Genomic DNA, 115,343 nt, shown 5'->3' with positions numbered 1-115,343 from the left:
TATTTTGCAAAGCATGTCAATTGAGGAAATGGTGCTTGTGTTCGCCAATATGCGTCCGGATGATCGAGTCCGTATTATGGAGAAGATGAATCCCAAAACAGCAGCTGATGCAGCCATGAGATTGAAGGACAATGTTACTGCTAAGGATTTGCAAATTGCTGCCCTTCAAGCGAGAGTGAATGCTCAGAAAACGGCGGAAACAAAACCAGTCACATCGGTTCTGGACCAAAACCAGCTTAGTGCTACCTTTACAGCGATGGATGCAAAAAGCGCAGCCGATCTGCTGATCAAAATGGTAGACGTTAGTCCAAGCAAAGTGCTGCGTATTCTTAATGCTGTAGATGACAAGAAGCGTTCTGATATTATTGCAAAAATGTCAGCCATTAATGAGAAAACAACGGCTCAAATCGTATCGAAGCTGATATCAGGTAATTAACACGAGGAACGAAATAGAGAAGGGAGGTGAAAACATTGGAAATGATTATACCGCAAGTGGCACCAGCTCAACCCGCAACGCAATCATCTGCTGCTGGTCAAGGTTCCAAAGGCGCGACAAACGCAGCTTTTCAACAAACATTAGTTCAACAGATTAATGGCGATGCTTCAGCGGCTTCTGGGAAATCGACACCAGCCATTATTGTAGCTAACATCAATAAGCAGGAAGCGACTGTTGCAATGGATGGCAAAACGGTTAAATCTACAATGTCAGAACTAATGTCTATGATTGACGGTCTAATTGAACAATTAGACACAATTGCAGTGAAGGAAGGCGACTTGAAGGCTGAAGATGATCAACAGCAGCAGCAATTAGAGTCGGCATTAGATCAAATGACTGCTTTGCTAGCGCTTCTTGGTCTGCCTGTACCTGTCATCCAACAAATGCTCGTTAAACCTTCGATCGATGAAGGCAATGCAGCAAATGAGGGGGAGGCTGCAGCACTTGCAAATGTGAAAAGCAATTTGCAAAATTCACTGATTCAGCTGCAAGTACTGCTTCAACAAGGAAACATAAAGCATGTGCAGCAGCAAGAGCCAACCTTGCTTGTCTCTCAGCAATTACAGGCGTTAACAGCGATTTTGCAAGCAGATTCGGTGGATACAGTGAAAACAGAAACGAAATCGACTGCTGCACAACAACTGTTCAACCAACAAGCTGCTCCTCAAGCTGAGGTAAGTAGTTTATTGCAGCGCCTTTCACAGCAAACGGTTCATTCTGCTTTTCAAATTTCTTCAACTGGAGGTAATCAGCTCGACTTAGGATCAGAAAGCGCAAGCACCGAGCATGAAATGGTTGTCCCTTTCCAGTTGGGAAATAACAACGCTGAAGCTATGCGGAATTTAACGCCACTTGTTACAAGCGCAAATCCGGGTATAACGTCATTTGTTATGGCAGATGAATTTGCTGAATCCATGTCGGGCTTAATTGTGCAAAAATTTGATGTATCGACACTGAATGGTGTTTCAGAGGCAAAGCTCATGCTGTTTCCTGAGCATCTGGGACAAGTTGACGTTCGCATTACGATGCAAAACGGCTTATTAACGGCGATATTCCAAACCGATACAGCTATGGCCAAAGATATGCTGGATAATCAGATGGCACAGCTTAGAGCAGCGCTGCAAGCACAAGGCCTTTCAGTTGACAAGCTCGAGGTATCACAAGGGCAGTCTGCACCGCAGCTATCACAGCAGCAGCAAGGGCAAGGCAGCAGTCAGCAGCACGCAGCAGGCCGTCAATTCGTTAATGCCGATGATGCTTCAATCGACTCTTCGTTTGAAACGGACCTAGCGGCGCAGGCAGCAGTCCAAGGACTAGGATTCGGCAGGGGAATCAATGTTAAGGCATGATGACCCGAATGAAAGAACGGAGGTGACCAGAAATGGCAAATAACATTTCTACTCGTGCAGTTTGGCCCAATTACAGCACTGCAAATGTTCAAGCAGCTGCTAGCAAAAAAACGGATACACTCGGTAAAGATCAGTTTTTAAGTATTCTAGTAACACAACTGCGTAACCAAGATCCCATGCAGCCCATGCAGGACAAAGATTTCATCGCTCAGATGGCGCAGTTCACTTCAGTTGAGCAGCTCATGAATATGGCGACAGAGCTTTCCTTATTGCGTCAAAATATTGGTTCCGCATCCAGTTTGATCGGAAAAACAATAGAGTGGAATCAGTATGATTCTTCAGGCAATGTAGTGATAGAAAAAGGTGTTGTTGATTCCATTCTTTCGAAGGAGGGCATTCTTTACGCTTCCGTAGGGGGTGCAGAGGTAGCACTTGACTATGTAGTATCCATCTCGGAAACAAATGGAGACACAAACACAGCTAAAGAGTCTGATGACGATGCCGACTCGGCAAACAATTCGTCTAATTCTTCTAATGCTGCGGAGGGAGCTGAAATATAGTGAGTGACAGTGTAAAGATCGGCCATTTGTTTCCGGTTAAACCTACACCGTTACCGTCCAATAAATCAGCAGCTAATCGTTCACCTCAATCGACTGAGTTTCGAGATATGCTTGATGCTAAAGTGCTCAAGTTTAGTCATCATGCTGAAGTTCGTATGCAGCAGCGTGGCATTAACTTACAGCCGGAATCTTTAACAAAAATAATGAACGCGGTAGAAGAAGCTGCATCCAAGGGTGCTACAGACTCTTTAATCGTATTTCGAGATATCGCAATGATTGTGAATGTACCAAGCCGCACGGTCGTAACGGCAATGGATGGCGGACAGATGAGAAGCAATTTATTTACACAAATTGATAGTGCGATTATTTTATCGTAAGGCTGGACCTACAAGGAAGCCTTGAGCTGTGGACCGATTGAAGCAGCTCGAAATAATCATTATCCTTTTGCAGGCTTATTATAGATTCAACAATTAGGAGGAATATCAAACCATGCTAAGATCGATGTATTCAGGTGTTTCTGGTATGCGCGGCTTTCAAACGAAGCTTGACGTGATTGGTAACAACATAGCGAATGTCAACACTGTAGGTTTCAAATCAGGCCGCGTTATGTTTAAAGATATCCTCAGTCAGACGGTTGCAGGCGTTACAGCACCAGAGGAGGGCGTACGAGGCGGCGTAAATGCGAAGCAAATCGGCCTCGGCGTTTCCATTGGATCAATTGATACGGTTCATACTGCAGGCAGCGCAATGACTACAAACCAAGCGACTGACCTTCGTATCGATGGAGATGGATTTTTTGTCGTAAGAGCAAGTGATGATTCAGAGATGCTACTTACTCGTGCAGGAAACTTCACGCTGGATGCGAATAGGCAGCTCGTTACATCAGATGGTTACTTTGTATTAACGTCAGAGGGTGAAACGATTACGCTGGATGAGGCGATAACGGCTTTCTCCATCGGACAAGATGGAATGATACTAGGCGTTACTGCGGATGGCACAGAGCAAGTCGGTCAAATTGGTGTAGCTAAGGTTGTTAATCCGAGTGGATTAGAGAAGCTAGGCGGAAATATGTACCGTGTTACTGCGAATGCTAACCCTGATGCGTCTATTGAAGACTTTTTGACATTTGCAGGGGATCCTGAATTAGGTACCGGAGCTATTATTGCTGGTCAACTAGAAATGTCAAACGTGGATCTGACTGCTGAGTTTACCGAAATGATCGTCGCTCAACGCGGCTTCCAGGCGAATTCTCGGATCATTACGACTTCTGATGAAATATTGCAAGAGGTTGTTAATTTAAAAAGATAGGTAAGTCATAATCAGCGGGGGGCGTCTAGCCTCCCCTAGATGTGAGGGGGGTAACTGATGATTACCGTAACGCGTTTGAACGGAACGAAAGTCACAATTAATGCTCTTCTTATTGAAATGTTTGAGGAGGCTGCTGATACCATTATTACGCTGACGACAGGCAACAAGCTGGTTGTTAAGGAAAAGACAGCAGATCTGTTATTGCTCAATCAGCAGTATCTTCGTACAATTGGCCTCATTGCGGCGGCCCAAAAGAGTGAGATAACGGAGGGTCCCTAGAGATGAAGAAGATGATTCCATGGCTAATTACCATATTATTAGCTATTACATTAATTGCTATCGTATCCATCATACTGTTTAAATCGTTTTTCACCGATCCCATGGAGACAGCTACAGAGACTAAGACAATCGAAGTCAAAGTATTATCTGCCGATGAGCGTGTGAAAGTAACATCCGAATTAAAAGATTTTAGAAGAAACTTGAAAGACCCTGAATATTTCGTTGTACTCAGCTTTGCTTTCCAGCTAGACAGCAAGAAGGCAAAAGAAGAATTTGATAAAATTATTGATATTGAAGTAAGACCGATTATTAATAGAACAATAGCGGATATGACAGCTGAAGAGCTTAATGGTTCTCAAGGTGAAGATGCACTTAAGTCTAAGCTTTTGAACTTAATAAATCCTATTGTCCCTAAGGGGAAATTAGTTAAAGTCGAAATCACGAATTTTATGATTACACAAATATAAATACGCCGACATTCCTCGAAGGAGGTGAGATATGTGGTTGATGTTTTATCACAAAATGAAATTGATGCGCTTCTTGCAGCGTTGGACTCTGGCGAAATGGACGCAGAGGATTTAAAGAAGGAAGAGACGACACGTAAAGTCAGTGTGTATAATTTCAAACGCGCTGTGCGGTTTTCGAAGGATCATATTCGAAGTCTGACAAGGATTCATGAAAGTTTTGCGCGTTATTTGACAACCTATTTCTCAGCGCAGCTTCGCACATTTGTACAGATTACGGTCGTGGATGTCGAGCAATTGCCTTATGACGAATTTATTCGTTCCATTCCCAAAATGACAATCCTAAACATTTTTGAAGCTGAGCCGCTTGAAGGCCGTATGGTGATGGAAGTGAATCCTAACGTTGCCTATGCCATGCTGGATAGAATGCTGGGTGGACAAGGAATCGCACCTTCAAAAATCATTAACCTGACAGAGATTGAAACGATTATTATGGAGCGCATATTCAGTCGTACATTTGAGAGCTTGCAAGAGGCGTGGAAAACGATAATCGATATTTCTCCAAGACTTGAAGCATTGGAAACGAATCCGCAGTTTATGCAAATCGTTTCGCCCAATGAGACGATTGCACTCATCTCGTTCAGCACCAAAATTGGCGATACAACAGGCATGATTAATTTATGTATTCCTCATGTTGTTATTGAACCTATTATGTCTAGGTTATCCGTTCATCATTGGTTTGTTTCGCAGAAGAAAGCGCGCGCGCCAGAAGAAGTGGAAATATTGGAGCAGCGAGTTAATAAAGCAAAGCTTCCAATTGTAGCCGAGCTCGGCGAATCTAGTATTACAATTAAAGAGTTTCTAGGCTTGAATGTAGGGGATGTTATTTCATTAAATAAATCTGTTGATGACGGCCTGAAAATTAAAGTTGGAGACAAGCTGAAATTCATAGGCAGTCCTGGCTCCGTTAAGGATCGATTAGCCGTACAAGTGGATGAAATTGTGAGCGAAGGAGTGGAAGAAGATAATGACGAGTAAGGACTATTTATCACAAGAGGAAATTGATGCGTTGCTTCGTCAATCCTCTAATGATCCGGAGCCGGACCAATCAGCCGCAGGGGATTCTCAGTTGTCCGATTTCTTGTCTGACATGGAGCAGGATGCGCTCGGTGAGATTGGAAATATTACGTTTGGCAGCGCTGCTACTGCACTTTCCACGCTGCTAGGCAAAAAAGTCGATATTACTACACCGCAGGTGACTTTGGTTCGAAAAGATGAGCTGGGTGATGTTTTTCCTAAGCCGCATGTAGCTGTTAGCGTGCAGTATGTGGATGGCTTCCAAGGTATAAATTCGCTAGTCATCAAAACCAAGGATGCACAGATCATTGCCGATTTAATGCTTGGCGGTGATGGTGATGTCGTTCTTGAAGAGTTGAATGAAATTCATATTAGCGCTGTTCAAGAAGCCATGAACCAAATGATGGGCTCTTCAGCCACTTCAATGTCAACAATATTTAATCGTTTTGTTAATATTTCACCGCCAGGAATCGATATTTTGGACGTAAGCAATGGAGATGGATTAGACCATTTGCCTCCAGTTGATCTGTTTATCAAAATATCCTTCCGTTTAAAAATTGGCGATCTGATTGATTCGACGATTCTGCAGCTGCTTCCGGTACCATTTGCAAAGCAAATGGTAGACATCTTAATGGGAGTTGTAGAGGAACAACCAGAGCAGCCAGCTGTAACGGCGCCGCCTGCTCCAGCAGCACAACAAGCAGCAGCGATGCAGGAAACTGCAGCAGCAGCTCATATGCACGCTGCTCCACAGCCCGCATATATGGCTCCGCCAATGCAGCAAGTGCCGCCAATGCAGTACCAAACTCCTGCTGCTGGCTATGATATTCCGATGCATCCGCCTGGACCAAATACATACGGCCAGACAGCTAGTCGCAACGTAAATGTGCAGCCTGTACAATTTGCAAATTTCGGAAATGCGCCATATATTCAGCCGGATGAAACAAACCTCAATTTACTGCTCGACATACCGCTTAAGGTCACGGTAGAATTAGGAAGGACCCAAAAGCAAATAAAGGATATTTTGGAGCTGTCGCAAGGTTCGATTATTGAGCTGGACAAGCTAGCCGGCGAGCCTGTAGACATATTGGTGAACAACAAATTGATCGCTAAAGGCGAGGTTGTTGTCATTGATGAAAACTTTGGTGTTCGTGTGACGGATATCGTAAGCCAATGGGACCGCATTCAAAAATTACAATAGTATTCTAGGAGGAAAAAAAAGATGGCAAACCGCATTCTGATCGTAGACGACGCAGCTTTCATGCGCATGATGATTCGAGACATTTTATCAAAGAACGGCTACGAAGTCGTCGGTGAGGCTCAAGACGGGGCTCAGGCGGTTGAGAAGTATAAGGAATTAAAACCGGATTTAACAACAATGGATATTACAATGCCTGAGATGGATGGGATTTCAGCACTTAAAGAAATCAAAAAAGTAGACGCAAATGCTAAAGTAATTATGTGTTCAGCAATGGGTCAGCAAGCAATGGTCATTGATGCGATTCAAGCAGGCGCAAAGGACTTTATCGTTAAACCATTTCAAGCAGATCGCGTAATTGAAGCGATCAAAAAAACATTGGGATAACGGTTAGACATTATGTTTAACATACAATCTCGCATTTCAATGGTGTCTGCTCTTGGGATGGCGATATGGCCGAGTTTTGCAGCTGCTGCTGCAATTGACGGCAGCAGCGCAAACAGTGATGAGCAAATGGTTTTTACAAACTCAAAAAATATTGCGGGGAGCTTAGTTTGGGTCATCATCTCCCTTGCTATCGTTATTTTTTTAATCGTGCTAGTCATTAAATGGTTGTCGCAGCGCAACCGCTCATGGGGAGCGAATCGTTCTCTTCGTTCACTAGGCGGCATTGCGCTTGGACAAAATAATTCATTGCAAGTCATTGAAATTGCTGGTCGTGTTTATATTGTGGGAGTAGGCGAGAGCATAACTCTAATAGATAAGCTAGATGATCCTGAGACAGCTCTTGCGGTCATCTCAGCACTTGAGAGACAGCCAGAATCGGTTTGGCCGCAAAATGTACTTTCTCTGCTAGTGAAGAAAGTGACCAACCGAAATGAACAAGCAGGTCCTGAACCTTCAAACGAACAGTGGAACCAAACATCGAGCTTCCAGGACATGCTGCAGGATAAGCTAAATCAGCAAGCAGGCCGCAAACAACAATTAGAATCGTTACTGCATGACTCTAAAACAAATGAACGGTTGATGGATGATGAAAAATAAGTGGTGGATATCAATCGTTGCTTTACAGCTGCTTGCCATGTTGTTTCACAACCAGGCATTTGCGGAGCCACTACCTGATATCTCAATCAATATTGGTGATGGAAGCAGTGAAACGCCTGGTACTAGCGCCTTATCCATTCTACTGCTAATCACAGTATTGAGTGTAGCACCAGCACTATTAGTTTTGATGACAAGCTTTACCCGCATTGTTATTGTTTTAGGGTTTGTGAGAACCTCACTCGGTACGCAGCAAATGCCGCCGAACCAAGTACTCATCGGTCTTGCGATGTTTTTAACTTTTTTTATTATGGCGCCGACGTTTTCTCAAGTAAATGATGTTGCTCTTCAGCCTTACTTGAAAGGTGAGTTGTCGCAAACGGAAGCTTTCCAAGAAGCAGCCGTTCCAATGAAAAAGTTTATGTTTTCGCATACGAGGCCGAAGGATTTGCTCCTTTTCATGGAATATACGAAGACGGAGAAGCCTGCTTCCTATGAGGACATCCCAATAACGGTTTTAATACCAGCCTATGCAATAAGTGAGCTCAAGACAGCGTTCCAAATGGGATTTATGATATTCATACCTTTTCTAGTCATTGATATGATTGTTGCAAGTACATTGATGGCTATGGGGATGATGATGCTTCCACCGGTCATGATATCACTGCCTTTTAAGCTGCTATTATTTGTTCTAGTTGATGGATGGTACTTAATCGTCAGATCGCTATTATTAAGTTTCAACACGTGATTACAGCAAGGAGGGACGTTAGATGAGTACTGATTTCATAATCGGATTAGCCGGAGAGGCTGTGTTCGTAGTTCTGAAAGCCAGTGCGCCGATGCTCGTTCTTGCTCTAGTTGTTGGACTGCTGGTAAGCATATTTCAAGCAACGACACAGATTCAGGAACAAACACTTGCTTTTGTTCCGAAAATTGTAGCAGTCTTCGTGTCGATTATCATTTTTGGTCCATGGATTCTAAACACGGTCATCGACTTTACTTATAATCTGCTGAATAATCTACATAATTACATCGGTTAGGTTGTGAGTGAATGGATGCGATCGTACAAGGTTTCCCTATTTTTTTGCTTATTTTTTGTCGAATAACTGCGTTTTTCGTCGTAGCGCCTGTTTTCTCTTCTAAGGGTGTGCCGAATACGTTCAAGATTGGACTTGGTTTTTTCATTTCCTTTATTGTTTTTCTCACTTATGGCATGCAACAGACGATTGTGCCGGACGCTGCTTATGTACTCGTAGTGCTTCGAGAAATTTTAGTTGGAATTTTAATGGGCTATGTCGTTTATTTGTTTTTTACGGTCGTAATAACCGCAGGCGGATTTATGGATTTGCAAGTGGGCTTTGCAATGGCTAACATTGTTGACCCTCATACAGGCACATCTGCGCCATTGCTTGGAAATTTCAAGTATATGCTGATGATCGTATTATTTCTTATGATGAATGGCCATCATTTTCTGTTAAGAGGACTGATGGACAGCTATCAATGGATGCCGTTATCGAATGAGCTCTTTAGCAGAATAATGAGCGGCAGCATTACAGAATTTTTGACAAGAACCGTTGGCAACATATTTTTGTTGGCCATCCAGGTTGCAGCGCCTTTAATCGTAGCCATGTTTTTGACTGATGTGGGCTTAGGCTTTCTAACTAAGACTGCTCCTCAATTTAATGTGTTTGTTATTGGAATTCCGCTGAAGCTCATTATAGGATTGATTTTGCTTATGCTGTTGATGCCAAGTCTTGCTGGGATATTCGAAAGATTGTTTTCCATCATGTTTGATGCGATGGGACAGCTGCTCAGTATCGTGCAAGGACCGCCGCCTGCAGGGCAATAGGAGGATGCTGTCGTGCATATTTACCGTCTAGAGCTTGATCTTCAATTGTTCAGTCAGGAGAAGACGGAGAAAGCTACTCCGAAGAAAAAGGACGATGCTAGAAAAAAAGGTCAAATTGCTAGATCCTCTGATTTGCCCGGTTCTTTTATTATGATGTTCACGTTTATGGGCTTCCTAATGATGGGCGGTTATTATAAGCAGCATGTTATGAACCTATTTGATAATTTGTTCGAGAATTGGCTATTGATGGAGCTTACGACGGGTAATGTGATGTCGCTCTTTACGGATATCACGACGGAGCTCCTGCTCATTCTGGCTCCCATCTTCGCCGTGACGATTATTGTCGGTATTCTTGGCAATGTCGTACAGTTCGGTTTTTTGCTAACCGGTGATCCTTTGAAGATGAAAATTAGCAAGTTGAACCCCATAAAAGGATTCAAGCAAATCTTTTCCGCAAAAACAATTGTTGAATTTTTAAAAAGTGTTTTGAAGCTTTCCATTATCGGCGTTTTAGTTTTTATCGCGATTTCGAAAGAATGGGACCGGATTCTAGTGCTCACAAGCCTGCCGGTTCAACAAATATTCAGTTATGCCGCCGGTGTAACTGTAAGATTAGGGATCGAAATCGGTGCAGTGCTTGCAGTTCTCGCATTAGCAGATTATTTCTATCAGAGGTTCGAGCATGCTAAGAGTTTGCGCATGTCCAAGCAAGATATCAAAGATGAATATAAGAAATCCGAAGGTGACCCGATGATAAAGGGTCGTATACGCGAACGCCAACGTAAGATGGCGATGCAGCGGATGATGCAAGAGGTGCCTAAAGCAGATGTTATTATTACAAACCCAACTCACTTTGCCATCGCGCTCAAATATGATGCTGCGAATATGGAAGCACCTAAGATTATCGCAAAGGGCATGGACCATGTTGCGCTTCGCATCAGGGAGGTTGCTAAAGAAAACGGTATTATAACGATGGAAAATAAGCCGCTGGCGAGGGCGCTTTATGAACGAGCTGAAATCGGGGATGTTATTCCTCCAGACTTGTTCCAAGCTGTCGCGGAAGTGTTGGCATACGTATATAAAATGAAGGGGCGCGTGAGATCGTCATAATAAAACGGGAGGAGACAGCGTCATGAAACTAAAAGATTTAGTAATACTATTCGGCGTCATTGGCATTGTTCTCATGATGATAATCCCGATCCCAGTCTTACTGCTAGACGTGCTTATCATACTCAATATCTCAATTGCTCTCATGATATTGCTCATAGCAATGAATACGCGGGAAGCTCTTGATTTCTCAATATTCCCGGCAATTCTATTGATTACTACCCTATTCCGCTTAGCGCTAAACGTATCAACGACAAGAAATATTTTGTCTCATGCAGAAGCAGGCGAGGTGGTAGCTACATTCGGAAGCTGGGTAGGCGGGGGAGAAATAGCAATTGGCTTCATCGTCTTTCTCATCCTAGTCGTCGTTCAGTTTATCGTTATTACCAAGGGCTCTGAGCGGGTAGCGGAAGTCGCGGCGAGATTTACGCTTGATGCGATGCCAGGTAAGCAAATGAGTATAGATGCCGATTTAAATGCAGGACTCATTAATGAGAAGCAAGCTAGAGACCGACGTTCCAAAATCGAACGCGAGGCCGATTTCTACGGAGCGATGGACGGAGCCAGTAAATTTGTAAAAGGGGATGCGATCGCTTCGATCATCATCCTAGTCATCAACTTGGTTGGCGGCTTTGTAATCGGTATGGCTATTCATGGATTTGATTTCCAGAAGTCGCTGTCCACTTTCTCGATCTTGACCATCGGTGACGGTCTCGTAAGCCAAATCCCAGCTTTGCTTATTTCCACGGCAGCGGGTCTTATCGTAACGAGAGCAGCATCGGACGGCAACCTTGCAGAGGATGTCACTGCACAATTATTTAAGTATCCAAAGTTATTATACATAGCAGCAGGCACGATCGGATTACTCGGCTTGACTCCGATAGGTCCGATGAGAACTTGGCCATTCGCTTTAATGCTTGCTTTTGGCGGTTGGCGAATGCAGAAAGTTATTAATAAACAGCACGAGCAGGAAGAAATGCTTGTCGAAGAGCAGCAAATCGAAGAGGTTCGAAGTCCAGAGAGTGTCATCAGTCTTCTTCAAATAGATCCTATTGAATTTGAGTTTGGTTATGGACTTATTCCGCTAGCTGATACCCAGCAGGGCGGAGACTTGCTCGATCGAATTATTATGATCCGCAGGCAATGCGCTTTGGAACTAGGGTTGGTCGTTCCAGTCATTCGTATTCGTGACAACATCCAATTAAAGCCAAATGAATACGTAATCAAAATTAAAGGAAATACCGTAGCGCGAGGCGATTTGCTGCTCAATCATTATTTAGCCATGAGTCCTGGGTTTGAGGATGATTCGGTTGTCGGTATTGAAACAACAGAGCCGGCATTCGGCTTGCCTGCAATCTGGATCGATGAGCAAATGAAGGAACGAGCAGAGCTCTCAGGCTATACAGTAGTTGACCCTCCTTCTGTTGTGGCAACACATTTAACGGAAATCATAAAGCGGCATGCTCATGAGCTTATTGGCCGTCAAGAAGCGAAGCTTCTTGTAGAAAATGTGAAAGAGTCTTATCCAGCACTAATAGATGAGTTGATCCCTTCGATTCTTACGATTGGCGATATACAGAAAGTACTTGCTAAGCTGCTGCGCGAGAAAATATCAATTCGTGATTTGGTTACCATTTTTGAAGCATTGGCTGATCATGGAAACTACACGAAGGACCCGGATATTTTGACCGAGTATGTTCGTCAGGCTCTTTCTAGGCAAATTACTCAGCAGTTTTCATCAGGCAGCGATACATTGAAAGTTATTACAGTAGGACCGCAGCTTGAGAAGAGAATAGCAGAATCGGTGCAGCAATCCGATCAAGGCAGCTATATTGCTTTAGATCCGGTTTCCACACAGCAAATTTATCAAAAGCTCAATGAGCAGGTGAATCGTCAGATTCAATCGGGCCAGCAGCCCGTAGTTCTAGCTTCACCGACGATTCGAATGTATTTGAGACAAATTGTTGAAAGAACGATGCAGGATGTGCCGGTGCTTTCTTACAGTGAGCTGGAGCCGAACATTGAAGTTCAAAGCATTGGGGTTGTGAACTTATGAGAGTAAAAAGATATGTTGTTAATGCACTCCCAGAAGCTGTAACGATGATCCGAAGCGAGCTGGGCAAAGATGCTGTCATATTGAACACAAAAGAAATTAAAGTTGGCGGCTTTATGGGTATGTTTAAAAAGAAGAAAATGGAAGTTATTGCTGCGGTTGAGTCGAATCAATCTAATGCTCCTTCCCCGCGAAAGCCGACGCCGCAAGAAAATGCGGCTATTGAGCAAATGGTACAAACATCACAACGAACAGCTACAGCTGTAATGGAGTCTCCAGCCGTTCCTCCGATCGATGCGACGGACATAAAGGCTGATCGTGAGCAGTTTATTATTGATGAGATTCGAGATTTGCGTCAATATATGGTCAAGCTCTCCAAACAACAAACAGCTGGCATTCCATTATCTGAGCAAATTTCACAGCTGAAAGAGCATTTAATCGATCAGGAAATGGACATGAACTGGATCGATCAGCTGATTGAATTGATTCAAAATAAACAAACAGAAGAACAAGTACAATTTACAAAAGAGCAAGTATGGGAGCTAGCAGCTCTGAATATTACGGAATGGCTGAGGCCTTATGTTGGCAGTAGTATAAGCCAAGAAGCACGAATAGTGCACTTTGTCGGTCCGACCGGTGTAGGCAAGACGACTACAATCGCAAAGCTGGCGGCGGAGCAAACAATTAAAAATAACCGCAAGGTTGGCTTCATAACATCGGACACTTATCGGATAGCAGCAGTTGATCAGCTTAGAACTTATGCAAATATTTTGAATATCCCGATTGAAGTTGTTTTCTCTCAAATGGATTTAACGAGGGCATTCAAGCAGCTTGCAGACCGAGAATTGATTTATATGGATACTGCTGGACGAAACTTCAGAAGTGAGCTTCATGTATCTGAGGTCAATAGCCTTCTGCAATCTTCCGAGCCGAGTGAAACCATTCTTGTACTTAGCTTAACGGGGAAAACGAAGGATATGGCTGCGGTTGCCGATCATTTTAGCAAATATGGCGTCCAAAAGGTGTTGTTTACTAAGCTGGACGAAACGTCGGTATATGGCGCTATATTCAACTTGATTATGAATTATGAATTACTTCCAACGTACTTGGCAAGCGGACAAACGGTTCCGGATGACATCGAGAAGTTTCAGATTGGAACGTATATTCAGCACTTGTTAGGGAGTACTGACCGATGAATGACCAAGCTGAAGCATTAAGAAATCTAGTGAAACAGCAAGAGCTGCTAGAAGAAGGACGCATCACACGTGTAGTTACCGTAACAAGCGGAAAAGGCGGGGTTGGCAAATCAAATTTCAGCCTCAACTTCGCATTAGCTCTTCAACGTCTTGGCAAGAAAGTGCTCGTATTTGATGCGGATATCGGAATGGCAAACATTGATGTGCTCATGGGGATTAGTTCTTCTTATAATTTGTACCATTTGCTCAAACAGGAAAAAACGATTTGGGATATTGTACAGGAAGGTCCGGAAGGGCTTAACTTCATTGCTGGGGGCTCTGGTTTTAAGGACCTGCTGGAGTTGTCCGCTGAGCAGCTTGATGGATTTGCACAGGAAATAAGCAAGCTCCACGGCAAGTATGATGTAATTTTATTTGATACAGGTGCCGGTCTTTCAAAGGAAACGGTGAAATTCATTACTGCAGCCGAAGAAACTATAGTGGTCACGACGCCCGAGCCTACTTCGATAACTGATGCTTATGCACTCATTAAGATGGTAAAAGCTATGGATGTGGATGTGCAATTCAAATTAATTGTTAATCGGGCAACTGATTATCGTGAAGGTAAGCAGACAGCTGACAAAATAAGCTTAGTAGCGGAACAGTTCCTTCAATTGGAGCTGCCATCATTAGGAATTGTTCCAGATGATCCTCATGTATCTAAAGCTGTTAAACGTCAAGTACCGTTCACGGTCGGCTATCCAGGCTGCGATGCAGCTCTTGCAATTGAGAAAATTGCCAAGCAATTTCTCGAAATTCCTGAAAGACATGCAGTAAGCAGCGGAGTCAAAGGATTTTTGCATAAAATGTTCAGGCTTTCAAGATAATCCTTTGAGACGGAGGAGGGAAAGGAATGGCTCCTTATCGCGTACTGGTAGTTGATGATTCTGGTTTTATGCGGAAAATTATTAGTGATTTAATCGTTCGAGATCCACAATTCACAATTGTGGGAACGGCAAGAAACGGTCTTGAGGCGATTGCAGCAGTTAATGAGCTAAAGCCTGATGCAGTAACCTTGGATCTAGAGATGCCCGAAATGAACGGAATAGAAGCACTACAGCGCATAATGGACAGTAATCCTATTCCAATTATTATGCTGTCCGGCATTAGCGAGGACAACACGCGGGAGACGATTAAAGCGCTGCAATTCGGTGCTTTTGATTTTATTCGTAAACCGTCCAGCGCGGTATCCAATGATATACATCAGGTTGGAGAACTATTGATTGAGAAACTGCGAATAGCGGTATTGACTAGGCGTTATCAGCCTGTTATTGCGATAGACGAGAAAACGGAGAGACCAGCGGCAGGTGTCAAGGCAAGCAAACCATTCAAACGCATAGCAATTGAGCAGCAGCAGTTAAATCAAGTGGAGCCGCTTAAAGCACCGTCAGCTCATTTAGATAAGGATCGAGTGAAATCTCGTCCATCGAGAGCAGCTGACAAGCAGCCTAAGTCGCAGGCGGTCCCCCCTTTACATACAAAACCAAAAGGAATTCAGTTTGGACAAAGAGCTCCAATAAATCCAAATACCGCACTTTCCGCTCGAAGAGCGTTGGAAGTGAACGAAAAGGATAATGGAAAGCAGCAAAAAGCAGACTCAGCTCCGCCTGACATAAAGCAGAAGCGAAGCGGAACTGTCTCAACATTCCGGCATATCGTAGCAATTGGTACATCGACCGGTGGACCGAGGGCACTTCATGAGGTGATCAGTTCACTGCCAGCCGATTTTCCTGCACCTGTACTCATCGTACAGCATATGCCGCCTAAGTTTACTAAATCGCTAGCTCAGCGTCTTGATAGCTTCAGTGCTCTGCATGTCGTTGAAGCGGAGCAGGGAGATAGAGTGTTGGCAGGAGTCGTATACCTGGCACCAGGCGGTCATCATATGGAACTTGCAAAGGATTCAGCTGGTTATTATATTCTGTTAACCGAGCAGCCGCAGCGAAATGGCCATCGTCCATCCGTTGACGTGTTATTTGAATCAATGACCGCGTTCCGCGAGCTGAAGCGACATGCTGTAATCATGACGGGTATGGGCAGTGATGGGACAAAGGGTTTGAAGCAGCTAATCGATAGCGGAGTTGATTCCACTATTGCTGAAGCGGAAGAAACTTGTGTCGTATTCGGTATGCCACGATCTGCGATTGAAGCTGTGTCAATTGAAAAAGTATTGCCGTTGCAACACATTGCTGCACAATTAGTGCAAGCTATGTTGAAATAAATAGGTTTGAATGGATTAACCATACTAACAGGAGGTGCTAAGAAATGGATATGAATGCCTATTTATCAATGTTTATCGATGAATCAAATGATCATCTGCAATCATTAAATGAAAATTTACTGCGGCTGGAAAGCGAACCTGAGGAATTAAGTATTGTTCAATCCATATTCCGTTCCGCTCATACGTTGAAAGGAATGTCCGCAACAATGGGCTATGAGGATTTGGCATCGCTCACTCATGAGATGGAGAATGTGCTTGATCTCGTTCGAAATAGCAAGCTCCAAATGGACAGCTTTATATTTGATACGTTATTTAAGGGACTTGATGCTCTTGAGGCAATGGTTCAGGATATCGTTGGCGGAGGTACAGGTAAAGCTGACGTCACGACGATCATATCATCTTTGCAAATCATTTTGAAAAGTGATTATGCGGCAGATAACGTTTCTAAAGCTCCGGCAGCAGCAAAAGTACCTGCTGCATCGTCAAGCGCATCAGGGGAGATGCTGCTGGACGAGTTCCAATCTTCAATATTGCTGCAATCTATAGAAGGCGGACATAGCGTCTACCATGTTCAAATATCCATCCGCGAGAGCTGCCTATTGAAAGCAGTTCGTGCATACATGGTCTTCGACTTGCTGGAGCGAAACGGGGAGATTATTAAGTCCAATCCGTCTGCGCAAGATATTGAGCAAGATAAGTTTGATTTCTCTTTCTCCGTATTTACCATTTGTCGTTTGACACAGGATGAACTGAGAGATCAGCTTACAAATATTTCGGAAATTGAATCTGCTGTGGTAACTCTACTGGATGCTGAATCGGTAGCCGTACTAAGCACATCTTACGCAGCTGCGTCAGCCGAGGTTATGGATACGCCTTCCACATCTATTATTAAGGAAGAAAAGGCTCCAGAAGTAATTCATGATAAAGGCAAATCTGCTTCAGCTGCACCTGCTGCATCCACTGCATCTACAACTCCAGCAGCACAAGGGCAGTCTGCTAATGTGTCCAGAACAATCCGAGTGGATATTGAGCGGCTGGATACATTAATGAATCTGTTTAGCGAGCTGCTTATCGACCGTGTAAGACTGGAACAGCTGTCGAGTGAAATCAAACGTACAGATTTGACTGAAACGGTTGAGCATATGACAAGAGTGAGCTCAGATTTGCAAAGTATAGTACTTAAGCTGCGCATGGTGCCGGTAGATTCTGTATTCAATCGCTTCCCGCGGATGATTAGAGATTTGGCTAAATCATTGGATAAAAAGATCGATCTAGTCATTACGGGCGCAGACACAGAGCTTGACAGAACCGTAATTGATGAAATTGGTGATCCGCTTGTGCATTTACTGCGCAATTCTGTTGACCATGGTATTGAAACGGTTGATGAGCGCATTGCTGCAGGAAAACCAGAAGTGGGTACTATTAATTTAAGAGCATATCATAGCGGCAACCATGTGTTTATTGAAGTAGAAGAAGATGGACGAGGCATTCATCATGAGCGGGTGCTTAAGACCGCGATTAAGAATGGAGTAGTAACGGAAGAGCAAGCAAAAGGACTTACGGATGACGAGATCAATATGCTTATATTTGCAGCTGGTTTCAGTACAGCCGATAAAATATCGGATATATCTGGACGCGGCGTTGGCCTCGATGTTGTGCGGACCAAGATTTCTTCCTTAGGCGGAAATGTAACGATCAATTCTGCATATGGAAAAGGTACAAAGTTTTCCGTTCAGCTTCCACTCACATTATCGATTATTTCAGCAATGCTCATTAAGCTGGGCTCAGAGAAGTATGCAATACCTCTTACATCAATCGTGGAGACAGGTATTATACGCAAGGAGCAAATTTTAAATGTGCATGGCAATCAAATGGTTGAGTTTAGAAACACAATTATCCCATTGGTCTCTCTGAGTCGTGTGCTCGATTCTCCGGATTTCAATGAAAATGATGAACAAGAAACGGAAATTGTTGTTGTTCGCAAAGGCGAGAAATGGGCAGCCGTGATGGTCGATGAGTTTATTGGACAAAGTGAAATCGTATTGAAAACATTAGGCAAATATTTAACAAATGTTAAAGCGATTTCTGGCGCTACAATACTTGGCGATGGCTATGTCGCATTGATAATTGATCCGAATGCACTGATCAAATAAGGAGGTTTTTACAATGGGAGAAGAATTAAAGGTAATCGTGTTCGCGCTTGGCAACGAAGAGTACGGTATTGAGGTCGATAAGGTTCGTACAATTGAAAGATTATCTCCAATTACACGCGTGCCGAAGACAGCAGCTTTTATCAAGGGCGTAATTAATTTACGCGGTTTAGTTGTTCCAGTTATCGATTTGCGCGGCCGTTTCAATCTATCGGAAACGACTACTACAGAAAACTCCAGAATTATTGTTGTTGCTGTAGAAGATCTCGAAGTGGGCTTCATTGTTGATTCCGCCAATGATGTTATTGATATCGATACGGATACGATTGATTTGCCTCCAGAAATCGTGGGAGGAATTAAAGCAAAATATTTAAGAGGGATAGCTAAGCTTGGTGAAGGTCGACTTCTCATCATGCTTAACTTGTCCGAAGTTTTAAACAAGAATGAAATCATTCAATTAGAACAGCTTGAGGTATAGCAAGTGAGTCTATTCAGTCGATTTGAGGCATTTGAATTAGATGTTCTAAAAGAAGTCGGTAACATTGGTGCAGGAAATGCAGCAACAGCTTTATCACGCTTGTTGGATAAGCCAGTCGATATGGCTGTTCCGAAAGTAAGCCTTCTGCCGTTTGAAGAAATTGCTGAACGGGTCGGCGGATCAGAGCAGATTGTCATAGCGGTGTTTCTTCGGGTAGAGGGAGAAGCACCAGGCAATATGTTCTTTATTATAGAAGAACAATCTGCTAGACGGCTTTTGCGTCAATTATTATCCATGGATGCAGAAGAGCAGCATGGTTACTCCGAAATGGAGTTGTCTGCGCTTTGTGAAATCGGAAATATATTAGCAGGTTCCTACTTATCCTCGCTAGCAGATTTCACCCATCTGCTAATGGCGCCTTCTGTTCCTGCTATTGCAGTAGACATGGCCGGAGCCATTCTCAGCTATGGTTTGATGCAATATGGCGAGATGGGCGATTCTGCTCTATTGATTGAAACAACCTTTTTGGAAGACTGCCAATCGCTGGAAGGACACTTTTTCCTTATCCCTGATCCAGAGTCGTTTCAAAAGATATTCCGGGCTTTGGGAGTCGTTAGCGAATGATAGAACAAAACTTGGTCAAGGTAGGCATGGCAGATTTGAATATCGCAACTGATGGAGCTGTACTCAAAACGACCGGTTTAGGCTCGTGTGTCGGACTTGCATTGTATGATCCGATACGACGAGTTGCCGGTATGGCACATATGATGCTCCCGTCTTCAGAAATTGCCCGTGAGACCAATATTAATTTGGCAAAATATGCGGATACTGCAATTCCTGAGCTAATTGAACGCATGATTAAAGCTGGCGCCTATGTGGAGCGAATGAAAGCAAAAATGGCCGGCGGCGCTCAAATGTTTGCGATGTCTGGCCAATCGGATTCATTAAGAATCGGGCCGCGCAATGTTGAATCCTGCATCGTGATGTTGAATCGATTTAGAATACCTATTCTTTCTCAGGATACAGGCGGGAATTTTGGTCGCACGATAGAGTTCGATAGTATTAATGGCATGCTTTCTATTAGAAGCGTGCAGTTTGGCACAAAGGAGATTTGATATGCTAGGAACATGGCGATGGAATGTCGTATTTGGATTTATCGGCACCTTGCTTACGGTAGCATTCTCAATCGGAAACAATCCGATCACGATTATGCTGCTTAGAAGTATGTATGCTTTCATCGCTTTTTTTGTTCTTGCTTATGGTGCGCGGGCAGTATTGTCCTATATTCTTCAGCCTCCCGTTCTGCACGGTGAACCGGAGGAGAGCGATGAAGGCAAAGGCACACAGCTTGATATGCTGACACCGGATGAGACTGATGATTTAAACCAAATGTTGAAATCACAGCTGCAGGAGGGAACAGCTGCTCAAACCGGCCAAGCGAAGGAAGCAGAGTCTTTTAAACCGTTAAATCCTCCTCAATTGTTATCTCAAAAAAATACACAGCCTGAGGAATTGGTTAAAGCCATTCGTCACCTGACAGGAGAGTGAGTCGATGACTGAGCAGAAAACGCCTCATTTGACAAACATCCATATGTGGCAAGCCTGGAGAGAACATGGTGATTTGGAAGCGAAAAAGAAGCTTATTGAGCAGTATTTACCGCTTGTTGATTATGTCACAAACCGCATGGCGATAGGCTTGCCCAAAAATGTAATTAAAGACGATCTTGCCAGCAATGGTGTAATGGGTCTCATTGATGCTATTGAGAAATTTGATTATTGCCGCGGTTTGCAATTTGAAACGTATGCTTCTTGGCGGATTCGTGGTGCTATAATTGATGGATTGCGGCAAGGAGATTGGGTGCCGCGCTCCGTTCGCGAGAAGGCGAAGAAAGTGGAAGAGGCTTATCAGCATCTAGAACAGCAGTTCATGCGGTCTGTCACGGATACCGAGATCAGCAGCTATTTAGAAGTATCAGAGAAAGAATTCAGAAATATGCTTCAAGATATTGCAGTAACGACGGTATGCTCTTTGGAGGATCCCATTAGAGAAGAAGAATCTGAGACGAGAATGTCTTTGCTTGTCGATGATAAGGCTAAAAACCCTGATCACAAAGTACATGAGTTTTATTTAAAGGAATCGTTAGTTAAAGGCATCGAGCGTTTGACTGAGAAGGAACGTACCGTTGTCTCTTTGTTTTATTATGAGGAACTTTCCCTAAGTGAGATCGCTGAAGTGATGTCACTATCACCATCGAGAATTTCCCAGCTTCATTCGAAAGCCATATTGCGGCTGCGAGGAGCTTTGGCTAAGCATAAAGATCAACTCATGCAGCATTAGAGAGGGGGGAGTAGATTGGACAATCAACAATTAGGTTCATACCTAACGATCCAAATATCAGCTGACAAGCTGTCTGCTTTTTTATCTTTTAGTGTGGTATCCGATGAATTTAATTGCAATGGTGATGAACTTGAAAGATTTGTGCGCAGCAAAGGGGTGGTTCACGGCCTTCGAACTGACGTGCTAGGCCAAATCGCCATCAACCCGCTCGCTTATTTTAAAGAACAAACCTTAATAGCCGTTGGGGAGCCGCCTGCTCCTGGCAAGGACGGTTATGTTAAGCTTATTTATGATATGAATAAAAAGGATAAGCCCCCTGCTGAACAGGAAGACGGTAAAGTTGATTTTAAAGAAGTGGTTCAGCTCAAAAATGTAAAGCGCGGTCAATTGATTGCGGAACGGATTGAGCCGCAACCGGGACCTTTGGGAAAAACAGTCACAGGGGAAGAACTTGCTTCTAAGCTTGGCAAGCAGGTTCGATTTAAGATTGGAAAAAATGTGGTCTTGAATGATGACCAGACAGCTATGTATTCGACTATCGATGGTCTTGTTACGCTAACTGAGAAAGAAAAAATAAATGTATTCCCTGTGTATGAAGTTAACGGGGACGTGGATTACAGTATCGGAAATATTGATTTTGTTGGTACGGTTGTCATACGCGGCAATGTGCTGAGCGGATTTCGAGTAAAAGCATCTGGAGACATTCGAGTTATTGGCGGAGTTGAAGGAGCTGAAATTGAATCGGAAGGCTCAGTCGAGGTAACCGGAGGGGTTATGGCGGGCAATAAAGGCTACATCAAAGCCGGGCGCAACGTTAAATGCTCCTTTATACAAGATGGGAATGTAATAGCAGGCAATGAAGTGCTTGTTTCCCAAAGCATTATGCATTCACATGTAAGAGCAGGTAAAAATGTGGTTTGCTCGGGTGCTAAAGGTCTAATTGTCGGTGGACTTGTTCAAGCGGGAGATATGGTGAGCGCGCGGATCATCGGAAACTCGATGTCAACAGCAACTGCAATTGAAGTTGGGGTAAATCCAGAATATCGGTCCGAGCTGCTCGAGCTTAGAGCGAAGCTGAAGCAAAATGCCGAGAATATGGACAAATCGGAGAAAGCTCTTACCATATTGGATCAAATGGCAGCAGCCGGTCAGTTAACGCCGGAGAAGCTTCAATTACGGATTAAGCTTACAGCGACAAAGCGCCAAGCAATCATTGACAATGATGCCACCAAAGAGCGGATTCTGGAAATTGAAAAAACATTGGAAGATTCAGATCGCTCGAAGGTTGATGTGACCAGTATTGTTTTTGGCGGAACAAAAATTGTTATTGGCAGATACACCAGATTTGTAAAAGATGCTTCTCAGCGTGTTTCTTTCCGATATGCGGATGGAGATATCGTTTTAGTACCTTTTATTTCATAGTGGTTGCACACAACGTGGATAGGGGTGAGCTGATATGACTTTCAAATCCATTGATTTACAGATGTCTGTTCCGCGAACGCAGGAGTTTAGCGGTCAGCATGGACAAGCTCTGCATAAGCCTGCAGCCGATCAGAATCAGCTTGCCAATCAATCGGCTAAGGATACCGAGCAGCTGCGGGGGAAAAACACAGGTATTGAACATGCCAATGGACTTCATGTGCGAAGTGATCAGGATGGACAGCAGGACAATGCTAATCAGAATGCTAGAAGAAAACGGCCTGCGGATGAATCTATGGAAACAGAGGTTGACCAGCCACCCGCTCATCCCTTTAAAGGACATCATTTGGATATTAAATTATAAATTCGCTGCAGCAACTAGAAAGGCAGGTAATGTACGATGGAGCCATATTTTCGCTATATTTTATTACTCGGCGCAGTCGTCATTGTAAGCGCCTTAATGATCCCACGAAAGAAGCCGGATGCCGCGAATTCGCAGAACTCCGTTCAAAATATGGAAAATGCTTTAGAGCTGTTTATGGAGAACATGGAGAAGGAGAACGAGAGCTTGGTTCTGCTAGTGAAGAAAGCGCAGGAGGAAACGAAATCTGACGCGGAGCTGAAAGAAAGACGTATAATTGAATTAGAACGCAAATGTGAACAGCTAGCCGATCAACTTCAGCAAGCAATGTCACGTACGGCTTCCTTTCAATCTCAAATAGCTCCCACTGCACCACTTCATGCATACGCTATAAATCAGGAAAGCCGTCCGCTACAGGAAGTAGAGGATACCGTACCTGAAAGCCTTCCATCTAACACGATTCAATCACGTTATTCGGAGTTGTTTGATTTATATAATCAAGGTAAATCGATCGAAATGATCGCCAAAAAACTGAGTATGAACAAAGGGGAAGTGCAGCTCATTATTGGGCTTGCGAAGCAAGAGGAGGCAGCGAATGTTTAGAAATCGTGCGTTTCTTTTTGGTCTCGGCTCAGGAATCATATTTGGTGCTGTGCTTTTCCAGCTGATGCTCTTTGGTGTTCATTCAAGAGAAAATCTAGAGCAGATTGATAGTGAAATTAATGAGAAGCTCTATACACAAGCAGATGTGGACGCCTTATTGAAGTCTGAGCGTGATTCAGTACAAATAGACAAGCAAGCTAATATTGATTCAAACAAGCAGGAAGAACCGACTCCAGTTCCAAGCGAGCCACCTGTAGAGGAGCAGACAGCGGCCAGCTCTAAGCAAACCGATCCCGATCCCGATAAGGAAGCCAAAGCTCCTCATTTGATTCAAATTAAAGCAGGTTCTGGATTAACGGACACCGCCGAATTATTGGCTGAAAACCGTATAATTCAGGACCAAGCTGCATTTATTAAAGGAATGAAAGAGTCGAAAAAGCTGGTTCGCGCCGGTATTTTTTTGTTTAATGAAGGCATTACGGTTACGGAAGCCATTAAGATTGTCAGCAGCCAGCCTTTAACGAAAGATCAAGCGGATGCGATCAAAGCGATATTCATGAAAGATTAACCATTCCATTTCTTAATCCATTGTTGCATGAGTAAAGTGTTTGTGGTATATTAATACACGGTGTTAAAAACGCACGCAGGTCAATTTTGTCAAACGGTGCTTCCGCTCGGCGGAAGTTTTGGCGAAAGATGCGACTGGCGGAGGGGCACTAAAAAACCATTACAGGAGGTGTTGAGGAAATGGCGGTTATTTCCATGAAACAGCTTTTAGAAGCTGGGGTACACTTCGGTCATCAGACTCGTCGTTGGAACCCGAAGATGGATCGTTATATCTTCACAGAAAGAAACGGTATTTACATTATTGATTTGCAAAAAACGGTTAAAAAAGTTGATGAAGCTTACAACTTTGTTAAATCGATCGCTGCTGAGGGCGGCACTATGCTGTTCGTTGGTACGAAAAAACAAGCTCAAGATTCCGTGAAAGAAGAAGCAGAGCGTTGCGGCAACTTCTACATCAACCAACGTTGGCTTGGTGGAACTTTGACTAACTTCTCAACTATTCAAAAACGTATTGATCGTTTGAAACAGCTTGAGAAATGGGCAGAGGATGGCACTTTCGAGGTTCTTCCTAAGAAAGAAGTTATCATTCTTAACAAAGAAAAAGACCGTTTGGAGAAATTCCTAGGCGGCATCAAAGGCATGAAAGGCTTGCCAAGCGCGTTGTTCATTATTGACCCACGCAAAGAGCGTATTGCAGTAGCAGAAGCTCGCAAACTTGGTATTCCTATTGTTGGTATCGTCGACACAAACTGTGATCCAGACGAAATCGACTACGTAATTCCGGGTAACGATGATGCAATTCGTGCCGTTAAATTGTTGACGTCCAAAATGGCTGATGCAATCGTTGAAGCTAATCAAGGCGAGCAAACAACGGCTTAATTTAGAGGCTTTAGTTAGTCAACAAAGGGTGGTCAGATGGTGATAAACCTCTCACTGCCCTTTTTTTGAATGAAAATCATCGTTTATTTGAAAATTAAACCAATGCGTATATATTCACGGAATGAATGTAGGTTTCGTGAAACCTATTAGGAGGGTTTTGACATGGCGGTTAGTGCTAGCGCGGTAAAAGAACTACGTGAAAGAACAGGAGCAGGAATGCTCGATTGCAAAAAAGCTTTGGATGAAACAAACAACGATATCGATAAAGCGATTGCATTGCTTCGTGAGAAGGGCTTGGCGGCTGCAGCTAATAAAGCTGGTCGTATTGCTACTGAAGGTGTAGTTGAATCTTATATTCATGCGGGCGGCCGTATCGGCGTAATCGTAGAAGTTAACTGTGAAACAGACTTCGTTGCAAAAACAGATCAGTTCCGTGATTTTGCAAGAGATGTTGCTATGCAAATCGCAGCAGCTAACCCTAAATTTGTTAGCCGCGAAGAGGTTTCTTCTGAAGAGCTTGAAAAAGAGCGCGAAATTTTGAAAAACCAAGCGCTTAACGAAGGCAAACCTGAAAAAATCGTTGAAAAAATGGTTGAAGGCCGTATCTCGAAATACTACGAGGAGTTCTGCCTGCTTGAGCAACCATTCATCAAAGACCCAGACAAAACGATCTCTGTATTGCTAAATGAAAAAATCAGCAAAATTGGTGAAAACATTTCCATCCGTCGCTTTGTTCGTTATGAGCTTGGTGAAGGCCTAGAGAAAAAAGTTGACAATTTCGTTGAAGAAGTTATGGCACAAGTGAAACATTAATCCGAACGCACAGGCGGGGCGGGGCGTCCGCCCCGCCTCCTTGTATGACTAGAATATATTTGAAGGACCTCAGCAATTGAGGTGCATGATGGAGGTATAAACGTTGGAACATCCTGTGTACAAACGTATAGTCTTGAAGGTTAGTGGTGAATCATTGTCAGGCCAGGAAGGCTATGGCATAGAGGCAACAGTTATTTCTTCTATTGCTGATCAAGTAAAGGAAGTAGTTGCACTAGGCGTTGAAGTTGCCATTGTAGTTGGCGGCGGCAACATTTGGCGTGGTATTGCTGGTTCTGCAAAAGGTATCGACCGTGCTACTGCCGATTATATGGGCATGCTGGCTACTCTAATGAATTCACTTGCTCTTCAAGATGCACTTGAACAAATCGATGTGCCAACCCGCGTACAAACGTCGATCGCTATGCAACAAATTGCCGAGCCGTACATTAGACGCCGGGCAATTCGCCATTTGGAGAAAGGCCGCGTTGTTATTTTTGCAGCAGGAACAGGCAATCCGTTCTTCTCGACGGACACTACAGCAGCTTTGCGTGCAGCTGAAATCGAAGCTGAAGTTATCTTAATGGCAAAAAATAAAGTGGATGGCGTTTACTCAGCAGATCCATTTAAAGATGATTCAGCAATGAAATTTGAGGAGCTTACATACCTCGACATGCTTAACAAAAATTTAGGTGTTATGGATTCAACAGCAGCCTCACTTTGCATGGACAATAATATTCCACTTATCGTATTTGCAATTACGGAGAAAGGGAATATTAAACGTGTCGTCCTGGGTGAGAAAATCGGAACGATAGTGAGAGGAAGTGCGAAATAATGCCACAAGAAATTAAGAAAAATGCAGAAGAACGGATGGATAAAGCCATCTCAGCTCTTAAACGCGACTTGTCTTCATTGCGCGCTGGAAAAGCGAATCCTTCTTTGCTAGATCGTATTCAAGTTGAATATTATGGCTCGATGACTCCAGTCAATCAACTAGCAAACATCAATACGCCAGACTCACGCACATTGTTTATTCAACCGTGGGACAAATCGTCGATGTCAGCAATTGAGAAAGCTATTATGAAATCGGATCTAGGTTTAACTCCTTCAAACGATGGTACTTCGATTCGCATATCGATACCGCCGTTGACAGAAGAAAGAAGAGCTGAATTAGTAAAAACGTCCAAGAAATTTGGCGAAGAAGCTAAGGTAGCTATTCGCAATATTCGCCGCGATGCGAATGATTCGATCAAAAAGCTTGAAAAAACAACGATCTCTGAAGATGAATCACGCGGCCATCAAGAAGATATTCAAAAGGCTACTGACAAATTCATAGCTGAAGTTGATAAAGTGCTAGTATCAAAAGAAAAAGAAATTATGGAAGTATAATGATACTCTGGGCCCCTCCGATAGGTGGGGTTTGGTTTTGATTTCGGTTGGGAGGAAGTAAGATGATTAAGCGACTTTGGGCCAGATTAGGCAAATCGTCCTTACAGCCGACTGATCCTGTTGCCCTTGAAAATATGCCTGAGCATGTAGCTATTATAATGGACGGAAATGGTCGCTGGGCTAAGGATCGTGGTTTACCAAGAATGGCAGGCCATCATTCTGGCATGAAAGCGGTCAAACGAATTACGATGGAAGCAGACAGGTTAGGCGTCAAATATTTGACTCTATATGCATTTTCAACAGAAAACTGGAAACGACCAAAAGCTGAAGTTGATTTTCTTATGAAGCTGCCACAACAATTTCTTGAAATTGAGCTAGATGAATTGATTGCAAACAACGTTCAGGTTCGCATGATGGGCCACAAAGAGGATTTGCCCTCATTCACGTTAAGCGCGGTGGAAGAGGCGATTGTGAAAACAGCCAACAACACAGGGCTTGTTTTAAATTTTGCTTTGAATTACGGCAGTCGAAAAGAAATGCTTGAAGCTATAAAAAGTATTGCTGCGGATGTTCAGCAAGAACGATTGACCCTAGATGATATTAATGAGAATGTAATGGCCGATCGTCTGCTTACGAGTGGTATGCCTGATCCGGACTTGCTTATTCGAACTAGCGGAGAGCTGCGTTTGAGCAATTTCATGATGTGGCAGCTTGCTTATAGTGAATTGTGGTTTACAGATGTGTATTGGCCTGAATTTTCGGAGAAGCATTTCCAAGAAGCCATAATGGAATATCAGCGCCGTGCACGTCGATATGGTGGACTGTAGCTTCAAGTAACGGAGTGTGACTTTTCATTGAGACAACGAATAATTACCGGCGTATTAGCTGGAGCACTATTCATTGGTTTAGCATTTTTGGGAGGATGGCCATATATAGGCCTACTCGTGCTGCTTGCAATTATTGGATTTACTGAATATGCTCGTATGAATGGAGTAGCATGGTCGCATCCGTCTTCTTTGCTCGGATATGCGGGTGTGCTACTGTTCGTGCTTCCTTGGTCCGAATGGGGGATCAAGATACCTTCTTTTTCCACCATCCTTTGGATGCTCGCCTTCTTATTGCTTGCCCTAACCGTCATCACAAAAAATAAAACCACAATAGATGGCGCCGCGCTTATGTTGCTTGGCGCTTTATATGTAGGTTATGGCTTTTCAGCCATGATCGGAATTCGTCAGGTAGAGCCGAATGGTTTGTTTTGGACATTTCTATGCTTTTTTTGTATATGGGCGTCGGATATTGGAGCTTATTTCTTTGGACGAGCCTTCGGCAAGACGAAGCTGTGGCCTTCTATCAGTCCGAATAAGACGATTGAAGGTGCTCTAGGCGGTGTTTTTCTCTCACTAGTCGTTTCCGTTGTATTTGCTTGGCTAGCTCCTGATCTGATAAGCATCTCAAAAGCGTTGTTGATTGGTTTAATTGCTGCAGTTGCAGGGCAGTTTGGAGATTTAATTCAATCAGCATACAAACGAGTACGTGATATTAAAGATACAGGAACGCTATTGCCGGGACACGGCGGTGTGCTTGACCGTTGTGACAGCTGGCTCATTGTATTCCCGCTGTTTATGCTGACCGAGCTGATACCGGTATGAGTCTGGAGGAAGTTAAATGAAAAAGTTAAGCATTTTAGGATCTACGGGTTCAATCGGCACTCAAACTTTGGATGTTGTTGCCCATGATCCTGAGCGCTATGAAGTGGTTGGACTAACCGCGGGAGCTAATGTGGATCTGTTAATTGAACAGGCAAAGAAATTTAAGCCTGCCATAGTTAGTCTAGCCTCCAAAGAGGCAGCTGACGCCGCACGTCCACATCTCCCGGCCGGCACAGCCGTAACCTATGGAGAAGAAGGTCTGATCGAGGTAGCGGCTGCTGCGGATGCTGACATCGTAGTTACCGCCATTATGGGCAGCAGAGGATTGCCTGCGACTTTGGCAGCGATAGATGCTGGAAAAACGATCGGTTTAGCCAATAAAGAAACTCTTGTAACTGCTGGTCATATCGTTATGGAGCGCGCTAAGCAGCGCGGCGTAACGATACTGCCTATCGATAGTGAGCATTCCGCTGTTTTTCAATGCCTAAACGGAGAAAACCGTCGATCAGTGAAGCAAATTACATTAACAGCTTCCGGAGGTTCCTTCCGTGACCGCAGCAGAGAGCAGCTAGAAGGCGTTACCGTTGCGGAGGCGCTCAATCATCCGAATTGGGCCATGGGTGCAAAAATTACAATTGACTCAGCCACAATGGTAAATAAAGGGCTAGAAGTTATTGAAGCTAGATGGCTGTTCGATGTTACATATGATCAAATAGATGTCATTATTCATCCGGAAAGCATCATTCACTCCTATGTGGAATTTTCCGATCATAGCATTATTGCGCAGCTAGGGATGCCGGATATGCGTGTTCCAATTCAATATGCATTGTCTTATCCTGAACGCAATGCGACTCCTACCAATCGGCTTAATCTTGCCGAAATAGGGAAGCTGCATTTTCGAGAAATGGATTTTGTAAGATATCCTTGTTTAAGGCTGGCATTCGAGTGCGGCCGCCTTGGACAATCGGCACCAGCCGCGTTCAATGCCGCTAACGAAGTTGCAGTCGCACGTTTTCTCAATGGCGAAATTACATTCCTTGATATTGAACGAATTTTGGAAACCGTAATAAGCAAGCATGAGGTTACGAATATAAATGACTTGCAAATGATTGCAGAAGTAGACACCTGGGCGCGCCGGATGGCAGAATCCGTATAATATCGGTCAAATTCCGGTTCTCTTGTATCGGACGGGAGAATAATGATAATCTATGTACAGGCCGTAACGAACAGGAGGCTTCAGCTTAATGCACATGATTCAGGTCGTTTTTCTGACAATACTCGTATTTTTCGTGATCGTAACGATTCATGAATGGGGTCATTACTTTTTTGCGAAACGCGCGGGAATATTGGTTCGAGAGTTTGCAATTGGTTTTGGTCCGAAGCTTTTTTCCTTGAAAAAAGGAGAAACCAGATATACGCTTAGGCTTATACCTGCTGGTGGATTTGTTCGAATGGCGGGCGAGGACCCGGAAATTGTTGATGTTCAACCAGGTCAAACCATTGCCGTCCGAGTGAAGGACAATTTAATTACGCGTTTATACTTGGATCGGCTGGATGAACGCAGCGGTGTTATTCGCGGAGAAGTCGTCAAAATCGATTTAGAAAGAAAGCTTTCCGTCACCTTGGATGTAGAGGGCGAGCATGAGACTTATTCGGTTCACCCTGCCGCTCTAATGATAGCCAAAGGCAAAGAAACACAAATTGCGCCGCTTGACAGACAATTTGGAAGCAAGACAGTGGGGCAGCGTGCGCTTGCTATTTTTGCAGGCCCGTTGATGAACTTCGTGCTTGCCTTTATATTGTTTGGCGCTTATATCCAGATGGCAGGTATTCCGGTTGAATCGCCAGATAAATTATTGGTAAATGAGATCTCGGAAGGTATGCCTGCTGCTAAAGCTGATCTTAGAAAAGGCGATGTTATCGATTCAGTCAACGGCGTCAAGATTGGTGCAGATTTTGACAAGATGATTGAGATTATCGGGAAATCGCCGAACGTACCAGTGAAGATGGATATCATTAGAGACGGCAAGGCGCTGCAGATCAATATTACGCCTAAGCCTAATGATGAGGGAGTTGGCAAAGTAGGTATTACGGCCGCGCTGCCAACGCGTTCTGCAACCTTCACGGAAACATTTACGGGATCGGCTAAGCTGATGAAAAATATGACGATCAGTATTTTTGAAGGATTCAAAAAACTGATATTCGGCGAGTTCAAGCTGGATGACTTGGGCGGGCCTGTTCGGACTGCGGAAGTGACCAGTCAAATTGCTCAGCAGGGCATCGCACAGTTAACTTCATGGACCGCTTTACTAAGCTTGTATTTAGGGATATTTAATTTGCTGCCAATTCCAGCACTTGACGGAAGTCGTCTTATCTTTATTGGAATTGAAGCAATACGTCGTCGTCCCATTGATCCAAATCGCGAGAGCATGGTGCATTTCGTGGGCTTCGCGCTCATTATGCTGCTTATGCTTGTTGTAACCTATAATGATATTTTACGATTGGTAAGAGGGGAGTAATTAGCTGCAATGTCGAAGGAAAAGCAATTCGTATCTGAAATCACGCCGCAAAGCGAGGATTTCTCCAGATGGTATATTGATGTTATAAAAAAAGCAGAGCTCATGGATTACTCGCCTGTTCGGGGCTGTATTGTATTCCGTCCAGAGGGCTATGAGCTTTGGGAAAATATTCAACGTGATTTGGATCGTCGTTTCAAGGAAACAGGGCATCGGAATGCTTATTTCCCTCTGTTTATCCCCGAGAGCTTCTTTCAAAAAGAAAAGGAGCATGTCGAAGGATTTAATCCCGAGCTTCCTTGGGTTACTGAGGCGGCTGGCGAGAAGCTGGAAGAGCGCCTTGCTATCCGTCCAACATCAGAAACGATGTTCGGTCATATGTACTCCAAGTGGATTCAATCTTACCGCGATTTGCCTCTGTTGATTAATCAATGGGCTAACGTTGTACGCTGGGAGAAGCGGACGATGCCTTTCCTGCGCACAAGTGAATTCTTGTGGCAGGAAGGACATACCGCTCACGAAACAGAGGAAGAAGCACGTCAAGAAACGATGCAAATGCTTGATGTGTACACACAATTCGTAGAAGAGTTTCTAGCTATTCCTGTTATCAAAGGTGAGAAAACACCTTCAGAGAGATTTGCAGGCGCCGTTGAAACCTATTCCATTGAAGCGATGATGAAGGATGGTAAGGCTGTTCAAGCAGGCACCTCGCATTATCTTGGTACGAAGTTTGCGGTTGCGTTCGATATTAAATATCTCGATCGCGAGAATACGTTGCAATTTGCTCACACTACGTCGTGGGGCGTAAGCACCCGTCTTATTGGGGCATTGATTATGGTGCATGGCGATGACCGAGGTCTGGCATTGCCTCCAAAAGTTGCACCGACTCAGGTTATTATGATTCCTATCGGACCTGCTAAGCTTCGTGACCAAGTTGTCGGACGAGTGGACGAGCTTTATGCTGAGCTCAAGAAAGCAGGCATTCGTGTTCGTGTGGACGATCGTGCAGACGTTAGTCCGGGCTGGAAATTTAATGAATATGAAATGCGCGGAGTTCCGATTCGACTTGAGCTCGGTCCTCGCGACATGGAGAATGGCGTGGTTGTTCTCGTTTCTCGTATTACAGGCGAGAAACGGATCGTTTCCCAAGACAACCTTCTCGTTGAAATCGAAAAGCTGTTAGCCGAAACGCATGATGCGATGTTCGAGAAAGCTAAGCAATTCCGGGCAGATAATTCGCGTTCAGTCGATACGCTTGATGAGATGAAGAGCTTCCTGGAGGAGCAGCGCGGCTTTGTTGAAGCTGGATGGTGCGGCTCTGCTGCTTGCGAGAAGCAAGTGAAAGAAGAAACAGGAGCAACTAGCCGCAATATACCTTTTGAACCAACTGTTCATAAATCAACATGTCTTGTATGCGGCGATTCTGCTAAGCATACTGTCGTTTTCGCACGTGCTTATTAAGAACTATAGCTAGTTCGGTTCGGATCTTAAGGAGTGGAGTTATATGAGCCAAACCGCCGATAAGCGGCAGCGCTTTGAGCTGCTGCTGCAGCAAGCGGAGCTGCCGCAAGAACTTATACATCAATATTTCCAAGATGGTTACATCGAGCAAGTAATCGTAAGCAAAAGCAATTCACAATGGACGTTTTGCATCCGCAAAACGTCCATGGTTCCTTTACAAGCCTATAACGGATTATGCCAAGCTGTTCGTGTGAAATTTGAACATATTGCTGCGACATCCTTTATTATTATTTATGACCCTGTTGTGGAGACGGAATCCATTGTCACGCAATATTGGGGTTTATTTATGGAATGGGTGCAGCGTGAGGTGCCATCCGTTAATGGCTGGCTTCAGAAAGCTACCATTGAAGTAGAAGGCGATATGTTGACATTGTCCCTGCTCGATAATACAGGACTTGAGTTAGCACGCAAGAAACGGCTTGATGATGAAATCATTCGATTCTACAGCACTTATTTTCAACGTACTTGCAAGGTGAAAATGATTATTAGCGAGTCCAGGCAAGAAATTTTGGATGAATACGCACTTCGAATCGTACAGGAAGAGCGTGAATTCGTTCAGGAGCTGATGGCCAGCTCACAATCAGAGTCTGATCTAGTTGACGAGGGCGAGATTAGACTAGCAGTTGGCTATGATATCAGAGAAGAACCAACACCACTCATGAATATTTTGGAAGAAGAGAAGAAAATCACGGTGCAAGGCGCTGTTTTTGGTCTTGACGTTAAGGAGCTTCGCAACGGAAGCACTTTATTTACATTCAACGTTACTGATTTCTCTGATTCTATGGCTATGAAGATGTTCGCCAAGACAAAGGATGACGTGAAAATTTTAAGCCAGCTTGCGAATGGCAAGTGGGTTAAAGCGCGTGGCCGCGTCGAATATGACCGCTTTATGCAAGAGCCTGAGCTCGTTATGATGCCTAATGATCTGCATGAAGTGAAGTCGCCGCCGGACCGTATGGATAAAGCAGAAGAGAAGCGCGTTGAGTTTCATCTTCACACGACAATGAGCGCGATGGATGCCGTTACGCCTGTTGATGTTTATATTAAAACAGCAGCGAAATGGGGCCACAAAGCAATTGCAGTAACTGATCACAGTAATGTGCAATGCTATCCTGATGCGAATAAATCAGCCAAAAAGCATGGCATAAAAGTGCTCTTCGGCGTTGAGGCGAATGTCGTCAACGATGCGGTGCCGATGGTTCTTCAGTCAAGACCGGAGCCGCTTGCTTCTGCGACTTATATCGTATTTGATATTGAGACGACGGGCTTGTCGGTTATAAACAACAAAATCATTGAGCTGGCTGGCGTGAAGATGCGCGATGGCAAAGAGATCGATCGGTTCTCTACGCTCATTGATCCGCACGAGAAAATACCTTACCATATCCAGCAGTTGACCAATATCAATGATGATATGGTCAAGGGGCAGCCGGAGCTTGAGCCTAAGCTGCGTGAATTTATTGATTTTATTGGTAACGATGTGCTGGTTGCGCATAATGCTCGCTTTGATATCGGTTTTATTCAAGCCAGCTGCAAAGCTTTCGGTATGCCCGAGGTCAAAAACCCAGTGCTGGACACGCTCGAATTGGCTAGGTTTATATTTCCGACGCTCAAAAACCACCGTTTGAATACATTAGCAGATAAGTACAAAATCAGCTTGGAGAACCATCACCGAGCAGTAGACGATTCCCTGGCGCTGGGCGGCGTGCTGTATGGACTTATTGCAGATGCTGCAGAACGAAACATTACAGATTTACATCAATTAAATGATTATGTAGGTATGGATTTATCCAATTCACGTCCTTTCCACAGTAGTGTTTATGCGTTAAACGCAGTGGGTAAGAAGAATTTATTTAAGCTCATTTCCTTATCACATACCGATTATTTCAAACGTGTTCCAACGATGCCAAGAACCAAGCTGGTTGAGCTTCGAGAAGGATTGTTAATCATATCAGGGTGCGAAAAAGGCGAGTTTTTTGAAACAGTGCTTAACAAATCCTATGAAGAAGCACTGGAAGTTGCTCGTTTCTACGACGTTCTTGAAATTCAACCGATCGATTTCTATATGCATTTGGTAGAGAAGGGGTTAGTCGGCAGCCGAGCTGAGATCGAACAAGCCCACCGCCGCATTTGTCAAATCGGCGATGAACTTGGGAAGCCCGTTATCGCTACCGGCAACGTTCATTACTTGAACCCGCGTGATAAGATTTACCGGGATATAACGATTCATGGCATAACGGGCTTTAGCCCGTTGAAGAGCATACGAAAACCAGATGCCCATTTCCGGACAACGGAAGAGATGCTGGAAGAGTTCGCTTTCTTGGGAGAAGCGAGAGCTCGTGAGGTTGTAATTACGAATACGGTAGAGCTGGCTGATCGCTTCGAGCCTTATGATATGTTCCCAACCGGCCTCTTCGCACCGGATATTGAAGGTGCCGATGATGAAATTCGCAATACCTGCTATGAAACCGCGAAGTCTATGTACGGGGAAGAGCTTCCTCAGGTCGTTATTGATCGGCTGGAGAAAGAGCTTGTTCCGATCATTAAATTTAAGTTCTCGGCGAACTATTTAATATCGGAGAAGCTTGTGAAAAAATCAAATGCGGACGGTTATCTCGTTGGATCCAGGGGATCGGTAGGATCATCTGTTGTTGCGACCTTCCTCGGCATCTCTGAGGTTAATCCGCTGCCGGCACATTATTTGTGTAAAAACACGGATTGCCGACATAGCGAATGGTTCTTGGACGGAAGCATTCCAAGCGGCTTCGATTTGCCTAACAAATTATGTCCGAAATGCGATCAACCAATGAAGGGCGAAGGCCAAGATATTCCGTTCGAAACCTTCCTAGGGTTTAAGGGAGACAAGGTTCCAGATATAGACCTTAACTTCTCTGGAGACTATCAGCCTATAGCGCACAACTACACGAAGGAGCTTTTCGGTGAGAAAAGCGTTTTTCGAGCGGGTACCATCGGTACAGTAGCTGAGAAAACAGCATATGGCTATACGAAGAAATATGAAGAGGAACATAACAAAAAGTGGCGAGGTGCCGAGCTTTCCAGACTGGCAAACGGCTGTACGGGAGTAAAGCGCAGTACGGGCCAGCATCCCGGCGGTATTGTCGTTGTTCCTGACTATATTGAGGTTGAAGATATTACGCCTGTGCAATTCCCAGCGGATGATGTGAATGCGGAATGGAAAACAACTCATTTCGACTATCATGCTTTTGATGAAAATCTGCTCAAGCTGGATATACTCGGCCATGATGATCCTACGATGATGCGGATGCTGCAGGATTTAACGGGTGTTGATCCTATAAGCATTCCAATGAATGATCCTAAGGTAATGAGTATGTTCAACTCCACGAATGCGCTGAACATCCCTGGTGAGAAAATTCGATCTTCGGTTGCCACATATGGGGTACCGGAGATGGGAACCAAATTCGTCCGTCAAATGCTTCAGGAAACACAGCCTTCGTCCTTCGCGGATTTGCTGCAAATTTCTGGATTGTCGCATGGTACGGGTGTATGGCTTGGAAACGCACAGGAGCTTATAAAGAACGGAACCTGCAACATTAAGACCGTAATTGGCTGTCGGGATGACATTATGCTCTTCTTGATCTACAAAGCTAATATGGATGCTAGTTTAGCGTTCAAAATTACGGAAAGCGTCCGTAAAGGCAAAGGTTTGACGCCTGAGTGGATTGAAGAGATGAAACGCTGCAAGGTGCCGCAGTGGTATATTGATTCTTGCTTGCGCATTGAATATATGTTCCCGAAAGCACATGCTGCAGCATACGTCATCTCGGCAGTTCGAACCGCATTTTTCAAGCTTTATTATCCAATTGAATACTACGCGACTTACTTTACGGTAAGAGCGGATGATTTCGATCTGGAGCTGCTTTGCCAGGGTTATGATGCTATTCTTAAGAAGCTGATTGAAATAGAAGCAAAAGGCTTTAATGCACTGCCGAAAGAAAAAAATATGGTTTCGCAATTGGAAATGTCACTTGAAATGACAGCGCGCGGCTTCTCCTTTAAGCCGATCGATCTATACCGTTCAGATGCGACGAAATTTTTAGTAGACGGTGATTCACTTATTCCGCCTTTCGCGGCAATTGCCGGTATTGGGGATAATGCGGCACGCAATATTGCCGCATCTCGGAATGATGGCGAGTACCTTTCGATTGAAGATTTCCAGATGAAATCGAAGGCGACCAAGACTGTAGTTGAGGTGCTTTCCACCATGGGCTGCTTCCGCGGATTGCCTGAATCTAACCAGCTTTCACTGTTTTAGAACAGTGTCTACTAGAAAAGATTCCTTGTCACTCTAGGGCGGTTATGTTATAATTTTTCTGGCAATGATGATAATAAAGACTTTGATGCAGAAGAGTGGGGAAACCCACTCTTTACGTTTTGTAATTGGCAAAATGGCATAGCGCGTATAAACAGGAGGTCAACTGAATTTGAGTACATCCAAAATCAAAGCCGCCGCCCAGGAAATGGTTCAGCCATTTCTCAGCACTAATGGATTTGAACTGGTTGATATTGAGTACGTCAAGGAAGGGAATAATTATTTCCTTCGCATATTCGTTGATAAAGAGGGCGGAATCGATATAGACGATTGCGGCCGTATTAGCGAATATATGAGCGAGCAGCTGGATAAGAATGATCCGGTAACGGATGTTTATTTTCTAGAGGTTTCTTCTCCAGGAGCCGAGAGGCCGCTCAAAAAGCAAGAGGATGTTCAAAAAGCTATCGGTAAGCACGTTTACATAACGACATATGAACCGATTAGCGGCGCTAAAGAATTCGAGGGGCTGCTACTTTCATTTGACGGGGAAACTGCCGTTGTGCGTACAACAAAGAAGGAATATGAAATTCCTTATGAGAAGGTAGCAAGCGCAAGGCTCGCTATCGTATTCTAATTTTTTTTATATTGAAAGGGGGAACTCCAGTCCAATGAGCATGGATTTTATTGAAGCGCTGCAGGAAATAGAAAGAGATAAGGGGATCACTAAGGATGTGCTCCTTGAAGCGATTGAAGCTGCGCTTATCTCAAGCTACAAACGGAATTTTAATACAGCTCAGAACGTACGAGTCGATATCAACCGCCACACTGGAGTCATTAAAGTATATGCCCGGAAAACGGTTGTAGATGAGGTGCTTGACCCGCGCTTAGAAATTACGGTCGAAGCTTCTCGTGAAATTAATGCGCATTATCAACTTGATGATGTAGCTGAGATTGAAGTAACGCCTCGTGATTTCGGACGCATCGCTGCTCAAACAGCGAAGCAGGTTGTTACTCAGCGTATCCGCGAGGCAGAGCGCGGTCTTATTTACAACGCTTTTATCGACAAAGAAGAGGATATCGTGAACGGTATCGTTCAGCGTCAGGACGTTCGCAACTTATTTATCGATCTGGGCAAGGTTGAAGCGGTAATGCCTTTGACTGAACTGATGCCTACTGATAAGTTTAAGCATGGCGATCGCGTGAAGTCGTATATTACGAAAGTGGAGAATACGACAAAAGGTCCTCAAATTATTTTATCCCGTACGCATCCAGGCCTCTTAAAACGATTGTTTGAGCTTGAAGTTCCTGAAATATATGATGGTGTAGTCGAAATTCGTTCGGTAGCGCGCGAAGCTGGCTTCCGTTCAAAAATCGCCGTTCATTCCCGCAATGCCGAAGTGGATCCGGTTGGTTCATGCGTCGGTCAAAAGGGGCTGCGCGTTCAGACGATCGTAAACGAGCTTAAAGGCGAAAAAATAGATATCGTTCGTTGGTCTGAGAGCGTGGATGAGTATGTTGCGAATGCGCTTAGCCCGTCAAAGGTGCTGGAGGTAATCGTTTTTGAGCAAGAGAAGATGGCTAGAGTAATCGTTCCAGATTATCAGCTTTCCCTTGCTATCGGTATCAAAGGCCAGAATGCTAGGCTAGCTGCCAAGCTGACGGGCTGGAAGATTGACATTAAGAGTGAAACACAGGCTGAGCAGGAATATGGCCGGCCGAAATCGTTGACGACTATCATGCATCAGGATTCCGTTTCCATCGATTAGGATAGAGAGAAGCGTCAATTCAGCTGGCAGAGGAGGGGTGTACAATGAGACCGAGAAAAGTACCGCTTCGCAAATGTGTCGCTTGTCAGGAGATGATGCCGAAGAAGGAGCTCATTCGGATTGTGCGGACACCAGCCGAAGAGGTGCAAATTGACCTGACAGGGAAGAAAGCTGGCCGCGGCGCGTATTTATGCGGTAAAGTGAGCTGCTTTAAATTAGCGAAGAAATCGAAAGCTCTTGATCGAGCGCTTAAGCAACATGTTGGCGATCATATTTATGACCAACTGGAGCAGGATTTTGTAGCAGTCGAGGAGCAGTTTATCGCAGGCAAGGAGCTGGTAAGCGATGAAGCAGAATAAAACGCTGTCGCAGCTGGGTATGGCTATGCGTGCCGGCAAGCTCATTACAGGCGATGAAATCGTACTGAAAGCAGTAAGAAATAAAGGAGCGTTTCTTGTTATTCTTGCTGGAGACGCTTCAGATAATACGAAAAAAAAATTTCGTGACAAATGCAGCACCTACGGTATACAACTCGCCGAAGCATTCGACCGTGAGCAACTAGGAAAGGCGATTGGTAAGCCGGAACGCGTTGTACTAGCGGTAACGGATGCGCAATTCGGAAAAATGATTGCGAGTCATCTGAGCCATAATACGGAGGTGGACCATATTGGAGAATAAACAAGACAGCAAGGATAATAAAGATAAGCTGCGTGTTTACGAGTATGCCAAGTCACTCAATATGAGCAGCAAGGAAATTATTACTATTCTTAAACGGCTTGATTTACCGGTCAATAACCATATGAGTGTTATGGAGAATGAAATGGTAAACAAGGTTGAAGGATTTTTTCGTAATATTAAAGCAAACGCTGCCGCAAAACGGGCACAGGATACATCCACGAATGTATCTGTTTCATCCGCTCAGGCAGCAGCTAGCCGGCCGCAATCGCAGCAGCCGCCAGCACAAGAAAATAAAAATATAAATCAAGACAGACAGGGGCCTATGAATTCTATTAATACAAACAATACGAAACCACAAAGCAGCCAACAGCAGACTGAACAACGACCAACTGGACAACAAACGAGCCGTCCAGCACAACAATCAAGCACAAATCGTCCAGCGCAGCAATCCAGCGCGAATCGTCCAGCACAAAGCAGCGGCGGAGCAAGCCGTCCAAGCCAAGGCGGACAAGGAAACCGTCCGACTCAAGGCGGCTCCAGCTCAAGCCGTCCAGCACAAGGACAAGGCGGTCAAGGAAGCCGTCCTGCATCATCTGGACAAAGCAGAGGACCGCAAGGCAGCTCAGGCGGCGCCAGCAGCCGTCCAAGCGCTCCAGCAGGAAATCGTCCTGCTTCGCAAGGAACTAGCCGTTTCTCAGATTCCAGACCAGCACAAGGCCAAGCTCGCAGCAATGACGATGCTAAGAAAAATGCAAGACCAGGCCAAAAGCGGTTTGAAGACGGTAAAACAAGCGGATTTAGAGGCAACAACAATCGTGGTCCAAAAGGACGCGGTGGAAAGTATCAGCAGCAGCAGCCTCCACGCGAGAAAATAGACAATACGCCTAAGAAAATTATCGTTCGCGGTACAATGACTGTTGGCGAATTGGCTAAGTTGCTTCATAAAGATGCTTCAGAAGTTATCAAAAAGCTTATTTTCCTCGGCGTAATGGCGACAATCAACCAAGAAATCGATATGGATGCGATCCACTTGATCGCTACAGATTACGGCGTTGAAGTTGAAGTGAAAATACCGGTTGAAGAAGATTCTTTCGAAACGGTTGAAGAGAATGACGAAGAAGAAGATTTAGTAACACGTCCACCGGTAGTAACGATTATGGGTCACGTTGACCATGGTAAAACAACCTTGCTGGATGCTATCCGTCAAACAAGCGTTACTAGCGGCGAAGCTGGCGGAATTACACAGCACATCGGTGCTTACCAAGTTGAAATCAATCACAAAAAAATTACGTTCCTCGATACCCCTGGCCATGAAGCGTTTACGCTAATGCGTGCCCGCGGTGCACAGGTAACGGATATTACGATTATTGTTGTTGCAGCGGATGACGGTATTATGCCGCAAACGGTTGAAGCGATTAGCCATGCGAAGGCTGCCGGAGTGCCTATTATCGTTGCAGTTAACAAAATCGATAAACCAGAAGCAAACGTTGATAAAATCAAGCAAGAGATGACTGAATATGAGCTTGTTCCCGAGGAGTGGGGCGGCGACACTATTTTCGTCGAAGTTTCCGCTAAACAAAGAATTGGCCTTGAAGGCTTGCTCGAAATGATTTTGCTCGTTGCTGAAATGAATGATTACAAAGCGAACCCGAATAAACGCGCTCGCGCTACTGTTATTGAAGCAGAGCTTGATAAAGGTAAAGGTCCGGTTGCACGTATTCTCGTTCAACACGGAACATTGAAGATTGGCGATGCTTTTGTTGCCGGCAATTGCTTCGGACGTATTAGAGCAATGGTGAACGACAAAGGACGCCGCTTAAAAGAAGCTGGACCTTCTACTCCTGTAGAAATCACAGGGTTAACAGAAGTTCCGCAAGCTGGAGATCCGTTCATGGTATTTGAAGACGAACGCAAAGCACGTGCTATTGCTGATCGTCGTTCCATCAAACATCGTGAATCAGAGATGGGTGCGAATACGCGCGTAACGCTTGAGGATCTGTATAGCCATATTAAAGATGGTGAAATTAAAGATCTGAACGTGATCATTAAATCAGACGTTCAAGGTTCGGCAGAAGCGCTTAAAGGATCACTTGCAAAAATCGATATTGAAGGCGTTCGAGTGAAAATTATTCACAGCGGCGCTGGTGCAATCACAGAATCGGATATTATTCTTGCTTCCGCTTCGAATGCGATCGTAATCGGATTTAACGTTCGTCCAGATCCGCAAGCTGAAGCTACAATTGCTCAGGAAAAAGTTGACGTTCGGATGCACCGCATCATTTATAATGTCATCGATGAAATTGAGCAAGCTATGAAGGGCATGCTGGATCCGGTGTTCAAAGAAGTCGTAATCGGCCATGCTGAAGTGCGCAACGTGTTTAAAGTAACTAAGGTTGGAGCCATTGCAGGCTGTATGGTAACGTCCGGCAAAATTACACGCGCAGCTGAAGCACGTCTTATCCGTAGCGGCATCGTCGTGTACACAGGCAAGATTGATTCCCTTAAACGTTTCAAAGACGATGCTAAGGAAGTTGCACAAGGCTACGAATGCGGCATAACACTTGATCGTTACAACGACGTTAGAGAAGGCGACACAATCGAAGCGTTCGTGATGGAATCAGTAGAGAGGTGAATGTAGCATGGCGAAAATTCGTGTAGGTCGGGTCGGCGAACAAATAAAAAAAGAGCTGAGCCAAATCATACAAACGGAACTTAAAGATCCAAGAATCGGTTTCATTACCGTAACTAGTGTGGAAGCGACTAATGATTTATCACAAGCAAAAGTATATCTGAGCGTTTTGGGCAGCGAAGAGCAGAAGGAAGCAACGCTTAAAGCATTAGCGAGCGGTACCGGCTTCATTCGTTCCGAGCTTGGCAAACGCATGCGTCTTCGTCATACTCCGGTACTATTGTTCAAATTCGACAGCAGTATTGAGTACGGAAGCCGGATTGAAGCTTTGCTCGAAAAAATCAATAACGGGAATGAAGCTTGATGACGATGCAAGACAGCTATTTGAAGCAGCTAGATAGTGCGCTCGCGTTCATGAAAAGTAATGATCATTTTCTTGTCGTATCGCATGTTCAGCCAGATGGTGATGCTATTAGTTCTACTGTAGTTGTAGGCTGGCTGCTTCATAAGCTTGGAAAGTCAGCAGTACTGATTAACGAAGGCGAGCTTCCATCGAGACTAAGCTATTTGCACCAATTTCATGATATCGTAAATTTCAAGCAGACACCGTCAGAGCAGAAATACGATGCGATTATTGCAGTTGATTGTGCAGATTTCAAACGTATCGGTGAAGTGGCGAGCAGCTTTGCTTCTGAAGCAAAGCTGCTCAATATCGATCATCATCCAACGAATAATGGATTTGGCTCGGTAAATGTCATCCGTTCTGAAGCAGCAGCTACAGTTGAAATACTGTTTGATTTAATTGAACGTGCGGAGCTTCCGCTAGATTTGAACTGTGCAACGGCTATCTATACAGGTCTTCTGACAGACACGGGCGGATTCCGTTATTCCAATACTAGCCCTCGTGTGATGGAGATTGCTTCACGCCTCCTTGCACTTGGTGTATCCGGCAATGAACTGGCTGATCATCTGCTAGAGAAAATGACGATGGCGAAGCTTAAGCTTCTACAAATCTCATTAAACAGGCTTACGTTTACAGAAGATCTTCAAATAGGTTGGGTTTATATCGGCAAGGATGATTTACGCGATACAAGTGCTGTGCCTGAGGATCTTGAAGGAATTGTCAATTATGCGCTAAATGTTGATGGTGTTGAAGTTGGCATTCTATTTAAAGAAACGAATGACGGCGCTGTCAAGGCTAGTCTTCGCTCAGCCGGTAAAGCTAATGTGGCTGCTGTCGCACAATTGTTTGGTGGAGGCGGTCATATAAGAGCAGCGGGCTGTCGACTTGAAGGGCCTTTGCAGAACGCCATTACAGAGCTAGTGGAAGCAGTTAGAAAGGCGTTGGTTTAAGTGGACGGCATTTTGGCAGTTTGGAAGCCTGAAGGCTGGACTTCTCACGATGTAGTAGCGAAAGTTCGCCGCATACTAAAGATGAAGCGAATCGGCCATGCTGGAACGCTTGATCCTATGGTGACTGGTGTATTGCCATTATGTCTAGGACGGGCAACCAGAGTGGTAGAATACGTGCAAGAGCGTCCTAAGTCTTACGAAGCTGTGCTGCAGCTTGGAATCGCAACCGATACGGAGGACTTGACCGGAACGGTCATTGAACAACAGGCGTCTGTTCATGTAACGGACGATGAGGTTCGCGAAACTCTTAATCGATTTATTGGGGAGATTGAACAGGTCCCGCCTATGTACTCTGCTGTCAAAGTCGATGGCAAACGGCTGTATGAGCTTGCTAGAGAAGGGAAAACAGTAGAGCGCAAGTCGCGGACGGTTACGATCCATGGGATTGAGCTTATCGATACAAAGCTGGATTTAGAACATCCTCAAATTAGGTTTTCTGTTATTTGTTCAAAGGGTACCTATATTCGCACTTTATGCGTCGATATTGGCAAGGCGCTTGGCGTGCCGGCTGCAATGGCACAGTTGACGAGAACGATGTCAGGCGGTATTACCAAAGAAAGCTGTCTAACTCTTGAGCAAATCGAGGAGCTTCAGCTATCTGGTGAGCTTGACAAGCATTTAATTGCAGCAGATGATGCTATTACGCATCTAATGTCAGCGACCGTTCCTGTTTCTATTGGCAAATTGGTGCTGCAAGGGCAAAAGGTTAGTTTGACCTATGGGACTTCGGATGATACGAAGTTCGAGGATGAACAGCTTATTCGATTGTATAATAGCGATCGTAATTTCCTCGGAATATTTAAGATTGACCTAAAAGCAGCTGTATTCAAGCCGGTAAAGGTGTTCTCAGCTTAACAGCTCGATAAGAAAGTTAACAGGAAATGCAGGTGTGTCGGCATTGGAAATTATACCTTTAAGTTTTCCTTTAAACGGTTTGTCCACGTTATCGCTGGACAAGCCGCTTTCCATAGCAATCGGTCATTTTGACGGCGTACATCGCGGTCATCAAAATGTCATTCGCCGTGCGGTAAAAGAGGCGAAGGATTCCGATATGCTATCAGCGGTGCTAACCTTTGATCCTCATCCTAAGGAAGTACTAGGACAGGGAGAACAATACTATCGTTGTTTGACGCCTTTAGACGTCAAAACAGCTTTATTCGCAGAGCTTGGCGTAGATCTTGTGTTTATTATGAGATTTGATGCTGATTTTGCTGCTGTATCGCCTGAACGTTTCGTAGAAGAAGTATTACGTGTACTTCGTGCGAAACAGGTTGTTGTTGGCTTTGATTTCAATTTCGGCCATCGCGGCTTGGGCAATACAGAAGATTTGAAGCGATTAGGCCAGCCGGATATTGCAGTACATGTCATTGAACCGCTTTTTGAGAATGGAATTAAAGTGAGCAGCACATATATTAGAGAATCACTTGAACAAGGTGATCTTGATATGGCTGAGCGCTTGCTTGGACGGCCATATGAGGTGACTGGATTAATTGTTCATGGCGACAAAAGGGGACGCACCATCGGGTTTCCCACTGCTAATCTGCAATTGGAGCAGCCGTACGTTTCGCCACGGCTTGGCGTTTATGCCATTACGGCTTGGCTTGGCGATCAAGCCTATCCGGGAGTTCTAAATCATGGATTGAAGCCAACCTTCAACAAACAAGATGTGCAGCCTGTAATGGAGGCTCACTTGTTTGATTTCGATAATGAAATTTATGGCGAGCAGCTGCGAATCCAGTTCCGTTCCTTTATTAGGCCAGAACGTAAATTCAATTCGGTTGACGAGCTTGTGCAGCAAATTACGGCAGACTCCCTTCAAGCAAGAGAGCTGACAGGAAACAAGTCATAGTCTATTGGCTCGGATGAACTTCTTATTAGAATGAATAATAGGAGGTACACTCGACAACTGTCTATCACTTGTGTTATACTTTACAACGTTGTGAGTAGACTTACTATTTGTTCGCTCTACCGCATACTTAACCTTAGCTTGGGTGTCCGATCTCACCGACGGCAGCGAGGCTAATGGCGATTATCTAGAAGGAGGTGAATTAGGATGGCAATTACACAAGAACGTAAACATGAACTGATTGACACGCATAAGACACATGCAACGGATACGGGTTCTCCGGAAGTTCAAGTCGCTATCCTGACTGAAAACATCGTTAACTTGACTCAACATTTGCGGGAGCACAAGAAAGATCATCATTCCCGTCGTGGTTTGCTCAAGATGGTAGGTCAGCGTCGTAAACTGCTTGCTTACTTGAAAAACAATGATGTTAGACGTTACAGCGCATTGATCGAAAAACTCGGTCTACGTCGTTAGAACATGCGTAATGAAAAGCAACCTGGTTGTCCGCCGTCCGGGAAATTCGGATAAGCGGATTCGGGTTGCTTTTTGTAATAGATAAGACACATAATAAAGTTAAGATGAATTGAAATATAACAAATATAAATTACTAGGAGGGATTAAATGGTACAACGAATTGAAATGATGGTGGGCGGAAGACCGCTTTCGATCGAGACCGGCCGCCTTGCCAAGCAAGCGAATGCTGCGGTAACCGTGCAATATGGTGATACAGTCGTATTATGTACAGTAACAGCTTCAGCAGGTCCTAAGGACTTGGATTTCTTTCCACTAACCGTTAACTACGAAGAGCGTTTGTATGCTGTTGGTAAAATTCCAGGTGGATTCATTAAACGTGAAGGCCGTCCAAGCGAGAAGGCGATTTTGTCCAGCCGTCTTACAGACAGGCCTATTCGTCCGTTATTCCCTGAAGGTTTCCGGAATGATGTACAAGTAATGAATATGGTAATGAGCGTTGATCAGGATTGTTCACCGGAAATTGCGGCGATGATCGGTACCTCTGCTGCATTGTCTATATCTGATGTTCCTTTTGACGGTCCAATCGGCGGAGTAAATGTTGGTCGTATAAACGGACAATTCATTATTAATCCAACAGTTGAGCAGAATGAACAAACCGATATCTTCGTTGTGGTTGCAGGTACCAAAGATGCGATTATGATGGTAGAAGCGGAAGCGAATGAAGTTTCTGAGTCAGTCATGCTTGAAGCTATTATGTTCGGCCATGATGAAATTAAGAAAATCGTCGCAAAAATTGAAGAGCTTCAAGCTCTTGCTGGAAAACCAAAAATGGAAGTTAAGCTACATACCGTGAATGAACAAGTAAATGCAGATGTTCGTGCTTATGCATCCGCGCAATTGGTAGAAGCGATTAAGGTTGAAGAAAAGCACGCGCGTCAAGATGCGATAGATGCTGTAAATAGCGCTGCTGTTGCTCACTTTGAAGAGCAATATGCGGACACGCCAGAGCTGCTTTCCGATGTGAAAGAAGTGCTTTATGATATCGTTAAAGAAGAAGTTCGCCGTCTTATTTCTCATGATAAAGTACGTCCTGACGGCCGTTCGCTTGATGAAATTCGTCCAATTGAATGTGATGTAGCTATCCTACCGCGTACTCACGGTACAGGATTGTTTACACGTGGACAAACACAAGCATTAAGCGTTTGTACGCTTGGGGCGATGGGCGACGTTCAAATACTGGATGGTATTTCTCCAGAGGAAACCAAACGTTTCATGCATCATTACAACTTTCCTCCGTTCAGCGTAGGCGAGGCTCGTCCGCTCCGTCCTCCAGGCCGCCGCGAGATTGGTCACGGCGCACTAGGCGAGCGTGCTCTATCCAAAGTTATTCCTTCTGAAGCAGAATTCCCTTATACGATTCGTCTCGTTTCTGAGGTGTTGGAATCGAACGGATCTTCTTCACAAGCAAGTATTTGTGCAAGCACACTAGCTATGATGGATGCTGGGGTACCGATTAAAGCGCCAGTAGCAGGTATTGCAATGGGTCTAATCAAAGATGGCGATCAGTTTGCTATCCTTTCCGATATTCAAGGTATGGAAGATCATCTTGGAGATATGGACTTTAAAGTTGCTGGTACAGCTGAAGGCGTTACAGCTATTCAAATGGATATCAAGATTGCCGGTATTAACCGCGCTATTTTGGAGCAAGCTCTTGAGCAAGCACGCCAAGGACGTATTTTCATTTTGGGCAAAATGTTAGAAAGCCTGCCGACAACTCGGACAAGCTTATCCAAATACGCGCCGAAAATTTTGACGCTTCGCATTAATCCGGACAAAATCCGTGATGTCATTGGTGCAGGTGGTAAAATTATTAATAAAATTATTGAAGAAACCGGCGTGAAAATCGATATCGAGCAAGATGGCATGGTATTCATTGCATCCTCTAATGAGGAAATGAACCAGAAAGCTAAATCGATTATCGAAGGTATCGTCAAAGAGGTTGTTGTTGGTGAAATTTATGTCGGTACGGTTAAGCGTGTTGAGAAATTCGGCGCTTTCGTTGAGATTCTGCCGAACAAAGATGGACTTGTCCATATTTCACAGCTTTCTACTGAGCGCGTAGCGAAAACAGAAGATGTCGTTAACATTGGTGATCAGATTAAAGTTAAAGTAACAGAAATCGATCAACAAGGCAGAATTAATTTGTCTGCAAAAATTTTAATGACACCAGAAGTTTCATCGCAATAAACTGCTTGTTCTCAAGCGGATTTGTTAATAAGAGAAAAAAGAGCCAGATTCGATCTGACTCTTTTTGTTTTTTTAGCGTACCATTTTTTTGCTTTGCATAACTTGTAGTGATCTGCATAATCTCGTCCCATTTTTCATACATATGGATTAAATGCTTTCTATGAGGACAATGTAGAAGCAGAGGATCGAATATGAGAGTGGGGGAAGTTGATGGTAAGAAAAGCGGTTACGATTGCGGCAAGCATGCTCATGGTGCTTGTCTTCGTGAGCATAAATCAAGATGTATCACGTTTTCTTGCCTCATTAAAATACGGAGAAGCAAGGGCGGCATCTTCCCAGATTGATTTATCGGATACAAAGCGGCAAAGGCTCTTGTCGATCATTACCGCAGAAGCGGCGAAGCAAAATATAGCTCCGATCGATGCTCGAATTGATCGGGTTTGGAAAGCAATTCCTGGCTATAACGGGCTGGAGATTGATGTGGAAAAAACGCTTGAAACTGCTTTGCTGGCGCCTTCGGCTGACAATATCCGATTCATATACAAGGAAGTAGAACCCAAAATAACGCTGAATGACCTCGGTCCATATCCTATATATCGCGGCAACCCTAATAAGAAAATGATTTCTTTTATGATTAATGTGGCATGGGGCAATGAATACATAGAACCGATTTTAAAAACACTTAAGGGACAAAATGTAAAAGCTACATTCTTTTTTGATGGCAGCTGGTTGAAAAAAAATCCGGAAATCGCCAAGCAAATTCAAGCGGAAGGCCATGAGATGTCCAATCATGCGTATTCCCACCCAGATATGAAATTATTAAACCGCAATGACGCCTATATGCAAATAGCGAAAACAGAAGATTTATTGAAAACGACACTGAATGTATCGAACAAGTGGTTTGCTCCGCCATCTGGCTCCTTTAATCAAGCTACTGTGCAAATTGCGCATGAGCAAGGCCTGAAGACGGTTCTGTGGACGATTGATACGGTGGATTGGACGAAGCCATCTGCGGAATCCATTGTTCGCAAAATTTCATCTAAGCTTGAACCTGGCGCATTAATTCTGATGCATCCAACGGCATCGTCGCGAGATGCTTTACCTGGCATGATCGCTTCGGCAAAAGCAAAAGGCTATTCTATCGGGACGGTTAGCGATACGCTTTCTTCTGCGCGTATACCTCCTGCTGTTGAGGGTGCAGACGGATTCTGATATAGTAAAAACATTCATGTTCAAAGTGCATGCATACGACATTCGTTTTTTTAGAAACTATAGGAGGATCATTAGTGAATAAATATACGTTAAGCAATGGATTGCGCGTTGTCGTTGAATATATCCCAACTGTAAGATCTGTTTCGTTCGGTATTTGGGTGAAGACAGGTTCGCGTAACGAGACTCTTGAAAATAATGGGATCTCACATTTTATTGAACATATGCTGTTTAAAGGGACAGAGAATCGCACTTCAAAGGATATTGCCGATTTGTTTGATGGGATTGGCGGCAATGTGAATGCATTCACATCCAAAGAATATACATGTTATTTCGCTAAAGTGTTGGATGAGCATCTGCCGCTGGCAGTCGATGCCTTGTCGGATATGTTCTTTCATTCACAACTCGATCCGGAAGAGCTGGCGAAAGAAAAAAATGTTATTCTGGAAGAGATTTCGATGTATGAGGATACACCGGATGATAAGGTTCATGATGAAGCATCACGGGCGGCATTCGGAGACCATCCCCTTGCCTATTCTATTCTGGGGCTAGAAGACCGTTTGACGGCTATGACCTCGGATACATTGCGCGGTTATATGGACGAGATGTATACGCTGGAGAATACCGTAATTAGTGTTGCCGGCAATGTAGAAGAATCAAGCTTGCTTGCCTTATTGGAGAAATATTTCGGTGAATTCAAAAACAGCAAGCCTGCTTTGAAAACAATCGAGGCTCCATCCTTCCACGGTGATTATTTATTCTACAAAAAGAAGACGGAGCAAAATCATATTTGCGTATCTTTCCCAGGCTGTTCCATTACGGATTCAAATCTTTATGCGATGATCCTGCTCAACAACGCTCTTGGAGGCGGTATGAGCTCCAGGCTGTTCCAAGAGATTAGAGAGAAGCGTGGACTTGCTTATTCGGTATATTCCTATCACACTTCATATGCGGATACCGGACTATTTACTCTATACGCAGGAACAGCGCCTAAGCAGACGAAGGAAGTGCTCGATCTAACGATGGAGCAAATGAATGAGCTTTCAGTCAAGGGACTAGGTGAAGACGAATTGCACCGCGGCAAAGAGCAATTGAAGGGCAGTCTTATTCTGAGCCTGGAGAGCACAAGCAGCCGAATGAATCGTCTAGGCAAAAACGAGCTGATGCTTGGACAGCATTATACTCTTGATGAGCTGCTGAATCGGATTGATTCCGTTCAAATGTCAAATGTGATTGACGTCACAAAGCGAATGCTGTCTGTTCCATTCTCGGTAGCTATGGTTGGTTCAAACGACAAGGCAGCTAAACAACTGGGGAGGAATCAATTTGTTTCAAGTACTGTTTAAACGATTAGAAGGAAATGAAGATATCGCGATTCCGCGCAAAATGTCAGAATGGGCTGCTGGATTTGATCTGCAAGCAGCGGTAGGAGAGCCCGTCGTTCTGCAGCCGGGCGAGCGCCAGCTTATTCCTACTGGCTTTGCGATGGCAATGCCGGGTGAGCTGGAGGCACAAATAAGACCTCGCAGTGGACTTGCATACAAGCACGGCATCACATGCTTGAATTCACCAGGAACGATCGATGCCGATTACCGTGGAGAAGTTAAGGTGCTGCTTATTAATTTGGGCCAAGAGCCTTTTACGATAACCCGCGGTGAACGAATTGCTCAGATGGTATTTCAGCTGGTACCGGCAGTAATCATTGAAGAAGCAATGCAATTACCCGATACCGTTCGGGGCGCAGGCGGCTTTGGCCATACGGGCGTATAGTTAAATAGCATAGTATTACTCCAGTGAAGATCGGGCAAATGCCCGATCTTTTTTTATTCTTCACCACGCTCTGGGCGCAAGCATAAGATGGTTTAGAGTGTATAGCAAGAAAGGAGTGAAGCTTGATGCTAACAGGCGTTCAAGTGCTTCTGCTTGGCGGTGATGCAAGACAGCTTGAAGTCATCCGCAGGCTGACTGAATTGGATGCTGTTGTTACGATTTCGGGGTTTGACGGCCTGCATTCATCATTGGATGGTGCCGTGCAGGCAGAATTCGAAGAACAGCTTTTTGAAAATGTTGATGCCCTACTGCTGCCTGCAGTAGGCACGGATGAGAAAGGATATATCGATGCGGTGTTCAGTGACCGTCAGATGCAGTTGACTGAAAGCCACATTGCAAAGCTGCCAAAGCACTGTACAGTGTATACGGGAATGGCCAAACCATATTTGCGAAAACTATGCGAGCTGCAATCTTTGTCTTTAGTCGAGCTGTTTGATCGTGATGATGTCGCTATATACAACTCAATTCCAACCGCAGAAGGCGCCTTAATGATGGCGATTCAAAATACGGATATTACGATTCATGGATCATCAGCTATGGTGCTTGGGTTTGGTCGAACAGGGTTCACAATGGCTCGTACACTGCAGGGAATCGGTGCTAAGGTGAAGGTGGGAGTACGGCGTTCGGAGCACTTTGCGCGGGCGGCAGAAATGGGCTTCGAGCCTTTCTACATCAGTGGTTTGTTGCAGCATGTAAGCAATATTGACTTGCTTTTTAATACAATTCCGACTATGATAGTCACAGCACAAATTATCGCAAATCTACCTTCGCGGGCCGTAATAATTGACCTCGCATCGAAGCCCGGCGGAACGGATTTCCGCTTTGCTGAGAAGCGGGGAATTAAAGCAATGCTCGCACCCGGACTTCCCGGTATCGTCGCACCTAAGACAGCTGGTCGTATCATAGCGGAATGCTTATCACAGTTGATTTTGGACGATACGATTAAGCGGGGGAATGGGATATGAATTGGTCTGAAATTACAGTGGGCTATGCTCTGTCAGGCTCGCACTGTACATTTGCTGAGGTTATGCCTGAAATCAAACGGTTCGTCGATGCGGGCGCGAATGTAGTGCCGATCGTTTCGAATACGATTATGACAACTGACACGAGATTTGGATCTTCTGAGGACTGGCAGACACAGTTGAAGTCGATTACAGGCAACGAGCTGATATCCACGATTGTGCAGGCAGAGCCGCTAGGGCCTTCCAAGCTGCTAGACGTACTAGTAATAGCGCCTTGTACAGGGAATACGACTAGCAGATTAGCTAACGCGATTACGGACAGCGCAGTATTGATGGCTGCCAAAGCGCAAATGCGTAACGGCCGCCCACTCGTGCTTGCTATTTCGACAAATGATGGATTAGGTTTAAATGCCGCTAACATAGCGAAGCTACTAGTGGCTAAACATATTTATTTTGTTCCGTTCGGCCAAGACAATCCTGTGCAGAAGCCTAATTCGCTTGTTGCAAGAATGGACTTGATTATGGAAGCTTGCGAAGCAGCCCTTCAAGGGAAGCAGCTGCAGCCGCTTCTTGTCGAACGCAGTCATTGACACATGCAGAGAGGGGAGACGACAACAAATGTCGAATCAGAAAATGTTTAATGTTGCTGTAGTAGGAGCAACAGGCGCAGTAGGGGAACAAATACTAAAATTACTCGAGACTAGAAACTTCCCAATCCAAGAGCTTAAGCTATTATCGTCTGCTCGTTCAGCAGGCACCAAAATTACATTTAAAGGCGAAGAGCTTACTGTTCAAGAAGCTACTCCGGATAGCTTTAAAGGTGTAGAAATCGCTTTATTCAGCGCAGGCGGAGATGTTACGAAAGCTTTGGCTTCGCACGCTATCGGCCATGGCGCAGTTTGCATTGACAATACGAATGCCTATCGCATGGACGAGAACACACCGCTTGTTGTTCCAGAGGTGAATATCGAGAAGGTTAGCGAGCATAAGGGCATAATCGCTAATCCGAACTGCTCAACCATTCAAATGGTAGCAGCACTTAAGCCGCTTCAGGATCGTTATGGCATTTCGCGTGTAATTGTATCCACTTATCAAGCTGTATCGGGTGCCGGAAGCCGTGCAATCGATGAAATGCTGCGTCAGACGCAAGCGGTTCTAAATGGCGAGGATGTAAATGCAGATATTTTGCCAGTAGGCTCATTGCCTGTGAAGCATCAAATCGCATTTAATGCTATCCCTCAAATCGATAAATTCCAAGAGAACGGCTATACGCTCGAGGAAATGAAAATGGTTCGTGAAACAAAAAAAATATTGGGTGATGAATCCATCGAGGTTACTGCAACCTGCGTACGTATCCCGGTCGTTTACGGTCACTCGGAATCCTTATTTGTTGAACTTAAAAACAACTACGATTTGGAAGAAGTCAAGCAGCTCTTAGCGGATGCTCCGGGCATTACGCTCGTTGATGATCCTGCGAATCAGCAATACCCGCTAGCGACAGATGCTGCCGGCAAACCGGATGTATTTGTCGGTCGCTTGAGACGTGACCTTGGTCATGAGCGCGGACTTAATATGTGGATCGTCTCCGATAACCTGCTCAAAGGCGCAGCTTGGAATGCCGTACAAATCGCAGAACATATTGCAAAAGGTTAAACTATTAAGTAAGGGGTAATAAGCTTCTTCTTCCAGGGATCGATTACGGAGGATAACTATATGCGCATCCTGATTCAGAAATTCGGGGGCACCTCGCTATCAACCGATCATGCCAGAGAACATGTTATCCGTCATATCAGTAGAGAACGCAATAACGGGTTTGCTGTAGTAGTCGTAGTTTCCGCGATGGGCCGTCAAGGCGATCCTTACGCGACAGATACGCTGCTGCAGCTCATTCGCGATAACGGCGATCAATTGCCGGCACGCGAGCGGGATATGCTGTTAGGCTGCGGAGAAATTATTTCTGCAGCCGCTTTATGCAGTGTACTGGCATACAGCGGCATCAGTGCCGTTGTTTTAACTGGAGGACAGGCGGGCATACTTACCGACGAGCAGTACGGGCAAGCGAGAATTAAAGAAATTCATCCGGAGAAGATACTGAGTCACCTTCATTCCGGGAAAGTAGTAATCGTTACGGGCTTCCAAGGCAGCACGGTACAGGGAGATTTGACCACGCTTGGACGCGGCGGCAGTGATACATCCGCTACTGCGCTAGGCGCTGCGCTGCGTGCGGAGCTTGTTGAAATTTATACAGATGTTAGCGGTATATTGACAGCCGATCCCCGCATCGTACAAGAAGCTAAGCCTTTGCCGATTGTAACGTATGCGGAAATATGCAATATGGCACGCCAAGGTGCCAAAGTTATTCATCCAAGAGCTGTTGAAATCGCGCAGCAGGCTCGGATTCCTCTTCGGGTACGTTCCACCTTTACGGAGGATACAGGTACTCTCGTTACGGATTCCCTCGAAATGAAAGCTGATTTAATGGTAAAAGACAGACATGTGACGGGTATTGCACATGTTTCCGGTATTACTCAAATTTCAGTGAAAGCAATTGAAGGTCGAGATGATGTGCAGCTGCAGGTTTTTCAATCTATGGCTAGGCATCGTATTAGCGTCGACTTTATTAATGTAACGCCTAGCGGCGCTATTTATACTGTTTTTGACAAAGATGCGAAGCGGGCTGTCGAGGTACTGAAAGAAGGCGGCTTCGCGCCTTCTGCCATAAACAGCTGTGCAAAGGTTTCAGTAATAGGCGGTGGCATGAATGGAGAACCTGGCGTCATGGCGCGGATAGTGGAAGCGTTGACGGAGCGGGGGATACCGATCATGCAATCTGCTGATTCAAATACAACGATTTGGGTGCTCGTTCGTGAAGCGGATATGGCGGAGGCATTACGCTCTCTCCACGCGAAGTTCGAGCTTCATCGATAGAGAGCAACACTTTAGGAGGAATTCAAATGGAATTTGGAAGATTGATTACCGCAATGGTAACCCCTTTCGATGCGGACGGGCAAATTGATTGGCAAACGACAGGCCGATTAATTGATTATTTAATTGAGGAGCAGCAAAGCGATAGTCTTGTCGTATCCGGAACTACTGGAGAATCGCCGACGCTCTCTGATGATGAGAAGTTGGAGCTGTTTCGATTTGCTGTTAAGCACGCGAATGGACGTTGCAAGATTATTGCCGGTACGGGCAGCAATAACACGGCCCATTCCATCCATTTGACTCAGAATGCAGAGAAAGCGGGCGTAGACGGTATTTTGCTTGTTGCGCCTTATTATAACCGTCCCAGCCAAGAAGGGCTCTATCAGCATTTCAAGGCGGTTGCGGAAGCAACAGCATTGCCGGTTATATTGTATAACGTAGAAGGCCGGACAGGTGTCAATATTTCGGTCGAAACAACTCTTCGCTTGGCAGAGATTAACAATATCGTGGCGACGAAGGATTGTGCATCAACGGATCAATTAACACAAATTATTAGCGGCGCTCCTGCCGGTTTCCTCGTATATAGCGGTGATGACAGTGCTACATTGCCGACATTGGCTATTGGCGCATATGGAATAATTAGTGTTGCCAGCCATATTATCGGTGCACAAATGAAACAGCTTATTCAATCTTACGTGAATGGGGATGTTCAGGAGGCGGCTCGCCTTAATGGAACATTGTTTCCAATCTTTAAAGGACTTTTCCATTGTCCTCATCCTGTTCCAAACCCAGTTGCAGTTAAATACGCATTAGGATTGAAGGGATTTTCGGTCGGTGGAGTTAGACTTCCGCTTGTTGAAGCAAACGAGCAAGAAGCCGCATTCTTACGCAATTTGATCGTATAAATAGACGATTTCATTGATTGCAGCCGGTGCTTTCAGCATCGGTTTTATTTTTTTGGGAAACATATTGGATAATAGCTTTAACGGGTTTCACTTGTATTCCAGCTTTTTCTTCATGTATAATGAGTTCAAGTGACTGGGTGCGGCAAATATTTAGATATGAATAAAACGTCAGAGCGGCATCTGACGATTACAACCATATGGTTATAAAATGGTTTGGCATCACAACACCAGAATTATGATTGAAAGCCATAAGTTTCAAGAAATCAATACATGATAGCGAACCTTTAAGCTTCGCTATTCAAGAATGCTCTTGAATCACTTAAGCAATGCAAAATACAAAATATAACAAAATGATTACGAAGCAGCTATGCTTCGCAAAATTTTAAGGAGGTAAAGATACACTTGTCTAAGAAGAACAATCAAGATAAATTGCTCATTTTTGCACTAGGCGGAGTAGGCGAGATTGGAAAAAATATGTACGTCATTCAGTACAATAATGACATTGTTGTAGTTGACTCGGGATTGAAGTTTCCAGAAGAGGACATGCTCGGTATCGATATAGTTATTCCGGATATTTCATACTTGACTGAAAATCGTGATAAAGTTCGCGGAATTATCATTACTCACGGTCATGAGGATCACATCGGCGGATTGCCATACGTACTGAAAAGCTTAAATGTGCCGCTTTATGCAACAAAACTAACACTAGGACTTATTGAAGGGAAATTGAAGGAAGCTGGTTTGCTTGGGGAAACAAAACGTATCCTTATTAATGCAGAAAGCGAAATTCAATTAGGCTCGATCCGTGCTTCGTTCTTCAGAACAAACCACAGTATTCCAGATTCCGTTGGCGTAAGCTTGGATACACCGGAAGGAACAGTCGTTCATACTGGTGACTTCAAATTTGATCATACTCCAGTTAACGAGCAATTCGCTGATTTGCAGCGCATCGCTGAAATTGGTAAACGCGGAGTTCTAGCTTTATTGTCTGACAGTACCAATGCAGAGCGTCCAGGTTATACTCCATCTGAAGCTCAAGTAGGAGACAATCTAGAGGATATTTTCCGTAAATCATCCCAGCGTGTAGTTGTAGCTACGTTTGCTTCCAATGTACACCGGATTCAACAAATTATTAATGCAGCAATCGCAACACGCCGCAAAATTGCTGTTGTTGGCCGCAGTATGGTTAACGTCGTTGGTATCGCTTCCGATCTTGGTTACTTAAATATTCCAGAAGGAATGATTATTGAACCGGAAGAAGTAAATAAATTGGCTGCAGATCGTGTTGTCATTTTATGTACAGGCAGTCAAGGAGAGCCAATGTCAGCACTTACACGTATGGCACGTTCAACACACCGCAAGGTGGATATTTTGCCAGGTGATACGGTTATTATTGCAGCAACTCCAATTCCGGGTAATGAGCGTTATGTTGGCCGTACAGTCGATGAATTATTCCGTTTAGGAGCTAATGTCATTTATGGCAATGGATCCGTATCTGGCGTTCACGTTTCCGGACACGGAAGCCAAGAAGAATTAAAGCTTATGCTTAATCTAATTAAACCTAAATACTTTATTCCAATTCACGGTGAATATCGTATGCTTCGTCAACATGCTAAGCTCGGTGAGGCTGTTGGTATTGATCGTTCCAATATTTTTGTCATCGATAATGGTGATACAGTTGAATTCCAGAACGGTACTGGCCGAAAAGGTTCAAAGGTACAAGCCGGAAACGTTTTAATAGATGGACTCGGTGTAGGCGATGTAGGAAATATCGTACTGCGTGACCGTAAGCTATTGTCTCAAGACGGTATATTGGTCGTCGTTGTTACACTCAGCAAGCAGGATGGCGCAATCCTTTCGGGCCCAGATATTATTTCTCGCGGTTTCGTATATGTGCGTGAATCGGAAGGTCTGCTCGATGAGGCTAACCGAATCGTAACTTCAACTTTAACACGTCTGATGAATGATAAAGTCAATGAATGGGCATCTCTGAAAACAAATGTTAAAGATGCGCTTGGTCGGTTTCTGTACGAGCAAACTCGTCGCCGCCCGATGATTTTACCTATCATTATGGAAGTATAATATTAAACTTGAATAATCTAGAGGATCGCTTGTTCCATCCGCCTAATGCCGCGGCGGACTCAAGTGGTCCTCTTTTTGGGTTTTGGCGTAATGAATGTGCATAAATTTGATGTACGACCCCATACTAGGATGAGCATTATTTCACATGAGGGGGTTGTATATGATGTGGCAAACGCATATGAATCTGGAAGCAGAACAGAATGAACCAAACGGTGATGTGAAGAATACAGGAAATCCAGTCGTGGATACGATTCAGCAGCTAGGTCAAACCTCAACGCCTGCACCAGCGGAGTCCAACATTTTTTGTATGACCATTATTGGGCAAGTAGAAGGACATCTCGTTCTTCCTCCGCAAAACAAGACGACAAAATACGAGCATGTCATTCCACAATTAATCGCAGCTGAACAAAACCAAAAAATCGAAGGCGTATTTATCGTTCTAAATACGGTAGGCGGCGACGTAGAAGCGGGGCTTGCCATTGCGGAAATGATATCTTCCTTGTCCAAGCCAGCCGTAACACTTGTTCTTGGCGGTGGACATTCTATCGGTGTTCCCATTGCCGTTGCTGGCGACAAATCGTTTATTGCGGAAACTGCGACAATGACCATTCACCCCATTCGCTTGAACGGCTTAGTTATCGGTGTGCCCCAAACGTTCGAATACTTGGATAAAATGCAGGAGCGAATTATTCGTTTTGTAACATCTCACTCCAATGTGAGTGAGCATACCTTTAAAGAACTCATGTTCAAGACTGGCGATCTGACGCGAGATATTGGTACAACCGTAATTGGAGCTGATGCGGTAAAGCATGGCTTAATCGATGCAGTAGGCGGTTTAGGAGAAGCTCTGCGTGAGCTGAATCAACGGATTGAGATATATAAGCAGCGGAAAACGACGGAGGGACCACAACAATGACACTCTATACGACTATGCCGCTTGAGCTTGTTCTGAAGGGCTATGAGGACGATGTAGAGGCCACACAGGAAGTTTGGGTAAGCGGGATCAAGATGCAGGTCGTCCCGATCGCAGCCGATATGGGCAAAATTGTTCGCCTCCTGGATTGCAGCTTGAATGATTATTTGAATCCGAGCTTTACACCTGGCTCGATTGTTCGATATCAATCAACTCCAAACTGATGTTCGTACGAATGTCTCATAGGCACATTTGTCCACCTATGGTATAATCTTTTATCAGAGGTGACGGATTTGGCTAAGAAAAAGAGACGCAAAAAATCGATTGGCACAAACCTAAAATACGAAGTATACGGCATCCTGCTTATAACTATATCAATCATCGCTCTGTCTGGAGAAGCGGCTGTTGGGCGCTCGTTATCTAAATTATTTGGACTTGTGCTCGGTAAGTTTTATTTCGTGCTAGCTTTATTAGGGATTGTAATCGGACTAACGGTTATGGTCAAGCGAACGTGGCCGCGCGGCTGGACTAACAGACGGACCGGCCTTCTTATCGCTGTGCTTGCTTTCACGCTTATGAGCTCTATTTCTGAAATCGATCAGAAGCTCGGTCCGGCAGCTGATTTGAGTGGCGGCATGATATTCTCACAGCTTAGTTCGGATATGAAATCGTCGTTAATTCAGGTTTCAACTAATGGTGATTCACCAATAAGAGACAAAGAAATTAGCGGCGGATATGTCGGCGCTATTCAATATTCTTTGTTTTTCTCTCTTTTTGGCTATTACGGCGCTAAGTTAATCATGTTTGTGATGTTTGCGATCTCGATCATGTTGATGACAGGCAAATCTTATGTAGAGCTTGGTAGAATGACTACGTCCAAGGCTCAGCGAATGTTCAAATTGTTAGGGGCGAAATGGGCAAAGCGCTCATCCCTGCGCGCTGCGGCAGTTGCCAATGCTGCTGTCGCTCACACGGATGCTGATGATGAAGATGATAAGATGGATGATGATCATGACAGTTACGTTATTTCACCGCCTAAGAAGAAGCGGTCTTTGTTTTTCTCTTGGAAACAGGAGCAGCAGGCGCAGAAACAATCTAGCGAGCAGGCGGATCATGATGAATGGGACATTGAGCCCAATACGTCTGTAATCAATAGAAACAGCAAGCCAGCATGGGATACTGATTATGAACAGCCGTGGGAAAGCACAGGCGTTTCATTGCCTAATACGGACAATATCGATTTAGATCAGAATGACCACGCCCCTTGGGATGATGCGAAACCAAGCTTGGTCACTGATCCAGCACAGCCTGAAGAACTTCCTACAGCAGTATGGGACAGCAGCAATCCTGCTGAGGATGTGGAGCCTGCAGACGGAGCAGAAATCGATGATATAGAAGAAGATCAGCTTCCAGAAGAGTTTGCAATGGAAGCTGTACCGAGCCCAGTAGAAGCATCTGAAGTTTTAGTATTGGATGTGAACAGCAGTTCATCTCCAAACGACAATGCGCCGAAGCGACCGATCACAGAAGTGGAGGCAAATACGGTCAAGCCTTATTTGCTTCCTCCCTTTTCATTGCTGACCAAACCGAATCAGCTGGCGAGAAATGCGGACGCTACCGACATGTATGATTCAAGAAGAAAGCTGGAAGCAACGCTTGAGAGCTTTGGCGTGCGTGCTAAAGTACTTGATGTTGTTCGCGGGCCTGCTGTTACTCGCTATGAGGTGCAGCCAGCTACAGGTGTTAAAGTTAGCCGGATCGTAGGCTTAACGGATGATATTGCACTTGCGCTTGCAGCCAAAGACATCCGGATGGAAGCGCCAATTCCCGGAAAATCGGCAATCGGAATTGAAGTGCCTAATATGGAAGTATCGGTTGTTACGATGCGGGAGGTTATGGAAACAGCTACTTTCCAAAATTCGGCTTCAAAATTATCAATCGCCTTCGGCCGTGATATATCAGGCCAGACGATTGTAGGCAATTTAGCCAAAATGCCGCATTTGCTTGTTGCTGGTGCAACGGGATCAGGAAAATCAGTTTGTATTAACGGCATTATTACGAGCATTTTGTATAAGGCTACTCCTGATGAAGTGAAATTTCTTATGATTGATCCGAAGATGGTGGAATTAAATGTGTATAATGGCATTCCACACTTGCTTGCGCCGGTTGTAACGAATCCGAAACGTGCTTCGCTCGCATTGAAAAAAATTGTAGTGGAAATGGAGAAGCGGTATGAGCTCTTTTCTAAATCAGCTACGCGCAATATTGAAGGCTATAATACTTTAATGGCTGATAATCCAGCCGCAGTGCTGCCATATATCGTTGTTATTGTTGATGAGCTGGCTGACTTAATGATGGTTGCTGCCAATGATGTTGAGGATTCCATTGCGAGGCTTGCCCAAATGGCACGTGCAGCGGGTATACACCTTATTATTGCAACGCAGCGGCCTTCAGTCGATGTCATAACAGGAGTCATTAAAGCTAATATCCCTTCGCGTATTGCTTTCGGCGTATCCTCGCAGGTTGACTCGAGGACTATACTGGATATGGTAGGAGCCGAGAAGCTGCTGGGACGCGGCGATATGCTCTTCTTGCCTGTAGGCATGTCCAAGCCGATTAGGGTGCAGGGAGCCTTCTTATCGGATCAGGAAGTGGAACATTTGGTTACATATGCTCGTGGACAAGCAGAAGCAGAATACAAGGAAGACCTGGTACCTGAGGTGGAGGAAGAATCCAATGATCCTGCCGAGATACTGGACGAGCTTTATGATCAGGCGGTGCAAATTATTTTGGATGCCAAGCAAGCTTCCGTTTCTCTGCTGCAGCGCAGAATGAGAATTGGTTATACGAGAGCGGCTAGATTAATTGACCAAATGGAAGCCCGTTCTATCGTAGGACCTTATGAGGGCAGTAAGCCCCGTGAAGTATTAATTACAATGGATCAATATCAAGCGGGACAAATCAGCTCATAATTTCCGTTGATTGTATGAATCGGGATATAAATGCATAGAAAAGGGATGCTTTTCTCATACTAAAGTTAGGTAACGCTACCTTAAGCGAACTAACTTGCAAGAGAAAGGCAGATCCCATCATGAGAAATCGTTTGATTGTGGTGACCTCGATTATTGTACTGCTATTGTTCGGCTCCTTCTCGCTGCTGCGCGGTGAACATAGAGGAGCGACAGAAACATTCAGCAATGCAACACTAAAGGTCGGTTCCTCAGGTCAAGACGTATATGAGCTGCAAGGACGTCTAACGCATCTAGGTTATTTCAACGGTCCGATTGACGGAAAGTTTGGACCAGACACGAAAAATGCAGTCACCTGGTTCCAATGGAAGTTTGGATTGAAATCAGACGGAGTAGTCGGTGCAAAAACAAAGCTAAAGCTTTGGGAAGCAACGAAAGCATGGGCGCCCTCAGAAACAACATCGCCTCCTGCGTCTAATACCGGCTCTGGCTCCAAAGAAAACATGCCGACGTCAAACAGGCTGAATTTAACAGAAAATGATCTGAAGATTATGGCCAATGCCGTATACGGTGAATCACGCGGTGAGCCGTACGAGGGACAAGTAGCTGTAGCTGCTGTTATACTCAATCGACTCAAATCGCCAAGCTTTCCGAACACGATCTATGGCGTTATTTTTCAGCCTGGCGCATTCACTGCGGTTGCTGACGGGCAAATTTGGCTAACACCAAATGCCAAAGCAAGAGAAGCAGTTGAAGATGCTCTAAATGGAATGGATCCGTCAGGAGGTTGTATTTACTACTTCAACCCGGATACGGCTACGTCAAAATGGATTTGGACTCGAACACAGATCAAGACGATCGGCAAGCATATTTTCTGTATATAACCATACACTGTTAAATGGATGGAAGCAGCCGTACTGCCTTGAGCAGCAGCGGTTGCTTCTTCCATTTCCGATAGGTTAGAATGGTATAGGGAATTGCCTAATGGAATAGATTTACTCTATAACGCGCCGTTGAAAGGAGCAAACCGAGTGACCCAATTCGAAAGAGGCCAGCTGCAGCGTATAAGGCTGCATGTGCTGCCAACTAAACGATTCAAAACGTTTGCGATTTCTTTATTTGCAGGCCTTACCCTTGAGGAAGCAACGGTTACGCCGGTAGCGCTTATTCCCTTTGTTCTTAGAAGAGGAACTGCTAATACGCCCGAGACGATTGCTTTCCGCGAGAAGCTTGATGATTTATATGGAGCCGGCTTTGGCTTCGACGTTTACAAAAGAGGCGATTCTCAAATTGTCCAATTCCGTATGGATGTTATAAATGATAAATTCGTGTCATCGAATAGCTCTTTGCTTTCTGAATCCCTTCAATTTTTAGGTGATGTTCTTACAAACCCTTTGCTGGAGAACGGCGGATTCAACAAAAAATATGTAGAAGCAGAAAAAATAACACTCAAAAAACGCCTTGATGCCATCGTGAATGATAAAATTCGATATGCGGCTGAACGCTGCTTAGAGGTCATGTGTGCGGATGAACCATACCGCCTGCATCCGCTTGGAAGAAAAGAAGATATCGATGCCATAACGCCTGCTGCCTTGTTTGAGCACTATGAGCAATGGCTGGATAACGCAGCGCTAGATTTGTATGTTGTAGGCGATACGACGCTAGAAGAGGTAACTGGACTTGTTACAGAAGCGTTTAGGCTGAAGACTGGCTCGCCTTCTCCGTATTCGAAGCCAAATATTGAACATAAGGTTCAAGAAGTGAAGAAAGTGACAGAACGTATGGAGGTCAGCCAAGGCAAGCTGAACTTGGGTCTTCGTATTGGAGTCGGTTATGAGGATGAAGAATACCCGGCCGCTCTTATGTACAATGGGATTCTCGGCGGGTATCCGCACTCCAAGCTTTTCTTGAATGTTCGGGAGAAAGAAAGCTTGGCTTATTATGCGGCATCCCGTCTGGATGGGCATAAAGGCTTGTGCACCATTCAATCGGGCATTGAATTCGCAAATTATGAGCGTGCGCTTGCCATTATCGAAGAGCAGCTTGAAAGCATGCGTCAAGGAAAGCTGTCGGAACTGGAGCTTAACCAGACGAAAGCGATGATCTCCAATCATCTTCGCGAGCTTCAGGATTCAGCTTATGAGATGATTGCTTACGATTTCAATAGTGTATTGACTGGCAAGCAGCGCAGCGCACAGCAGCTGCTTGAACAAGTTCAAGCAGTCACCGCCGAAGACATTGTCAAGGTAGCGGATCGCGTGCAGCTGGATACGATTTACTTTTTACGCGATCGAAAGGAGGCATAAAGGATGCAAACCCTTAACTATCCAAACGTGCAGGAGACCCTATACAGGGAAGTGCTCGATAATGGGCTTGAAGTCATTGTTCTGCCGAAGGAAGGCTTCAATAAGACGTACGCTACGTTCGCAACGAAGTACGGGTCTGTAGATAATCGTTTTTCGGTCGGAAATGAACCGCCAGTCAAGGTGCCCGACGGAATAGCCCATTTCTTGGAGCACAAAATGTTCGAAGAGCCTACGGGTGATATATTTGCAATATTTGCCTCACAAGGAGCTTCGGCCAATGCTTTTACAAGCTTTGACCGAACGGTATATTTATTTTCCGCAACGGAACAAATCAATGCTAATTTAGAGACGCTCATTAATTTCGTCCAAAACCCTTATTTCACGGATGCAAATGTAGAAAAGGAAAAGGGGATTATTGAACAAGAAATTAATATGTATCGCGATAATGCGGACTGGCGAGTCTACTTTGGCTTAATCGATGCGCTTTATCATGAGCATCCTGTTCATATAGATATTGCTGGAACGGTGGATTCCATTAGACAGATTGATAAGGAAACTCTCTATCGCTGTTACGAAACCTTCTACCATCCTTCGAATATGCTGCTTTTTGTAGTAGGAGGGGTAACAGCAGAGGAAGTATTCGAGCTCGTTCGCAAAAATCAGAGCAGCAAATCATTCAAACCGCAAGGAGACATAAAGCGCTATTTCGAGAATGAACCCGTTTCTGTGAAAATACCGCGGAAAGTGACAGAGCTGCCTGTTTCACTTCCTAAATGCATGTTGGGCTTCAAAGAAAAGGACGCCAACCTTGAAGGAGAAGCTTTGCTGCGGCAGGAAGTTACAACAAAGCTCATGCTTGATGCGTTGATCGGATCAAGCTCTAAGCTTTACCAACAGCTTTATGAATCGGATCTAATATCAGATTCCTTTGGCCATGAATTTAATTCCAGCACAGGTTATGCTTTCTCGGTGATTGGCGGCGACACGCCTAATCCCGATGAGCTCATTAAGCAAATTCGTCTAGGTGTGGAAGCCGTATTGGCTGCTGGCATAGAGCCGGAAGCGTTCGAACGATCCAAACGCAAAAAAATCGGCGGATATTTGCGCATGCTCAACTCCCCAGAATCGATTGCCGGCGAATTTACAAGATATCGTTTTCGCGACAGCAATTTGTTTGATTTGCTGTATTTGTATGAAAGCTGCACGCTGAATGAAGTAAATGCGCGGCTGCGTGAGCATTTTGACTTCGAGCAGCTAGCAGTCTCGATCGTGAAACAGCCGTCTGCATGAAGACGCTGCAGCAAATGACGGTTTTGGTTACCGGGGGAAGCCGCGGCATCGGGGCAGCTATTGCCAAACGATTCGCCGCGGAGGGTGTCAACATCGTCATTCATTATTTACATTCGCATGAAACCGCGAACGAAACGGCACGAACTTGTATGGCGCTGGGCGCCAATGTACTTACCATTTCGGCAGATTTGCGCTCGAAGGAACAGCTTGAGCGCATGCGTGAGAAACTGGAGAGCCATAACATGCTTCCAGATATTTTGGTAAATAACGGGGCTATTTCCCATTTTGGCATGCTTATGGATGTAACGGAGGAAGAATGGGACGATGTAATGGCCGTAAACCTAAAAGGAATGTTCCTTTGCTCGCAGCTATTTATGCCGGGCATGATTGCGCAGAGGTTCGGCCGGATCATTAATGTATCATCGATTTGGGGCATGTCAGGCGCTTCCTGCGAGGTGCTCTATTCCACAACCAAGGGCGGCATGAACGCATTCACGAAGGCGCTGGCGAAAGAGCTGGCGCCCACTGGCGTCACTGTGAATGCGGTTGCCCCAGGCGCGGTGGATACCGATATGATGAATGGCTTTAATGATGAGGAGAAGGCTGCACTGGAGCAAGAGATTCCGATCGGACGCTTCGGTTCTACGGATGAAATTGCTTCACTCGTTTATTTCTTGGCGCTGCCGGAGTCTTCCTATATAACTGGACAAATCATAAGCCCCAATGGCGGCTGGCATACCTAGCTTTTAGACAATTGAATCATAGGACAAGCCGGCTTGCATAATATAAGCGGCTTAGAGACAAAATAATGAATGTTGATGATTCTTTTCTATACCTTTAGGAGGCGAAGGAAAAATGTCAACTGTCCTTTCAAATTTTTCAACGTGGAAGCAATTTTTGGAAGAACGTGTGTCTCAGGCTAAAAGTATTGGAATGACAGATGAAACCATTTCGACTTTAGCCTATGAAATCGGCACCTTTCTCGATGAAAAGGTCGACCCGAAAAATGAGGAAGAGCGCGTGCTGAAGCAGCTATGGGATGTGGGCGATGAGGCAGAACGAAAAACGATCGCCGGCTTAATGGTTAAGCTCGTCCAGAAATCATAGCAGTCTAATGCATAAAGACGATTTTTTCGTCAACAGAAGCAAGAGCAGGAAAGCCTCCCCCAAGGAGGCTTTTCTGCAATGTTTCTGTTTGGGTTGCAGGATTGTGATGAAAATTGTAGAATAATGTTTTATGACGAGGGTTTCCTTCATAAAAATAATTCCTTCGATTTGAACAGGTTTAGGACGGTGGCAGCTTTGGAGTCGAAACAGTGGTACATGGAATACAAAATACATAAGAACCGACCCGGCTTGTTAGGAGATATCGCATCCTTATTAGGTATGCTAGAGGTTAACATCATGACGATCAACGGTGTAGAGGACCGCACTCGCGGCATGCTTCTGCAGACGGATGACGACGAGAAAATCGAGCTTCTTGGCAAAATGCTTCAAAAGGTTGATAATATTACCGTAAATAAATTGCGAACGCCAACGATAGTTGATATACTGGCTGTTCGTCATGGACGTTATATTGAGCGCGATTCAGATGATCGGAAAACGTTTCGGTTTACGCGCGACGAGCTTGGAATATTGGTTGATTTCTTAGGCGAGGTGTTTAAAAGGGACGGCAATCAGGTTATTGGTTTAAGGGGAATGCCGCGGGTAGGCAAAACGGAATCTATTATTGCGGGAAGCGTATGCTCGAACAAACGTTGGACATTTGTGTCCTCCACGCTGCTGCGCCAAACCGTCCGCAGTCAGCTCTCAGAGGATGAGATGCAGCCAAACACTATATTTATTATTGACGGAATTGTAAGCACCATTCGTTCAAACGAGAAGCATTATGGATTGCTTCAAGAAATTATGGCCATGCCATCGACGAAAGTCATTGAGCATCCGGATATTTTCGTGAAAGAATCGCAATATGATTATAGCCATTTCGATATTATTGTCGAGCTCCGCAATACGCCGGATGAAGAAATATCCTACGAGAAATTTACAACACACTATACAGACGATTTCTAATCGGAAGGAGGCCGTCTCATGTCTGAATTAGGCGCATTGCTTCGAGAGGCGAGAGAACAGCGTGGACTATCGCTTGAAGATATTCAAGAAACGACAAAAATTAGAAAACGATATTTGGAAGCCATTGAAAGTGGGGATCATAGGGTTCTGCCAGGTCCATTCTATGTACGTGCATTTGTGAAAAGCTATTCAGAAGCAGTTGGATTAGACCCAGATGAAGTGCTTCGTTTGTATCAGCATGAAGTGCCTTCTGCCCAAGTGGAGCAAACCGTGGAGCCGCTTGCTGCAAGAGCGCCGCGTCGAGTCAAATCACAATCATCGGAGCGGTTAGGCAAGATAGGCTTCAATATTATGATGTGGTCATTTCTTATTTTGATACTTGTTGTTCTATGGGTTTATGTTATTAATAAGGATCCTGCTCCTCCCGAAAAGGTCGATCAAAACACGGCTATTACGGATGCCTCCGAGCCGCCTTCTACTAATACAGGAAACCAAGGAAATAATCCTACTACCGGTGCGCCAATATCGACACCCGAGCCGACACCGACTCCGGCCCCTACAACGGTTACCTTTGCGAGCATTGTCGGCAAAGCCGATCAATATGATATAGGCCCTGCGGGCAGCGCCCATAAAATTGAAATTAAAATTGAAGGCGGTAGAAGCTGGGTAGAGGTACGCAAAGAAGGCAGAAATGGCGAGAAGCTGTATTCTGCCAATGCGGAGCCGGATACGACGCAATCCTATGATTTAACGGGTGTGATTTACATCAATGTGGGTAGAGCCGATTTGGTGAAAATTACAGTGGACGGCGTTCTCGTACCGGATGGAGATAGAGCGGGCTCCAAGAAGCTGCTGCTTAATCCAATAGGCGCTCCGGCTGATGGGAAGGATGCTGTTGACGCTACTCCAAACAGCACGGATGCAGCAAAAACGGAATAATGATTATTTGTAATAAAGGAGAGATTTAAATGGCTTCAGAAAATGCTTTCGATATTGTATCTAAGGTGGACATGCAGGAGCTTTCAAATGCTATTCAACAAGCTGAGCGTGAGATTGAAACTCGCTTTGATTTCAAAGGCAGCAAGAGCTCCATTAAGCTGGAGAAAGAAGAATTAGTTATCGCATCTGAGGATGAGTACAAGCTAAAAAGTGTTATTGATATTTTATTATCCAAAATGATCAAGCGCGGCGTTCCTATTAAAAATTTGGATTATGGCAAAATAGAAGGCGCCTCAGCAAATAGCGTACGCCAGCGGATTAAGCTTAGACAAGGAATTGAACAGGACGTTTCCAAGAAAATAAACATCTTAATTCGCGATTCGAAATTGAAAGTTAAAAGTTTGATCCAAGGCGATCAGATCAGAGTATCTGGTAAGAGCCTTGACGATTTGCAAGCGGTTATGAAGCTTCTAAGAGAAGCGGATTTGCCTGTGGAGCTGCAATTCACTAATTATCGCTCCTAACCTAAGAAAGCTTCGTTTCTGGTGTATTGCCTAGAAACGGGGCTTTTCGTTTGGAAGTAGATCTTACTCCAAGCAGGAGAACAGCTGGTTTTGACACGTGTATTTGCATGTATTATACTGATTTAGACAGCTTTACGGAAGGATCTGGGGGATAGACAGATGATCATGAAATCGAAATCAGCCACTCGAAATGGCAGCAGAAAGCTTTCCAATTTTCAAATGAAGTCAGGTTTGATTTACGAACGAGCGGTTCGCGTAACGCACACCTATGAGTTTTATCGAACTAAGGAGGGAATTGCGTGAATCTTGCGAATAAAATTACGCTAGCCAGAATATTTTTAGTGCCGGTCATCATGTTTTTCCTGCTCATCAAATTGGATTTGGGATCATTGACTTTTTCGGATTTTTCAATTACATACTCCCAAATTGCAGCAGCACTTATATTTATCGTGGCAGCAAGCACGGATGGATTAGACGGGTATATTGCGCGCAAGAACAAAATCGTAACCAATTTAGGCAAGCTTCTTGATCCGCTCGCAGATAAGCTGCTGGTAGCAGCAGTTCTTATATCCCTTGTTGAAATGGATAAGCTTAATGCATTAATCGCAATCATTATTATTAGCCGTGAGTTTGCGGTTACTGGACTGCGCCAGATTGCTTTGCTCGAGGGCTCCGTTATGGCTGCAAGCACATGGGGCAAATGGAAAACAGCCGTTCAAATTACTATGATTATATCGATTTTAATCAACAATTTCCCTTTTACTTTTATCGATTTTCCTTTTCATGTTATTGCCAGCTGGGCTGCAGCTGTCATTACGGTATACTCCGGCATCGATTATTTTTTGAAAAACAAGCATTTGATTCCGGTCGAGTAACGATCAGAGCATCTTCTCGCCATGCGGGAGGATGCTTTTGTCTATAATAGGAATAAGAGCATTGCATTCAACAGCAGAGTAGGGGATAACGAAATGAAAGCAGAAATCATTGCGGTAGGAACGGAGCTGCTGTTAGGACAAATCGTCAATACAAATGCTCAATATTTATCTCAGAAGCTGGCAGCCTTGGGTGTGGACGTCTATTTTCAGACGGTAGTCGGAGATAATGCACACAGATTGCGCGAAGCTATTGAGATTGGAAGAAGCCGAGCGGATTTGCTCGTATTCACAGGCGGGCTTGGACCGACACAGGATGACCTCACGAAAGATGTATTAGCCGAATATTTAAATCGCAAGCTTGTTATTCATGAACCTACTATGGCGATAATTGAGGAAATGTTCAGCTCCCGCGGCATTTACATGGCTCCAAGCAATCGCCGTCAGGCATTAATGATTGAAGATACCGATCCTTTGGACAATAAGGCAGGACTTGCTGTCGGCAATGGGGTATCCGTGGATGGCACACTGTATCTGCTGCTGCCCGGGCCTCCGAAAGAAATGAAGCCGATGATGGACGAGGCTGGCGAAGCATGGCTGCGCTCCAAGCTGGGTGAGGCACAGCCCTTGTTCTCGCGTCTGCTGAAATTTGCCGGTATAGGAGAATCCAATCTAGAAGCGAAGCTGCTCCATTTGATTGAAGGACAAAGCGATCCTACCATTGCTCCGTATGCGAAGGAAAGCGAAGTAACGATCCGCATATCGACAAAGGCGGCTACAGCTGCGGAGGCAGATCGTAAAATAGATGAGACGGCAGCGAAGATTAAAGAATGCGCCGGAGAATATTTGTATGCGGAGCAGGATATTCCGATCGAGGTCGAGATTATTCGCCTTCTAAGAGGCTCACAGCGCAAGCTGGCGAGTGCGGAAAGCCTAAGCGGGGGATTGTTTGCTCAGCTTATTACAAACGTTCCTGGAAGCAGTGGGGAGTTTGTGGGAGGGGTTGTCACCTACACAAATGGAATGAAGCATCATTTGCTTGGCATCCCGATATCCCAGTTGGAGGGCAAGGATGCTCCCGGCGCTATTAGTGATACGACAGCAGCCTTAATGGCAGAGAGAGTGAGAGAATTATCAAATGCTGACTTCGGGGTTTCATTAACCGGAGTCGCAGGACCAGCGGAGTCAGAAGGGAAGCCCGTTGGGCTCGTTTATGCAGCGATTGCAGAACGAGGCAAGCCGACGGTCGTTCATACGATGAATTTACACGGAGATAGAAGCAGCATTCGTATGCGTGCGGTTAAATCAGCTCTATATCGGCTGTGGCTGTCACTGCGTACAGAATAGGGTTGTCAATCAGCCAATAGACCGCTATAATTGAAAATAGTTATCGGAAGAACCGTGGCGAAGAAAACTTTGCTGCGGTTTTTTTTATGTCCAATTTAGGGGGCGAAGCGAAAAAGCGAATGTATGTTCGAAAATAATGCTTGGCAACCTGTTAGAAAAAAGGTATCATAATATTATAAATAGTGAAGGATGTGAGTTTCTTGTCGGATCGTCGCGCTGCGTTAGACATGGCTTTACGCCAAATAGAGAAGCAATTTGGTAAAGGCTCCATCATGAAATTGGGTGAATCCACACACATGCAAGTGGAAACCGTGCCTAGCGGATCACTTGCTCTAGATATTGCATTAGGAATAGGCGGATTGCCGCGTGGTCGCATTATTGAAGTTTACGGTCCAGAATCCTCTGGTAAAACGACTGTTGCCCTTCATGCTATCGCTGAAGTTCAAAAGGCTGGCGGACAAGCTGCATTTATTGATGCGGAGCATGCGCTAGACCCGTTATATGCAAGCAAGCTTGGTGTTAATATTGATGAACTGCTGCTCTCACAGCCTGACACGGGCGAGCAAGCACTTGAAATTGCCGAAGCGCTTGTTCGAAGCGGAGCGGTTGATATTATCGTAGTCGATTCCGTTGCGGCACTTGTACCGAAAGCGGAAATTGAAGGCGATATGGGTGATTCTCATGTGGGCTTGCAGGCTCGCCTTATGTCGCAAGCTTTGAGAAAACTTTCCGGAGCTATTAGCAAATCGAAGACGATTGCTATCTTTATTAACCAATTGCGTGAGAAGATTGGCGTTATGTTCGGAAATCCCGAGACAACACCAGGCGGACGTGCATTGAAATTCTATTCCAGCGTGCGACTAGATGTGCGCCGGATCGAAACGATTAAGCAAGGCAATGACATGGTAGGTAACCGTACACGTATCAAAGTTGTAAAGAACAAAGTAGCTCCGCCATTTAAGCAAGCGGAAATCGATATTATGTACGGCGAAGGCATATCCAAAGAAGGAAGCCTTATCGATATCGGTGTTGAGATGGAAATTGTTCAAAAGAGCGGTGCGTGGTTCTCTTATAATGGCGACCGCTTAGGCCAAGGCCGCGAGAATGCGAAGCAATTTTTGAAGGATCATAAGGATACTGCTGAAATTATTGAGAAGCAGATTCGTGATGCAAGCAATTTGTCTGCGACTGCGTCACCTGCTGATTTCTCAAAAGACGAAGATGAAGATGAGTTCGAAGATCTAGATTAATAAGCAAATCATAATTATAGCTTCAGCCGGCTTCGCCGTCCCGTTAGGGACGGCGAAGCTCTGTTTAAAGGGGATGTCTGGAATGCTCGAAATGGATTTAAACGACGAGGATACACTCACCATTGTTTCTGTCAAACAAGATAAAAAATATCGAAGGATGTATCATATTTATACGGGAGCAGATGAACCGTTATTATCTGTTCATGAAGATATATTAGTTCGTTATCGGCTGATGAAGGATCGGAGTCTCAGCAAGAGCGAGATCGACAATATTCGCAAGGAAGATGAACGCTACCGGGCATATGCGCTTGCGATTGTATATCTCGGCGCCAAGCCGCGAACACGCAAGGAAATTGAAAGGTATTTGATTAGGAAAGAATTTGAAGATGAGAATATCCAATATGCATTAGACCGTTTAGAAAACGAGCATATTGTGGATGATGAACAATATGCGCGGCAATTCGCCTCAGGCCGGCTAAGAAATAGTTTGAAGGGCCGGCGCTGGATCAAGCAGGAGCTGCAGCAGCGCGGCATCTCCAAAGAAGCCGCAGCTGAAGCGACAGATGCCTTGGACAGAGAGGTTGAATTACTAGCAGCAAAGAAAGCAGCGGAGAAGAAATGGCGCTCTTTAAAAGGTGAGTTAATAGACCGGAAGCGCAAGCTAATGGGCTATTTATTGCGCAGAGGCTTCCCTGGAGATATTGTAAAGGAAGCCATAAAGTCTATCGATTTGGAGCCGGAAGAGGACACCTTCGAGGAAGTTGATGGGCTTTTGCTTGACAATTGATTTTGCGAAAAGATAAAATGAGGTTGTATTCCTTCTACTTTGAATCAATTTTCCTTCCAAAAGTTGATTCAAAACGATTATTTTCGTCAAATTAGTAATGTTGACACGGTTGAAACCGGTTGAAAAACAAATATCATCCCAAGCAGTGCCTTGGTGTATGCAACAAGGAGGTGAACAAGATGAATCCTATTTATTGGATCTTGATCTGTCTCTTTGTTGGCGTAATTTTCTTTGGGATTGGTTATTTTATTCGAAAGTCGATTGCCGAGGCCAAAATTTCAAGTGCTGAGCAAGCTGCTATTGTAATCGTAGAAAATGCGAAAAAAGAAGCGGAAGCTCAGAAAAAAGAAACTGTGCTAGAGGCAAAAGATGAAGTCCACAAACTTCGTTCCGAAGCCGAGAGAGATATTCGTGAACGACGCAACGAGGCTCAGCGTCAGGAAAGACGTTTGCTCCAAAAAGAGGAGTCGCTGGATAAAAAATTAGAAGCGCTAGAACGCAAAGAAGAGATTGTGGCCAACAAAGAAAAACGGATCGAAGAAACACAGGAGCAGATCGATTCCATTTACAAGCAACAGCTTAGTGAATTAGAGCGCATCTCGAGCTTGACTACGGAAGATGCGAAATCGATTATATTATCGAATGTCGAGCAAGAAGTAAGACATGAAACAGCTCAAATGATTAAAGAGATCGAGCAGCAAGCGAAAGAAGAAGCCGATAAAAAAGCACGCAACATCATTTCGCTAGCCATTCAACGCTGTGCGGCAGATCATGTGGCAGAGACAACGGTTTCCGTTGTAACCTTGCCTAATGAAGAAATGAAAGGTCGCATTATCGGACGTGAAGGACGGAATATCCGTGCTTTAGAAACATTGACCGGTATCGATCTAATCATCGACGATACACCGGAAGCGGTCATTTTGTCTGGTTTTGACCCGATAAGGCGTGAGATCGCCCGCACTGCTTTGGAAAAGCTTGTGGCTGACGGCCGTATCCATCCTGCTCGCATTGAAGAAATGGTTGAGAAATCTCGTAAAGAAGTGGATGAGCGTATTCGTGAATACGGTGAGCAAGCTACTTTCGAGGTTGGTGTGCATGGCTTGCATCCTGATTTGATCAAAATTTTGGGCCGATTGAAATATCGGACAAGTTATGGTCAGAACGTACTGAAGCACTCCATGGAGGTAGCTTACCTGACAGGCTTGATGGCTGCAGAGCTTGGCGAAGACATTACGCTGGCGAAGCGCGCTGGATTGCTGCATGATATCGGGAAAGCGCTTGACCACGAAGTGGAAGGCTCACACGTTGAAATCGGTGTTGAGCTTGCTAAGAAGTACAAGGAGCATCCTGTTGTTATTAACAGTATCGCATCTCATCACGGTGATACAGAAGCGACTTCCGTTATCGCGATGCTCGTTGGAGCAGCTGATGCATTATCGGCAGCGCGTCCAGGAGCCCGCCGTGAAACGCTTGAAACGTATATCAAACGACTGGAGAAGCTTGAAGACATCTCCGAATCTTTTGAAGGCGTTGAGAAATCGTACGCGATCCAAGCTGGCCGCGAAGTGCGCGTAATGGTGCAGCCAGATAAAATCGATGATACAGAAGCATTCCGACTCGCTCGCGATATTACGAAAAAAATTGAGAGCGAACTCGATTATCCGGGACATATTAAAGTAACGGTCATTCGTGAAACACGAGCAGTAGAATATGCGAAATAAGAAATAAAATATCATATGCATGGACAGAAAAGTGGCTGCTACTCGAGCCACTTTTCTGTTTGAACGCCAGCGAAAAAGCGCTGATGCCCAAAAAGGAAGTGTAATCACGTGAATGTATTATTTATTGGCGATATCGTTGGAAGTGTAGGAAGAAATGCGCTAAAGCGCGTGCTGCCTGCTCTGAAGAGCAAATACAATCCTCACATTATTATCGTGAACGGTGAGAATGCGGCTGCTGGCAGGGGAATTACGGCAGCGATAGCGAAGGAATTTTTCGAATGGGGTGTCCATGGCATTACGATGGGCAATCATACGTGGGATAATAAAGATATATTCGAATGGATCGATGATGAGCCGCGTCTCGTTCGTCCAGCTAATTATGCGGAGGGCGCGCCAGGGCAAGGATGGGCTGTCATTAAAGCAAATGGCAAAAAATTAGCGATTATCAATTTGCAAGGCCGGACTTTTCTGCCGCCAATCGATTGTCCTTTCCGCAAGGCGGATGAATTAATAGACGAAGCAAGAGAACAGACCAACAATATTCTTGTTGATTTCCATGCGGAAGCGACGTCGGAGAAAATTGCTATGGGCTGGCACTTAGACGGAAGAGCCTCGATTGTTCTTGGTACACATACGCATGTACAAACGAATGATGATACGATACTGCCTGGCGGTACTGCTTATATAACGGATGTAGGGATGGTAGGCCCGAAGGAAGGCGTACTAGGGATGGAACGCAATGCGGTATTGCATAAATTTATAACACAGCTGCCTGTTCGATTTGTAGTAGACGAAGGCAAATGGCATTTGCACGCTATATCCGTACAAATTGATGATGCAACAGGAGAAGCGCGTAAAATCGAAAAAATTCGACTTACGGAGGATGAGTGGCTTCTCATGTAGTTGTCCGAAATTTTGGAAAGTTCCGACAATTCAGAACAGTTTGTGAATAGGGCGGAATAAAAGCAGGAATTTTTTAACCTCTCTCGAATACTATTTAAAAGTGGAATCCATCCAACAGTCGAAGGGGAGGTTCTTTTTTATGGATGTATTAAAAGTTTCAGCAAAGTCTAATCCTAATTCCGTTGCAGGTGCACTTGCCGGTGTTCTCCGTGAACGTGGCGGCGCAGAACTGCAGGCTATTGGGGCTGGCGCGCTAAACCAAGCGATCAAAGCAGTTGCCATTGCTCGCGGATTTGTCGCTCCCAGCGGGGTGGATCTGATTTGCATTCCAGCCTTTACTGACATCGTTATTGATGGGGAGGATCGAACAGCAATCAAATTGATTGTTGAGCCTCGGTAGCAAGTCCAAGCGGCGTAAGCCAATTGGATAAAAGAAAATGTTTCGCCTGTTTACGTCGTAGACAGGTTTTTTTGCTGTCAGTCTATCAAATGCGAGGTGCTCCTATGAAAGTAGTGGATTTTCATTGTGATGTGCTATACAAAATGCTGCTAGATGATAAACTAACGTTTCAGCAAAGCAAGCCAGATCATTTAGATGTTACATACGAGCGTCTACAGGCAGCAGGAACGGTTCTGCAAACCTTTGCGGTATTTATTCCACAAGCTATGAATGGTCGATTAGAACCGATACTGGAGAGTTTAGATCGATTCCATCAATTCGTATTATCTTGTGATAATATGGTTTGGGTTAGAACGGCTAATGATTTGGATTACTGTATAAGAGACGGGAAAATTGGTGCGCTGCTTTCACTTGAAGGTGTGGACGGATTAAATGGACATTTATCGCTGCTTCGCATCCTCCATCAATTAGGCATTCGGGCGGCAGGACTGACTTGGAACCATGCTAATTGGGCCGCAGACGGAGCTATGGAGCCGAGAGGCGGGGGCTTGACAGCAAAAGGACGGTTATTTGTTGAAGAATGTAATAAATTGGGTATACTGTTAGATGTATCTCATTTATCCGAATGCGCGTTTTGGGATCTAGCGGAGCTCTCGACAAAACCTTTTATAGCTTCACATTCCAATGCAAGAGCAATTTGCGATCATCCGCGCAATCTTACAAACGATCAAATGGAAGAAATCATAAAGAAGCAGGGACTAATCGGTATCACATTCGTGCCTTGGTTTGTGTCAAGTGCAGAGGTTGTTACGATAGATGATTTACTCCGTCATATTGAGCATATTTGTATGCTTGGAGGAGAACGCCACATTATGCTGGGATCTGACTTTGACGGCATTGATAATTATATCGTTGGTTTAAGGCATCCAGGCGAGCTGGCCGCTTTGCAAGAGGCGCTGCTCAAGCGATATACAGAGGAGCAGGCTATGCAATTTATGTCGGGAAATGCGATTCGCTTTTTAAGGACAAATCTTCCGAAACACGTTTGAATGCTCCAATCTACTTCTGATATGGAACCAATCGAAACTAACTATGCGTTAATTACGCATTTATAACTTGATTTTTATGAGTTTGCGCTTTAAAATTGTTGTGACTGTTATGACATATCTCAAATATTTTATTTGATTATATCCCATATTTGCACGTTCTAGAAAAAGAGGAGTTGGGCACTTTGATTAGTCAATTGTCTTGGAAGATCGGGGGACAACAAGGGGAAGGAGTCGAAAGTACAGATCGGATCTTTTCCACGGCGCTTAACCGCTTAGGCTATTATTTATATGGATATAGACATTTCTCTTCGAGAATTAAGGGTGGACATACCAATAATAAGATTCGCATAAGCACGAAACCGATTCGTGCTATTTCTGATGATCTTGATATTTTAGTCGCTTTCGACCAGGAAAGCATTGATTTAAATGCGAAGGAGCTGCGCCTTGGCGGTGTTATCGTGGCGGATGCGAAATTCAATCCGACGATACCAGAGGGCATTGATACTAGATTGTTCGCTGTTCCGATTACGGCAATGGCAGAAGAGCTTGGAACTTCCTTAATGAAAAACATGGTTGCTTCCGGCGCATCATGGGCGCTTCTAGGACTGCCGCTGGACGTATTTAATAAAGCGGTTGAAGAAGAGTTCGGACGCAAGGGTGCAGCTATCGTTGAGAAGAATGTCGAGGCTGTTAAACGCGGAGCGGAATTTGTTCTCGAACAAGCTGGCGGACCTTTGGACGAGTTCAAGCTTGATGCTGCCGATGGGCAGCAAAAGCTGTTCATGATCGGAAATGAGGCAATTGGTCTAGGATCAGTTGCGGCAGGCTGCCGCTTAATGGCTGCTTATCCCATCACCCCAGCTTCTGAAATTATGGAATATTTAATTAAAAAGCTGCCGCATTTCGGCGGTACTGTCGTTCAAACCGAGGATGAAATTGCTGCTGTAACGATGGCGATTGGCGCGAATTATGCTGGCGTTCGTACGATGACTGCATCAGCAGGCCCTGGTCTTTCGCTTATGATGGAGGCAATCGGTCTTGCAGGCATGACAGAAACGCCGCTCGTTATTGTAAACACGCAGCGCGGAGGCCCGTCCACGGGACTTCCTACGAAGCAGGAGCAATCTGATTTGAATGCAATGGTGTATGGAACACACGGTGAAATACCGAAGATCGTTATTGCTCCAGCGTCGATTGAAGACTGCTTTTACGATACAATTGAAGCATTCAACCTTGCCGAGCAGTATCAAGTTCCAGTCATTCTAATGACAGATCTTCAATTGTCGCTGGGCAAACAATCATGCGATCAGCTTGATTACAATAAAATTGAAATTAAACGCGGCAAGCTGGTGACGGATGTTCCGGCGCTGGAAGGCCATGATTTGTTTAAGCGCTATGAGCTTACAGAGGACGGAATTTCACAGCGTGTGCTGCCAGGTGAAAAGGGCGGTCTGCATCATGTAACAGGCGTTGAGCACGACGAGACGGGCCGTCCATCGGAGAACGCGCTGAATCGCCAGAACATGATGGATAAACGACTGAACAAGCTGAATGATATGTATGTCCGTGAAGCCATTCGTGTTGACGCACCGCATGATACCCCGGATCTGCTTATTATAGGAATGGGCTCAACGGGCGGAACGATTGATGAAGCAAGAAGCTTGCTTGAACAAGAGGGTGTAACTACGAATCATATTACGATTCGTCAAATCCATCCGTTCCCAACGAAACCTTTGCTGCCTTACTTGCAGAAAGCTACAAAAGTGATCGTCATCGAGAATAACGCAACCGCCCAGCTGGCAGGTCAAATTAAAATGCATGCGGGATTTGCAGACAAAATCGAAAGCTTGCTTAAATACGATGGCAATCCGTTCCTGCCTTCCGACGTTCACAAAGCTTGTAAGGAGTTGAGTTTAGATGGCAACGTTCAAAGAGTTTAGAAATAACGTCAAACCGAACTGGTGCCCAGGCTGCGGAGATTTCTCCATACAGGCGGCTATTCAGCGCGCTGCAGCCAATGTTGGACTTGAGCCTGAGAATCTCGCTGTTATTTCTGGTATTGGCTGCTCTGGCCGTATCTCCGGATATATTAACGCATATGGCTTCCATGGCATCCACGGCCGCGTGCTTCCTATTGCACAAGGCGTTAAGCTTGCTAACCGTGAGCTGACGGTTATCGCTTCCGGCGGAGATGGAGACGGATTTGCTATTGGCATGGGCCATACGGTTCACGCCATTCGTCGAAATCTCAACGTAACTTATATCGTTATGGATAACCAAATCTATGGCTTGACCAAAGGGCAAACCTCCCCGCGCAGCGCGGAAGGCTTCAAAACGAAATCGACGCCTGAAGGCTCGATCGAGACAACGCTCTCGCCGCTTGAAATCGCGATGTCAGCCGGAGCGACCTTTGTTGCTCAATCATTCTCAAGTGATCTTAAGCAGCTAACGAAGTTGATCGAAGAGGGCATTAATCATGAGGGCTTCTCTTTGATAAATGTATTCAGTCCTTGCGTTACCTTCAACAAGATCAACACGTATGATTGGTTTAAAGCAAATATCGTGAATCTGGAGCAGTTCCCGGAATACGATGCATCCAATCGTGTTATGGCGATGAACAAGATTATGGAAACAAACGGTATGCTTACCGGTCTTATCTATCAAAACAAAGAGCGTAAGTCTTATGAGGATTTGGTTACCGGCTTTAAGCAAGAAGGTTTGGCGAAGCAGGACATTAAGATTACACCTGAACAATTCGACAAGCTTGTAGCTGAATTTAAATAAATGGTATGATAAGCATATGGCCCGAAGGGTCATATGCTTTTTTTTTACCCATCATAATGAATACAACGATATAGGAGAGTGACAACATGATACATAAAAAAGAAGTAACAATTGGTGTATCGGCGAGACATATTCATTTATCACAGGAGCATGTTGAGGTATTGTTCGGCAAAGGATACGAATTAACAGAAATGAAACCTCTGTCCCAGCCAGGCCAATATGCAGCGAATGAAACAGTTGCAGTCATTGGACCGAAGGGGACATTTGCGAAGGTTAGAATTCTTGGACCAGCCCGGAAGCAAACCCAGCTTGAAGTGTCCCGGACGGACGCATTCGCTCTTGGCGTTAATGCGCCTCTTAGGGAATCGGGAGACACGAAGGGCTCAGCTGGCATAAAGCTTCAAGGGCCTGCTGGCGAAGTGACGATCGAAGAGGGTGTTATTGTGGCTGCGCGTCACATTCACTTCCATACAAGCGATGCAGAGCGGTTTGGCATAGCAGACAAGCAATCGCTGCGAGTTCGTTTCAATGGTGAGCGTGGAGTCGTGTTCGAGCATGTGATAGCGCGTGTATCCGATCAATTTGCGCTGGATATGCATATTGATACGGACGAGGCGAATGCTGCTGGAGTCAAAAACGGCGATACAGCAGAAATATTAGACTAATAACGGGTAGAAAATTAGTCGTGAATGCTCAAAAGTAAGTAAAGCAATTTCTAAGGCAGCGCGCTTTAGAAATGAAGCTTTTTATTAAGAAAACAGCCGATCAGAGTATTATATCTGTTCGGCTGTTCTGCTTTATTGGTCTATTGCTGAAACTAACTTAAAACTTAAGTTTGTTTAATAATGATGGAGTGCACGTTTTGCACGAGGGTAAATTAGACGGGGGCGTCTTGCAACAGCTAATAAATGAAAATAGTGGAAAAGAATCTCGCGGCCAAATCTATTTGTTGTTGACGATAAGTGGATTCAAATGGGGTTCTTATGCTATAATTTCTTATTGATGTTCAAAAGTATAAAAAATAATTGTTTGCGGACATAGAGGTATAGGGATGTGACAACAGAATGACTAAGGGGAACTCAGTGGACTTAAAATCCACCAAGGGTGAAAAGGATTACAGTAAATATTTTGACTTTTCTGATGCAAAGGTTCTTTCCGAGGAAGACGGCAAGACCACATATCGGATCAAAGGACGGAATGTCCAAATTAATTCAACTCCGAATCATCGAGACGAGAAAAAGCGTGGCAAAGAAGAGATCGAGGTTCATTATGACTTCTCCATTCCAGATGAGCTGAAAATAATTGGAGCTGGAAAGTTTTATTTAATTCAAACGTACGGCTGCCAAATGAACGAGCATGATACCGAGGTTATGAAGGGCATGTTCGAGGAAATGGGTTATACCGCTACGGAAGATCGGCAGCAAGCAGATGTCATTCTGCTCAACACCTGCGCGATACGCGAGAATGCGGAAGACAAAGTATTCGGCGAGCTAGGACATCTCAAGACGCTCAAGACGGAGAAGCCTGGACTGCTGCTTGGCGTATGCGGCTGTATGTCTCAAGAGGAATCTGTTGTTGGACGTATATTGCAGAAGCATTCATTTGTAGATATGATCTTTGGAACACACAACATACATAGGCTGCCTTATTTGCTGCAAAATGCTTACTTCAGCAAAGAGCTTGTTGTCGAGGTGTGGTCTAAGGAAGGCGACATTATCGAGAATATGCCGAAGAAACGCGAAGGCATGCGTGCATGGGTCAACATTATGTATGGCTGCGATAAGTTTTGTACGTATTGTATTGTTCCTTATACGCGCGGGAAAGAGCGGAGCCGCCGTCCGGAGGATGTTATTGCCGAGGTGCGCGAGCTAGCCCGCAAAGGCTTTAAGGAAATTACACTGCTGGGCCAGAATGTGAATGCATACGGGAAGGATTTCGAGGATATCGAATATCGCTTTGGCGATCTAATGCATGATATGTCCAAAATCGACATTCCGCGTGTTCGCTTTATGACCAGCCACCCACGCGACTTTGACGACCATCTCATTGAGGTGCTTGCAACACGCGGTAATTTGGTAGAGCATATCCATCTGCCGGTGCAGTCTGGAAGCACTGAAATATTAAAGCGCATGAGCCGTAAATATTCACGTGAAATGTATTTGGAGCTTGTCGCAAAAATTAAGAAAGCTATACCTGACGCCATGCTTACTTCAGATATTATTGTCGGCTTCCCAGGCGAAACGGACGAGCAATTCGAAGATACGATGACGCTTGTGAAGGAAGTTGGCTTTGATTCCGCTTATACTTTCCTCTATTCACCGCGCGAAGGAACACCAGCCGCTGGCATGGAGGACAATGTACCCCTAGAAGTGAAGAAAGCGCGCCTGCAGCGTCTAAACGCTCAATTAGCAGCCAATGCTAGAGAGAAGAATGAGGAGCTGCGCGGTCAAATTGTAGAGGTATTAATAGAAGGCGAAAGCAAGAATAATGCGAATATATTGTCAGGCCGTACAAGAACGAATAAATTAGTACACCTTGAAGGACCTAAGGAATGGGTTGGACAGTTCATTCAAGCCAAAGTGACAGAAGCCCAAACCTGGTACATTAAGGCTGAAGCTTTAGATAAAAGCGTAGAAGAAGCCGTTAGCTAACGGGAAAACAGGAGAGATGACAAATGGCAGAGCAGCAAACAGCAGCAAACCAATCGGAAACGCATCATCATGATCATGAGCATGGCGGAAGCTGTGTTCCGAGCTTTAATACCCGTGATTTAATTGTACGCGAAGATATTTCGAAAAAGGCGAAGGAGCTGGCCGACCTTATTTTTACGTCGGAGGAAGTGCAGCATTATCGCCGAGCTGAACAGCAAATTAATGGCAATGAGAAAATACAGCTATTAATCGCTCAAATCAAAAAGAAGCAAAAAGAAGTTGTTGCCTTTGAAACGACTTTCAAAAATGCAGATATGGTAAAAAAGATTGAAGCCGAAATGGAAACGCTGCAGGATGAGCTTGACGGTATTCCAATCGTAACGGAATTCCAGCAATCGCAATCAGATATTAATTATTTGCTTCAGCTCGTTGTATCCATCGTTCGTGATACCGTTTCAGAGAAAATAAATGTTGAAGATGCGTCTGAGCCCGATCCAGAGGATTGCAGCGACTAAGATGTTTCCATAATGAAGTAGAATAAAGCCGTATTCAAGCCTCTCCTCTAAGGGAGGTTTGGGATACGGCTTTTTTTATTATTCAGCAACTGCATCGAAACAAAAACGCGATTGCTTGTAACATTTATGCTGTTCAAACGTGTATAGGAGACAGGAGGTTATTCTAATTGCATAACAGAGTGAGGGGGTGGCTGCTCCGAATAGTATAGATGAGCTTTATATGCTGTATATGAAGGATGTATATCGCTATTTGCTGTTCCTCTGCCACGACCACTTCACAGCGGAGGATATCGTTCAAGAAACCTTTTATAGAGCCTATTTGTATTTGGACAGCTATAAGGGCGAGAAGGTGAAGCCGTGGTTATTCCGCGTAGCGCATCATGCGCTTATTGATTACAAGCGGAAGGAGAAGCGAAGCAGCCCGCGGGAAGCAGCCTTTTTCGGCGGGTTAACCGATGGGATCACACCGGAGCTGCTGCTTATGAGACAGGAGCAGCGCAGTGAGCTGGACAACGCGGTATCCGCTCTTCCTGAGAAGCAAAAACAGGCGATGCTGCTGCATGATTGGCATGATCTGTCCTATCAGGAGTGTGCTGATATTATGGGTATCGGTTTGTCCTACTATAAGGTGCTATTGTTTCGGGCGAGGCAAACACTGCGTCGGCTAAATGAAGGAGGAACGGAGCATGAGTGAGAAATTTAAACAGCAATTAAAAGATTATGCAGACGGCAAGCTATCAACAGAAGAGCAGGCGGAGATTGAACGGGAAATCGCGAAGCTGGAAGCCTATCAAGAGCATATGGATGAACTGCTTCAAAGCGGCGGCCAAAAATCTAAGCCTCAGTCTGGTCAGGACGAACGTTCTATGGAGCTGAATCCGAAGAAAGCGAAGCAGCTGATGAAGCAAGGGAAGCGACGGGCTCGTTATTGGAGCGTGGGTACGGTGTTTGGCTTATTGCTGCTATTATCTATATTAAATTCGGCTTTCATCTCGCTATTCTATTCGGTTGGCACTCCAAATCGTATGGATATTTACCGTGATGTAATCAGATCGTCTTTTCAAGTAACGATCCCTAATTTTACTGTCTCATTAAGCAGCAGTCCATCAGGTATATTGGGTATGAAGTATTCGGGAACAATGACGAAGCAAATCGGCAGCGAATGGCTGTCCGTTGGAACGTATGCCCAATCCTTGAGGCTTAATCAAATGCTGGGATCGCCTTTAGATACCTATAGAGATGGAATTAGAAGCACGAATATGGTTTTTTATTTACCTGAAGCGATGAATACGGAAATGAGCGGGCAGGAATGGGCGAGATTAGAGAAGCTTCCTGAAGGCACGGTCGCTGAGGCTTTTGTTTCATTCGATCAATATTATAAGACAGATGCAGCTTTGAAGCTGTTCGAGGGCAAAGAGATGGACCCGCTGTGGCTTGCTGTTTACAAAGGGGAGCTGGAGAGTGGTGAGGATAGCCAATTTGCAACGCAGCCAATCGGGTTCCCCATTTCGCCGATGTGGCATTATTCGGACGGCAAGAGTGTCATAAAGGAAGAGAAAAAGAATGGCTGGTTCTCTTCTGAAAAATTAACCTTAACACGTTACCCAAGCATCAATTTGTACGGGGATGGTAAGCTTAGAGAGGATAATTTCAAGGATACGCTTCGTCTTTTACAGCGATATAAATCGGTTTCGAGAACAGTTGTTTTCCCTTCTACCATAAATCAGGCTCTAGATTATGTAGAAGCAAATGGGGTAAGCATCTATGGAATCGCCGTCACAGGCCCAGTGAAAGAAATTTTGAAGCTGCGGGAAGCGTCTTTTGTTAAGCAAATAAGGCTAGGCGAAGTACGGTTATGGAATTGGAATGAACAGACGGGAGCAGCTCTCAATAGTGAATAATGCTGCAGCATCATTTCAATGGCCATGAATGTGAGTTAAGAGTTTAAACGGAATGTGCAGCAAGTTGGATACGTACTGATTGGCAGAGGGCAGAGCTGAGGGATGAGAACTGGGAATTGAGAACTGAGAACTGAGTACTGAGTACAGAGTGAGTACTGAGTACTGAGGGATTTGAGCTTAGAGCCAAGAACAGAAAGCAGAGAGTAGAGAGTAGAGAGTAGAGAGTAGAGAGTAGAGAGTAGAGAGTAGAGAGTAGAGAGTAGAGAGTAGAGAGTAGAGAGCTAAATGCTAAGGGAAAACAGCTAATTGCTAACTACTATCTGTTAGTAGCTAGTTGAATGTGCAATGCGCACACGTAAATGGAATTCCTACAGCTAATATTGTTGCAGCAGTTTGTAATAAAGATATAAATGTAAATCCTCCCGCTAATTCAGTGTTAACCCCTGTAATTCACTGAAAATCGCCAAATTAACAGCATGATTTGCATCTAAAAGCACCAAAAAGGCATATAAATTCAAAATTAGCTGTAGTTTTTACAGTTTAGATAGTGAAATGGGGGATTTTGACGCATACGTATTCAGCAATGTGTAATCAATCCGATACGGTGACAAACAAAAATCCGCGGTCATAATGATCGCGGATTAAATGTTAGCTGCTAATTGTGTAAGCTAGTTCATATCGATTAAACGTTGTAGGAAGACTCATTCGTCTCTGTATTTGCGGTTGACGCGCGAATGTAGACGATGTAAGGTGTTAAAGATATGGCTAGAATGGTGGCAACGACCGATTTCAACGCGTCTCCAATTAGAAACGGATAAAACCATGCGACTAAAGCTTTCGGCAAGGAATAACCAGTTACATGCATTAGCCATGGCACGCCAGAAATATAAGCACATAGCGAGCTGAACAGCTCGAAAATGATAAAGAATAATATAAAAGCGATCATTTTATTTTGTTTAGCCCCTTTGAAGCGAAGCAAAGCTCCGACTGCAATGCTAACTAAGAGCGCGCAGAAGGGAAATGCAAATATAAAGCCAGCGGTTGGGCCGGTTAAGGTCGCAATACCGCCTTGACCGCTGAATAGGGGCAGCCCGATGGCTGTTAGCACAATCACGATTAAGATGCTGAGGAAAGCGTCGCGCGGTTTGAGGAAAAGCCCTGTTATGGCAACGGCGAGCGTCTGCAAGGTAAAAGGCAGAAATGAGCCGCCAAGCTTAATCGTAACAGCGCTCATGACGATAAATAAAGCAGCGAATAAAGCGATGAATACAAGTGATCGAATGTTGTTTTTTTGTGCCATTGAGTTAAACTCCTTTTTATAGTTGCGATTTTATTGTTAACAATTTATATTTGAATAAGGTTAACAAATCGAATTGTAGCATAAGGGATCGTTATGGGGAAGAGGCTGGGTGAAAAAATTTTGGAAGCTTTATGTTTAATAGAATTAAAAGAAATATCAGTAACACCTCCAGTGATGAATGAGCGCTTGCAGCCTCAGTCGATATTGAAGGATGTAAACATACGAGTACATAAAGGAGAATGGATAACCGTCATAGGCCGCAATGGAAGCGGGAAAAGCACGCTGGCTAAAGTGACGGCCGGACTTCGGATGGCTGGAGTAAAAGGCAAGCAGCTTAGAAACAAGGAGATTCTTGCCCACGGTAGGCAAATACCTATTGTTATGCAGCAGCCAGAAGCGTCTATGATTGGTGCTACGCCGTGGGAGGATGTTGTAATTATGCTGGAGCAAAATGGGGAGGATGCCGCCACAATTATCGAACGCGCTGAGCAAGCGCTGAAACTGGTTGGGATGGCTAGCCAGATGCATCAGTCCATCGAGACGCTGTCAGGCGGACAGATGCAGCTTGTTGCCATAGCCGGCTGCTTAGCTGTGGGCTCTCCCTTGCTTGTTCTTGATGAGGTTACTGCAATGCTTGATCCGGAAGCAGCATCCTTTGTCCTCAATCAGGTACGGGCTCTGCATCAATCCGGTATTACAGTCCTATGGATTACTCAAAAGCTGGAGGAGCTGCGTCCGGGAGATCGAATTTTTGCCGTAAATGAAGGCAGTATAGTGTATGACGGTGAAGCGGATGGGTGGTTCTCAAGGTCAGATGCGGGTGCAACGGATAGCTTATGCGAACGACTAGGCTTTGAGGCCCCTTACACGGCGCAGGTAGCTTGGTCACTTGAATCGCAAGGCATAAAGCTGAGACCGTTTCCTTTCACGGCTGAGATGCTGGCACAGGCGGTGAAGCGCTATGAACAATGATTGGAAGCTGAATGGTGTGTCGGTAAGTACCGGTGGAACGGATAAGAAGCAGCTGCTTAAGGATGTTCATATGACGTTCAAAGCAGGTCAGATTACGCTTCTTATCGGGCGCAACGGCGCGGGCAAATCTACTTTGCTTGAAACGATGGCAGGCTTGCGACACGTTGATGAAGGAGCTATTACGTTGGGTGATGCTCCGTTATGGCTTCCGAATCGCCGTAAGCAGAAGCTTAATCGACATGTGGCCTTGCAATATGGCATCTCTCTGCAAAGCTCGGAGTCGCAATGGTTTGCCTCGACTGTCAGGGAAGAGCTTCTTTATTCATTAAAGCCCTACAAGGTAGACGAGGAGAGTGCGAGCAAGCGGAAGGCGAAGGTTCTAGCTGAGGTCGGACTGCCCTTGGAGCTGCTGGAGCGTGACCCTTGGACGCTCAGCGGCGGGCAGCAGCGAAGGCTCTCACTCGCCTGCTTGCTGGCGTGTGAGCCGGATTGGCTGCTGCTCGATGAGCCGACGGCGGGGTTAGACGCCGTCGGTATTCGCCGCCTGTGCGCGGTGCTGGAAGCGCACAGGGCGGCGGGGCGCGGAGCGGTCGTGGCAACGCACGACCTCGATGCGCTGCTGCCGCTCGCGGACGCTGTCGCCGTAGTAAGCGGCGGCGTTGTCCGCGAAGCGGCTGCTGCTGCGGCGGTCGCGCAGTCAGCAGCAGCGCCGCAGGCGCTTCGCGCGCTGGCGGAGCTGCGCGCGGAGGCGGCTATGCCGCCGCAGGTGTCGGCGCCGCTGGGCAGCGGGGCGCCGTGGCCAGCGCCACAAGAGGTGGCGGCGGCTATTGCAGCGGAGCTGCATGCGCGCCCTAGACGCGAGACGGAAGCTGAAGCCGAAAAGCTCACTCTCACTCGGAAAGAGCTTCAATTGGCTGATTCGATGCCAGCTGATGAGATAGTTAAGGAATTATCCTCTGCACATGCAGGAGCTGAACTGCTGAGGTCGGATAAATTTGATCCTAGAGCGCTCGTCATTGTGTATATGATGCTTGCCACAAGCGTGCTTGCGCAGAATAGTGTTCTAGAAGTAGCGCTGAGCGCGATTATTTCATTACTGTTACTCATCCCATTTAGAAAGCTGATACGACCGTGGATGGGGGCTATTCGCGCCTATCTTATTATGATTGCTATTTTCAGCTTCATTGGCGGCATTGCCTTTGGTCCGCTCTCCTTCGATTGGGAAAAGGTGTGGCCGATCTGGATCCGATTCAGCAAGCTGCTGCTTATTATGCTGCTGGGCATGCCTATGCTCAAGCTCATGACACCGCTTAGACTGCAAAGAGCCATTGAACAAACGCTAGGCTGGTTGAAGCATCTGAAAGTACCGATTCATTCCTTTGCACTCATTGTAACACTCATATTTCGATTTATACCGCTGTTGACAGGGGAGTGGGAGAGGTTTGCAAAGCTGGCTCATGCGCGGGGGAAGGCATCGTCGTCTTTAAGAACCATTCCTATTTCGATGTTTCATGCCATTCTTATTCCATATGTTCGCTCGATTCTTCGTCTAGCTGAGCAGATGGCAGATGCGCTTGAAGCGCGCGGCTTCGGCTTAGCGTCGAGGAAGCCGGTTTATGGCTTCCGTCTACGCTTCAGCCGATCAGATGCCAAGCTTATAGGTATAGCTGCAATAGGCAGCCTATTGATTTTCTTGATTGCTGCCTTGCTCTAAAAGGGAGCGCACAAAAGGTATCCAACGACCATCCTCATCGGCAAGCAGTGTTCGCCAGCCAAGCGATGCTGCTTGCCGTATGTTTTTTTGTTGATCATCAACGAATAAAACGGTGCTCCCTGGCGGGAAATAAGCGGATAACAGCTTGAAAATAGCAAGATCAGGCTTCCGTATGCCTACTTCGCTCGATATCGTTATGCTTTTCAAGTAAGGCTGTATCGGTTTCACAATAGGCTCAACCCAAGAAGGCACATGATTGCTGAGGATATGGAGGTCTGCTATTAAACTCCATTCTTGTATTTTCTCAAGCGCTGGCAGCGGCTGGAGACTTGTATGTATAAATGCCCGAGCTTGCTCAGTGCTAAGGTGAGGTGTCCGCTGCTCCAGCCAAGCCCAGAACATCTCCTCTGAGATGCGGCCCGTCCATAGAGAGCCGCTCATTTGAGTTTTATAGTCAGCATATAAAACTTCTTCTGAAATGGCAGCCTTCTCAGTAAGCTGCTGCCAAAACAGGGGGGACAAATTGGTTGCCAGTACGCCTCCAATATCAAGTACAAGCTGCGGCCTGATCATCCTCCCACTTCCTTAGCGGGAGCTTTCTGAGTTGGCATATGCGTTTTGCGCTCCCGCATGGCCCACACCCACACAAGCAGCGCTGCACAAGCACCAAGCAGAGCTCCGAACAGGAATCCGCCGTTTAAGCCCCAGCTTTCATTAAGCCAGCCGGCGAGGAATGGGCCCGAGAACATTCCGATAGCATACAAGGCTTGATAGAGTCCCATCGCAGTAGCGCGACCAGGCAGCGCTACATCGCGAATGGCAAGACCTAGCAGCAGCGGCATATGCAGTCCTTGTGCGAAACCGTTAATAGCTTGCGTAGCGACGAGCACCCAGAATGAGTCGACAAATGCCATAGCTCCCGTACACATCATGCTTAGAACGAATCCAGCTCCAATGGTGCCCCAGTAACCGAAGCGGGGCATAAACCAGCGTGCTGTGACCAGAGAGGCGAAGGCATGAGGGAGCATAAAGGCAAACACAACGACCGTTAAACCAACTCCGCCGGCTCCTACTTCCTCCGCTTTCAACGGAGTAAACCCAAACATCGTAATAAAAAGAATGCCATGCGCTAATATGGAAAGCAGCGATACCTGAAGCAGTGTTTTTGTTTTTACGACATTTTTGATCATGGCGAAGGACATTCCCGGCTGTTCGCGTTTATCCAATTGCGGTTCTTTCAGCATGAAAGCAAGCAGCAGACCGATTCCCGCAATAACAGCTCCCATCGTAAAAGGGGTGTTCTCGCTGAAGCCTTCTGTCAGCCATCCGCTTAGAAGCATGCCGATCATTTGACCGGAAACGGTCATGACGCTAATATTTCCCATCGCTCGGCCGGTTTGTCCGGCACCGAAATAGCTGGCGTAAAGAACAGTAAAAGCGACCCAAGTAGAAGCGCAGACACCAGCCACCAATCGGCCAGCCAGCGGCCAGATCCACATTCCCGGTATGAGAAACAGCAGGCAGCTGGTTCCTGCAGTAAGCATGCCTATAATAATGAACGGCTTGCGCTTGCCCCATTTATCCGACAGAATGCCTAGCGGAAATCGAACGAACATTTGTACAAAGCCATAGCTTCCTAATACGATCCCGATAAGCTGCAGAGACATTCCCCGATCACTTAGATAGGGAGATAGAGTCGGAACGTATATGTACATTGAAGTCCAGTAAAGTAATGTTATGGTAGTAAAAAGCAGTTTTTGCGGGACAGGTATTGGATTCATAAAATTAGATATCTCCTTTCTCTATCACTTTAGCGCATTACTGCTTCCATTGTCACCTATATATTTGCCCTTATATGGAAACTTTCACTACTAACTGACGTATTAAACAAATGACCTTCCAATTGTAAAAGACGAACAATTCATGATGATGAGGTGAAGTTAGATGAAAGAAGAAAGACGTAAAAGCAACAAATGGGTTCGGGAAATTCGAGAGTGGGTATTATCCTTAGCTGTTGCGGTCATTGTGGCCATGCTGTTCCAGAATTATGTATATGCGCAATCAGAAGTGCAAAATGTATCCATGCAGAATACGCTAATTGCAGGCCAGCGTCTTATTGAAGACAAATGGTCCTACCATTTCAACGAGCCGCAGCATGGAGATATTGTCATTATTAAAGGACCGGAGAGCGAGCTTCGCCTGATTAAGAGAGTAGTGGCTGTGCCAGGCGATGTTATAGATATGCGTGACGGTGAAGTATATTTAAATGGCAAAAAGTCGGAAGAGCATTATGTGAAAGGGCAGACATTCGCGGGAAGCGTGGAAATGCCGTTTACTGTTCAACCCGGACAGCTGTTTGTAATGGGAGATAATCGGGAACACAGTATGGACAGCCGCGAGATAGGGCCTATTGCAAGATCGAGTATCGAAGGAAAAGCAGTATTTAGACTATGGCCAATCCCTAAGTTTGGCAAGCTCAATGAGTATTAGGGGACGGTAGCAGATGCCATTCACATTATCTCACCCTTTATTTGCAGCTCCGCTGAAAAAGGTTATGCCTTCTTTAAGCATAACGGGATTGATTCTGGGGAGCATGGCGCCGGACATCGAATATTTTATTGCGATGCAGCCGTTTCGCTCCAATGGTCATGCGCTTGAAGGCTTATTTCTGCTCGCGCTGCCAACGTGTATTGCATTTGCGATAGCCTTTCATTACATCATTAAACCGGCGCTTCCTCATATGCTCCCGAGCTTTGGGGGAATTAATCGATTTGCAGCGGATTCTTTACGTTCGTGGCGTTTGGCCGCTCCTTTAGATTGGCTGTTCTTTTTGCTTTCTGTGTGCATTGGCTTTTACTCCCACGTCTTCATGGATAATTGGACGCATAGCGGCGGCTGGTTTGTACAAAGGCTGCCTTTTTTAACGACAAAGGTGGCTGGTGATGAAATCTATCATATTCTTCAGCTATCCTTGTCTGTTATTGGCTTAGCTGTGCCAGCATTATATATCGTTTACTGCTGGTTTCGGTGGCGAAAGAATGGCGATAAGCAGCAAAGCCGTACGGTGGCCTCTTCATTAGATAAGCCGTATTGGCTGCTGCTTGTATTTTTTTCATGTTTGTTTTTTATAGGTAAGCTTATTTTATCAGGACAATATTTTTCAATAAGCATTTGGGCTGTAGCACCGCTGAGTGCATTTCTTTTGAGCCTTTATATGGTCGCGATGTTATACTGGACTATTCAATCCCAAAAAATAACGATAGGTATTTGGTTTGTTTTTGTCTTCTTTACCGTTATTGCGGCTTACAAGCTATTGACTAATCAGATGTCTTTTTCCTTGCCTCTGTGGTCAGCATACATTTGGATATTGTCGACCATTCTAGTATTAAGTGCTTTAGTATGCAAGCCATGTGAGAAAGCAGCAAAAGAGTAACCACACTAATAGTTAATGGCGTTAAATATTAATTCCATTAACCAAAAACGTAATAATTTCGTAAGAAAAGGATATTAAATCGTTTAGAAATAGCCTTTATGATAACGGTAGACTCCACAATTTAAGTTTTTGCGAGGCGTGAGCAAATTGTCCATACGAGTGAAGCTGTACATGTCTTACCTGGCAATGGTATTTGTCCCAATTATTTTGATGAGTGTATTTATGTTATTTATTTTTAGCGCGGGCGGATTAAAGGATGTTCGTCATTATTTGGACAATGAGCAGAATGAAACCTATTTGCAAGCGCTTGTGTACGGTGAATTGTCCTATGTGCTGCGCAACAATGCTGGAGAATTGGAGAAACAGGAGTACGTTACAGAAATTCAAGATAGGCTCGGAGAATTGTGGGCAGGATTGCTAATATCACGTGACGGTGAGATCACTTCAGTCGCTCCTTTCCTGCAGCAAGCCTCGCCGCATGAAGACTGGAAGCAGTTATTAGAAGAGCCTCCCAAAGCGGCGGCCTTTAATTCCTTCCGCTATGAAACAAGTGAAATGAATTTGACCTATCCGGATGGTGGCGAGGGCAAAGCCGTGTTATTGAGAAGAATTGACACGGTGCCTATATATTGGCGCCCGGTTGGAACCTTATTCAGCTTAGCTTTCATTTGCTTGACGAGTCTGCTGTTGACTTACTTCGTTTCACGAAGCATTATTCGTCCGATTAAGAAGCTTGAAGCTGCTGCTCTCCAGATTAAGGATGGTGATCTGACGCATAAGGTCGTAGCGACAACGAGGGGGGAAATCGGTCAGCTCAGTATTGCATTCGAGGATATGAGGGTGAGACTTAAGCATTCCATAGACCAAAGCCTGCAGTATGAAGAAAACCGCAAAATGCTCCTCTCTCATATTTCACATGATTTAAAAACTCCGATATCTGCGATAAAAGGTTATGTAGAGGGCATTATGGATGGAATTGCAAATACGGACGAGAAGCGCATTCGATATATGGAGACCATTTATCGGAAAGCATCTGACATGGACCAACTCATTGATGAATTATTTCTATTCTCAAAGCTGGATCTGCAAACTGTTGCATTTGACTTTAAAGTGATCGATATGAGCCGTTATATGGAGCATTTTCTGGATGAGCAGCGTTTTGACTTGGAGAAATCCGGGGTACGGCTTATTTATGAGAATTCGGGAATGCATCCGACCATGATTGCTGCAGACCCTGATAAACTAAGCAGGGTGCTTACTAATATTTTGAACAATTGTATCAAATATATGGGGCAGCAGTTAGAGGAGAGCAGGAAAGAGATTCATGTACGATTGAAGGAGCTGGATGAGCATATTCTAGTGGAAATCGAAGATTCGGGTCCTGGAATTGAAAAAGAGGATTTACCGTACATTTTCGATCGCTTCTATCGCGCAGAGCAATCACGAAATTCTGAAACAGGCGGCAGCGGTCTCGGTCTAGCAATTGTCAAACAAATTATTGAAGGGCATGGCGGCATGGTATGGGCGGAAAATGCAGAGAAGAGTGGTGCGAGGTTCTGTATGAAGCTTCCTAAATCAATGCTCGTCAAGGCGGTGGATGATCATGAAGAGCATACTAATCATTGAAGACGAGAAAGCCATCGCTGAGCTTGAACGCGATTATCTGGAAAGCTATGGTTATACAGTGGAGCTTGAAGGCAGGGGCGATATTGGCTTAAAAAAAGCGCTGGAGGAACAATATGATCTGATTGTTCTGGACGTCATGCTGCCGAAAATAGACGGCTTTGAAATCTGCAGGCAAATTAGACAAACGAGCAATATCCCTATTCTGATGGTCACTGCAAAAAAAGAGGATATCGACAAAATTAGAGGCCTTGGCCTAGGGGCAGATGATTATATTACAAAGCCTTTTAGTCCAAGTGAATTAGTTGCACGCGTGAAAGCACATTTGGCACGTTATGAGCGGCTGACTGCAGATAAAGCAGAGCGCGATGAATCGATTCGCATACGCGGGCTGGTTATTGACAAGCCTTCTCGGCGAGTCATGATTCATGAGAAGGAAGCGATGCTAACTTCTAAAGAGTATGAGCTGCTGCTGCTGCTGGCTTCTCACCCTAACCGGGTGTTCGAGAAGGAAGAATTGTTCGAGCGGATTTGGGGTGTTGATTCCAATGGCGACGCAGCTACGGTCACGGTTCATATTCGGAGGCTGCGCGAGAAGATTGAGCATGACCCGTCTAATCCCCAATACATCGACACAATTTGGGGAGTAGGCTACCGTTTCAAAGTATAGATAGATAATGAGGAGTGGGACACATTGAAGAGCATTATACGTTTTTCGCTTAATAACAAATTTGCTTTATGGATTTTGACATTGCTTGTATTGTTTGCTGGATTGTATTCAGGCATGAATATGAAGATGGAGACGATACCTGATATTACGGTGCCGATTGTTAGCGTCATGACGGTATATCCCGGTGCTGCACCTGAAGAGATTATGGAGAAGGTTACGAAGCCGATCGAGCAGCGGACACGTAATTTGAAAGGCGTTAACGTCATTAGCTCCACATCCTATGAGAATGCTTCTTCGGTTATCATTGAATATACATATGAGACCGATATGGATAAAGCAGCAGCGGAAGTAACCAAAGTGCTCTCAGAGATTACTTTCCCGAAAGGCGTACAGAACCCATCGGTATCGCGTATTAGTCTGAATGCTTTCCCGGTACTAGCACTCAGCTTGTCTAACGACAATTTGAATCTGGAGCAGCTTACGAAGGAAGTACAAGACAATGTACTGCCTCGTTTGCAAGGCATTGATGGTGTAGCCAGCATTCAAATATCCGGTCAAAATGTAAGGGAAGGCGAGCTTGCATTCAAACAGGATAAGATGGCGCAAATGGGCATGACCGAAGATATGGTCAAAGGGATCATTCAAGCCTCAGCACTATCCGTACCGCTTGGCATATTTGAATTTGGCGACACGGAGAAGGCCATTGTCGTAGACGGCAATATTAGTACCGAGGATGACTTGAACAACCTGATTATTATGCCGGGCGTCAAGCTCAGGGATATTGCTGATTTGAGCATAGTAGGCAAGGCAGAGTCAATTTCCCGTACAAACGGCAAAGATGCAATTGGACTGAATGTGGTGAAATCCGCTGATTCCAACACAGTAGACGTCGTTAACAAGGTCAAGGAAGAAATAAAAAAGCTTGAGAATGGGAACGAAGGCTTGTCCATTGTTACAACTCTGGATCAAGGAAAACCAATTGAAGATTCCGTACACACGATGTTAAGCAAAGCGATCATCGGCGCGTTGTTCGCTGTCATTATCATTATGATATTCTTGCGTGACATTCGTTCGACTATTATAGCTGTTGTATCGATCCCGTTGTCTATTCTTATTGCGCTCTTAATATTGAGCCGCATGAACATTACGCTTAACATTATGACTCTTGGCGCAATGACCGTCGCGATCGGCAGGGTTATCGATGACTCCATTGTCGTTATCGAGAACGTATACCGGCGGATGGCTCTCTCAACCGAGAAGCTTAAGGGCAAGGAATTAATTCTGGATGCTACTCGTGAAATGTTTGTGCCAATATTGGCATCAACGCTTGTTACGATAGCGGTATTCTTGCCGCTTGCACTAGTAACGGGAATGATTGGTGAAATTTTCCTACCTTTCGCATTAACGATCGTATTTGCTCTCTTGGCTTCACTATTGGTTGCCATTACGGTAGTTCCTATGCTGGCGCATATGATGTTCCGTAAAGGAATGAAACCAGGAAAAGCAAAAAGTCATGATAAGCCGAGCCGTTTGGCTGAATGGTATAAAGATGTGCTTCGCTGGTCTCTTAGCCATAAATTAATCGCTTTTGGATTGGCAGTCATTATGCTAGTCGGCAGTTTGTTCATTGTTCCTGTCATCGGAGCCAGCTTCCTAGGCAGTGAAGAAGAGAAAACGATGGTCGTTTCCTACAATCCAGCACCAGGCGAAACACTTGAACAAGTAGAGAAGATGGCGCTCGAAGCGGAGAAACAGCTTCTTGATCGCAATGGTATTGCAGTTGTCCAATATGCGGTTGGCGGACAAAATCCGTTTAGCCCAGGCGCATCGAAGCAAGCTTTGTTTAACCTCAGCTATAAAGAAGATTTCAAAGATTTCACAGTGGAGAAAGAAAAAATTATTCCATTGCTTCAGGAGCTAGGCGGCAAAGGCGAGTGGAAGCAGCAGGATTTCTCAGGCGGCGCTCTTGGCGGATCGGGAGTATCCATGCTTGTATACGGACCGGATATGAAGTCGCTTAAGCCTGTCGTTGACGAGTTGATGGCGAAAATTTCAGAAAATAGTAATTTGAAAAATATCGATTCCAGCTTGAATGCATCATACGAGCAATATCGGTTAGTCGCTAATCAAGAGAAGCTTAGTCAGAATGGCCTGACTGCAGGGCAAATTGCGATGGCATTAAGTCCAGTTCGCGAACGTCCGCTGCTGACGACAATTGAGAAGAACGGTGAAGAATTTAACGTTTATGTGAAGGTAGATACAAAAACATATACGAATAAAGCGGATTTGGAAAATGTGAAAATCAAGTCACCGCTTGGTACAGAAGTTGCCATTAAAGATTTGGTAACAATCGAAGAAGGCGAGTCGCCTAACACGATTACAAGACGTGATGATCGTATTTATGCACAAGTGTCTGCTGATATAACCGTTTCTGATGTTTCAAAAGTATCCAAAGAGCTTCAAGCAACGATTGACGATATGAAGCTACCATCAGGCGTTGACATCGACATGGGCGGTGTAACGGAGCAAATCAAGGAATCGTTCACGCAGCTTGGCCTAGCCATACTTGCAGCAATTGCGGTTGTATATCTCGTACTCGTTATTACTTTCGGCGGCGCATTAACACCGTTCGCCATCTTATTCTCGCTTCCGTTTACGGTTATCGGAGCTTTGGTAGGACTACTTATTGCAGGTGAAACGTTGAGTGTAACAGCATTGATTGGTGCGCTCATGCTAATCGGCATCGTCGTTACGAATGCGATCGTGCTGATCGACCGCGTTATTCAGAAAGAGAAAGAAGGCTTGTCTATCCGTGATTCATTGATTGAAGCTGCGGGAACAAGACTTCGCCCGATCCTAATGACTGCGATTGCGACTGTCGGCGCTCTGCTGCCGCTCGCATTCGGCTTCGAATCTGGCGGTCTGATCTCTAAAGGAATGGCGGTAACGGTAATTGGCGGTTTGACGAGCTCAACATTGCTCACGCTCATTATTGTGCCAGTCGTATATGAATTTCTGCACCGCAAGAAGAAACCGAGCGCTGCCGAAAACGTGTAATATAAGCTTTGTGTAAATAGTTCAGAATAGAAAGCTGTCTCAAAGGTCCATGACCTAGAGGCAGCTTTCTTTTTTGTGGGGAAGGAACTATTGTAATCTTGATTGCGTCTAATTATTATAATCATTGTATGAATATGGAAGCGGGAAGAATCGTGAATAGAAATTATATTAAAAGAAGGAGTAGGTATCATGATTTCGTATAGGGAGTTATTAATAAATGACATCCATCACATTGAAGACATAGATCGATCTGAAACGATTACGTATATTTATAAATTAAAGGGCGGAGAGCTGCAGGAGCTGCAAGCATCCCATGAATGTCCAAGCTGGGATAAAGAAGCGATTATTGAGCTTAAGGAACGGCTTCTATATGAGCTGGTAAGTGGAGGCAAGGCAATAGGCGCTTTTGAAGCGGATCGCATGGTTGGTTTTGGCGTGCTTGCCCATCCATTCAGAGGCGCGGAACAAAACCAGCTTCAAATAGATTTGATGTATGTGTCCAAAGCATTTAGAAGAATGGGGATCGGAACTGAGATTTTGAATCAATTAAGTGACGAGGCGCGAAAAAGAGGAGCAGCATACTTGTATATTTCATCAACAGAAACGCAGTCAGCTGTCTTCTTTTATAAGAGCAATGGCAGCCAGATTACGAATGAAGTCGATCCAGAGCTATTCGAAAAAGAGCCTTTGGATATTCATATGTTAAAAAAACTATAGGGGGTATTATTTTGCCAAATAAATTACTTGGTGCAGCAGCGATTATTTTGGATGCTGAAGGACGAGTTCTGTTAGTAAAACACAGCTACGGAAAAAATAATTGGGATCTTCCTGGAGGGAAATCGGAAAAGAATGAATCAGCAGAGGAAACTGCGAAGAGAGAGGTGCTGGAGGAAACAGGACTTGAAGTCACAGTAGAACAATTAACCGGCATTTACTATGACCCCAGCAATGATATGCATCATTTTGTTTTCATTTCAAATAACGTCCATAATCAAGAACCGATACCAAGCTCGCCGGAGATTTTGGCATGCAAATATTACTCTATTGATGATCTTCCTAAGCCTATTAGCGACTTCACTTATAATCGCATTCAGGATGCATTAAATAATGACAGGCAGCACCTATTCCACGTAATAGGGCCGCGGCAGTGGATGGAATAGAAGAGCGATGATGAGTTCATGCATCGTTACTACTTATTGATCTTGATTACTGATGGAGGAAGCCATTGTCCGTAAAGCACGCTTGTCTGCGGCCAATACAATCTAATCACGAGATTAAATGATCCCAATGGCGCTGGCAGCCAGTTCGATTCATTATCTTTGCCAGGCGATGTGCTTTGGATGACAAAATCAAGAGATCCATCCGCATTGAAATGAAGATTATCAAGGTGTGGACTCAGCGCATAACGGTTAATTTCATTTTCAACCAGAAATCCATCGGAATTATATAAGGTAACAGACCAAAAAGCATGGACAGGAGGTAATTGCTCAGGGAGGAAATGAATCCGGTACATATTATGACCATCCAATAAATGGCCTGCATTATCGACAAAAGAATAACCATATACAGCATCCTGTGGAATATTGCCTAAAAATAGCCTATCTGCGGCTACCGCTCGATAGATGTAATTTGTACCGTAATTTCCGACGTTGTTGAGCAGAATGCTCCAACCGTTTACTTCATTATGACGAAAAACTTCATCGCCTGCTGCTGAAATGGCCTGTAAACCAACCTGAGCAGCTTTTGATAAAGTTGTTTGTATGGTTGGACTTAAATCGTAGTAATTAAAGGATGAGCTTGGCATAAGACCCAGCGTACGAAGCTTAATCGTTATCTCCGGAGACTGAATGGCAGAATAAGGCGGATTTTTTGCCATCAATGACATGAGTAATGTGAAGAATACGGCGGCATCCATAGAACCTACAATATCCTTCGGAGATTGCTTGCTATTGATCCGTTCATCTAACATACCTTTGGAGCTTGACGGAAATAGAGGTGTTAATGTGTAACCACGCTGAATGGTGTGTACGATGGGATAATCTTTTGGACCGTCAGTTTGAGTGCGGCCAGCAATTAAGGCAGTATTTGTAGGAGCATAAATGACGGGAATATTCGGCGGAAGAGAGCCATGCCAGCTGGGTCCTGCAATAACAAAATACTGTTCGCTTGTACCGGTTGTACGCGAGCCTATAGAAGAAAATACGTTGGAGTAAGCATCAAGCATGGACAAAAGATAATATTTACCGTTGGTATCAGGTACATGCAGGAGCAATGGCCCATCCGTCAGGTCAAGCCAAGCAGGTGAATAAAGGGTATCTACATTAGGCCTAACTACTAATTTGAACTCGGGAGTGGATAATGTCTGTTGATGATAAAATAGGTTCTTTTGCATCATGCTTGCCAAACCAGTCCTTCTAGTTATGTTCATCAAAAGGACAGGAAATCCATATACATATGCTTCTAGAGCGTAGCTATTCAGTGTTGATTCTGTTATTTGATTTGTTGCAATCATTTGCGAATTCGTATAATATACGCCATTAAAATGAGGTTTCAATATGAAATATCCTCCTAGACAGAGCATGTTGGTTAGGCTATGAACTACATTTTATGCAAGCGGCGCGCGATATGCGACCGATTGGCGATCAAGCAGGAGGTGAAGATTTAATGATAGATTTATGTTTAGTCCCCTATGAAGAAAAAACAGTCCTATCTAACTTAATTCAGTTATATCGATATGATAGCAGTGAATTTGATGGACATGTGTTGACCGATCATGGGTTCTATTTATATAAATATTTGGACCACCAATGGACGGATGAATATCGCAGACCCTTTATTGTAAAAGTAGATGGGGAAATCGCAGGGTTCGCTTTGGTTAGTCTTGATGTTCCTAAACAGAATATGAAATTAAGTTCAGCCGAGAAAACAAACACAATAGGAGATTTCTTTATTATGCGGAAGTATAGACGCAAGGGAGTGGGCAAAGAGGTTGCAGAATCGTTGTTTGATCAATTTCGCGGTACTTGGGAGATCAGACAAACCATTGGCAATAAGAATGCTTATGCATTTTGGAAAAAAATAATAACAAATTATAAAAGCGATAACTCGTATCAAGAGAAATTGATACAGAATGAGAGCTGGAATGGACCTGTGTTTGTATTCCAATCGTAAAAATTAAAAAACCAGCCTGTTCCTAAAACGGAACGGACTGGTTTGAGTCATTTATTGCTTTTAGCCAGCAACTAGTTAGGAATTACTGTACTGTCATCGGAAGTTACAACTACAATACTCGCATTCGTGATGCCTGGAAGCGATCTCGTCATGATTGGAGAGTGGTAGGCGATAATTTTCATGCCAGCTTTCAATTCAGAATCTCCGCCAACTACTGAGATTACTTTGGTGACTTCTGTGATGTTGAGAATCACATCATTAGTAGTGGATTGGTCAGAACCTACATTGACATAGACTTGACCTTCTGAAACAAGATCTGATGCCATAATAGTACCTTCCACTTTATTAGTTTCTGTTTCTTTCACAATGATTTTTGTGGCACTCGTTTGAGCGGGGTAGATCATCGTCATGACTTCACCATAGTAGGCATCAACTCGAACATCGGATTTCAATGCATCCCGCGTCAGAGGGCTGCCATCCTGATTGACGATTTGAGTGTCCTCAGTCACGGTTAGAATGACGTGATTCACGCCACCTTTCTCCATCGGCTGCCCAACCACTGTAATCTTGTTTTCTGCTGCATTTATAATAATACCGTCTGTACCGGGAGCATCCTCATGACCGTTCTCATCAGCAGACGTGTTCACAATCACATAGTTTGTTGTCGATTGAGGCGGGATGCTCATCGTTACGGCAGGACCATAAAATGATTTGAGGCTCATGCCAGCTTTGATATCACTAGCTTTGATTGCTTTGCCGTTTTGGTCAAAAATCTGAGTCTTGTCAGCAAAGTGCAAAACAATGGTCTCCTCGTTCGAATTATAGATATCTGTACCGGTAACGACAATGCCGTTTTCTTTCACTTCGGATACTTTACCTTCAATTCCAGTAAAGCTGTAGTCTTGAACGACCAGCGTTAATGCTGTTCCGCGTGCTGGAAGGCTTTTTGTAATATTAGCTCCGTAAAATGCTTTTACAACCAATTTCTCATCCATGATCGTTTTTAAAGGTACTCTTTGACCTTTGGCATTATATATTTTAGTATCTTTGGTAATTGCAAGAATAATTTCGCTTTGATCGATCGGAGCTAGGCCACGACCCTTAACGGTAATGAATTTACCTGTTTTGTCATTTACGAAATCTGTAATTTGGCCCATAGTCGCAGGTACAATCTTCGCTTGATTCATAATCAGTCCTTGTCCATTTTGACTTGTCGGGGGTGGAACGTCCTGAGCACTTGCTGCCATCGGCATAGCTGCCATCGCTAGAATAGATGTTGCTGCTAACATTTTGTGAATTTTTTTCATTTGTCATTCCTCCATTTGCCGCTTCATGCTGCGTATTGTCTTACATAGTTCTAGACGACTCAAATTTTTGGTATGTTGCACCAATCACATAAATTTTATTGACGAGAGAAGGGTTTTAGTTGTCTGCCAATTATTTATTTGCGCCACATGAAGCGTATGATATGATTTTATTTCTGAATGCCGTCTCAGATAACTCTTTCTACAACCAGCATTATCTGGACGTTAGACAAAGCTGGGAACCGCGACTTGGAGATCAAGGATTAAAGCTGATTAATGAGGTTTGCAGCAAGATGTCAATGTCTTATCTATGTACATATTTATCCGCATACGGGGTCAAAACGCTGGATGATATCATAACGGTGTTGCAAAACTATTCCATACATGCGAAGGACGATCATCTAATAGCGGATCATTGGCAATTACTTTCCGATTGTTTTCAAATATTAAAAGAAGCAGGTCTTCCTATAGCTTGGAACCAAAGAGTCAAGCCTTATTTACAAGATATTGCTGAACAATATGAGATGATTATGGAGAAGGTTTATCCCTTACATAAGCTGGAACGAACGTTAACCATATTTCTTGCTGCTGAGCATCCGATCTGTTCTACGGTTTATTTCGCTGCCTATATTAAACCGATAGCTTTTCAATTGCCAAACGGCGCGATGGTCATGCATGCTGGGCCTCATGGCTATATGCATTTACCGAAACATGTATTTCGTCTTTGTTTGCACGAATCTTTACACGGATTCCCCGGATCGGGACAAGCGCTGAAGCAGCAAGATGAGCTTTTGAAGTCGAACAAACAATTTAAACAACAATATGACGAGCTTATTGTGAATTATCATAGCGGGCCTGAAGAATATATTGTTGTTGGAGCAGAAGCTTATTTGAGTGAGAAATTAATGCTGAGAACGCAAGAAGATTGTATTTCATATTTGAAAAGCCAAAATGGCGGTATGCCATTATCTTTGGCGATATATGAGCGATTACGAGAAACAAACCCAGAGAATGGGTATAATTGGTGTGGGTATGGCAAATGGCTTGAAAAAGAGCTGCTTACATTGAAAATGTAAATCGTTTTTAATTACCTTCCCATAAGTAAAATCGCTTCTATAACCGCATGACTAGGCAGAATAGAATGGAAAGGAGAAAAATGGTGGAGTATGAAAGTAAAAACCATATTCATTTTGTTATTTTCCATAATGGTTGTCATTGTAACGATTATTTTTCAGTTATCATCAAAGCAAAAAATATCTTCTCAAGAAATTGAAGACAGCAGCAAAAGGAACAATATTTGTAAAGGGAAACGAAGGAAAGGTTGAACAGGTACAGATTATTGCTTCGATTGAGATTGACCCTAATGATTGGGGTGGTGTCGCTTTCTATATTCCTCCCAAATGGCATATTTCCAACATCATGATCAGTTATCCCGAAAATAAAACGCAATCAAAACCTGCTGACTATGTAGCAACGTGGACTACTGCGGATACGGAAAACGAATGGAAAGCTTGGATTGAAGTGGGAAGAGATCGCAGTTATAGACCAACGGGAGGCGGCACAGGAACTGTCGTCAACGCATCGACAGCAGCATTGCAATCATTTGATCACAATTTCCGGGTTAGCTTGTAGAATTTCTTCGGTAGCTGACCAGAGCCTTGGAAGGAACTCAATAACGTCTCTAGCACGCCTTGTTAAATCGCTTGAAGAGGAAATTCCTAGGTCGGCTACTGCTGCTTTGAAGGCAGGGATATATGCATTCTGCACCTCGATTGGAGCGTCTGCGGCCAGAATCTTGTGAGAGCGAGCAAAAGTCGCAATGATCCAGAAAACGGCTTCTCGGTGGAAGCCTGCGCGAATGAGTTCACGGCTCCCATCAATAGCGATCGGACGAGCAGCAGCAGTAATATCCGTGCTGAAGAAAAATAGTGTTTTGGATATGGCAGCAGCTGCATCAAATGTTCGGGCGAGCTCATTAAGATGATGCTCAACAAGCTGTGGAGATAGCTTGGAACATCCAACCAGTTCAAGAAGCTCCTCATAAAGATTGGTTTGCTTGTATTTGATTAACACTTCACGAACTGCTAGGTAGCGAAGTCTCACAGTGGGGTTTCGAAGCGCTGCTACGAGCAGCACATGAGTTGTCACGCTGGCTGGGAACAGCCACGCCGTCACTTGGTCATGAAACGGGGCAGAACTATCAATGGCATGCAGTCCATTCTCAATCCTCTCCCGAGCGTTCTCGCATCTGCGACGTACCCATTCCATCTCCTTAAAGTGGCTAGATACTTGTGAATATAAGCTTCGCAGATGACCGGTCGGGTCAGCAATAATGGTATCTACTTGGAAGCTCCCAGCCAGATGGTAGGATGCTAATACATCTTCGACTGTCGCTAGCTGACCCCAAGACAGATAGGTCACCTCAATAAGCACACCACGGTAAATGAACTTCCCAAGCTTAAGAGGAGGTACATCATGCTTGGTAACGATTACAATATCGATATCGGAAGCCGCTGGCATTTCCATATCATCAGTCATTCGTATGGTAGAGCCGCTGTAATAAGCTCCCATATATTCAGGCTCGCGACTTGCGATTTGTATGACCCACTCTGACGCTTTTGAACGGGCATATGCTACTTTCATATGTATCATCCTCCATATTACCAAGCTTAACCTTAGAATAGATACGTCTGGATGATTCCATCATATAATAAAGAACATGGAAAAAGAAATCTCAAAAAAAAGCCTTCATTAAGAAGGCTCCTTAGCTAAACGTTGTTTTAGATACATAATTAAAGAATAAAGCTGGAGATGAAGTTCTTGATTTGACTCAGAAAAAGGTGACTCGTTTAAACCATGAGCATCTCTTCTGAGCAGTTCTCTATTCAATTTCGAAATATTGTCAGTCAATGTTTTATTATCCCAAGCTTCTATTATAGGATTCATTTTCGGATGTTTTTCATGTTCAATATTATTAAACTCCTTAAAAGCTGGATTGAACATGAATTCTGCAAAAGAAATTTTATCTGTAACCTTAGACACGAAATTGCACCTGCTTTTTTCTTTAAATTATATCATGATCAATTCGTAATTAAAATCGCATTTTCCAGACTCTATTTAATTCTAAGCTTCGATACGCACAAGCTCTTTACGTACAATCGGCGCTACCTTGGTGCCAAGCAGCTCAATGGCACGCATCACTTCACGGTGCGGCATTGTGCCGACGTTTACATGCAGGAAGAAACGAGTTACTCCTAAATTTTTGCGAAGTAAAATAATCTTTTCCGCTACATATTCAGGATCGCCGACATAAAGAGCGCCGCGCAGGCTGCGTGCAGCATCAAAAGCAGCGCGGTCATAATTTTGCCTCCAGCCTCGCTCGCGTCCGATCACATTCATTTGAGCTTGCGTTGGAGGGAAGAATAAATCGGCAGCTTGCTCTGTTGTATCTCCAACAAATCCATGTGAATGCGTTGCAATAGACAGCTTTTCTGGATCATGCCCTGCCCTCGCAGCAGCTTCTTTATAAAGGGAGACTAAAGGTGCAAAGCTTTCAGGCATCCCTCCGATAATCGCGAAAGCGATAGGCAGCCCCAGCATTCCTGCACGAACAGCCGACTGAGCATTGCCGCCGCTTGCAATCCAGACCGGAAGCGGGCTCTGAACGGAGCGGGGATAGACCGCCAAATTATCGATAGCAGGACGATGACCGCCGCGCCAAGTTACTTTCTCTGAAGCGCGGATCGCAAGCAGCAGCTCCAGCTTCTCGTCGAATAATTCATCATAATCATCTAAGCTATATCCGAAGAGTGGGAAGGATTCAATGAATGAACCACGTCCCGCCATAATTTCGGCTCTACCATTCGAAATGCCGTCAAGGGTCGAGAATGCTTGATAGACGCGAACAGGGTCGTCTGAGGACAGCACGGTAACAGCACTCGTAAGTCTGATCCGTTTCGTCATGGCAGCCGCCGCTGCGAGTACAACGGCAGGCGCGGTGCCTGCGTAATCGGCCCGATGATGCTCCCCAATTCCATATACATCCAGGCCGACTTGATCGGCAAGGACGATTTCCTCAACTGCATTTCGCAGCCGCTCTGCATGGCTGATAACCTCACCTGTCACCGGATCTGGTGTTGTTTCGAGAAATGTACTTATTCCTATTTCCATATTAGTTGTTTTGTTAGTCATGATTCTACTCCTCCTTCATTACTAATAGTTTACTAAAATTTTTATGGTTTCTCAACATAAGTAAGCTGTTTACGAGTGAAGTAAAATAATTAATTCCTAAATTTTTGAAATTTCACAACAATTAGAGTGTTATGCACGTCTACTCTTTAAGGAGGAGATGCAGTTGCGTTATCGAATTAAAATAATATTTTTCATATTTCTAATAGGGTGTAGTTTATTTGCGAGTACTGCTAATGCAAGCTGGGCATATATGTTTGTTGTTAATGATGGCCATATATATACCGTATCGGAAACGCAAGTTGATCCAAAGCTCATCGGTTCGAAAATCGGCAAGGTAACTAAATATTCGGATCGAGAAGGCACTTACTCTGGTAATTTTTCTAATAGGTATCCGAAGGGTACAAAATATTATGAAATCAAGGGCATTGACATCAAAGAAGCTATAGCTATTAAAGAAAAAGAAGATAGGTTTATTAAAGCATTCTATCAAGGTGAATATGGGGGCAGCAGATATGGTTGGCAGGATTTTCTACCTTATATATCTTGGGCATTGCTGCTGTTTTTCGTTATTAGATTCTTGATAAAGAGGAGATGAGGGAACATATGAAAGCATTCATTATAACAGGTACATCTCGTGGACTTGGTTTCGAAGTCTGTAAGCAGCTTATGAAACGAGAACATATGATCATTTCAATTGCTAGAAATAATAATGATTTTCTATTAGAGCTTGCTGCCCATAAGGAATGTACATTGCATTTTGTACAATATGATCTGCAGAATACAGAGGGAATCTCAGACTTAATGGAAGGAATACTCAAACAAGTATTCAGTACTGAACTAGAATCCATAACATTAATTAATAACGCAGCACAAGTTACCCCGCTAGGTCCTATAAGCAGCTGCACCCCTGAAGAGACTGTAGGAAGTATTCAAACAAACGTATTAGCTCCTATGCTATTGACTCAATCTTTACTTAAGCAGACGGAGCAATGGGAGATTCATAGGACTATCGTAAATATTTCCTCAGGCTCAGGCAAGTATGCAGCAGCCGGCATGAGTATATATTGTGCTTCGAAAGCGGCATTAAACATGTTTACATCATGTATACAACAGGAGAACCATAAATCTTTAACCATCTACACAGTGGATCCAGGGATGATTGATACGGATATGCAAGCTGTGGCACGCAAGGAAGAAAGCTTCCCGATGGCTGCTTATTTTAAAGAAGCTAAGGATGCTGGTCATTTGAAGCCAGCGGAACACGTTGCGAAAAAAATAGTGAGAAGGATCATGGCAACTTCAAAAAAGAAATAGACATAATGGACAATCTGCTGCTTATATAGGTACATATAATTGAACTATGATGTAGTTTTTGTCGTTTTGTGTTGACGGCAGTTCAAGCAAAAAGTTATAGTCATATCTCACAAATCTGTATAATGGGTAGCCAATACATTACTTCCAGATTGAATATTACAACTAAAATGCGACAAAAGAGGCTGAAATAAGCTTCTTTTTGTCGCTATTTTTATTTGATATTGAGCTTGTCTGCTCATAGAAGCACTGCGGAAATTCGTAATTTTTAACCAAATATCACAAATACTTATCGAGAAATTCTTTGTACAATACTCATGAAAGGAAGGGGGGAAACGATGTAAAAAAGCGGATGTACGAAAAGCTCGCTTCAAATGCATGTCAAATCAGCAATCAGGAAAGGAAGCTGTAACGCGTGAAAAAACGTACTGTTTCACTTATCGTGACTTTGATGATGATCTTGCAAGTGTTAGGCGTCCCCGCAGTATTAGCGGCGGAAGGTGGCCAAGCAAGCACGAATTCGGACAACCATGGATTAAAAGCAGAATATTATACCACCTCAGGAAGAGGACAATTTGATTTCAAAACATTAAAATTAACAACGGTAGATGCAAAAATTGATTTTGCCAATATTAAACCCGTTCTGAAAGCGCTAACAGGACAGGATGAATTTAATGCTGTACGTTGGACGGGAGAAATCGAGGCGCCGGCGACCGATGATTACAAATTTTATATTATTGGTGATAACGGATTCCGTCTATGGATAGATGGAAAGCTAGTTATTGACCATTGGGTGAATGATTGGGACAAAGAGCAGACAAGTGCTTCAATCCATTTGGAAGCAAACAAGAAGGTAAGCTTTAAATTGGAATACTTCCAAGATTTTGGCGGTGCTTATATTAATTTAAAGTGGTCCAGTTCCAAATTACAAAAACAAATTGTGCCAGAAACAGCGTTCCTTCTCCCGGCGGGATATGTGAATCATAGTCCTGAGAAAAGTGACGTATTACAAGATGGGCTTCAAGCCGAGCTTCATTTCGGCAGTGAATTACAGTCTATACATGCCGATGCTGCTAAGCATTTCACAGTGGCAGCGGGTCTTCGCAATCATATTCCATCAAGTGCAGTGTTGAAAGCAGATGATTCATCAGTCATTCAACTGAAGTGGGATATTCCGGTATACAAGCCGGATAACGCTATAATGGTGACGTATGACGGGCAGGGTGGAATAATGCGTAAGGATGGGCAGCCATTATCCACATTTGTAACCTCTAAGGTGACCAATGGCTCCAAATTCATGATTAAATCACCATGGGCAGAGGATGTAGATAAGGACAATGTTCTGCCGGAATATCCACGCCCACAGCTTGTTCGCGACAAGTGGCTTAATTTAAATGGCGAATGGGAGTTTGAGAGCGGCAGCAAGCAAAAGACAGTTCCAACTGGCAAGAAATTAAGTGAAACCATCCTCGTACCCTTCGCGGTAGAGTCTCAATTGTCTGGACTTGAGCGTCAAGAAGAAGAAATGTGGTATAAACGTCAATTCACTCTTCCAGCAGATTGGAAAAACCAGAATATCCAGCTTCATTTTGGTGCTGTTGATTTTGAAGCGACGGTCTATGTCAATGGTCATGAGGTTGGCAAGCATCAAGGTGGATATACAGGCTTTAGCTTTGATATTACCGATCAACTGGTAGCGGGTCCGAATGAATTAATCGTCCATGTGAAGGATCCTACGGATGATGGCGGGTATACCATCGGTAAACAACGGAAGGAACCGGAAGGTATCTGGTATACATCGATATCGGGTATTTGGCAGACCGTGTGGCTGGAGCCGACTGCTGCCGCATCCATCGAAAAATTGGATATGACGCCGGATTTAGCACATGATTCATTAAAATTGATGGTCACTGGCAATGCCGGCGTGACCAATGAAACCGTAGAAGCCATCGTTTTGAAGGAAGGCAAGGAAGTGGCTCGTGCTGCTGGTGCAGTAGGCCAACAATTGGCGATCCAAATTCCAAATCCGCGCCTGTGGTGGCCAGATGATCCTTTCTTATATGATCTAAAGGTCAATCTGGTTAATGGATCAAACCATGTAGATGAGGTTACTAGTTATTTTGGCATGCGGGATATAAAGCTGGGTAAAGTAGACGGTATTACGCGACCGCTCATTAATGGCAAATTTATTTTTCAAATGGGGCCGCTGGATCAAGGCTACTGGCCGGATGGACTATATACTGCCCCTACGGATGAGGCGTTGAAATTCGATATCGATGCTGTGAAGCGTCTCGGTATGAATATGATCCGGAAACATATGAAAGTAGAGTCGGATCGATGGTACTACTGGGCCGATAAGCTTGGTGTAGTCGTATGGCAGGATCAGGTGAGTAAATTTGGCGACACATCTGATAACCGCGCTCACTTAGAGAAGGAATTCAAGGAAATGATCGACCAATTCCGCAATCATCCATCCATTGTCGTCTGGACTGTGTTTAACGAAGGCTGGGGACAATACGACACGGAAAGGTTGACGAATTGGGCAATGAATTACGATCCAACTCGTCTCATTAATAATGCAAGCGGCTGGACGGATAAAAATTCAGGACATTTGATTGACATCCATTCTTATCCTGCACCGGATTCTCCCAAGCCAACGGATACACGGGCAGCTGTACTTGGGGAATACGGTGGACTCGGTCTGAAGGTACCGGGACATGAATGGAATTCTAACGTTTTTAGTTATGAGGAGCAAGAGAACGTTGCAAAGCTGACCGATCGTTATGTTAGCTTCATCAATCAGATGAAAGTAATGAAGAAATCGGGACTTAGTGCAGCGGTGTATACCCAAACAACAGATGTTGAAATGGAGATCAACGGTTTGCTTTCTTATGATCGCAAGGTGGAGAAGGCTGATTTCCAACGTCTTGCGCAAGCCCACAAAGAACTGATCGGCAACTATGCTGTATCTGATTTAACCAAAGCGATTTCAGCTGCACAAACAGAGGCCAATAAAGCTGTCGTTGGGACTGAAGCCGGTCAATATCCGCAAGAGGCGAAGGATGCTTTGATTGCTGCCATTGCAGCAGCACAGGCTGTGGCGGATAAGCCGAATGCTGCTTCCGAAGAAATAGAGAAAGCAATAACTGACTTAAACGCGGCGATCGAGAAATTTAAGAAGAGCGCCAATAAAACAATTCCGACGGTTTCACCGAAGGCATGGATGGATTCATTCGATGCACCTGCTTTAAATGCGGCTTGGAGTATTCATAATCCGGATGCAAACGGCTGGAAACTGACGGAAAAACCGGGAACGCTGCGAATTCTCACTCAAAGAGGGGAAATGTTTGAAACGTCAAATGATGTCAAGAACGTTTTCCTACGCGATATTCCAAGTGAAGATTTCGAAGCAACGATTAAATTAACAGCTCCTATCCGCAAGAATCATCAGCAAGCGGGTCTAATCGTATGGCAGAATGTCGATAATTATGTGAGATATGGACATGTATGGGATACGTCAGGCTCAACGGGCTACAGTTTAGAAACAGCTAAGGAAATTAACCAAAAATATACGAAGGCAACGAATATGGCAAAGCATCCGGGGACGGATGAAGTATTTATGAAAATTCAGAAAATAGGCAATACGTACACCACCTATTATTGGAATGGAACAGCTTGGGAGCAAGCTGCCGATCCATTAACAGCAGATTTAAAAGAGATCAAAATCGGTATTTACGGCTTCTCAGCAATTGATGGAACAACGATGAATGCGGATTTTGATTATTTCACCATCCAATCTCTTAACACGCAAGAAACACTGCTAAATATGACAATGGATGGCGCTAGCAGTGTTAAAGAAGGCTCAATGTTTACAGTTAAGCTGGGATTAGCTAATGTTACGGATACTTTGTATGCTTCTGATATTACACTGAATTACAATGCAGATTTGTTCGAGCTTCAGCAGGTAAGCTCTGCGGTGGACGGAATCGAAGTTGTACATTATGTGGATGACGGGAAGGGAAGTATCCGCATGGTGTTGGCGAGCATGGGTCAAGAGCATGGAATTAAGAAAGATTCACCGCTTGTTAACGTCGTGTTCAAAGCAAAAGGCTCACCTGCAGCAACTGGTAAAATTTCGGTAATAAAAGCTGTGATGGCGGATGCTGAAGGTGCAGAGACAGAGGCAGCCGCTGCAGAGCTAGCCATTCAAATTGAGGGTAGCGGTTCAGGCTTAGATGGCGACCTTAATCATGATGGCAAAATCTCGATTGGTGATTTGGCGATCATTGCTAGTCACTATGGTAAGAATAGCAGCAGTCCAGATTGGAATATTGCTAAAGTGGCAGATTTGAATGGCGATAACAAAGTAGATATTGAAGATCTTGCGATAATGGCACAAAAAATTATGAATCCGTAAGTGTAAGGGAATCATGGCTTAGTTAGCATGATTCCCTCTATTATTTAGTCAAGTGAGCAACTTAATTTATTGACCTTCCTTCACAAACTTCTCCATACGGCTTTTAATTGCATCACGAACATTTCTGAACTGCCGCATGATTTCGTCTTCTGTACCTGCTGCTTTGGCGGGATCATCAAAGCCCCAGTGCCACTTTACAACATCCGAATTGTTTATTACTGGGCAATGTTCATCTGCATGACCACATAAGGTAACTACGTAATCAGCACGATTCAATAAATCGGGATCAATGACATTGGAAGTATGATTGCTAATATCGATACCTGCTTCTTGCATCACTTTAACAGCTCTTGGATTTAACCCGTGAGCTTCCAGTCCCGCGCTTTGTACTTCATACTGATCTCCACCTATCGATTTCAGAAAGCCATCCGCCATTTGACTGCGGCAAGAATTGCCGATACATAAGAAATATATCAATTTCTTTTTCATTTTCTTTTCTCCTTTTAAGTTTCGATTAGTAGAATATTTGTAACCACAAATAAAGTCCAGTTAATGTGATGAATAACACTGGGACCGTTAATATAATGCCAACTTTGAAGTAGTAGCCCCAACTTATCCTTACACCTTTCTTGGACAATACATGCAGCCATAGCAGTGTAGCCAAGGAGCCGATTGGGGTGATTTTTGGCCCAAGATCGGAACCGATGACATTCCCATAAATAATTGCTTCACGGACCATGCCCTCAGTAGAAGCAGCTTCAATTGCTAGTGCATTGATCATGACGGTAGGCAAGTTGTTCATAACGGAAGAGAGGATAGCTGCGATAAATCCTGAGCCGAGTGCAGCAGCAAGAAGCCCGTGATCAGCTGTCCATTGAAATGCTTTTCCAAGCTCGTCCGTGAGGCCCACATTACGAAGCCCATAAACTACGACGTACATGCCAATGGAGAATATGACGACCGACCAGGGCGCACCCTTAATTAGCTCAGCCGTATGAATAGCATCACTTCTGCGAGCCGCGAGTATGAAAATAATCGCTGCTATTACTGAGATAACAGACACTGGAATATGAATAAATTCGCTGAGGAGGTATGCGATCAACAGGACACACAAAATAACCCAAGATAATTTGAACATTTGAATATCTTTAATGACAGCACGAGGCTGCTTTAACTGATTAAGGTCATATTTTGTCGGTATGCTCTTTCGGAAAAATAGGAACAAAACAATTAAGCTCGCAACGATAGAGAAGAAAGTAGGAATAATCATTCGGCTAGCATATTGTGCAAAACCGATGCCGAAAAAGTCAGAAGATACGATATTAACCAAATTGCTTACAGTAAGTGGAAGAGATGCGGTATCTGATATAAAGCCACTTGCCATAATAAAGGGAATAATCATTCGATCATCGAACTTCAAAGCCCGAACCATCGCGAGAACAATGGGAGTTAGAATTAATGCTGCACCATCGTTGGCAAAAAAAGCAGCAACAGCTGCACCTAAAAGCACCACATAAATAAACATCAGATATCCGTTACCGTTGGCGAAACGCGCCATATGTAAAGCGGCCCATTCGAATAGACCAATCTCATCAAGAATCAAGGAAATGAGTATTACAGCAACGAAAGTAAGCGTCGCGTTCCATACCATATCGGTAACATCCCAAACGTCCTGAAAGCTAACAACACCAAATAGTAAAGCGAGAAGAGCACCGCCTACAGCAGAGTAGCCTATATTAAGCCCCTTGGGCTGCCAAATGACAAATATAAGCGTAAGAATAAAAATAATTGAAGCACTAGCTAACATAATAACTCCTTTGTACAAGCTTTATTTGCAGCATTCATGATTTAATTGCAATAACTGTTCTTTCATTGAGGGGAGTTTCTGTATGATGCCGCTTAGATATGCTTTGTCATCCACATTTAATGAGTAATAAACCCATTGTCTTCTTTTGGTCTCTAGGACTAACCCACCCGATTTGAGCTTCTTCAAATGTTGGCTGATATTGGGCTGCGTTGTCTGCAAAATATCCACAATATCACATACACACATTTCTTTTTCCTTTAATAGAGAAAGGATAGTAAGGCGTGTTTTGTCTGATAAAATCTTCAAAGTATCAGCTAGCCCTTCTATCGTTTGATTCATATAATCACTCCTCCAAGTGGTTTAATCAATCCAAATATATTATACCTAATTCATTGTATAAGTAAATGATTATATAATCGTTTTCTTATGTTAAGTTTTTGAAAAGGCTATTATTACCGTCTTGCTGACCATTGGGAGGTGAATACAGGATACGGCTAAAATTAGCGGACATAGGAGACGCTATATGCGGCATTTATCGTTATATGGCATGCTAGCGGACATCAGGAGCGTTATTTGTGCAAAAATCATCTTTCTTTATTTTCTCCATAAGGCGCTAAATCGGCAGAAGATAAAGATGAGCAGATTGCCTAGCGCTGCAACGCCGAATACAACGGCCGGATGGGCAGTGTCGGAGATCCAACCTGCAGAAATGATGGTAAAAGGCATTGCAAGCTTAAAGAGAGAGCCCGTTATGCCGCTGATGCGGCCGATAAGCCGATGCGGCGTCGATTCCTGGCGAAATGTCCATATGCAGACGGTGCTGATTATCTCGAATATCCCGTTCAAGAGCAGGCTAAGGCTTAACATCATGCTGGAATGGGACACGGCCATTAGCAAATAGGACAGTCCAACAAAAAGTGTTGTGATGGTAACTAGAACACCCGCATTGAAAGTACGCCGGAGCCGATTAATGAGAAGAGTTCCGATGAGTCCGCCTATGCCAGCTGA

The 115,343-nt window shown here is 44.5% G+C and carries 113 protein-coding genes (2 of these 113 running past the window's edge); 101 read left to right on the top strand and 12 right to left on the bottom strand.

The features are described from left to right. The 86 genes from CEF13_RS16675 to CEF13_RS16260 form a co-directional block, all read left to right on the top strand. A protein-coding gene (locus CEF13_RS16675; protein ID WP_102712162.1) for a MotE family protein crosses the window boundary here: on the top strand, positions 1-436 show its 3' end. 470 nt of this gene lie to the left of the window's left edge; the window shows 436 of its 906 coding nt (coding positions 471-906); its start codon lies beyond the left edge, outside the window; the stop codon is at positions 434-436. A gap of 41 nt (positions 437-477) precedes the next feature. After that, positions 478-1,845 (top strand): flagellar hook-length control protein FliK, encoded by a 1,368-nt coding sequence (locus tag CEF13_RS16670; RefSeq protein ID WP_243864360.1) that lies wholly within the window; start codon positions 478-480, stop codon positions 1,843-1,845. 32 nt (positions 1,846-1,877) lie between these two features. Then, positions 1,878-2,405 carry a flagellar hook capping FlgD N-terminal domain-containing protein gene (locus tag CEF13_RS16665; protein WP_102712158.1) on the top strand — a complete coding sequence of 176 codons (528 nt, stop codon included), beginning with the start codon at positions 1,878-1,880 and terminating at the stop codon, positions 2,403-2,405. Next, the gene (locus CEF13_RS16660) at positions 2,405-2,782 is read left to right on the top strand and encodes a TIGR02530 family flagellar biosynthesis protein (protein ID WP_102712156.1); all 378 of its coding nucleotides are present in this window, start codon (positions 2,405-2,407) and stop codon (positions 2,780-2,782) included. Before CEF13_RS16665 ends, CEF13_RS16660 begins: the two co-directional genes overlap by 1 nt. A 112-nt stretch (positions 2,783-2,894) precedes the next feature. After that, entirely contained in the window at positions 2,895-3,713 is an 819-nt protein-coding gene (gene flgG / locus CEF13_RS16655; RefSeq protein WP_102712154.1) for a flagellar basal body rod protein FlgG, read from the top strand. Between the two features lie 57 nt (positions 3,714-3,770). Then, complete coding sequence (locus CEF13_RS16650) at positions 3,771-3,992, top strand: flagellar FlbD family protein (RefSeq protein ID WP_102712152.1); 222 nt, start codon at positions 3,771-3,773, stop codon at positions 3,990-3,992. A 2-nt stretch (positions 3,993-3,994) separates the two neighbouring features. Further along, positions 3,995-4,459 (top strand): flagellar basal body-associated FliL family protein, encoded by a 465-nt coding sequence (locus tag CEF13_RS16645; RefSeq protein ID WP_102712151.1) that lies wholly within the window; start codon positions 3,995-3,997, stop codon positions 4,457-4,459. Positions 4,460-4,492: 33 nt separating this feature from the next. Beyond that, the gene (gene fliM / locus CEF13_RS16640) at positions 4,493-5,494 is read left to right on the top strand and encodes a flagellar motor switch protein FliM (protein ID WP_102712150.1); all 1,002 of its coding nucleotides are present in this window, start codon (positions 4,493-4,495) and stop codon (positions 5,492-5,494) included. Beyond that, positions 5,484-6,734 (top strand): flagellar motor switch phosphatase FliY, encoded by a 1,251-nt coding sequence (fliY, locus tag CEF13_RS16635; protein ID WP_102712149.1) that lies wholly within the window; start codon positions 5,484-5,486, stop codon positions 6,732-6,734. The genes fliM and fliY overlap by 11 nt, the downstream gene beginning before the upstream one ends. A gap of 21 nt (positions 6,735-6,755) precedes the next feature. After that, positions 6,756-7,118, top strand: a complete 363-nt coding sequence (locus tag CEF13_RS16630; protein WP_102712148.1) for a response regulator — start codon at positions 6,756-6,758, stop codon at positions 7,116-7,118. A 57-nt stretch (positions 7,119-7,175) separates the two neighbouring features. Further along, complete coding sequence (locus CEF13_RS16625; RefSeq protein ID WP_166742720.1) at positions 7,176-7,775, top strand: flagellar biosynthetic protein FliO; 600 nt, start codon at positions 7,176-7,178, stop codon at positions 7,773-7,775. Between the two features lie 37 nt (positions 7,776-7,812). Continuing rightward, the gene (gene fliP / locus CEF13_RS16620) at positions 7,813-8,520 is read left to right on the top strand and encodes a flagellar type III secretion system pore protein FliP (protein ID WP_424991951.1); all 708 of its coding nucleotides are present in this window, start codon (positions 7,813-7,815) and stop codon (positions 8,518-8,520) included. A 22-nt stretch (positions 8,521-8,542) separates the two neighbouring features. Further along, positions 8,543-8,812: a flagellar biosynthesis protein FliQ gene (gene fliQ / locus CEF13_RS16615; protein ID WP_102712145.1), complete on the top strand. Its 270-nt coding sequence runs from the start codon at positions 8,543-8,545 to the stop codon at positions 8,810-8,812. Between the two features lie 11 nt (positions 8,813-8,823). Further along, positions 8,824-9,621: a flagellar biosynthetic protein FliR gene (gene fliR, locus CEF13_RS16610; protein ID WP_102712144.1), complete on the top strand. Its 798-nt coding sequence runs from the start codon at positions 8,824-8,826 to the stop codon at positions 9,619-9,621. Positions 9,622-9,633: 12 nt separating this feature from the next. Next, entirely contained in the window at positions 9,634-10,731 is a 1,098-nt protein-coding gene (gene flhB / locus CEF13_RS16605) for a flagellar biosynthesis protein FlhB (protein WP_102712143.1), read from the top strand. Between the two features lie 22 nt (positions 10,732-10,753). After that, the gene (gene flhA, locus CEF13_RS16600; protein WP_102712142.1) at positions 10,754-12,784 is read left to right on the top strand and encodes a flagellar biosynthesis protein FlhA; all 2,031 of its coding nucleotides are present in this window, start codon (positions 10,754-10,756) and stop codon (positions 12,782-12,784) included. Further along, a complete protein-coding gene (flhF, locus tag CEF13_RS16595; protein WP_102712140.1) occupies positions 12,781-13,977 on the top strand; it encodes a flagellar biosynthesis GTPase FlhF in 1,197 nt (398 codons plus the stop codon). The genes flhA and flhF overlap by 4 nt, the downstream gene beginning before the upstream one ends. Further along, the gene (locus CEF13_RS16590) at positions 13,974-14,843 is read left to right on the top strand and encodes a MinD/ParA family protein (RefSeq protein ID WP_102712138.1); all 870 of its coding nucleotides are present in this window, start codon (positions 13,974-13,976) and stop codon (positions 14,841-14,843) included. Before flhF ends, CEF13_RS16590 begins: the two co-directional genes overlap by 4 nt. A 26-nt stretch (positions 14,844-14,869) precedes the next feature. Next, positions 14,870-16,237 (top strand): protein-glutamate methylesterase/protein-glutamine glutaminase, encoded by a 1,368-nt coding sequence (locus tag CEF13_RS16585; protein WP_102712136.1) that lies wholly within the window; start codon positions 14,870-14,872, stop codon positions 16,235-16,237. A 44-nt stretch (positions 16,238-16,281) separates the two neighbouring features. Continuing rightward, entirely contained in the window at positions 16,282-18,390 is a 2,109-nt protein-coding gene (locus CEF13_RS16580) for a chemotaxis protein CheA (RefSeq protein WP_102712134.1), read from the top strand. A gap of 13 nt (positions 18,391-18,403) precedes the next feature. Beyond that, a complete protein-coding gene (locus tag CEF13_RS16575; RefSeq protein WP_102712132.1) occupies positions 18,404-18,865 on the top strand; it encodes a chemotaxis protein CheW in 462 nt (153 codons plus the stop codon). 3 nt (positions 18,866-18,868) lie between these two features. After that, positions 18,869-19,489, top strand: a complete 621-nt coding sequence (locus CEF13_RS16570) for a chemotaxis protein CheC (protein WP_102712130.1) — start codon at positions 18,869-18,871, stop codon at positions 19,487-19,489. Continuing rightward, positions 19,486-19,980 (top strand): chemotaxis protein CheD, encoded by a 495-nt coding sequence (locus CEF13_RS16565; protein WP_102712128.1) that lies wholly within the window; start codon positions 19,486-19,488, stop codon positions 19,978-19,980. Before CEF13_RS16570 ends, CEF13_RS16565 begins: the two co-directional genes overlap by 4 nt. Position 19,981: 1 nt before the next feature. Then, positions 19,982-20,413, top strand: coding sequence for a hypothetical protein (locus tag CEF13_RS16560; RefSeq protein ID WP_102712126.1), 432 nt, complete (start codon positions 19,982-19,984; stop codon positions 20,411-20,413). 4 nt (positions 20,414-20,417) lie between these two features. Next, positions 20,418-21,203 (top strand): FliA/WhiG family RNA polymerase sigma factor, encoded by a 786-nt coding sequence (locus CEF13_RS16555; protein WP_102712124.1) that lies wholly within the window; start codon positions 20,418-20,420, stop codon positions 21,201-21,203. 15 nt (positions 21,204-21,218) lie between these two features. Next, positions 21,219-22,625: a flagellar assembly protein A gene (locus CEF13_RS16550; protein ID WP_102712122.1), complete on the top strand. Its 1,407-nt coding sequence runs from the start codon at positions 21,219-21,221 to the stop codon at positions 22,623-22,625. Between the two features lie 34 nt (positions 22,626-22,659). Further along, positions 22,660-22,986 (top strand): hypothetical protein, encoded by a 327-nt coding sequence (locus tag CEF13_RS16545; protein WP_102712120.1) that lies wholly within the window; start codon positions 22,660-22,662, stop codon positions 22,984-22,986. Between the two features lie 36 nt (positions 22,987-23,022). Continuing rightward, complete coding sequence (locus CEF13_RS16540) at positions 23,023-23,586, top strand: DUF6115 domain-containing protein (protein ID WP_102712118.1); 564 nt, start codon at positions 23,023-23,025, stop codon at positions 23,584-23,586. Continuing rightward, positions 23,579-24,154 carry a hypothetical protein gene (locus CEF13_RS16535; protein WP_102712116.1) on the top strand — a complete coding sequence of 192 codons (576 nt, stop codon included), beginning with the start codon at positions 23,579-23,581 and terminating at the stop codon, positions 24,152-24,154. Before CEF13_RS16540 ends, CEF13_RS16535 begins: the two co-directional genes overlap by 8 nt. Positions 24,155-24,333: 179 nt before the next feature. Continuing rightward, entirely contained in the window at positions 24,334-25,032 is a 699-nt protein-coding gene (gene rpsB, locus CEF13_RS16530; protein WP_102712114.1) for a 30S ribosomal protein S2, read from the top strand. Between the two features lie 162 nt (positions 25,033-25,194). Continuing rightward, entirely contained in the window at positions 25,195-25,845 is a 651-nt protein-coding gene (gene tsf, locus CEF13_RS16525) for a translation elongation factor Ts (protein ID WP_102712112.1), read from the top strand. Positions 25,846-25,948: 103 nt separating this feature from the next. Beyond that, the gene (gene pyrH, locus CEF13_RS16520) at positions 25,949-26,677 is read left to right on the top strand and encodes a UMP kinase (RefSeq protein ID WP_102712110.1); all 729 of its coding nucleotides are present in this window, start codon (positions 25,949-25,951) and stop codon (positions 26,675-26,677) included. Then, the gene (gene frr / locus CEF13_RS16515; protein ID WP_102712108.1) at positions 26,677-27,231 is read left to right on the top strand and encodes a ribosome recycling factor; all 555 of its coding nucleotides are present in this window, start codon (positions 26,677-26,679) and stop codon (positions 27,229-27,231) included. Before pyrH ends, frr begins: the two co-directional genes overlap by 1 nt. A gap of 62 nt (positions 27,232-27,293) precedes the next feature. Further along, positions 27,294-28,058, top strand: coding sequence for an undecaprenyl pyrophosphate synthase (locus CEF13_RS16510; RefSeq protein ID WP_102712106.1), 765 nt, complete (start codon positions 27,294-27,296; stop codon positions 28,056-28,058). Positions 28,059-28,085: 27 nt separating this feature from the next. Next, the gene (locus tag CEF13_RS16505; RefSeq protein WP_102712104.1) at positions 28,086-28,880 is read left to right on the top strand and encodes a phosphatidate cytidylyltransferase; all 795 of its coding nucleotides are present in this window, start codon (positions 28,086-28,088) and stop codon (positions 28,878-28,880) included. Between the two features lie 16 nt (positions 28,881-28,896). Beyond that, positions 28,897-30,036 carry a 1-deoxy-D-xylulose-5-phosphate reductoisomerase gene (locus CEF13_RS16500; protein WP_102712102.1) on the top strand — a complete coding sequence of 380 codons (1,140 nt, stop codon included), beginning with the start codon at positions 28,897-28,899 and terminating at the stop codon, positions 30,034-30,036. 88 nt (positions 30,037-30,124) lie between these two features. After that, positions 30,125-31,399: an RIP metalloprotease RseP gene (rseP, locus tag CEF13_RS16495; RefSeq protein WP_102712100.1), complete on the top strand. Its 1,275-nt coding sequence runs from the start codon at positions 30,125-30,127 to the stop codon at positions 31,397-31,399. Positions 31,400-31,408: 9 nt separating this feature from the next. Continuing rightward, complete coding sequence (proS, locus tag CEF13_RS16490) at positions 31,409-32,857, top strand: proline--tRNA ligase (RefSeq protein ID WP_102712098.1); 1,449 nt, start codon at positions 31,409-31,411, stop codon at positions 32,855-32,857. A gap of 43 nt (positions 32,858-32,900) precedes the next feature. Next, positions 32,901-37,208, top strand: a complete 4,308-nt coding sequence (locus tag CEF13_RS16485) for a PolC-type DNA polymerase III (RefSeq protein WP_102712096.1) — start codon at positions 32,901-32,903, stop codon at positions 37,206-37,208. 169 nt (positions 37,209-37,377) lie between these two features. After that, on the top strand, positions 37,378-37,839 hold the full coding sequence (rimP, locus tag CEF13_RS16480; RefSeq protein WP_102712094.1) for a ribosome maturation factor RimP: 462 nt from the start codon (positions 37,378-37,380) through the stop codon (positions 37,837-37,839). 34 nt (positions 37,840-37,873) lie between these two features. Beyond that, positions 37,874-38,971, top strand: coding sequence for a transcription termination factor NusA (gene nusA / locus CEF13_RS16475; protein WP_102712092.1), 1,098 nt, complete (start codon positions 37,874-37,876; stop codon positions 38,969-38,971). Positions 38,972-39,015: 44 nt separating this feature from the next. Next, entirely contained in the window at positions 39,016-39,330 is a 315-nt protein-coding gene (rnpM, locus tag CEF13_RS16470; protein ID WP_102712090.1) for an RNase P modulator RnpM, read from the top strand. After that, positions 39,317-39,649, top strand: a complete 333-nt coding sequence (locus tag CEF13_RS16465; RefSeq protein WP_102712088.1) for a L7Ae/L30e/S12e/Gadd45 family ribosomal protein — start codon at positions 39,317-39,319, stop codon at positions 39,647-39,649. Before rnpM ends, CEF13_RS16465 begins: the two co-directional genes overlap by 14 nt. A gap of 61 nt (positions 39,650-39,710) precedes the next feature. Beyond that, positions 39,711-42,281, top strand: a complete 2,571-nt coding sequence (infB, locus tag CEF13_RS16460; RefSeq protein WP_243864359.1) for a translation initiation factor IF-2 — start codon at positions 39,711-39,713, stop codon at positions 42,279-42,281. A 7-nt stretch (positions 42,282-42,288) separates the two neighbouring features. Then, positions 42,289-42,642, top strand: coding sequence for a 30S ribosome-binding factor RbfA (rbfA, locus tag CEF13_RS16455; RefSeq protein WP_102712084.1), 354 nt, complete (start codon positions 42,289-42,291; stop codon positions 42,640-42,642). Beyond that, positions 42,642-43,631, top strand: coding sequence for a DHH family phosphoesterase (locus tag CEF13_RS29040; protein ID WP_424991947.1), 990 nt, complete (start codon positions 42,642-42,644; stop codon positions 43,629-43,631). The genes rbfA and CEF13_RS29040 overlap by 1 nt, the downstream gene beginning before the upstream one ends. A gap of 12 nt (positions 43,632-43,643) precedes the next feature. Further along, positions 43,644-44,546 carry a tRNA pseudouridine(55) synthase TruB gene (gene truB, locus CEF13_RS29035; RefSeq protein WP_208414371.1) on the top strand — a complete coding sequence of 301 codons (903 nt, stop codon included), beginning with the start codon at positions 43,644-43,646 and terminating at the stop codon, positions 44,544-44,546. Positions 44,547-44,589: 43 nt separating this feature from the next. Next, complete coding sequence (locus CEF13_RS16445; RefSeq protein WP_102712082.1) at positions 44,590-45,540, top strand: bifunctional riboflavin kinase/FAD synthetase; 951 nt, start codon at positions 44,590-44,592, stop codon at positions 45,538-45,540. A gap of 204 nt (positions 45,541-45,744) precedes the next feature. After that, the gene (rpsO, locus tag CEF13_RS16440) at positions 45,745-46,014 is read left to right on the top strand and encodes a 30S ribosomal protein S15 (protein ID WP_102712080.1); all 270 of its coding nucleotides are present in this window, start codon (positions 45,745-45,747) and stop codon (positions 46,012-46,014) included. Positions 46,015-46,161: 147 nt separating this feature from the next. Continuing rightward, on the top strand, positions 46,162-48,261 hold the full coding sequence (gene pnp / locus CEF13_RS16435) for a polyribonucleotide nucleotidyltransferase (protein ID WP_102712078.1): 2,100 nt from the start codon (positions 46,162-46,164) through the stop codon (positions 48,259-48,261). 210 nt (positions 48,262-48,471) lie between these two features. After that, positions 48,472-49,473 (top strand): polysaccharide deacetylase family protein, encoded by a 1,002-nt coding sequence (locus tag CEF13_RS16430; protein WP_102712076.1) that lies wholly within the window; start codon positions 48,472-48,474, stop codon positions 49,471-49,473. A gap of 74 nt (positions 49,474-49,547) precedes the next feature. Continuing rightward, entirely contained in the window at positions 49,548-50,816 is a 1,269-nt protein-coding gene (locus CEF13_RS16425; RefSeq protein WP_211297044.1) for a M16 family metallopeptidase, read from the top strand. Next, entirely contained in the window at positions 50,797-51,240 is a 444-nt protein-coding gene (dut, locus tag CEF13_RS16420) for a dUTP diphosphatase (protein ID WP_102712072.1), read from the top strand. The genes CEF13_RS16425 and dut overlap by 20 nt, the downstream gene beginning before the upstream one ends. Positions 51,241-51,365: 125 nt before the next feature. Then, on the top strand, positions 51,366-52,265 hold the full coding sequence (gene dpsA, locus CEF13_RS16415) for a dipicolinate synthase subunit DpsA (RefSeq protein ID WP_102712070.1): 900 nt from the start codon (positions 51,366-51,368) through the stop codon (positions 52,263-52,265). Then, positions 52,262-52,852 (top strand): dipicolinate synthase subunit B, encoded by a 591-nt coding sequence (locus tag CEF13_RS16410; RefSeq protein WP_102712068.1) that lies wholly within the window; start codon positions 52,262-52,264, stop codon positions 52,850-52,852. The genes dpsA and CEF13_RS16410 overlap by 4 nt, the downstream gene beginning before the upstream one ends. A gap of 28 nt (positions 52,853-52,880) precedes the next feature. Beyond that, positions 52,881-53,915, top strand: a complete 1,035-nt coding sequence (locus CEF13_RS16405) for an aspartate-semialdehyde dehydrogenase (protein WP_102712066.1) — start codon at positions 52,881-52,883, stop codon at positions 53,913-53,915. Positions 53,916-53,975: 60 nt separating this feature from the next. After that, a complete protein-coding gene (gene dapG / locus CEF13_RS16400; RefSeq protein ID WP_102712064.1) occupies positions 53,976-55,190 on the top strand; it encodes an aspartate kinase in 1,215 nt (404 codons plus the stop codon). A gap of 26 nt (positions 55,191-55,216) precedes the next feature. Further along, positions 55,217-56,092, top strand: a complete 876-nt coding sequence (gene dapA / locus CEF13_RS16395) for a 4-hydroxy-tetrahydrodipicolinate synthase (protein ID WP_102712062.1) — start codon at positions 55,217-55,219, stop codon at positions 56,090-56,092. 402 nt (positions 56,093-56,494) lie between these two features. Next, a complete protein-coding gene (locus CEF13_RS16390; protein WP_102712060.1) occupies positions 56,495-58,174 on the top strand; it encodes a ribonuclease J in 1,680 nt (559 codons plus the stop codon). 178 nt (positions 58,175-58,352) lie between these two features. After that, the gene (locus tag CEF13_RS16385; RefSeq protein WP_146022774.1) at positions 58,353-59,090 is read left to right on the top strand and encodes a ClpP family protease; all 738 of its coding nucleotides are present in this window, start codon (positions 58,353-58,355) and stop codon (positions 59,088-59,090) included. Continuing rightward, positions 59,087-59,311, top strand: a complete 225-nt coding sequence (locus CEF13_RS16380; RefSeq protein ID WP_102712056.1) for a YlzJ-like family protein — start codon at positions 59,087-59,089, stop codon at positions 59,309-59,311. Before CEF13_RS16385 ends, CEF13_RS16380 begins: the two co-directional genes overlap by 4 nt. A gap of 69 nt (positions 59,312-59,380) precedes the next feature. Beyond that, positions 59,381-62,059, top strand: a complete 2,679-nt coding sequence (locus tag CEF13_RS16375) for an FtsK/SpoIIIE family DNA translocase (RefSeq protein WP_102712054.1) — start codon at positions 59,381-59,383, stop codon at positions 62,057-62,059. Positions 62,060-62,178: 119 nt separating this feature from the next. Then, on the top strand, positions 62,179-62,940 hold the full coding sequence (gene sleB / locus CEF13_RS16370; RefSeq protein ID WP_102712052.1) for a spore cortex-lytic enzyme: 762 nt from the start codon (positions 62,179-62,181) through the stop codon (positions 62,938-62,940). A gap of 147 nt (positions 62,941-63,087) precedes the next feature. Then, positions 63,088-64,362: an EF-P 5-aminopentanol modification-associated protein YfmF gene (gene yfmF, locus CEF13_RS16365; protein ID WP_102712050.1), complete on the top strand. Its 1,275-nt coding sequence runs from the start codon at positions 63,088-63,090 to the stop codon at positions 64,360-64,362. A 3-nt stretch (positions 64,363-64,365) separates the two neighbouring features. After that, a complete protein-coding gene (yfmH, locus tag CEF13_RS16360) occupies positions 64,366-65,652 on the top strand; it encodes an EF-P 5-aminopentanol modification-associated protein YfmH (protein ID WP_102712048.1) in 1,287 nt (428 codons plus the stop codon). After that, on the top strand, positions 65,649-66,395 hold the full coding sequence (gene ymfI / locus CEF13_RS16355) for an elongation factor P 5-aminopentanone reductase (RefSeq protein WP_102712046.1): 747 nt from the start codon (positions 65,649-65,651) through the stop codon (positions 66,393-66,395). Before yfmH ends, ymfI begins: the two co-directional genes overlap by 4 nt. Positions 66,396-66,507: 112 nt before the next feature. Continuing rightward, a complete protein-coding gene (locus tag CEF13_RS16350; protein WP_102712044.1) occupies positions 66,508-66,759 on the top strand; it encodes a DUF3243 domain-containing protein in 252 nt (83 codons plus the stop codon). A gap of 195 nt (positions 66,760-66,954) precedes the next feature. Beyond that, positions 66,955-67,722 carry a DUF3388 domain-containing protein gene (locus CEF13_RS16345; protein WP_102716408.1) on the top strand — a complete coding sequence of 256 codons (768 nt, stop codon included), beginning with the start codon at positions 66,955-66,957 and terminating at the stop codon, positions 67,720-67,722. Between the two features lie 18 nt (positions 67,723-67,740). Further along, the gene (locus CEF13_RS16340) at positions 67,741-68,661 is read left to right on the top strand and encodes a helix-turn-helix domain-containing protein (protein WP_102712042.1); all 921 of its coding nucleotides are present in this window, start codon (positions 67,741-67,743) and stop codon (positions 68,659-68,661) included. A 29-nt stretch (positions 68,662-68,690) separates the two neighbouring features. After that, entirely contained in the window at positions 68,691-69,185 is a 495-nt protein-coding gene (locus CEF13_RS16335) for a YajQ family cyclic di-GMP-binding protein (RefSeq protein ID WP_102712040.1), read from the top strand. Positions 69,186-69,344: 159 nt separating this feature from the next. Further along, complete coding sequence (locus tag CEF13_RS28840; RefSeq protein WP_166742718.1) at positions 69,345-69,488, top strand: hypothetical protein; 144 nt, start codon at positions 69,345-69,347, stop codon at positions 69,486-69,488. Continuing rightward, positions 69,485-70,060: a CDP-diacylglycerol--glycerol-3-phosphate 3-phosphatidyltransferase gene (gene pgsA / locus CEF13_RS16330; protein WP_102712038.1), complete on the top strand. Its 576-nt coding sequence runs from the start codon at positions 69,485-69,487 to the stop codon at positions 70,058-70,060. Before CEF13_RS28840 ends, pgsA begins: the two co-directional genes overlap by 4 nt. 93 nt (positions 70,061-70,153) lie before the next feature. Then, a complete protein-coding gene (locus tag CEF13_RS16325; RefSeq protein WP_102712036.1) occupies positions 70,154-71,404 on the top strand; it encodes a competence/damage-inducible protein A in 1,251 nt (416 codons plus the stop codon). Between the two features lie 200 nt (positions 71,405-71,604). Beyond that, positions 71,605-72,654 (top strand): recombinase RecA, encoded by a 1,050-nt coding sequence (gene recA, locus CEF13_RS16320; RefSeq protein ID WP_102712034.1) that lies wholly within the window; start codon positions 71,605-71,607, stop codon positions 72,652-72,654. Positions 72,655-72,736: 82 nt separating this feature from the next. Next, positions 72,737-73,441: a regulatory protein RecX gene (locus CEF13_RS16315; protein WP_244917087.1), complete on the top strand. Its 705-nt coding sequence runs from the start codon at positions 72,737-72,739 to the stop codon at positions 73,439-73,441. Positions 73,442-73,620: 179 nt separating this feature from the next. After that, complete coding sequence (gene rny / locus CEF13_RS16310; protein WP_102712032.1) at positions 73,621-75,162, top strand: ribonuclease Y; 1,542 nt, start codon at positions 73,621-73,623, stop codon at positions 75,160-75,162. A gap of 108 nt (positions 75,163-75,270) precedes the next feature. Then, a complete protein-coding gene (locus CEF13_RS16305; protein WP_102712030.1) occupies positions 75,271-76,065 on the top strand; it encodes a TIGR00282 family metallophosphoesterase in 795 nt (264 codons plus the stop codon). Between the two features lie 139 nt (positions 76,066-76,204). Further along, positions 76,205-76,465 (top strand): stage V sporulation protein S, encoded by a 261-nt coding sequence (locus tag CEF13_RS16300; protein ID WP_006036664.1) that lies wholly within the window; start codon positions 76,205-76,207, stop codon positions 76,463-76,465. Between the two features lie 104 nt (positions 76,466-76,569). Beyond that, on the top strand, positions 76,570-77,514 hold the full coding sequence (locus tag CEF13_RS16295; RefSeq protein WP_243864338.1) for a dipeptidase: 945 nt from the start codon (positions 76,570-76,572) through the stop codon (positions 77,512-77,514). A gap of 182 nt (positions 77,515-77,696) precedes the next feature. Beyond that, complete coding sequence (locus CEF13_RS16290; RefSeq protein WP_102712026.1) at positions 77,697-79,454, top strand: 2-oxoacid:acceptor oxidoreductase subunit alpha; 1,758 nt, start codon at positions 77,697-77,699, stop codon at positions 79,452-79,454. Then, positions 79,432-80,298: a 2-oxoacid:ferredoxin oxidoreductase subunit beta gene (locus CEF13_RS16285; protein ID WP_102712024.1), complete on the top strand. Its 867-nt coding sequence runs from the start codon at positions 79,432-79,434 to the stop codon at positions 80,296-80,298. Before CEF13_RS16290 ends, CEF13_RS16285 begins: the two co-directional genes overlap by 23 nt. An 86-nt stretch (positions 80,299-80,384) precedes the next feature. Next, positions 80,385-80,963: a phosphate propanoyltransferase gene (pduL, locus tag CEF13_RS16280; protein WP_102712022.1), complete on the top strand. Its 579-nt coding sequence runs from the start codon at positions 80,385-80,387 to the stop codon at positions 80,961-80,963. A 399-nt stretch (positions 80,964-81,362) separates the two neighbouring features. Continuing rightward, positions 81,363-82,949, top strand: coding sequence for a tRNA (N6-isopentenyl adenosine(37)-C2)-methylthiotransferase MiaB (gene miaB, locus CEF13_RS16275; protein ID WP_102712020.1), 1,587 nt, complete (start codon positions 81,363-81,365; stop codon positions 82,947-82,949). A gap of 23 nt (positions 82,950-82,972) precedes the next feature. Continuing rightward, a complete protein-coding gene (locus CEF13_RS16270) occupies positions 82,973-83,464 on the top strand; it encodes a YlbF/YmcA family competence regulator (protein ID WP_102712018.1) in 492 nt (163 codons plus the stop codon). Between the two features lie 187 nt (positions 83,465-83,651). Next, complete coding sequence (locus CEF13_RS16265) at positions 83,652-84,158, top strand: sigma-70 family RNA polymerase sigma factor (RefSeq protein ID WP_244917086.1); 507 nt, start codon at positions 83,652-83,654, stop codon at positions 84,156-84,158. Then, the gene (locus tag CEF13_RS16260; RefSeq protein ID WP_166742717.1) at positions 84,151-85,365 is read left to right on the top strand and encodes an anti-sigma factor C-terminal domain-containing protein; all 1,215 of its coding nucleotides are present in this window, start codon (positions 84,151-84,153) and stop codon (positions 85,363-85,365) included. Before CEF13_RS16265 ends, CEF13_RS16260 begins: the two co-directional genes overlap by 8 nt. A 682-nt stretch (positions 85,366-86,047) precedes the next feature. Here CEF13_RS16260 and CEF13_RS16255 read toward each other — a convergent pair. Beyond that, complete coding sequence (locus CEF13_RS16255; protein ID WP_102712013.1) at positions 86,048-86,665, bottom strand: biotin transporter BioY; 618 nt, start codon at positions 86,663-86,665, stop codon at positions 86,048-86,050. A gap of 93 nt (positions 86,666-86,758) precedes the next feature. On the opposite strand from CEF13_RS16255, the gene CEF13_RS16250 reads away from it, so the two are divergent. Together CEF13_RS16250 and CEF13_RS16245 are read left to right on the top strand one after the other, a co-directional pair. Continuing rightward, entirely contained in the window at positions 86,759-87,637 is an 879-nt protein-coding gene (locus tag CEF13_RS16250; protein ID WP_102712011.1) for an energy-coupling factor ABC transporter ATP-binding protein, read from the top strand. Further along, positions 87,627-89,351: an ATP-binding cassette domain-containing protein gene (locus CEF13_RS16245; RefSeq protein ID WP_102712009.1), complete on the top strand. Its 1,725-nt coding sequence runs from the start codon at positions 87,627-87,629 to the stop codon at positions 89,349-89,351. The genes CEF13_RS16250 and CEF13_RS16245 overlap by 11 nt, the downstream gene beginning before the upstream one ends. Here the strand turns inward: CEF13_RS16245 and CEF13_RS16240 are convergent. Both CEF13_RS16240 and CEF13_RS16235 read right to left on the bottom strand, forming a co-directional pair. After that, positions 89,319-89,924, bottom strand: coding sequence for an HAD family hydrolase (locus CEF13_RS16240; RefSeq protein WP_102712007.1), 606 nt, complete (start codon positions 89,922-89,924; stop codon positions 89,319-89,321). The genes CEF13_RS16245 and CEF13_RS16240 overlap by 33 nt on opposite strands. Beyond that, positions 89,921-91,132: an MFS transporter gene (locus CEF13_RS16235; protein WP_102712005.1), complete on the bottom strand. Its 1,212-nt coding sequence runs from the start codon at positions 91,130-91,132 to the stop codon at positions 89,921-89,923. The genes CEF13_RS16240 and CEF13_RS16235 overlap by 4 nt, the downstream gene beginning before the upstream one ends. 163 nt (positions 91,133-91,295) lie before the next feature. Here CEF13_RS16235 and lepB point away from each other — a divergent pair, with 163 nt between their 5' ends. The 7 genes from lepB to CEF13_RS16200 all read left to right on the top strand — a co-directional run bounded on the left by lepB (position 91,296) and on the right by CEF13_RS16200 (position 99,294). Then, entirely contained in the window at positions 91,296-91,841 is a 546-nt protein-coding gene (gene lepB, locus CEF13_RS16230; RefSeq protein WP_102712003.1) for a signal peptidase I, read from the top strand. A 13-nt stretch (positions 91,842-91,854) separates the two neighbouring features. After that, positions 91,855-92,784, top strand: coding sequence for a DUF4184 family protein (locus CEF13_RS16225; protein ID WP_102712001.1), 930 nt, complete (start codon positions 91,855-91,857; stop codon positions 92,782-92,784). Between the two features lie 222 nt (positions 92,785-93,006). Next, positions 93,007-94,410 carry a sensor histidine kinase gene (locus CEF13_RS16220; RefSeq protein WP_170067042.1) on the top strand — a complete coding sequence of 468 codons (1,404 nt, stop codon included), beginning with the start codon at positions 93,007-93,009 and terminating at the stop codon, positions 94,408-94,410. Continuing rightward, the gene (locus CEF13_RS16215; protein ID WP_102711997.1) at positions 94,388-95,077 is read left to right on the top strand and encodes a response regulator transcription factor; all 690 of its coding nucleotides are present in this window, start codon (positions 94,388-94,390) and stop codon (positions 95,075-95,077) included. Before CEF13_RS16220 ends, CEF13_RS16215 begins: the two co-directional genes overlap by 23 nt. Before the next feature lie 24 nt (positions 95,078-95,101). Further along, positions 95,102-98,134 (top strand): efflux RND transporter permease subunit, encoded by a 3,033-nt coding sequence (locus tag CEF13_RS16210; protein ID WP_102711995.1) that lies wholly within the window; start codon positions 95,102-95,104, stop codon positions 98,132-98,134. Between the two features lie 189 nt (positions 98,135-98,323). After that, entirely contained in the window at positions 98,324-98,851 is a 528-nt protein-coding gene (locus CEF13_RS16205) for a GNAT family N-acetyltransferase (RefSeq protein WP_102711993.1), read from the top strand. 11 nt (positions 98,852-98,862) lie between these two features. Next, the gene (locus CEF13_RS16200) at positions 98,863-99,294 is read left to right on the top strand and encodes an NUDIX domain-containing protein (protein WP_166742715.1); all 432 of its coding nucleotides are present in this window, start codon (positions 98,863-98,865) and stop codon (positions 99,292-99,294) included. Between the two features lie 29 nt (positions 99,295-99,323). Here CEF13_RS16200 and CEF13_RS16195 read toward each other — a convergent pair whose 3' ends face one another. Continuing rightward, positions 99,324-100,688 (bottom strand): DUF1254 domain-containing protein, encoded by a 1,365-nt coding sequence (locus tag CEF13_RS16195; protein ID WP_166742714.1) that lies wholly within the window; start codon positions 100,686-100,688, stop codon positions 99,324-99,326. Positions 100,689-100,798: 110 nt separating this feature from the next. Here CEF13_RS16195 and CEF13_RS16190 point away from each other — a divergent pair, with 110 nt between their 5' ends. Beyond that, entirely contained in the window at positions 100,799-101,305 is a 507-nt protein-coding gene (locus tag CEF13_RS16190; protein WP_244917085.1) for a GNAT family N-acetyltransferase, read from the top strand. A gap of 71 nt (positions 101,306-101,376) precedes the next feature. On the opposite strand, the gene CEF13_RS16185 is transcribed toward CEF13_RS16190, so the two are convergent. Continuing rightward, positions 101,377-102,612 (bottom strand): peptidase, encoded by a 1,236-nt coding sequence (locus tag CEF13_RS16185; RefSeq protein ID WP_102711987.1) that lies wholly within the window; start codon positions 102,610-102,612, stop codon positions 101,377-101,379. A gap of 119 nt (positions 102,613-102,731) precedes the next feature. On the opposite strand from CEF13_RS16185, the gene CEF13_RS16180 reads away from it, so the two are divergent. Together CEF13_RS16180 and CEF13_RS16175 are read left to right on the top strand one after the other, a co-directional pair. After that, the gene (locus CEF13_RS16180; RefSeq protein WP_102711985.1) at positions 102,732-103,685 is read left to right on the top strand and encodes a hypothetical protein; all 954 of its coding nucleotides are present in this window, start codon (positions 102,732-102,734) and stop codon (positions 103,683-103,685) included. A gap of 193 nt (positions 103,686-103,878) precedes the next feature. Then, a complete protein-coding gene (locus tag CEF13_RS16175) occupies positions 103,879-104,241 on the top strand; it encodes a hypothetical protein (protein WP_102711983.1) in 363 nt (120 codons plus the stop codon). Here CEF13_RS16175 and CEF13_RS16170 read toward each other — a convergent pair. From CEF13_RS16170 to CEF13_RS16160, 3 genes are all read right to left on the bottom strand, one after another. Next, a complete protein-coding gene (locus CEF13_RS16170; RefSeq protein WP_102711981.1) occupies positions 104,209-105,252 on the bottom strand; it encodes a hypothetical protein in 1,044 nt (347 codons plus the stop codon). The two genes, CEF13_RS16175 and CEF13_RS16170, sit on opposite strands and share 33 nt — an antisense overlap. A gap of 108 nt (positions 105,253-105,360) precedes the next feature. Further along, positions 105,361-105,651, bottom strand: coding sequence for a hypothetical protein (locus CEF13_RS16165; RefSeq protein ID WP_102711979.1), 291 nt, complete (start codon positions 105,649-105,651; stop codon positions 105,361-105,363). Positions 105,652-105,732: 81 nt separating this feature from the next. Continuing rightward, a complete protein-coding gene (locus tag CEF13_RS16160; RefSeq protein ID WP_243864335.1) occupies positions 105,733-106,800 on the bottom strand; it encodes an LLM class flavin-dependent oxidoreductase in 1,068 nt (355 codons plus the stop codon). Between the two features lie 163 nt (positions 106,801-106,963). Here CEF13_RS16160 and CEF13_RS16155 point away from each other — a divergent pair, with 163 nt between their 5' ends. From CEF13_RS16155 to CEF13_RS16145, 3 genes are all read left to right on the top strand, one after another. Continuing rightward, positions 106,964-107,395, top strand: a complete 432-nt coding sequence (locus CEF13_RS16155) for a hypothetical protein (RefSeq protein ID WP_243864334.1) — start codon at positions 106,964-106,966, stop codon at positions 107,393-107,395. 8 nt (positions 107,396-107,403) lie between these two features. Further along, the gene (locus CEF13_RS16150; protein ID WP_166742713.1) at positions 107,404-108,114 is read left to right on the top strand and encodes an SDR family NAD(P)-dependent oxidoreductase; all 711 of its coding nucleotides are present in this window, start codon (positions 107,404-107,406) and stop codon (positions 108,112-108,114) included. A 412-nt stretch (positions 108,115-108,526) separates the two neighbouring features. Beyond that, entirely contained in the window at positions 108,527-112,528 is a 4,002-nt protein-coding gene (locus tag CEF13_RS16145; RefSeq protein ID WP_102711975.1) for a beta-xylosidase family glycoside hydrolase, read from the top strand. Between the two features lie 66 nt (positions 112,529-112,594). On the opposite strand, the gene arsC is transcribed toward CEF13_RS16145, so the two are convergent. The 4 genes from arsC to CEF13_RS16125 form a co-directional block, all read right to left on the bottom strand. Further along, positions 112,595-113,017 carry an arsenate reductase (thioredoxin) gene (gene arsC / locus CEF13_RS16140; protein WP_102711973.1) on the bottom strand — a complete coding sequence of 141 codons (423 nt, stop codon included), beginning with the start codon at positions 113,015-113,017 and terminating at the stop codon, positions 112,595-112,597. Positions 113,018-113,042: 25 nt separating this feature from the next. After that, positions 113,043-114,335 (bottom strand): arsenic transporter, encoded by a 1,293-nt coding sequence (locus tag CEF13_RS16135; protein WP_102711971.1) that lies wholly within the window; start codon positions 114,333-114,335, stop codon positions 113,043-113,045. Positions 114,336-114,356: 21 nt separating this feature from the next. Next, complete coding sequence (locus tag CEF13_RS16130; RefSeq protein WP_102711969.1) at positions 114,357-114,674, bottom strand: ArsR/SmtB family transcription factor; 318 nt, start codon at positions 114,672-114,674, stop codon at positions 114,357-114,359. Between the two features lie 255 nt (positions 114,675-114,929). After that, positions 114,930-115,343, bottom strand: partial view of an MFS transporter gene (locus CEF13_RS16125; protein WP_243864333.1) — the 3' portion only. It continues 819 nt past the right edge of the window; 414 of the gene's 1,233 nt are visible here — the last part of the coding sequence; its start codon lies beyond the right edge, outside the window; its stop codon occupies positions 114,930-114,932.

This window comes from Paenibacillus castaneae (assembly GCF_002884445.1).
GTDB classification, from domain to species: domain Bacteria; phylum Bacillota; class Bacilli; order Paenibacillales; family Paenibacillaceae; genus Pristimantibacillus; species Pristimantibacillus castaneae.
Note: the sequence above shows the minus strand (reverse complement) of the source record. Positions and strands in the feature narration are given on the sequence as shown.

Excerpts from the sequence above, each read along its gene's own strand:
- CEF13_RS16670 (WP_243864360.1), top strand. The coding sequence starts at position 478 with ATGATTATACCGCAAGTGGCACCAGCTCAACCCGCAACGCAATCATCT.
- CEF13_RS16665 (WP_102712158.1), top strand. The coding sequence starts at position 1,878 with ATGGCAAATAACATTTCTACTCGTGCAGTTTGGCCCAATTACAGCACT.
- flgG (WP_102712154.1), top strand. The coding sequence starts at position 2,895 with ATGCTAAGATCGATGTATTCAGGTGTTTCTGGTATGCGCGGCTTTCAA.
- CEF13_RS16650 (WP_102712152.1), top strand. The coding sequence starts at position 3,771 with ATGATTACCGTAACGCGTTTGAACGGAACGAAAGTCACAATTAATGCT.
- CEF13_RS16645 (WP_102712151.1), top strand. The coding sequence starts at position 3,995 with ATGAAGAAGATGATTCCATGGCTAATTACCATATTATTAGCTATTACA.
- fliY (WP_102712149.1), top strand. The coding sequence starts at position 5,484 with ATGACGAGTAAGGACTATTTATCACAAGAGGAAATTGATGCGTTGCTT.
- CEF13_RS16630 (WP_102712148.1), top strand. The coding sequence starts at position 6,756 with ATGGCAAACCGCATTCTGATCGTAGACGACGCAGCTTTCATGCGCATG.
- CEF13_RS16625 (WP_166742720.1), top strand. The coding sequence starts at position 7,176 with ATGGCGATATGGCCGAGTTTTGCAGCTGCTGCTGCAATTGACGGCAGC.
- fliP (WP_424991951.1), top strand. The coding sequence starts at position 7,813 with ATGTTGTTTCACAACCAGGCATTTGCGGAGCCACTACCTGATATCTCA.
- fliQ (WP_102712145.1), top strand. The coding sequence starts at position 8,543 with ATGAGTACTGATTTCATAATCGGATTAGCCGGAGAGGCTGTGTTCGTA.
- fliR (WP_102712144.1), top strand. The coding sequence starts at position 8,824 with ATGGATGCGATCGTACAAGGTTTCCCTATTTTTTTGCTTATTTTTTGT.
- flhA (WP_102712142.1), top strand. The coding sequence starts at position 10,754 with ATGAAACTAAAAGATTTAGTAATACTATTCGGCGTCATTGGCATTGTT.
- flhF (WP_102712140.1), top strand. The coding sequence starts at position 12,781 with ATGAGAGTAAAAAGATATGTTGTTAATGCACTCCCAGAAGCTGTAACG.
- CEF13_RS16590 (WP_102712138.1), top strand. The coding sequence starts at position 13,974 with ATGAATGACCAAGCTGAAGCATTAAGAAATCTAGTGAAACAGCAAGAG.
- CEF13_RS16585 (WP_102712136.1), top strand. The coding sequence starts at position 14,870 with ATGGCTCCTTATCGCGTACTGGTAGTTGATGATTCTGGTTTTATGCGG.
- CEF13_RS16580 (WP_102712134.1), top strand. The coding sequence starts at position 16,282 with ATGGATATGAATGCCTATTTATCAATGTTTATCGATGAATCAAATGAT.
- CEF13_RS16575 (WP_102712132.1), top strand. The coding sequence starts at position 18,404 with ATGGGAGAAGAATTAAAGGTAATCGTGTTCGCGCTTGGCAACGAAGAG.
- CEF13_RS16565 (WP_102712128.1), top strand. The coding sequence starts at position 19,486 with ATGATAGAACAAAACTTGGTCAAGGTAGGCATGGCAGATTTGAATATC.
- CEF13_RS16560 (WP_102712126.1), top strand. The coding sequence starts at position 19,982 with ATGCTAGGAACATGGCGATGGAATGTCGTATTTGGATTTATCGGCACC.
- CEF13_RS16555 (WP_102712124.1), top strand. The coding sequence starts at position 20,418 with ATGACTGAGCAGAAAACGCCTCATTTGACAAACATCCATATGTGGCAA.
- CEF13_RS16545 (WP_102712120.1), top strand. The coding sequence starts at position 22,660 with ATGACTTTCAAATCCATTGATTTACAGATGTCTGTTCCGCGAACGCAG.
- CEF13_RS16540 (WP_102712118.1), top strand. The coding sequence starts at position 23,023 with ATGGAGCCATATTTTCGCTATATTTTATTACTCGGCGCAGTCGTCATT.
- CEF13_RS16535 (WP_102712116.1), top strand. The coding sequence starts at position 23,579 with ATGTTTAGAAATCGTGCGTTTCTTTTTGGTCTCGGCTCAGGAATCATA.
- rpsB (WP_102712114.1), top strand. The coding sequence starts at position 24,334 with ATGGCGGTTATTTCCATGAAACAGCTTTTAGAAGCTGGGGTACACTTC.
- tsf (WP_102712112.1), top strand. The coding sequence starts at position 25,195 with ATGGCGGTTAGTGCTAGCGCGGTAAAAGAACTACGTGAAAGAACAGGA.
- frr (WP_102712108.1), top strand. The coding sequence starts at position 26,677 with ATGCCACAAGAAATTAAGAAAAATGCAGAAGAACGGATGGATAAAGCC.
- CEF13_RS16510 (WP_102712106.1), top strand. The coding sequence starts at position 27,294 with ATGATTAAGCGACTTTGGGCCAGATTAGGCAAATCGTCCTTACAGCCG.
- CEF13_RS16500 (WP_102712102.1), top strand. The coding sequence starts at position 28,897 with ATGAAAAAGTTAAGCATTTTAGGATCTACGGGTTCAATCGGCACTCAA.
- rseP (WP_102712100.1), top strand. The coding sequence starts at position 30,125 with ATGCACATGATTCAGGTCGTTTTTCTGACAATACTCGTATTTTTCGTG.
- proS (WP_102712098.1), top strand. The coding sequence starts at position 31,409 with ATGTCGAAGGAAAAGCAATTCGTATCTGAAATCACGCCGCAAAGCGAG.
- CEF13_RS16485 (WP_102712096.1), top strand. The coding sequence starts at position 32,901 with ATGAGCCAAACCGCCGATAAGCGGCAGCGCTTTGAGCTGCTGCTGCAG.
- nusA (WP_102712092.1), top strand. The coding sequence starts at position 37,874 with ATGAGCATGGATTTTATTGAAGCGCTGCAGGAAATAGAAAGAGATAAG.
- rnpM (WP_102712090.1), top strand. The coding sequence starts at position 39,016 with ATGAGACCGAGAAAAGTACCGCTTCGCAAATGTGTCGCTTGTCAGGAG.
- CEF13_RS16465 (WP_102712088.1), top strand. The coding sequence starts at position 39,317 with ATGAAGCAGAATAAAACGCTGTCGCAGCTGGGTATGGCTATGCGTGCC.
- infB (WP_243864359.1), top strand. The coding sequence starts at position 39,711 with ATGAGCAGCAAGGAAATTATTACTATTCTTAAACGGCTTGATTTACCG.
- rbfA (WP_102712084.1), top strand. The coding sequence starts at position 42,289 with ATGGCGAAAATTCGTGTAGGTCGGGTCGGCGAACAAATAAAAAAAGAG.
- CEF13_RS29040 (WP_424991947.1), top strand. The coding sequence starts at position 42,642 with ATGACGATGCAAGACAGCTATTTGAAGCAGCTAGATAGTGCGCTCGCG.
- rpsO (WP_102712080.1), top strand. The coding sequence starts at position 45,745 with ATGGCAATTACACAAGAACGTAAACATGAACTGATTGACACGCATAAG.
- pnp (WP_102712078.1), top strand. The coding sequence starts at position 46,162 with ATGGTACAACGAATTGAAATGATGGTGGGCGGAAGACCGCTTTCGATC.
- CEF13_RS16430 (WP_102712076.1), top strand. The coding sequence starts at position 48,472 with ATGGTAAGAAAAGCGGTTACGATTGCGGCAAGCATGCTCATGGTGCTT.
- dpsA (WP_102712070.1), top strand. The coding sequence starts at position 51,366 with ATGCTAACAGGCGTTCAAGTGCTTCTGCTTGGCGGTGATGCAAGACAG.
- CEF13_RS16410 (WP_102712068.1), top strand. The coding sequence starts at position 52,262 with ATGAATTGGTCTGAAATTACAGTGGGCTATGCTCTGTCAGGCTCGCAC.
- CEF13_RS16405 (WP_102712066.1), top strand. The coding sequence starts at position 52,881 with ATGTCGAATCAGAAAATGTTTAATGTTGCTGTAGTAGGAGCAACAGGC.
- dapG (WP_102712064.1), top strand. The coding sequence starts at position 53,976 with ATGCGCATCCTGATTCAGAAATTCGGGGGCACCTCGCTATCAACCGAT.
- dapA (WP_102712062.1), top strand. The coding sequence starts at position 55,217 with ATGGAATTTGGAAGATTGATTACCGCAATGGTAACCCCTTTCGATGCG.
- CEF13_RS16385 (WP_146022774.1), top strand. The coding sequence starts at position 58,353 with ATGAATCTGGAAGCAGAACAGAATGAACCAAACGGTGATGTGAAGAAT.
- CEF13_RS16380 (WP_102712056.1), top strand. The coding sequence starts at position 59,087 with ATGACACTCTATACGACTATGCCGCTTGAGCTTGTTCTGAAGGGCTAT.
- sleB (WP_102712052.1), top strand. The coding sequence starts at position 62,179 with ATGAGAAATCGTTTGATTGTGGTGACCTCGATTATTGTACTGCTATTG.
- yfmH (WP_102712048.1), top strand. The coding sequence starts at position 64,366 with ATGCAAACCCTTAACTATCCAAACGTGCAGGAGACCCTATACAGGGAA.
- ymfI (WP_102712046.1), top strand. The coding sequence starts at position 65,649 with ATGAAGACGCTGCAGCAAATGACGGTTTTGGTTACCGGGGGAAGCCGC.
- CEF13_RS16350 (WP_102712044.1), top strand. The coding sequence starts at position 66,508 with ATGTCAACTGTCCTTTCAAATTTTTCAACGTGGAAGCAATTTTTGGAA.
- CEF13_RS16340 (WP_102712042.1), top strand. The coding sequence starts at position 67,741 with ATGTCTGAATTAGGCGCATTGCTTCGAGAGGCGAGAGAACAGCGTGGA.
- CEF13_RS16335 (WP_102712040.1), top strand. The coding sequence starts at position 68,691 with ATGGCTTCAGAAAATGCTTTCGATATTGTATCTAAGGTGGACATGCAG.
- CEF13_RS28840 (WP_166742718.1), top strand. The coding sequence starts at position 69,345 with ATGATCATGAAATCGAAATCAGCCACTCGAAATGGCAGCAGAAAGCTT.
- CEF13_RS16325 (WP_102712036.1), top strand. The coding sequence starts at position 70,154 with ATGAAAGCAGAAATCATTGCGGTAGGAACGGAGCTGCTGTTAGGACAA.
- CEF13_RS16315 (WP_244917087.1), top strand. The coding sequence starts at position 72,737 with ATGCTCGAAATGGATTTAAACGACGAGGATACACTCACCATTGTTTCT.
- rny (WP_102712032.1), top strand. The coding sequence starts at position 73,621 with ATGAATCCTATTTATTGGATCTTGATCTGTCTCTTTGTTGGCGTAATT.
- CEF13_RS16300 (WP_006036664.1), top strand. The coding sequence starts at position 76,205 with ATGGATGTATTAAAAGTTTCAGCAAAGTCTAATCCTAATTCCGTTGCA.
- CEF13_RS16295 (WP_243864338.1), top strand. The coding sequence starts at position 76,570 with ATGAAAGTAGTGGATTTTCATTGTGATGTGCTATACAAAATGCTGCTA.
- CEF13_RS16285 (WP_102712024.1), top strand. The coding sequence starts at position 79,432 with ATGGCAACGTTCAAAGAGTTTAGAAATAACGTCAAACCGAACTGGTGC.
- pduL (WP_102712022.1), top strand. The coding sequence starts at position 80,385 with ATGATACATAAAAAAGAAGTAACAATTGGTGTATCGGCGAGACATATT.
- miaB (WP_102712020.1), top strand. The coding sequence starts at position 81,363 with ATGACTAAGGGGAACTCAGTGGACTTAAAATCCACCAAGGGTGAAAAG.
- CEF13_RS16270 (WP_102712018.1), top strand. The coding sequence starts at position 82,973 with ATGGCAGAGCAGCAAACAGCAGCAAACCAATCGGAAACGCATCATCAT.
- CEF13_RS16260 (WP_166742717.1), top strand. The coding sequence starts at position 84,151 with ATGAGTGAGAAATTTAAACAGCAATTAAAAGATTATGCAGACGGCAAG.
- CEF13_RS16255 (WP_102712013.1), bottom strand. The coding sequence starts at position 86,665 with ATGGCACAAAAAAACAACATTCGATCACTTGTATTCATCGCTTTATTC.
- CEF13_RS16250 (WP_102712011.1), top strand. The coding sequence starts at position 86,759 with ATGGGGAAGAGGCTGGGTGAAAAAATTTTGGAAGCTTTATGTTTAATA.
- CEF13_RS16245 (WP_102712009.1), top strand. The coding sequence starts at position 87,627 with ATGAACAATGATTGGAAGCTGAATGGTGTGTCGGTAAGTACCGGTGGA.
- CEF13_RS16240 (WP_102712007.1), bottom strand. The coding sequence starts at position 89,924 with ATGATCAGGCCGCAGCTTGTACTTGATATTGGAGGCGTACTGGCAACC.
- CEF13_RS16235 (WP_102712005.1), bottom strand. The coding sequence starts at position 91,132 with ATGAATCCAATACCTGTCCCGCAAAAACTGCTTTTTACTACCATAACA.
- lepB (WP_102712003.1), top strand. The coding sequence starts at position 91,296 with ATGAAAGAAGAAAGACGTAAAAGCAACAAATGGGTTCGGGAAATTCGA.
- CEF13_RS16225 (WP_102712001.1), top strand. The coding sequence starts at position 91,855 with ATGCCATTCACATTATCTCACCCTTTATTTGCAGCTCCGCTGAAAAAG.
- CEF13_RS16220 (WP_170067042.1), top strand. The coding sequence starts at position 93,007 with ATGTTATTTATTTTTAGCGCGGGCGGATTAAAGGATGTTCGTCATTAT.
- CEF13_RS16215 (WP_102711997.1), top strand. The coding sequence starts at position 94,388 with ATGAAGAGCATACTAATCATTGAAGACGAGAAAGCCATCGCTGAGCTT.
- CEF13_RS16205 (WP_102711993.1), top strand. The coding sequence starts at position 98,324 with ATGATTTCGTATAGGGAGTTATTAATAAATGACATCCATCACATTGAA.
- CEF13_RS16190 (WP_244917085.1), top strand. The coding sequence starts at position 100,799 with ATGATAGATTTATGTTTAGTCCCCTATGAAGAAAAAACAGTCCTATCT.
- CEF13_RS16185 (WP_102711987.1), bottom strand. The coding sequence starts at position 102,612 with ATGAAAAAAATTCACAAAATGTTAGCAGCAACATCTATTCTAGCGATG.
- CEF13_RS16170 (WP_102711981.1), bottom strand. The coding sequence starts at position 105,252 with ATGAAAGTAGCATATGCCCGTTCAAAAGCGTCAGAGTGGGTCATACAA.
- CEF13_RS16160 (WP_243864335.1), bottom strand. The coding sequence starts at position 106,800 with ATGACTAACAAAACAACTAATATGGAAATAGGAATAAGTACATTTCTC.
- CEF13_RS16150 (WP_166742713.1), top strand. The coding sequence starts at position 107,404 with ATGAAAGCATTCATTATAACAGGTACATCTCGTGGACTTGGTTTCGAA.
- arsC (WP_102711973.1), bottom strand. The coding sequence starts at position 113,017 with ATGAAAAAGAAATTGATATATTTCTTATGTATCGGCAATTCTTGCCGC.
- CEF13_RS16135 (WP_102711971.1), bottom strand. The coding sequence starts at position 114,335 with ATGTTAGCTAGTGCTTCAATTATTTTTATTCTTACGCTTATATTTGTC.
- CEF13_RS16130 (WP_102711969.1), bottom strand. The coding sequence starts at position 114,674 with ATGAATCAAACGATAGAAGGGCTAGCTGATACTTTGAAGATTTTATCA.